This window comes from Nocardia veterana NBRC 100344 (genome assembly GCF_000308855.1).
GTDB lineage: Bacteria > Actinomycetota > Actinomycetes > Mycobacteriales > Mycobacteriaceae > Nocardia > Nocardia veterana.
Window position 1 is genome coordinate 1 of record NZ_BAGM01000073.1, and the last position, 115,343, is coordinate 115,343.

Genomic DNA, 115,343 nt, shown 5'->3' on the forward strand with positions numbered 1-115,343 from the left:
GTCGACGCCGCCGCGGTGCCGCCGAATCGCCGGGCGCGGCGCGCCCGCACCGCACCCCCGCCGCGCCCGAATCGCGGGAACAAGGCCGCCCGGATCGGCGGCCGTGTCCTCGCCGCCGTGACCGCCGTCGTCGTGGTCAGCGGCACCGGACTGGCCTATTACACCGAACGCAGCGTCGACCAGGGCTTCACCCGGTCCAATGCGATCAGTGAAGCCGATGCCGCCGCCCTCGACGGCGATCTCAACATCCTGCTGATCGGGCTGGACACCCGAAAAGACCAGAACGGCAACGACCTGCCCAAGAACATCCTCGACCAGTTGCACGCCGGGGACGGCAGCGAGGGCGGCTACAACGCCAATTCCCTCATCCTGCTGCACATTCCGAAGGATCTGAAGAAGGTCACCGCCTTCTCCATCCCGCGTGACGACTACGTCGCCGTATCCGGGATTCCCGGCTACGACCACGCCAAGATCAAGGAGGCCTACGGCCTGAAGAAGGCGGCGGTGGAGCAGAAACTGGAGAATCAGGGCGTCAAGGACAAGGTCGAACTGGAACGGCAGGGCCGCGAAGCGGGCCGCGAATCGATCGTCCAGACGGTCAAGCAGCTGACCGGTGTCCCGATCAACCGGTTCGCCGAGGTCTCGCTGGTCGGCTTCTATCATCTGGCCAACATCCTGGGCGGCATCGATGTCTGCCTCAACCACGCCGTCGACGACGAATACTATTCCGGGGCCGTCTTTCCCGCCGGTCGCCAGCATCTCGACGCCGCCAACGCCCTGTCGTTCGTGCGGCAACGTCACGGCCTGGACAACGGCGACCTCGACCGTACCCACCGGCAGCAGGCGTTTCTGACCTCGGCGGCCAAGCAGCTCAAGGATTCCGGGACGCTGACCGATATCGGGAAGCTGCAGGCACTCATCTCCGCCGCCCAGAACGACATCGTGCTGTCGCAGGGCTGGAATCTGCTCGACTTCGCCCAGACCCTCGGCCGCGCCGGATCGATTCCCATCGAATTCCAGACCCTGCCGGTGAAGGCCTACGACACCATCGACGGCCAGGATGTCAACATCGTGGATCCGGCCGCGATCAAAAAGACCGTCCGCACCGCGTTCGGGGTGGCCGAACCGCAGTCCAGCGCGCCCACCACGACACCGACCAGCACCGTCGACGTCGTCAACGCCGGTGGCGCGAGCGGAATGGCCGCCAAGGTGTCCACGGCACTGGCGGACAAGGGCTTCCACAAGGGCACCGTCGGCAACGCCACCTACAGTGACGGGTCCAGCTCCGTGGTGTACTTCGGCACCGGCGCCGATGTCGACGCCACCCAGGCCGCCGACATGCTGGGCGGGCTGCCCACCGCCGCCTCCAAAACCCTAGACCCCGGCCATGTGAAGATCGTGATCGGCAGCGATTTCAGCATGCCCGACAGTCTGAGTTCGGCGTCGGCGGCCACCACGGTCGATCCGACCACCGGATCGACCACCACCGCCACGACCGGCGCGACCTCGGCCACCGCCACCACCGACGATCGGCCCGACTCCGGTAAACCCGTCACCACCAGCATCGGCTCCGACATACCCTGTGTGAACTGAGGTTCCGGCCGGGCGGCGTCTACGATTCTCCGGTGACCGGATACGACGACGCCTTCGATCATCTCGACACTTCCCGCCTGCCGGAGCGGCAACGCCGCATCCTCACGGTGATCCGGGATGCCGTGCAGCGCGACGGGTATGCGCCGTCGACCCGGGAGATCGCGGTTGCGGTGGGGTTGCGCTCGACCTCGTCGGTCTCCAAACATCTCCGCGACCTCGAGGACAAGGGCTTCCTGCGGCGCAGCGACACCGTGTCCCGTCCGATCGATGTGCGCCTGTTCCTGGCCGCCGGCGAAACCCGTGCCGCCGAAGCGGATTCGGTGACCGTGCCGGTCGTCGGCGACATCGCCGCCGGCGCCCCCATCCTCGCCGAGGAACACACCGACGACCATCTCACCCTGTCCCGGCAACTGGTGGGCCGCGGCACCGTGTTCGGCCTGCGGGTGCGTGGTGATTCGATGATCGACGCCGCCATCTGCGACGGCGACATCGTGGTCGTGCGACAGCAGCACGAGGCGCACTCCGGCGACATCGTCGCCGCCATGATCGACGACGAGGCCACCGTGAAGGTGTACCGCCGCCGCAACGGTCACGTGTATCTGGAACCGCGCAATCCCGCCTACGAGGTGATCGACGGCGACCGTGCGGTGGTGCTGGGCAAGGTCGTGTCGGTGATGCGCCGGATGTGATCGCCAAACGGTAGCCACTGAATTACTCTGCCCACGGGGGACCGCGCAAGACCGAACGAGATTCGGAGGTGCACGTGGCGAGCAGGGATCGGGCGGGCAGATCGGCAGGCAGGCATCGGGCGCGCGGGCGCATTCGGAGCGCGACGCTCGCCGCCGCCGCGGTGCTGACCGCCGTATCGGGTGTGGTCGCGGCCGGGCCGGCGGCGGCCGACGATCCGGTGGTCGGGTCCGGTGCGCCGCTGGCGCATCCGGTCTCCGCCGACGGGTCGAAGATCGTCGACTTCGCGGTCGTGGACGGCCGCAACATCACCATGAAGGTGTACTCGGCGGCGATGGACAAACCGGTCACGGTCAACGTCCAGCGACCCGCCGACGCCTCCGTGCCCCGGCCGGTGCTGTACCTGCTCAACGGGGCCGGTGGCGGCGAGGACACCGCCACCTGGGACGACCGCGCCCCGGATGCGCTGCGATTCCTCGCCGACAAGGACGTCAACGTCGTGCAGCCCATCGGCGGGGCCTGGAGTTACTACACCGACTGGCGCGCACCGGATCCGGTGCTGGGCGTCAACAAGTGGAAGACCTTCTTCACCGAGGAGCTGCCCCCGATCGTCGACGGCGCCCTGGGCACCAACGGCCTCAACGCGATCGCCGGGCTGTCGACCTCCGGCACCTCGGTGCTGCAGCTGCCGATCGCCAAACCTGGACTCTACAAATCGGTGGCCGCCTACAGCGGATGCGCCCAGATCAGCGACCCGACCGGGTACACCTTCGTCAACCTCGCGGTGAACGTGTGGGGCGGCGGCAACACGGTGAACATGTACGGGCCGCAGAACGATCCGATGTGGGCCGCCAACGACCCGTATGTGCACGCCGATCAACTGCGCGGCCTGAACCTGTTCATCTCCAGCGGATCCGGGCTGCCCGGGCAGTGGGACACCCTCGACGGCCCCTACGCGTTGCCCGGCGTCTACGGACTGGGCAATCAGTTGGTCATCGGCGGCATCATCGAGGCCGCGGTCAACTACTGCAGCCACAATCTGCAGAACAAGTTGAACGCCCTCGGCATCCCGGCCACCTACGATTTCACCCCCACCGGAACCCATTCCTGGGGTTACTGGCACGACGCGCTGATTCAGTCCTGGCCGGTGTTGGCCACCGGCCTGCAGCTGCCCGCCTGAGCACCGCCCGCCGGTTCCGGCGCGATCCGGAACCGGCGGCGCGGGCCGCGATTACGGTGTGGTCTGTGGTGGGCTGTCGGCGCCGGGCACCGACACCGGTTCGTGGCAGCTGGCCGGCGGATCGACCTGGGAGCACGCCATCGGCGCCCGGGTCGGGCGGTAGTCCGCGGGCACGCCACCGGCACGCGCCAGCGTCGCGAACACCTCGACCGCGTCGGTGGGCCGCCGGGTCAGCTCCGCATCGGTGGTGACGTCGACGGTGTAGAGGCCGAAACGCGGTGTGTAACTGCCCCATTCGTAGTTGTCGGTGAGGCTCCAGTAGTTGTAGCCGCGCACATCGGTGCCGTCGGCCTTGGCGCGCTGGATCCAGTACACGGTGTCGCGCAGGTGATCGGCTCTGCTGTACCCGTCCGGGCGTGGCTTCCCGTTCTCGGTGGGCATCCCGTTCTCCACCACGTAGAGCGGCTTTCCGGGGAACTGGCGAGCATAACGGCGCAGCGCGTAGTAGATGCCCTCGGTTTGCAGCGGCAGCTCCCACATGGCGGGCGCGCCCGCGGAGGTGGGTGACGAGCCGTCCTCGGTGGCCGGTGTGGGGCCGAAATAGTAGTCGACACCGATGAAGTCGAGTTTGTCGCGAACCTTGTCGACGTAGGGCTGATTCACCTCGGTCTCCGCGCCGGGTACGTAGCCGATATTGCTGGTGACCATGGCGTGCGGGGCCGCGGCATGGATCTCGTCGTAGATCCGGTTGTGGGCCTGTGCGAGCCGGTCCAGCGCGGCCGGCCACTCCTCGTGCGACAGCGCGCCGATGCGGATCTCGGTGCCCAGATAGGCCGCCGGTTCGTTGATCGTCACCCACATCGGATCACGAGCGACATAGCGTTGCACCACTTTTCGCGCATTCGCCACCCAGTCGTCGACCATGCCCTGAGTGCGCCAGCCGCCGCGGTCGGCGGCCCAGCCGGGATACACCCAGTGATCGAGCGTCACCATCGGAGTCATCCCGGCGGCGTAGACGGCGTCGACGATCCGGTCGTAGGCGGCGAAGGCCTGCTCATCCCATTCGTCCGGATGCGGCTGCACCCGTGCCCATTCGATACTCATCCGGAAGCTCGTGGCACCCAGCCGCGCGGCCCGGTCGATATCGTCGGCGTAGTGGTCGAGGAAGCGCACCGCATCGCGATAAGGCTCCGCGGCGCCGGTGGCGAGGTAGCGGGTCCAATTGCTGTCGGGCGCATGGCCTTCGGTCTGGAACCCGGACGTGGCCACCCCCCACACGAAATCCGGTCCGAGTGGAGCGAGAGCGGCGCCCGCCCGGCGCTCGGGTTCGGCGCCCGCCCGGGCCGGCAGCAGCAGGGCGGCCGCTGCGGCCAGTCCGGTGCCCAGCACCTGGCGGCGGTTCGGCTGTCGCATTCCAGCAATCGTAGCTGCGAGGTTGCTGAAAACCGGTGTGGGCTAGGGCGTGTCGGGCCCGCGATCGCCCTCGGCACCGGAATCAGTGCGGTGCCGCGGTCAGGTCGAACACCTCCACTCCGCCGAGATGTCGCGGAGTGTAGTGCGCGCGAACCCAGTTGTAGATGTCGACGTCACCGACGGGATGCCAGGTGCCGGCGTTCGCTGCGGGGGCCGGGGCGCGGTCGCCGGTGGGGGAGCGGCGGTCGTGGACCCGCCAGGAGTCCGGCAGGGTTATTTCGGGCGCCAGATAGTAGGTGATGCGGTGCTCGCGGACGAGCTCCTGGAAGCCGGTCACCGTGGGCACCGGGTCCTCGGAGGTGAACCCGCCGATGGCCATGACCGGCGTGCGGCTGGCCAACTCGAGCCCGGCCGCGGGACCGGAGCGGTCGATGGCCGCCGACCAGGTGGTGTGGGTCGCGCGCAGCATCGCCACCAGCGCCGGATCGGGGTCGGTGCCGGCGGTCACCATGCCGAGCCGCTGCCGGACCGGATCGAGCGCCGGTGGAAGTTCCGGCCGAGCCGGACCCACCACCGGACTGCCGCCGGTATGTGCCCGCGGCAGGGTCGCCACCGCGTAGGCGCTCGTTCCAGCCGTCGCCGCCACGATCCCCGCTCCGAGTGCCACCGTCACCGCCCGCCCGGACACCCTGCGCGACCGGCTCGGCAACGCCGCCGACACCAGGGCGGCGACGGCGAGCACGGTGCCGGCCAGAATCGTCCACCGCAACCACGGCAGCCAGCCGGCGTTACGGCCGAGCAGCACGAAACCCCATACCCCGGCGGCGGCGACGAGCCCCGCCGCCGCGGCCCGGCCCCACGCCCGATCCCGGCAGCGCCACACCTCGGCCAGGCCGAGAACGAAGCTGCCGACCACCGCGGGTGCGATGGCCAGCGTGTAGTAGGCGTGCATTCCGCCCCGCATCCCCGAGAAGGCCGCGGCGTCGATCAGCAGCCACAGTCCGAAAACCAGGGCCGCGCCGCGCACCGTGTCCGTGCGCGGAGACTTCCACCGCGCCACGACTACGACGACGAATCCCAGCAGCGCGGCCGGCAGCAGCCAGGAGATCTCGAACCCGATTTCGCCGGCGAACAACCGATCCGGGCCCGAGCCGAAACCGTCGCCGAACCCGTGGCCCGCGAATTTCGGTAGCTCGTAGCCCGGGGGCAGATCGAAGGGTTTACGGCCGGTGTGGTTGTGCCCGAGATAGCGGGCGAAACCGTTGTAGCCCAACACCAGATCCATGAACGTGTTGTCCTTGGAGCCGGCCAGATACGGCCGCGAACCGGCGGGCCACAGGATCGTCAGCAGCACATACCAGCCCGCCGACACCACCAGCGCGGCCGCCGCGGCCAGCAGATGCCGGATTCTTCGGCCGAGGCTCTCCGGCGCCGCCACCAGGTAGGCCGCGCCCAGGGCGGGCAACACCATCAGACCTTCGAGCATTTTCGCCAGAAACGCGAAACCCAGAGCGACACCGGCGAGGACGAGCCACCGAGCGCCCGAACCGCTCAGCGCGCGCACGGTGCAGTAGGCGGCGGCGGTCATCAGCAACACCATCACCGCGTCCGGATTGTTGAATCGAAACATCAACGCCACCACGGGGGTGAGTGCCAGAAGCAGTCCGGCGAGCAGACCCGCGCCACGGTATCCGGTGGCGCGGGTGATCGCGGCGTATACGAGCGCGACCGCCGCGACGGCCATCAAGGCCTGCGGCGCCAGCATCGAGGCGCTGGAGAATCCGAACAGCTGCCCGGACAGTCCCATCACCCACTGCGAGACCGGGGGTTTGTCGACGGTGATGAAGTCGGCCGGATCCAGCGACCCGAACAGCAGTGCCTTCCAGTCCCGTGACCCGGACCAGGCCGCCGCCGCGTAGAACCCGTTGCCCATCCCGTTGACGGTTACGTTCCACAGGTAGGCGGTGCCGGTGGCGATCAGCAATCCGGCCACCGCCAGCCGGTCCCGCGGCCGGGCCGGGGGGAGCCGCGGATCCGGCGGCGGTGGCGTCGATTCGGGCGATACGGGCACCGGGGCGTCGGCAGTGGTCACTGTCACCGCGGGAGCGTCTCAGCCGAGCCGGTGACCAGGCTGGCCGATCCCTGGGAGCTTGCTGTGAATGCCCGCCGGTCCGGACAGATCGGGCAACTCACCGCGTGGGTGCGGTCAGTACCTGCCGAACAGCACCGCCGCGTTGTGCCCGCCGAAACCAAAGGAGTTGTTCATCGCGAATTCGACGTCGGTGTGGCGTGGCTTGTCGTGCACGATGTCCAGCTCGATCTCGGGATCCTGGTTGTCCAGGTTGAGCGTCGGCGGGATGACTTGATCGCGCAGGGTCAGCACCGAGATCGCCGCCTCCAGCGCGCCGACCGCGCCCACCGAATGGCCGAGCGCCGATTTCGGCGCGTACACCGACGGATGGGCGCCGATGGCGGCGGTGATGCCCTTGGCTTCGGCCAGATCGCCGATGGAGGTGCCGGTGGCGTGCGCGTTGACGTGGTCGACGTCGGCGGCGGTGATTCCGGCGGTTTCGATCGCGCGCCGCATCGCCCGCGCGCAACCCAGGCCCTCCGGATCGGGCGCGACCAGGTGGTAGCCGTCGGCCGTGAGGCCGGCGCCGAGCAACCGGGCCAGTGGTGTGGCCCCGCGCGCCCGGGCATGGTCCTCCGATTCCAGTAGCAGCAGTGCGGCGGCCTCACCGAAGACGAAACCGTCGCGGTCGCGGTCGAACGGCCGCGAGGCGCGTTCGGGCTCGTCGACGCGCGAACTCAGGGCACGCGCCATGGTGAACCCCGCGATCGCCATCGGGTTGATGTAGCCCTCCACGCCACCGGCGACGACCATGTCGGCCTCGCCCAGCACGATCGATCGCCACGCGTGCACCAGCGCCTCGTTCCCGGACGCGCATGCCGAGACCGGGGTGACCAGGCTCGCGCGGGCGCCGATTTCGAGGCCGACCACACCGGAGACGCCGTTGGGCATGCTCATCGGCACCGCGAACGGTGACACCTTCCGGTAGCCGTGTTCGCGCATCGCGTCGTTGGCCTCGACGATGGTGTCGGCGCCGCCGAGGCCGGTGCCGATGCAGACGCCGAGGCGGTCCTTGTCCACCTCGGGTGCGCAGGCGGTGTCCCAGAGTCGCCGGCCCATGGCATAGGCCATCTGCTGGACGTAGCACATGCGGCGCTTGCGCACCCGGTCCAGATCGCTGGTGGGATCGTGAATCAACTTGCCGCCGATGGCATTCGGCAGGTCGTGGCGCGTAATGTCCTCGTCGGTGAGGGCTTTGATGCCGCTCGCGCCGGAAAGTAGCGCCTGCCATGTGCTTTCGGTATCGGTGCCGATGGAGGTGGTGATCTCCAGAGCGGTGACGACTACCTCGCGGAAGCCGCCGTTGCGGGTGGTGAAACTGCTGTCGAGCGTGCGCACGTCGGTCGATTCCTCACTGTCGGTCCCTCGATTTCCCCAGACACGAACTCGGCAGCACCGGCGCTCGCCGTCGACCTCGCCGCCGTCGGCTGTCGCCCCGCCGTTACCCCGGCGGACGGTGTGCCTCGGTCAGCCTAGTCCTCCGCGCTGTTCCGCGGGCCGATCGACGAGAATGCCGGAAATTTGCCAGCGAGGTACCGTTGACATCGACGGAAGGAGTGCGCCGGCATCGGGCGCTCATCCGGACGGGCTAGGGAAGGGCGTGCCCGAGATGGACATCATGACTGCTCACAACATTTTGAGCGCCCAGTGGGAGGATGTGGGGCCGCAGGCGCCCCCGGGCGCGGGGGTGACGACGGTGGTGCTGCGCAATCTCATCTGGCTGCATTTGCTGGCGACGGCGGTCGCGGTGGGTTGCTGGATTCATCTGGCCGGTCGGCGCGGCGTGGCGCGAGCGAAGGTTTCCCGGGTGGCCCTCGGTGTGGTGGCTCTGGGCCTGGCGACCGCCGGGGCGGGGGAAATTCTCGGCGCGGCGATGCACTGACATCCGCGCCGCACCCCGCGCGACTAGACGTAACCAGAAATAACACGTAACCTTCGGGGTATCCGGACGGCGAGGTCCGGGCTGACATTCGGACGAAACGGATTACCTCAATGGCGCGGCATGTCGACGTGTTGATCATCGGTGCGGGACTGTCCGGAATCGGGATGGCCTGCCATCTCACCCGGGAGAACACCGGACGCAGCTACGCGATCCTCGAGCGGCGGAACGCGATCGGCGGCACCTGGGACCTGTTCCGGTACCCGGGCATCCGGTCGGATTCCGACATGCTCACCTTCGGCTACGGCTTCCGTCCCTGGATCGGCACCAAGGTCCTGGCCGACGGCCCGCACATCCGCCAGTACATCGCCGACACCGCCGAGGAGTACGGCGTCACCCCCCACATCCGCTTCGGGCGCAAAGTGGTCAAGTCCAGCTGGTCCAGCGAGGAGCAGCTGTGGACCACCGAGGCCGTCGACGAACAGACCGGTGAGACCGAGACCTACACCAGCAATTTCGTCGTGGGTTGCACCGGCTACTACGACTACGACAACGGCTATCGCCCGACGTTCCCGGGTGAGGAGAACTTCGGCGGCCAGATCATCCACCCGCAGCATTGGCCCGAGGATCTGGACTACCGCGGCAAACGGGTCGTGGTGATCGGCAGCGGCGCCACGGCGATCACGCTGGTCCCCGCCATGAGCACCGACGCCGCGCACGTCACCATGCTGCAGCGCTCGCCCACCTACATCGCGCCGCTGCCCGCCGACGATCCGGTCGCGGTCGGCATGAAGAAGGCCAAGCTGCCGGCCGCGCTGGCCTACAAGACCGGCCGCGCCCGCAATATCGCACTGCAGCGGGCGAGCTTCGCGCTGTCCCGCAGCAACCCGGCGCTGTCCCGGAAATTGCTGTTGCAGGCCGTGCGGGTGGCCGTCGGCCCGAACGTCGACATGCGTCACTTCAGCCCCAGCTACAACCCGTGGGATCAGCGGCTGTGCATCGTACCCAACGGCGACCTGTTCAAGGTGCTGCGCGACGGCCGCGCATCGATCGTCACCGATCGCATCGCGACCTTCACCGAGACCGGCATCCGCCTGGAGTCGGGTGACGAGCTGCCCGCCGACATCGTCATCAGCGCCACCGGGCTCAACATCCAGATGCTCGGCGGCGCCGCGATCGAGGTCGACGGCACGCCGGTGGCGACCCGCGATCTGGTGGCCTACAAGGGCGCGCTGATGAGCGGGCTGCCCAACGCCATGATGATCATCGGCTACACCAACGCGTCGTGGACGCTGAAGGCCGACCTGGCCGCCGAATACTTCTGCCGGGTGCTCAACCATATGAAGGCCAAGGGGTATTCGACCTTCGTCGCGGTCGCCGAGGAGGCCGACAAGGCGCCGGAGTCGATGATGGGTGGCGCCCTGACCTCCGGTTACATCGCACGCGGCGACGCGGTGATGCCGCGGCAGGGGCGGCGCGGCCCGTGGAAGGTGATCAACAACTACTACCGTGACCGGGCGCTGCTGCGGAAGGCCGATATCGAAGACGGCATCCTGCGCTTCGGCAGGCGTTCGGCGGCCGCTCGCCCGGTCGCCGAATCCCGTTCCGCCTGAGTAATTTCCACGCGGAACACCGTCCGGTCGCGGCAGCGCACGCCGCGACCGGACGTCTGCTTTCTCAGCCCAGCAGATACGCCGGCGTCGCCAGCGGCTTGACGCCGGTGACGAATTCGTGGCGCAGCCGCGGATACGACTCGCCCGCGGCGAAGAAATTGCGATGCATGTGGGCCAGCTCCTCGGCGCGATAGTCGGCCAGCGGGCGCACCGCCTCGTCGGCCGCCCGGCGCTGTTTCTTCGCCAGCAGCATATTCTGCAATTCCGGTGCGGCCGCGAGGCTTTCGGCTTCCCGGCGCACCCGGTCCCGGAACTGGGCGGTCGATCCCGCGATCACCTTGTCCACCAGGCCCAACCCCGCGGCCGCGCGGGCTCCGACCGGCAGCGTGCGGGTGGTCAGTTCCTCGGCGACCTCCGCGCCCACCCGCTGCGGCAGGGTGTAGGTCCAATACTCCGAACCGTGCAGGCCCATCAGGCGGTAGTGCGGATTGAGCACCACCGATTCCCGGCACCACACGTGATCGGCGGCCAGTGCCAACATCGCCCCGCCCGCCGCGGCATTGCCGGCCAGCGCGGCGATCACGAGCTTGTCGGTGGTGGTCAGAATCGCCTCCACCAGATCGTTCATCGCGTTGATGTTGCGCCACGACTCCGCACCCGGATCCTCGGCGGCCTCGATGACGTTGAGGTGGATGCCGTTGGAGAAGAAGTCGCGCTCCGGGCCGAGCACCAGGACGTCCACCGGCCGGTCGCAGGCCTCCCGGTAGGCGGTGAGCAGGCGGCGGCACTGCCGGGTGTCCATCGCCCCACCGGGATAAGCGAATTCGAGGTAACCGACGCCGGCGTCCTCGCGATACCGCAGCTCCGACCAGGTATCGCGCACCGCGGCCTCGGCGGGGGAGACCGGGACCTCCGCGATGCCGGCGGGCAGATCGGCGCCGAGCGCATCGGTGGCCGGCTGTTTGAACGTCGCCGGGCCGCCGGGGCGGCGCCGGGGACGCAACTGCGGCAACCACACCGCGCCGTCGACGGTGGCCCGGCAGATCGCGCCGTCGCGGGTGGCGATCACCGCGCCCGGTTCGCCGCGCAACCGATCCTCGTTGTGCCCGCCGTGGATGAAGTATTCGCGCCCGAACAGCTCGTCCAGCACGCCGGGCTGGGAGTCGGCGGCACGCAGGGTGCGCAGGACGGTGGCGGTATCGGCGGTGGCCCAGTCGATCCGGCGCACCTGCTGGGTGAGGAACGGGCGCAGCCGGCCGGTGACGTCGGGACGGCTGTAATCGAGCGGCTGGGGCACGTAGGCGCCGGACTCGAAGCGCTGCACCGCCGTCAGCACGGCAGAGACCGCGGCATCGGAGACCTCGTTGCGGTACAGCTCGCTCTTGCCGCATGCGGGCACGTCGAATTCCACACTCGCCCAGATCGGCCCGGCGTCCATCTCGGCGACGGCCTGCAACACGGTCACCCCCCATCGCGACGCGCCTTCGGTGATCGCCCAGTCCAGTGACGAGGGGCCGCGATCACCCATCGGGCCGGGATGCACGATGAACACCGGGTAACCGGTCCACACATCCTCGGGAATCGCGGTGGTGAGCATCGGCGCGAGGATAAGATCCGGACGGAATCGTGCGACCCGGGCGCGCAGCAGATCGTCGCCGAGCGCGAGTTCGACGCCGATCTCGTGGCGTTCCCGTAATTCGGCGTGCACTCGCTGGGTGAGACTGTTGAATGCGCTGGCGACCAACAGGATGCGCACGGCTGTCCTCCATCAGGGTGTTTCGTCGATCCGTCACGAGTAGATCGTCACGAGTAGATCGTTGCCCTTCGAAACTAGCCGCAGCACCGAAGCGCCGCACAACGGGTGGTCCCGGCGGCGGGTCAGTGCGGGACGGTCACCGGATCCCCGCAACTGGCCGGCAGGTCGACCAGTGAACAGGACACGGGCCCGCGCGTGGGGCGGTAGTCGGCGGCCACGCCACCCCGCCGAGTGATCGCGCGGTACGCCTCGACCGCATCGGTGGGCTGGCGGGTCAGCGTCGGGTCGGTGCGCACGTCGACGGTGTAGAGGCCGAAACGCGGTGTGTAGCTGCCCCATTCGTAGTTGTCGGTGATGGACCAGTAGTTGTAGCCGATGACGTTGATGCCGTCGTGACGAGCGCGCTGAATCCAGTACACGGTGTCGCGCAGATCGTCGGCGCGGGTGTAGCCGTCGGGCCGCGGTGCGCCGTTCTCGGTCGGCATGCCGTTCTCCACCACATACAGCGGTTTTCCCGGGAAACGGCGCGAATAGTATTCCAGCGCATAGTAGATGCCCTCGGGCTGCAGCGGCATCTTCCACAGCTGCTTCGCGTCGCCCGGCGACAGGTGAGCCAGATCCTGTGGCGTGTGGCCGTAGTAGTAGTCGATGCCGACATAGTCGAGTTTCGCGGCGATCGCGTCGATCATGGGGCCGTTCACGACCGGCTCGGCGCTACCGACGACATAGGCGAGATTGCTGGTCACGAGCGCACCGGGCTGCATCCGGTGGATGTCGTCGTAGATGCTGTTGTGGGCCTGGGCCAGGCGCTGCTGCATGGCCGGAACGTTCGCCGGTGACAGCCCGCCGTTGGTGGTCTCGTTGACGATGTAGAACGCGGGTTCGTTGAAGGTGACCCACAGCGGATTGCGCGCCGCGTAGCGCTGCACCACTGTCCGCGCGTTCGCCAGCCAATCGTCGAGCATCGCCGGATGCGCCCAGCCGCCGCGGTCGGCGGCCCAGCCCGGATACACCCAGTGATCGAGGGTCAGCATCGGCCGGATGCCGTGCGCCGCCATGGTGTCGAGAACACTGTCGTAGAAGGCGAATCCGTCCTCGTCCCAGGTTCCGGGCCGGGGCTGTACTCGCGCCCATTCGATGCTGATGCGGTAGACACCGACCCCGAGTCCGGCCGCCAACGCGATATCTGAGCGGTAGTCGGTGAAGAAATCGACCGCGTCGCCGTAGCGGTCGTAGTCGGGGTGGGTGGCGATGTATCGCGTCCAATTGCTGTCGGGCGCATGGCCTTCGCACTGGAATCCGGCGCTGGCCACACCCCAGAGGAAGTCGCTGCCCAGCGGGGCGACCGTCGCCGGTGGCGCCGGACGCGCCTGTGCGAGGGCTGCGGAACCGGTGAGCGCGGCGGCGCCGGCGGCGGCGAACAGACCGAAAACCTGACGACGGCTGACGTTGCGCATCGAACTCCTCGGTGTCGAACTCCTCGGCCCGGACGGAACGGGCGTCCTCGGCAACGCCGACCCGGAGCGTCGTGGGCGCGGCGACGGACGCGGCGGAGTCATTCTGACGCGGAAATGGGCACGTGTCCAGGATTGGGGATATCGCGTCGAATGTGTCGGCAGGTCCGGCTAGCGTGGCAACCATGGCCACGCATATGACGCATTGGGGAGCGTTCGACGCCGTCAGCGACGGGGAGCGGCTCGTGGAGGTACGCCCCTGGGCCGGAGATCCCGAACCGACACCGCTGATCGGGAATGTGGCCTCCGCGCAGCATCATCCGACGCGGATCGACCGGCCCCATATTCGCCGCTCCTGGCTCGACCACGGCCCCGGCGCCCCCGGTCGCGGCCGGGATCCGTTCGTCCCGGTCGACTGGGACCGCGCGCTCGACCTGCTCGGTGGCGAATTGCGCCGCGTCTACGGCGATTACGGACCCGAAGCGGTCTACGGCGGGTCTTACGGCTGGGCCAGCGCGGGGCGGTTTCATCACGCACAGAGCCAGCTGCACCGCTTCCTCAACTGCCTCGGCGGCTACGTCCGCCATGTCAACAGCTACAGCCTCGGCACCTCGACGGTGTTGCTGCCCTACGTACTCGGCGATCTGTTCCCGCTGCTCACGCGATTCACCGCCAAATCGGTGATCGCCGAACACACCGAGCTGGTGGTGGCCTTCGGCGGCATCTCACCGAAGAACGCGGCGGTGAGCCCCGGCGGCGTCTCACGCCACCACAACCGCGACTGGATCGTGCGCGCCCGCGAACGCGGCTGCCGCTTCGTGACGGTCGGCCCGTTGCGGGACGACACCGCTGAGATCGCCGACGCGGAATGGATCGCGCCCCGCCCCGGTACCGATGCCGCGCTGATGCTGGCGCTGGCGCACGTCCTCGACGCCGAAGGGTTGGCCGACACCGCCTTCCTGCACTCGCACACCGTCGGTTACGAACGTTTCGCCCGATATCTGCGTGGTGAGGCCGACGGCGTGGCCAAAGACCCGGCCTGGGCGGCCACCATCACGGGTGTTCCGGCGCACCGGATTCGCGAGCTGGCCCGCGACATGGCCGGCGCTCGGACCTTGGTCACGGTCAGCTGGTCGTTGCAGCGGGCCCGATTCGGGGAACAACCGACCTGGCTGGGTGTGGTCCTGGCTGCGATGCTGGGCCAGATCGGCCTGCCCGGCGGCGGATTCGGTCACGGGTACGGGTCCGCGGCGATGGTCGGTGAACCCACCCGCGCCGTACCGCTGCCGCGGCTGCCGCAGGGCAGCAACCCGATCGACCGTTTCATCCCGGTGGCCCGCATCGCCGACATGCTGCTGCGGCCGGGTGAGGTGTTCGACTACGACGGGCGCCGGCTGCGGTACCCCGATATCCGTCTGATCTACTGGGCCGGCGGCAATCCGTTCCATCACCATCAAGATCTGGCCCGGTTGCGGCGCGCGTTCGACCGGCCGGAGACGATCGTCGTGCACGACTCGTTCTGGACCGCGACCGCGCGGCACGCCGACATCGTGCTGCCCGCCACGATGACCGTCGAACGCGACGACTTCGGTACCGGCGAGAACGACGCGATGCTGTTCCCGATGCCGGCCCTGATCCGCCCGCACGGCGAGGCGCGCGACGACTACGCGATCCTCGCCGAACTGTCCGAACGGCTCGGTACCGGTAAGGAATTCACCGAGGGGCGCACCGCGCGGGAATGGCTGGTCCACCTGTACGAACAGTGGCGGTCCGATCTGGGGGAGCGGGCCCGCGGATTCCCGGATTTCGATCGGTTCTGGGCCGGCGCCGGTCTCGAGCTGCCGGTCGCCGACCCGCCGCAGGTGGCGTTCGCCGATTTCCGTGCCGACCCCGACGGTCACCCGCTGCCCACCCCCTCCGGCCGGATCGAGATCTTCTCCGAAACCATCGCCGGCTACGGCTACCCCGACTGTCCCGGACACCCGGTCTGGCTCGAACCCGAGGAATGGCTGGGAGGCGCTGCCGCGCAACGGTTTCCGCTGCAGCTGGTAGCCAATCAGCCCCGGACCAAACTGCACAGCCAGCTCGACGTCGGCGACCACAGTCGCTCGGTGAAGATCCACGACCGCGAACCGGTGCGCCTGCATCCCTCGGAGGCTGCCGCGCGCGGACTGACCGACGGTCGGATCGTGCGCGTATTCAACGACCGCGGATCGTGTCTGGCCGGCCTGGTCGTCGACGACGCGGTCGCACCGGGAATCGCGCAACTGTCCACCGGCGCCTGGTACGACCCGGACCCGGAGGACCCGTCGTTCTGCCGGCACGGCAATCCGAACGTGCTCACCGCCGACCGGCCCTCGTCGACCCTGAGCCAGGGCAGCACCGGCCAGCTCGCCCTCGTCCAGATCGAGGCCTACCACGAGGCGGTACCGGACCTGGCGGTGCTCACCCCGCCGGCCGTCGTCACGAACCCCGACGACTGACAGGCGGTCGTGCGCCCGCCGCCGACCACGAACTGCGAAGCGAGGAGCTGGAGGCCCGCTATCCCGGCGTGCTGAGCAGTATCATCGCCGCCGCCCGCAGCGGCGAGTAGCGGTCCGACCGGCGGACCGCCCCGCATCAGTGGCCGATCCGATGCGCGAGCTCCGGTGCTCGGAAGCCGCCGATCTTCTGCTCGAGCAGCTCGGCCAGCCGCAACGGCGTGCGGTCCTCGAACATCGGGCCGATGAGCTGAACTCCCACCGGCAGGCCGTCGGGGGACCGGCCTGCCGGGACCGCGGTGGCGGGCAGGCCGGGCATGGTGGCGGTACCGGCCCAGACGAGCTGATCGAAATACGGGTACGAGACGCCGTCGATGTCGATGTGCCGGTCCTCCAGACCACCGTCGTGGTTGTGCGGGAACGCGGGCGTCGGCGTAACGGGGCACACCACCACATCGAACTCGGTGAAGAGCTGCCGCCAGCGGAGGCGGTGACATTCGCGCCGATGGTTCGCCTCGACCCACTCGCGATGGCTGAGCACCATGCCGCGCAGCCGCGCCGCGTCGAGACTCCGGTTGTCCGCACCCAGGGCGGCGGCCTGATCCCGCAGCCGGTCGTACACCTCGACCGGAAGACTCGCCGCGGCGTTCGACAGCATCAGCAGCATGTAGAGCGTCGCCGCTTCGGTCGGATCGGGCAGTAGCGGACTGTGCCGTTCGACGCGGGCGCCCTCCTCGGCGAGCGCGTCGGCGACCCGATGCACGGCCGCCCGCACCGCCGAGCCGGTCGGAATGATCGGATGGTCCTCGACGATCAGGACCCGGAAGTCGGCCGGCCGCTCGTGGCGCGCCGGGGGTAGCGCGAGGTCGTAGGCGACGGCGTGGGTCAGCGGGTCGGGTCCGGCCATGACGTCGAGCAGAACGGTGAGGTCGCGGGCGGTGCGCGCCATCGGACCGACGACGGCGAGGTCGAGCTCGACCGGCAAGGCCGGGCCGGGCGGCGCGACCATCCCGCGGGCCGCGGCCAGCCCGAGGGTCGGCTTGTGCGCGTAGATGCCGCAGAAATGCGCCGGGGTGCGCAGCGAACCGGCCAGGTCGGAGCCGATGGACAGCGCGCCGAATCCGGACGCCAGGGCCGCGGCCGAACCGCCGGACGAACCGCCGGACGTGCGGCCGTGATCCCACGGATTGTTCGTGGTGCCGTAGATGTCGTTGAAGCTCTGGATATCTCGCAGCATCTCCGGCACGTTGGTCTTGCCGAGGATCACCGCGCCGGCTGCCTTCAGCCGCGACACCTGGACCGCATCCTCGGTCGGCACGTGATCGGCATGCTGCGGTATGCCCCACGTCGTGGGCAGCCCGGCGACGTCGTAGGACTCCTTGACCGTCACCGGAACGCCTAGCAGCGGCCGGTCCTCGCCGCGGGCGCGCGCCCGGTCGGCGCGGCGCGCGGCGGCCCGGGCATTGTCGAAGTCCGCCACACAGATCGCGTTGATCGCCGTGTCCTCCCGCTCGATCCGCGCGATCGCCGCGTCGGTCAGTTCCACCGAGGTGACGGCACCGGCACGCAAAGCGGTCGCGAGTTCTTCGGCCGACAGAAAATCGAATTCCATGAATTCGACGGTATCGAGACACCGAAAAAGCCATAAAATATCGATTCGCGCAATCCGGTGAACCCGAATACGGTCCCTTTCCGTTCACCTCGGCGCACTCGTCCGGGAATTCGCCAAGTCACCGTGCGCCGGCACCGAGTCGGCTCGCCCGGGGGCATGACATGCTGTTTCGCACAACGGGACAGATGTCACAGCGGATATGGTCTCCCGACCGGTGATTCCACCGAAATCCGTACTACAGCCCCAGTTTTGTCACCGCGTTGTCCTCCAATGGATTCGCGGTGCGGATGTAGCCGTGCACGGTGCGCGGATTGGACCAGCGGCCCTGACGCATGATCTCGCGATCGCTGGCCCCGCCGAGGGCTGCCTGGGTGGCGAATCCGGCGCGCAACGAATGCCCGGAGAACAGAGCCGGATCCAGGCCGGCCCGCGCGGCATAGCGTTTGACCAGTTCGGCGACCGCCCGCCCGGAGATCGGCCGGGCGCCGATACCGCCGTGCCGGGAAACCGGCGGGAACAGCGGAGCATCGGGATCCACCCGCTCGGCGCCGGTGAAACCGTGGCAGCGATGGACCTCGGTGCGATCGGTCGCGGTCGCGGCGACCCATTCCCGCACCCTCTCCGGGGTGCCGGAAACGATGTCGCGCAACGCGATCCAGTCCGCGAAAGCGCATACCGGGCAGGTCGCCGGGCGTGCGCCGCGCGGCAGCGCCACCGATTGCGCGCCCACGCCGGTCGGGTCGGTTTTCGTCGCGGGCAGCCGCACCAGCAGGATCGGCTCGCCGGTGGCGTGATCGAGATGTACCGCCACATCACCGATTCGGAGCCCGGCCAGTTCACTGCGGCGCAGGGCGCCGGCGAAGCCGGCCAGCAACAGCAGCCGATCGCGGCGCCGCGCCGGTTCGTGCGGCCAGCCGGGCTCCGGCAGCCCGGCCAGGAGTTGCTCCAGCGTGTGCAGCAGCACCGGTCGCTTCCGCCGGGGAACACTGCGGCGGGTCCGGCGGATACCACGCAGGGTCAGCCGCACCACATCCGAGCGGGTGGGGGAGGCCAGCCCGTTGGCGGCGTGCACTGCGGCGATGGCAGCGCTCTTGCGTTCCAGCGTGGCGGGCCCGAATGCCCAGTCCCCGGACGGCTTTCGGGCATCCGCGGCCGCGGCGAGATAGACCGCGACGTCGAGGGCGTCGGCGGGCAGGGCACGACGTGCCTCCGCCGCACACCACGCCGACCACGCGATCCAGTCGGATCGGTAGGCGCGCACGGTATTCGGCGACTGCGACGCTTCCAGATAGCGGCTCAATGCCGCCGCCTGGTCGGAGTCGAACCGCTCGCGCACCATACGCAGCGCGGCCGCGTCCACGAGCACACTGCGCACTCCGCGTCGCAGTTCGGTGCGGACCACATCCGGGACGGCGATATCGACGACAGCGGGATCCGGTGCGGCACTCATCGCGACACAGGCTACCGGTCCCATGCTTCGCGGTGGCCGTGCGCGCTGGGAAGAACGGCCGATTGCGCTCTCGTTGGTCCTGGTCGTCGATGATCGCCGGGGTGCAGACGTGTGGGCATCGGCAGCCCGGTACCTGGCCTGCGCTCGCGAACGGATACCGCCGGAGGCCGTATTCGCGCTGGGCGGGCCGGAATTCGAGAACCTGGCGATTACTCCGATCGGCGCGCGGCGGGCGGCCGACTCGTGGGCGGTGGGGGCGGTGCGGCAGCTCGAGCCCGGCCACGGCGAGCCGAAGTCGATGCACACGGCGGGTCCGCGGGCGACGAAGCGGGTGGCGGTGAGGGCGAACGCGATCGACTACTGCTCTCTCCGGGCGGGCAGGGCATCGGCACCGCGACCGTGCACCACCTTCCGGTGCTCGCGCGCGAGCGGGGATATCGGCGAATCAGCCTGGAACCGTTGCGGCGGAAGCCTTTCGGCCCGCCCGCCGACTGTACGAACCGTGCGGATTCGTGCGATTCGACGACCGCCCGGACTCCGACGGCAGCGTAATCATGACCCGGACACGTGACGATCGAGACCACCCCCAGAGCGTGGCCGTTGGCCGCCCTGCGCGACCGGACCCGCGCGAAGTCGCCCTCGAGTGCGTTCGGCTACGTCCTTCCCCTTTCAATATATCGTGCACCCCGGGGCTTGCGGCAAGGCCCCGGTGGTGCTGCACAATCGTCCGGCCATCGCCTGGACCTGCGGAAACTCGGGCAATCGGCGCAACCCACCACCTGTCGAACGGGGTTTCATGATTGACGCGATCATTGTCGGCGCCGGGCCCACCGGATTGATGCTGGCGTGCGAGCTGCGGTTGCACGGCCTGCATCCGGTCGTACTGGAGAAGGCGACCGAGCCGACGAAGGTTGTCCGCTCGATGGGGCTGCACGTGCGCAGTATCGAAGTGATGGATCAGCGGGGCCTGCTGGATCGGTTCCTCGCCGCCGGGCGCACCTATCCGCTCGGCGGTTTCTTCGGCGGCATCACGGCGCCGGAGCCACATCTGGACTCCGCGCACGCCTACGTGCTCGGCATCCCGCAGACCGTCAGCGACCGATTGCTCGCCGAACGGGCCGACGAGCTGGGTGTGGAGGTCCGGCGCGGCTGTGAACTGGTCGGACTGGAGCAGGACGAGGACGGCGTCGACGTCCGGGTCGCCGACGGGGCCCGGCTGCGGGCCCAGTTCGTGGTGGGATGCGACGGTGGGCGCAGTACGGTGCGCAAACTGGCCGGGATCGGCTTTCCGGGCGAGCCGACCCGCGTCGAGACACTGCTGGGCGAGGTGGAGCTCACCGCGGCGCCCGAGACGGTCGCCGCCGTGGTGACCGAGGTGCGCAAGACCCAGCGGCGATTCGGGGTGGGCCCACTGGGCGACGGGTTCTACCGGATCGTCGTCCCGGCCGCGGAACTCGCCGAGGACCGCAGCGCCCCGCCGAGCCTGGCGGAGGTGAAACAGCAGCTGCGGGCGACCGCCGGCACCGATTTCGGGGTGCATTCGGCCCGGTGGCTGTCACGATTCGGCGATGCCACCCGACTGGCCGACCGCTACCGGTCCGGTCGGGTCCTGCTGGCCGGTGACGCCGCGCATATTCATCCGCCGGTCGGCGGGCAGGGCCTCAACCTCGGCATCCAGGACGCGTTCAATCTCGGCTGGAAACTGGCCGCGCAGCTCGCGGGCTGGGCACCGGCGGGACTGCTGGACAGCTATGAGAGCGAACGACGCCCGGTGGCGGCCGCCGTGCTGGACAACACCCGGGCCCAGATGGAGCTGATCTCACTCGAGCCCGGCGCGCAGGCGGTGCATCGGCTGTTGTCCGAGCTCACCCGGTTCGAGGAGGTGAATCGGTTCCTCACCGAAAAGATCACCGGCACCGCGATCCGCTACGACTTCGGGCCCGGGCACGAGTTGCTCGGACGCCGGCTGCGTGATCTGCGGTTGCGCCGCGGCCGGCTCTATGCGCTGATGCACGAGGGCCGCGGCCTCCTCGTGGACCGCACCGGCGAGCTGTCGGTGGCCGGCTGGGCGGACCGGGTCGATCACGTCGTCGACGGCAGCGACGAACTGGATGTTCCCGCGGTACTGCTGCGGCCGGACGGACACGTGGCGTGGGTGGGGGACGACCAGCGTGACCTCACCGACCATCTGCCGACTTGGTTCGGCGCCGCCCGCTAGCCGGAACCGCCGAACCGGGTGCGTCGATCGGTCTCCGGCGCAACGAGATTCGCGCCCGCTTCAGTGCGAGGTGATTCGCGCCTTCATCGCCGCGAGTCGCGCGGCGAACTCCTCGGAGTTCAGCGACGCCAGCTGCGGCCCGATCTCGGTGTCGACGGCCTCGGCATGCGAATCGAGGGTTCGGGTGATCCGCATCGTGCGCTTGGTGGTGATCAGCAGGTCGCGCGGTGCCGCCGCAGCCCCCGCGGCCGTCTGCACCGCGGCGGCCACCAGATCGTCGTGATCGCCGAGCACGACCCGATGGACCAGCCCGGCACTGTGCGCCGCCTCGGCATCGAGGACCTCGCCCAGCAGCGTCATCGCCGCCGCCTGCTGGGCGCCGACCGCGCGCTGCAGCATCCACGTCATCCCGCCGCCGGGGTGGATTCCCAACCCGAGGAACCGCGCATCGAATCGGGCGCGGGGTCCGGCCAAGCGCACATCGGCGGCCAGCGCCACGTTGAGCCCGGCACCGACCGCGGCGCCGCCGACCGCGGCAACAGTGGGCAGCGCGCACTCGGCGATCGCGAGGAATCCGGCGTAGATGGCACGCAGGCCGGCCTCCCCGGCCTCGCCGAGTGCGGCGAGATCCGCACCGGCGCAGAATGCCGGTGGGGCGCCGGTGATCACGATCGCGGACACGCCGGAATCGCCCTCCGCCTCCGCGATCGCGGCGGCCAGTTGCTCGGAAAGTCCGAGCGTCAACGCATTTCGGCGTTGCGGGTCCGACACCGTCACCACCGCGACCGTGTCGTGCCGCTCCATCGTGATCTCCGCCATGTCGGTCATCGTAATGAGGTGTGGCCACTACGATCCGCAGCAAGCCCGTTCCGACGACGACAAGGAGCACCGTGAAGGCCGTCATCGTGTGTGTCTCGGTATCCCACGGCAATACCCGCCGCATCGCCGAGGCCATCGGCGAGGTGCTCGACGCGCAGGTGGTCGATCCCGCCGACATCGATCCCGCCGATCTGGCCTCCTACGATCTGGTGGGATTCGGGTCGGGCATCTTCACCATGAATTTTCATCCCCGGCTGCGGGAGTGGATTCGGGCGCTGCCGCCGCAGGATCGCCGGCGGGCGTTCGTCTTCGCCACCAGCGGAATGGTCGAACCGCCCTTTCCGCGGTACACCCGTTCGCTCACAGCGCTGCTGGAGCAGCGCGGCTACGACGTCGTCGACCTGTTCACCTGCCGCGGATTCGACACCTGGTGGCCGCTGCGGATCATCGGCGGCCTGAGCAAGGGGCACCCGGACACGCGCGATATCCAGGCCGCCCGGAGCTTCGCCGAGGGTCTCCGGGCGCGCCTGACCGCCTCGTCCTGACCCGGAAAGCGCTGCTTCCCGGCCGCCGAGCGCGGCGGCGGTAGCCATGCTCGTCGCTGCCCGCGCCCGGCAGCTGCCGGGCCGGCTGGACAACGATCCGGCAGCTGTGGAGCGCCTGCTCACGGCCAGGCGAATCCTGCTGCGGCACATTACTTTCGGGAGACCGGTCAGGGTTCGAGATCGACAACGCCGCGCCCGCTGCCGATATCGAACGGCACCGAGACCTGATCGTGCGCGATCAGCCAGGCGCCGTCGATCTTGCGCATGCCGTAGGTGACCCGGACCCACATACCGTCCGTTGTCGCGCCACTGTTCAGGGTGCCGTGCAGGCGGGCGAAGGCGTGCCCGAAGGCGACGTCCTCGCCCACGGTGAAGGTCAGGTCGCGAATCTCGTAGTTCACCGTGTCGAAGACCGCGAAGACCTTCGCCCAATTCGCGAGCTTCGCCGCGATCCCGACGTGCTGGAGTGGCGGCTCGACATCGAAGGACACGACGTCGGGGGTGTAGAGCTGTTCGAGGGCGTCGAGATCCCTGGCCCGCAATGCCTCGACGACCTTGTCGATATGCCGGTGCAACTCGTGGTCGGCGTTGGTCATGATCGGATTCCTTTGCTCGCAGTGGTCAGTTCAGGAGTTGACGAGCGGCGATGCCGCGGCGGCCCGTAACGGCGCGAGCGCCGTGCTCCAGGCGATGACTTGATCCAGCGTCTTGTGCAGGGCGTCGGTGTGGTGGTCGCGCGGTACGAAGGTGGTGTGGTTCTCGAAATCGGTGAGCACCGAGACGGCGACCTGATAACCGACATCCGCCATGCCGAGGGTGCTGCAGACCGTGCGGAGCTGCACGGCCGCGCGGGCGCCGCCGTGCACGCCGTAGGACACGAAGCCGACCGCCTTGTTCGTCCACTCCGCGAACAGATGGTCGAACGCGTTTTTGAGCACTCCCGGCATCCCGCCGTTGTATTCCGGGGTCACCACCACGAATCCGTCGCACGGGGCGATCCGCTCGGCCCACGCGCGGGTGTGGGGATTGGCCGACGGGCCGAACATCGGCGGAGCCGGCTCGTCCAGATGCGGAAGCGGGTGCTCGCGCAGATCGATCAGCTCGAATTCGGCGTCGCCGCGCTGGATGGCCGTATCCAGCACCCACTGCGCGATCTGCGGGCCTCTGCGGTTGGGCCGGGTACTGCCGAGGATGATGCCGACTCTGGTCATATCCGAACACTCCTGTTTCGCTGAACGGGTTACGACACCACGACGACGCAGCCGTCGGGAATGTCAGGCCGCCTCACATTTCCGGCCCCCGATTCGTCGACAACGGTGAGGGGCCACGGACCGAAGGAGACGACCATGACCGACCCGCACCTGACCGCGGTGATCAGCGAACGGCGTCAGCTGATCAATCTCGCCTACCGGCTGCTGGGTTCGCTGGCCGAAGCCGAGGACGTGGTGCAGGAGACCTACGCGCGCTGGTATGCGCTGTCCGAACGGCAGCGCCAGGAGGTGGCGAGGCCCGGGGCATGGCTGACGACGGTCGCCGGCCGGATCTGTCTGGATCTGCTCGGCTCGGCGCGGGCGCGGCGGGAACGTTATGTGGGCGAATGGCTCCCGGAGCCGGTCCCCGGTCCGGACGAACGCGTCGGCGGCTCCACCCCGGTCGATCCCGCCGACCGCGTCACCCTCGACGAGTCGATCAGTATGGCCTTTCTCGTCGTCCTGGATTCCATGACGCCGGCCGAACGCGTGTCGTTCGTACTGCACGATGTGTTCCGGTATTCGTTCGCCGAGATCGCCGCGGTCGTCGGCCGCAGCCCGGCGGCCTGCCGGCAGCTCGCCTCCAGCGCCCGCCGCCGCATCGACACCTCCCGGGGCCCGTCGGCCGGGGACCGCGCCGAGGTGGTTCGTGACTTCAAACGAGCCTGGGAGACAGGCGATATCGCCGCGTTGATCGACCTGCTCGACCCGGAGGCGACCGCGACGGCCGACAGCGGCGGCTTGGTTCCCGCCTTCCGTGAGCCGATCACCGGCGGTGAGCAGATCGCCCACGCCTGGATGCGGATCGCTTCGCGCAGCACCGGATTCACCCTCCAGGAACGCACGGTGAACGGGCAGCCCGGGCTCGTGGCACGCATCGACGACACCATTGTGTCGGTATACGCGTTCGACATCGCCGACGACCGGATCACCCGGATCTGGGTGATCCGGAACCCGGAGAAGTTGCGGCACTGGACGGCCGAGTGAGCGAACGGTCAGCGACGCAAGGCGGTCTCGCGATGTAGCCGCGCCAGCTTCTGCGGATTGCGCACCGAGTAGAGACCGGTGACCAGACCGTCGTCGATGCGCAGCGCGAGCACGGTGTCGATCTCGCCGCCGAACCGCAGAATCAGCGCGGGGTAGCCGTTGACCTGGGCCGCCTGGGCGGACCGGGTGGCCAGATTGTGCAGCGCCGCGGCCAGCAATCCGGCCACCGCCTCGGCGCCGACCACGGGTGCGGGAGCGGCCTGGGCGACACCGCCGCCATCGCCCAGGAACACCACGTCGGGCGCGAGGATATCCAGTAGGTGCTGCAGTTCACCGGTGTCGACGGCCCGTTGGAAGGCCGCCAGCGCCGTGCGCGTGTCGGCTGCGGAGACGTGCCCGCGCGGGCGCCGCGCGGCGACATGGGCCCGCGCCCGGTAGGCGAGCTGGCGGACCGCGGCCGGAGTCCGGTCGACGGCCGCGGCGATCTCGTCGTAGCCGAGATCGAACACCTCGTGCAGCACGAAGACCGCACGCTCGACCGGCGCGAGCGTTTCCAGGACGAGCAGCATCGCCATCGAGACGTGTTCGGCCAGCTCGACGTCCTCGGCCACGTCGGGCGCGGTCAGCAAGGGTTCGGGCAGCCACGGGCCGACATAGGATTCCTTGCGCCGGCCGAGGGCGCGGAGGCGGTCCAACGATTGCCGGGTGACGATCCGGACGAGATAGGCCCGCTGATCCTGCACCGCGCCGAGTTCGACTCCCGTCCAGCGCAGCCAGGTTTCCTGCAGCACGTCCTCGGCATCGGTGGCGGAGCCCAGCATCTCGTAGGCGACGGTGAACAGCAGATTGCGATGAGTCACGAACGCCTCGGTGGCCGGATCCGGGTCGCGAGTACTGCCGCTCCCGTGACCGCCGGGGGTGGTCGCTGCTGTGCCGGCCATGGCTGTCTCCTGTTCCCTCGCTGCGTGTCGGTCATGGGACGCCGACCGCGCACCGCCCGTAACACCGAGTCCGCTGTGTCGTCCATCACATGGATGCCGTGTTATGCCGACCCGTTCGCCGCCGTCTTGTGGTCGTTCGATTCGATACCTGCGAGTGAGGACCACATCATGGAACCCCGTTTCGACCTGAACGCCAACGAACTCGGCGCCAAGATCGGCAAGCGATTCGCCAACACCAGCCTGGCCATCATGCAGTCGTCGCTGCCCCCATCGCTGCGGGAACTGGTGGAATTGCGTGCCAGCCAGATCAACGGCTGCGGATACTGCGTCGACGCCCACGCCAAGGAACTGGCGGCCGCCGGAGAACCGGCGGTGCGGATCAATCTGGTCGCCGCCTGGCGCGAGTCGACCGTCTTCACCGAGGCCGAGCAGGCCGCGCTCGCCCTCGCCGAGGAGGGCACCCGCCTCGGCGACGCGCGGCACGGAGTCTCCGACGACACCTGGGCGCTGGTGCGCAAGCACTACGACGACGATCAGATCGCCGCGCTGGTGTACCTGGTCGCCATGATCAACGCGGCCAATCGGCTGCTGGTGATCACCAGGACCAAGGGCGGGTCCTATCAGCCGGGCACCTTCGACTCCGCCGCGAACTGATCGGTATGCGAATCCCCGTTCGGCTCAGGCTCGCTCGGTTCCGGAGCCGAACGGGGCGGGATTCTCGACAGCGGTACGGGCGTACCACCGAGCCCAGTTTTCCAGGCGTTGCGTTGAGGTTTCGTTTCGTCACGTCCAACTAAACGTAAATGTAATTCCGCGAAGGGGATCGGCCGGAAGGAGTGCTGCTGACCTCCGATAAGGTTCACTTATCGGAGGTCAGAGCGATAGCGGTTCCCTTGCGGCGCGATCAATTTCGTTTCGTGTTGTTACGTCGTAAATGACGAAACCAACGCTACGATTCTCCGGTGTCGAGCATCTGTAACTACCCCGGCTGCACTCGGACCATTACGCGCGGCGGAACACCGGGCCGCCCTTCGGAATACTGCGACCACCCCGAGCACACCCGGTGGCGCGCCTGGCGAGAGCGGCAGCGCCGGCAGCAGGAGGAGAGCGCGGGAACCGACGCCAACGTCACTGTGACGCAACAGGGCCCGGTGACGGCCGCGCGGTTGCGGGCGGACGAGATGCTCACTCAGTTCCGGACCCTGGCCGATCAGCTGAGCACCACGCTGTCGGTGGCGGTGGCCGAGCTGTCCACCCTGGCCGACCCGTCCGTGGCCGAGGCGCAGGTGCAAGCCGTGCAGGCCGACGCGGCGCGCCGCATCGCCGAGGCGGAGGTCGCGGCGGCCGCTGCCGAACAGGCCCGCCGCGATGCCGAGACCGCCCGCGCCGCAGCGGAAGCCGCGGCCGAGGATGCGGCGGCCGCCGCGGAGGCGGCCGAGGCGCGCATCGCGGAGGCGGTGGCCGCGCGCGACGATGCACTGCGCGAGGTGGAGCGGGCCAGCAAACAGGCGGCCGAGGACGTATTCGCCGCCCGCAGCGAGGCCGAGGCCGACATTCGGCAGATTCGCGCCGAGTGCGCGCAAACCGTCGAGGACGCCCGACGGCGCGCCGAGGAGGATATCCGTCTGGCCCGCGGCACATTCACCACCGAACTCGAACAGGCCCGTCGCGACGCCGCCCAGCGCGTCACCGCCGCCGGCGCCGAACGCGACCTCGCCGTACAACGGGCGAGCGATGCCGAACGTGCCGTCGAGCGCGCCGAATCCACCATCGCCGAACGCACCCAGACCCTGACGGAAACCAAGGCGGAGTTGACTCGGGCGCGAGCCGAGATCGACCGGATCCGCGAGGAAGCACGGGCTGCGCAGCAGCGCGCCGCCGACGATATCGCCGCCGTCCGCGCGGAAGCGGCCGCGGCGGCCGATGCCCTCGCCCAGCAGACCGCCGCCCGACTCGCGGCACTCGACGATGCCCGGCGCCAGACTCTGCTGCGGGCCGAACGCGCCGAGGCGCAACTCGACGCCCTGCTGTCGCGGCGCGGCGAGCAGCCGACCGCGGAGGTGGCCGCATCGGGCGCGGCCACCGGCGAGGGCCGGCGGTCCCGGTGACCACGTTTGTTCTTCCGAGTGGGAACATGTCACCGGGTGCGGCAGGGGTAGCTTGGCCCGGGATGACCCCCTCTTCGAACGACACCGGCCGGCGGCGTCCCGGCCGATGAGACCACCGATTTCCACCGGCCTGCGGGCCGCCACCCGGAGCATCGAAACGGCCCTCGCGCGGGCGACGTCGAAAGTCTCGTTCGGATACCGGTCCACCGGTACGGGGCTGCGCACGGCCGCGAACCGGCTGCGGCACACCGACTCTCGGACGGCGCTGAAAATCGGCGGGGTGGCGGTGACCGGAGGCGCCCTGCTCGCCCTGCACGGCGACGAGAAGACCGAGTACGCCCAGCCGCCCCGCAGCGGAACAGCCGCGGACGCGATCGCGGTCGCCGAGTGGTGGAATTCGCTCGCGCCCGAGGAACAGCAGCGGCTGCTGAACGAAGAGCCCGAACGCATCGGCAATCTCAACGGGATACCGGTCGAGGTGCGGGACGCCGCGAACCGCAAGGTCATGAACGCCGACATCCATCGCGTCGAGGACGTCGCGAAGTCGAAGGGCGTCTCGGTCGACCAGATCGCGAAGAACCCGAAGAAATTCGGTCTGACGGCAGACGACCTGACGCGCTACCACAATGCCGTCAACGTCCGAGCCGGCCTGAACCAATACAGCGGCCCGAACCGGGCCGACCCCGGACAGTATCCGCCGGCACCGTATCCGACCTACCTGTACGCGTACCAGCCACTGGCGTTCGGCGGAAAAGGCAGGGCCGCAGTCAGTATCGGCAATCCCGACACCGCGCCCAATACGGCGATCGTGGTGCCGGGAGCCAGTCAGAGCGTGCGCGCCAGCGACGCATCCGACAAGGGCTGGTTCGCCGTCCAGAGCGAACAGGCGCAGAACCTGTACACCGAATCGAACAGGGCCGATCCGTTGCATCCGACCGCGGTCGTCGCCTGGATGGGCTACGACTCACCGGCCGACGGAATCGCCGCCGTGCTGAGCGGAGACCCCACCGCCGAACGCAAGGGCGGGAACCTGCTGGCCGACGATGTCGACGGTTTGCGGGCCACCCATCGAGGTCCGTCGCATGTGACCGTGGTGGGTTACTCCGCGGGAGCCATCGTCGCCGCCGATGCGGCCGCCGCGAGCCATCTGCGCGCCGACGATATGGTCCTGCTCGGCCCCGTCAGCACCGACCAGGCCCGCAACCAGGCCGACTTCCATCTCGACGGGGGCGGAAAAGTGTACGTCGGTAAGGCATCCAACGATCTGAACGCACATGCGGGCCACGCCTGGATCGGTGGTCCCGATCCCATCGGGCCCGACTACGGCGCGACCCGGATCAAAGCCGAAACACCGGAGAGCTACGCGTCGCGACTCGGCTACAGCGGGCAGGCTCATCTGCACTACTTCACCGCCGGTAGCGAATCGCTGTACGCCACGGCACTTGTCACCTCCGGCCACGCCGACCGCTTGGGCGCGGAGAACATGCTCGCCGGGCACCCGGATCCGATCCCGCTCTGGCCGGACGACGACCCCGAAGCCGACCGCACCGGCATTCGGGACGACCACTATCACCGACCTCCGCAGTAGTCATCCGATCGTCACGGCTGCCGTTCGTCGGTGGCGGGCCGGCCGGGATCCGCACCGCCACAAGGTAACCGGCGGCTCGCCGGTCGGCTCGTGTGCGTCGGGTAGCGGCATTCCGACATGCCGAAGTCGTCGCTCGGGCCCGGGTATCCGGCCACAACCGGCGGCGATCCGGAAATCCGTTCCGATACCGGGTCGATCGTCGGCTTCGCTGTGCGGTCACCGCTATGCTCGACAACTAAATCGACCACCCCCGCGACGGATCTCGCGGGAATCGAGAGGTGACAAGTGAACGACGACGCCATGCGAGCGCGGCAAGCAAGGCCGAGCGTGGCACGGGTATACGACTACATTCTCGGCGGCCGGGACAATTACGGGGTCGACCAGAATCTGGCCGACTACTTCATCGACTTCCTGCCCGGCTCCGAACAGGTGGCCATCACCGCGCGAGCGGCGACCCTGCGTGCGGTACGCAGCATGTGCGCCAACGGTATCCGTCAATACATCGACCTCGGCTGCGGCCTTCCCACCACCGAGAACGTGCACGAGGTGGTACGCCGGCAACACGCCGACGCGCCGATCGTCTACGTCGACAACGATCCGTTCGTCGTCGCCCACGGCCGCGCCTTGATGTCGATCGACGATCGGATCGCCGTGCTCGACGGCGACGTGCGCGATGCCGGTGCCATCGCCGACCACCCGGATGTGCAGCGTCTGATCAACTTCGACGAGCCGGTCGGGCTGCTGTTCGGTGTCGTGCTGGCGTTCGTCGAGGACAATGAGGACCCCGCGGGTGTCGTCCGATCGTGGGTGGACCGGGTATCGCCGGGAAGCCAGGTCTACATCTCGCACTTCCGCTCGGGGCACAACCGTGAGACGAGCACCACCGAACGCAAGGTGCTCGACGCGTTCGGCCGGGGCCGGTGGCGCAACGACGACGAGGTGCAGGCGCTCTTCGGCGAGCTCGAGCTGATCGAACCAGGTTTGCTCCCGTGCGCGCAGTGGTGGCCGCAGTCGGCCGCCGACGACGCCGGCAACGGTCGCGAACTCAGTGTCTGGGAGCAGCTCATCGTCGCCGGGCTGGCCCGCAAAACCACCTGAGCCCCCTGCGGGATCCCTCCGCACTCAGCGTCGAGTTGCGGACCTCCCGGCATGTTCCCCGAGGACGGCGATCCGGCGCCGTGTCGCTGACGCGCGAGAGATCGGCGGGGGAGTGTGCCCGCTTCAGCCGTGGACGCGCGCGGCGCCGATTCTGTCGATGCGGTCGCGACCCCACGCCCCGAGCGGCTCCAGCGCGGCATTGAGCGCCGAACCCTGCTCGGTGAGTTCGTATTCCACCCGCGGCGGAATCTCCGGGAAGACCTTGCGGGTGATGATGCCGTCCTCCTCGAGTTCGCGCAGATGCTGAATGAGCATCTTCTCCGACACCCCGGGCAGGCCGCGGCGGAGCTCGCCGAAGCGGCGGACGCCGCGCGCCTCGAGCTCCCAGAGGATGAGTGGTTTCCATTTGCCGCCGAGCACGTCCATGGCGGCGTCGATGCCGCAGAAATATGGTCCGGATCTCTTCGTGCCCATCCCTCAGCCTCACTACCTGTTCACACACCTGCTGGTAAGTACCCGACCGAATAGTAGGTACTTGTCGAACGAACGGCCGTGCCGCAGGGTTGATTCCAGCGCGCTGACCACAAGCTTTCCCAGCTTCCAAGGAGTTGACCCGCAATGGCGGAACAGACGACAGTGACGGTTCTCGGCCTCGGCGCGATGGGTCGGGCACTGGCCGCGGGATTGCTGCGCGGCGGCCACCCGACCACGGTCTGGAACCGGACCGAAGGCAAGGATGCCGACCTGGTCGCGGCCGGTGCCACCTCGGCACCCTCGATCGGCGATGCCGTGCGCGCCGGCGATGTGATCGTGAGCGTGCTGCTCGACCACGCGTCGGTGCACGCCGCCCTGGACCCCGTCGCCGAGCAGCTACGGGGACGGCAGTTGATCAACCTCACCAGCACCGCGCCCGAAGACGCCCGTGAGCTCGCCCGGTGGGCGGCCGCGCACGGCATCGGGTACCTCGACGGCGGTATCATGGCGGTCCCGCACATGATCGGCCGGCCGGGTTCCTCGATTCTCTACAGCGGATCCCGCACCGTCTTCGACGCGAATCGCGACACGCTCGAATTGTTCGGCACCGCGGAATATTTCGGCGACGACGCCGGGCTGGCCTCGGTATACGACTTCGCCCTGCTGGCCGGGATGTACACGATGTTCACCGGATTCCTGCACGGGGCGGCCATGGTCGCCGCGGCGGGGCAGTCCGTTGCGGCGTTCTCCCATCGGGCCGCGGGCTGGTTGGGCGCCATGACGCAGTCGCTGCCCGAGTTCGGGCGGGTCATCGAATCCGGGGACTACACCACCGATACCCAGCACCTGGCCTTCCAAAAGGCAGCGCTGGACGCGATCGTGCGGGCCAGCCGCGATGCCGGCGTCGCCCTCGACGTGGTCGCGCCGATCAAGAATCTGATCGACCGTCAGATCGCGGACGGGCACGCGGCGCTGGCCTTCGAGCGAACCTTCGAAGAACTGCGCTGACGGGGGCGAGGCGGGCCCTGAAAGCGGTGAACCGTGGCGGATCGGCATCCTGCTCAGTACAAGGTGCCGATCCAGCGGCGGGTATCGGCCGGATCGATGACATCGTCGAGTTCGAGCACCGTCGCCGCGGTGAGCGCCTTACCGCTCTCGTAGGCGGCCCGGACGAGGTTGTCGAACGCGGCGGCGCGCTGCTCGGGATCCTCGATGGCCGCCAGCTCCTTCGCGAAGCCCAGCCGCACCGCGCCTTCCAGGCCCATGCCGCCGATCTCGCCGGTGGGCCAGGCGATGACGAAGCGTGGCGCTCGGAAGGATCCGGCGGCCATCGCCTGCGCCCCGAGCCCGTAACCCTTGCGCAGGATGACCGTTCCCCACGGCACCGACATCGCCGCCGCTTCGATGAACAAGCGACTGAACTTCGTCACCGTGCCGTGCGTCTCCGCCTCCGGGCCGACCATGAAACCCGGTGTGTCACAGAGCGATACGATCGGAAGCCGATGGGCGTCGCACAGTCGCAGGAAGGCGGCGAGCTTATCGGCCGCGGGTGCGTCGATGGCGCCGCCGAGATGCCGGCAGTCGTTGGCGACGAGCCCGAACGGCCGGCCCTGTACCCGCACGAGCGCCGTGACCACCCCGACACCCCAGTCGCGGCGCAGCTCCAGGACCGAGCCGACGTCGGCGATCGTGGCGATCGCCTCCCGGATGTCGTAGGCGCGCAACCGATCGGCGGGCACCACATGCCGGGCGAGCCGAGGATCGGGTGCTTCCCACTCCTTGTGCGCCCCTTGAAAGTAGCCGAGGTAGTCGCGGGCGATCGCCACCGCTTCGGCCTCGTCCGCGGCCACGACGTGCACGACGCCGTTGCGGCGTTGGACTCGCACGGGACCGATGTCCTCCGGTGCGTACACCCCGAGCCCGCCGCCCTCGATCATGGCGGGCCCGCCCATTCCGATATTCGCCTCCGGGGTGGCGATCACGACATCGCACATCCCCAGCAACGCCGCATTGCCGGCGAAACAGCGACCGGACACGATGCCGATCAAGGGGACCTGCCCGGACAGCGCGGCCATGGCCCGGAAGGTCGTCACATCGAGACCCGAAATACCGGAATGGTCGGTGTCGCCGGGGCGGCCGCCGCCACCCTCGGTGAAGAACACGACCGGAACGCTCTGCTCGCGGGCGAGTTCCAGCATGCGGTCGGTCTTCGCGTGATTGCGCATGCCCTGGGTTCCGGCGAGCACGGTGTAGTCGTAGGACAGCACGACGGCTCGGGTGTTCTGCGTGCCGAACCGGTTCGCGTTGATCGTCGCCGTTCCGGCGATCAGCCCGTCGGCAGGCGTATTGGCGATCAGGTCCGCCATGCTGCGCCGGGAGCGCTGCGCCGCCACCGCCAAGGCGCCGTATTCGACGAAGCTGCCGTCGTCGACGAGATCCGCGATGTTCTCTCGCGCGGTGCGCCGGCCGAGCCGGTGCCGCTTGGCCACCGCGTCGGGCCGGGCCTCGTCCAGTCCGGCGCGGTGGCGCTCCCGCACGTCGGCGAGGTCGGCCCGTTCGGCGTCGAGGTCGATCGCGGTGAGATCGGCTGTGGCGCCGTCGTGTTCGGCATCGTCCCAGGCGACGACCGCGGTATGCGGATCGAGGACGGTGCCGGGTTCGGCCAGCACTCGCACGACCCGCAGCGGCTGCTCGGCCCGCAGCACATGGTGCATCTTCATGGCCTCGATCACGGCCACCTCGCCGCCGGCGGCGATCACCGCGCCGGGTTCGGCGACGGCCACGACGGTGCCGCCGAGCGGGGACCGCAGAACCCGTTCGGCGTCGGCTGTTTCGATCTCCGGGCTCGGGCCGGGGGTCGGCTCCGGTGGGGCAGGTGTGCCGAATCGGCCGGCGCGCGCGAGGAGTTCGCCGCTGTGGCGTTCGAACCATTGGGTGTCGATATCGGGTTCGGCCGGCATCGCCTCGAGGATGGCCCGCTGCAATGCCACCGTCGTGTCGACGCCGTCGATCGTGGTTTCCGCCAGCGCGTCACTCGCGCGGCGCAGCGCCGCGGCATACGAGGGTCCGCGAGCGATGATCTTCGCGAGCAGGGAATCGAACCGCGCACTCTGCCGCATCCCCGCACAGGCGGCGGTATCGACTCGCACCCCGGATCCGGTCGGCGGCGTGAAGCGGCCGAGCACGCCGGTGCTGGGCAGTAGTTCGCCGGTGGCGCCGAGGATTTCGGCATTGATGCGCACCTGGACGGCGTAACCGCGCGCCCGGCCGGCGGGCAGGTCGAGTTCGTCGAGCCGGTGGCCGAGGGCGAGATCGAACTGCACGGCCACCAGATCCAGGCCGGTGACCTCCTCGGTGACGGTGTGTTCGACCTGAAGCCGAGGATTGACCTCGAGAAACCACGCGGCATCGCCACGGACCAGGAACTCGACCGTCACGACGCCCCGGCAGCCGAGCGACTCCACCAACCGGATCGCCTGCGCGTGCACCGCGCTGCGCAGGTCGCCGGTCAGATCGGGCGCGGGCGCGATTTCGACCAGCTTCTGTCGCCGCCGCTGCATACTGCAGTCCCGGTCGCCCACGGCGATCGCGCGTTCGCCGTCGGCGACGATCTGCACCTCGATGTGGCGGGCCCGGTCGACCAGGGCTTCGGCATAGACCGTGTCGTCACCGAAGCCGGCCCGCGCCTCCGCGCGGCAGTGCGCGTAGGCCTCGGCGAGGTCCTCGGGCCGGCGCACCACCCGAATACCGCGCCCACCACCGCCGGCGACCGCCTTGACCATCACCCCCTCGGGATGGCCGGCGAGCAACGCGGCGATCTGCTCGGGGCCCGCGGGCCCGTCGGTGGCCGGCAGTACCGGCACACCGGCGCGCCGGGCGGCGGTGCGCGCCGCGACCTTGTCGCCGAACGCACGCAGCACCTCCGGTTGCGGGCCCACGAACACCAATCCGGCTTCCGCGCAGGCCTGTGCGAAATCGGCGCTCTCACTGAGGAATCCGTACCCGGGGTGAACCAGCGCACCGGTCCCGGCGGACCGGGCGGCCGCGACGACGGCCGGGATGTCGAGATAGGCGGGCGCGCCGGCGCCGGGAAGCTGTACCGCGTGATCGGCCAGGCGGACCGGCACGGAGTCCGGTTCGTCGGCACTCGACAGCGCCAGCGTGGCGTAGCCCCGCTCCCGTGCCGTGCGCAGGACACGCACCGCCACCTCACCCCGGTTCGCCACCACGACCTGCATGCCGACAGTCTGATTGACATTGACGTCAACGTCAATATGCTGGAGCCGTGACATCGGCGTGGAGTGTGCGAGCGGCGCGGGAGCGTTCCGATACCGATCGGCACCGCGCACTGCTCGACGCCGCCGCCGAGGTCTTCATCGAACGCGGTTACGCCGCCACCACGGTCGCCGCGATCACCGCACGCGCGGGTGTGTCGCGAGCGACGCTCTACGTCTACTTCGCCTCGAAGGACGAGATCTTCCATGCTCTCGCCGTGCGGGTGCGTGACGAGTTCCTGGCCGCGCAGGAGCCGGCCCGCACCGATCTCGGCCCACGAGAGATGTTGCGCGCCACCATCGAATCGTTCGCCGAGGCCGTGCTGCATGCCGGTCCGCTGCTTCGCCTGATCGACGAGCGCGGCGCGGTCGATCCCGCCATCGCCGCGCTGGCCGCGGAGACCGCCGAACGCCCGATCCGCCGTTTCGCCCGCTATCTGCGCCGGGAGCAACGAGCCGGCACCATCACCCCGGCGGCACCTGTGCGGACCGTGGCCGAAACCATCGGATACGCGCTGACCCGGGGCGTCCTGGACCGCCGAGACGAACCACCGGCCGTGCGCGCCCGCTATCTCGCCGAGATCCGCCAGATCGCCGAAACGTTGCTCGGCCTGCGCCCACCCGCCGATTTTTCTGCTTGACCTTCACGTTACGGAAACTTCTACCGTCGAAGACGAGGCCGGAAGGACCGGCCGTCGGGAATGATGGGAACCACCATGAGCTGGTCGATCGCGGAAGTGGCGAAGATGTCGGGCGTGACCGCTCGCACCTTGCGGCACTACGACGATATCGGACTGCTCGCGCCGGCGTATGTGGGCAGCAACGGTTACCGCTACTACGGCGAGGAGCAACTGCTGCGGTTGCAGCAGATCCTCGTGCTGCGGGAGCTGGGGCTGAGCCTCACCGAGATCGCCGCGGCGGTCGACTCCGAGCCGGACACGCTGGCCGCGTTGAAGCGCCAGTACGTCCGACTGCTCGACGAGCGCGACCGCCTCGGCCGGATGGCCGACACGGTGGCGCGCACCATCGCCGAACTCGAGAGGAATACGGAGATGACCGTGCAGATCAACCGCCCGGAGAACCTGTTCGCGGGCTTCGACCACACACAGTACGACGACGAGGCCCGGCAGCGCTGGCCCGAGGAGTTCGAGCAGTCGCGGCAAGCCACGGCGCAGATGACGCCCCAGGACATCGAGCGGATGCAGCGCGAGCTGACCGCGACGATGATCCGGATGGCCGAATTCATGGCCGCCGGAACCCCCGTCGACGATGCCGCGGTACAGGCCGAGATCCACGAGCAGTACCAGGGCATCTGCCGGTTCTGGACGCCGACCGCGGAGGCCTACCGCTGCCTCGGGCAGATGTATGTCGACGACGAACGATTCAAGGCGAACTACGACAAGATCGCCGCCGGTCTGGCCGAGTATCAGCGCGACGCGATGGCCGTCTACGCCGATCAGCGTCTGGCCGACTGATCGTCGTCTCCACTGAATGAGCCGGCCCGGCGTTCCCGCCGCCACCGCGGCATCGGGGACGCCGGGCCGTCGTCCACCGCGAGGTTCGCACGGTGCGCGGGTGTGGGAGCATCTGCTGGCCAAGCGATCGGTCGCACCGCCTCGACAGCGTTGCGGACCGGCTCATCGAGTACCGACCCGACGTGGCGGATCTTCTCGTAGCGCCTCGAGCGACAGAGTCACACGTTCGCGCACCATGTCGACGTCGAGTATCTGAGCAGTGATCTCCTGGCCGAGGGTGAGGATCTCGGAGGGGTGGTCGACGGGTCGCCGGGACAGCTCTGGGATGTTGATCATCGCGGTGAAGCCGCCGAGGTCGACGAACACCCCGGAGTCGGCGATCTTGCTGACGGAGCCGTTGCAGATCTGGCCCGGGTGCAAGGTCTTCAAGAATGCCCAGTCGTGGTCGCTCGGGGTCGGTTCGGTCCTCCACCGGGCCCGCAAAACACCGTCGCTGTCGGGTAGAACGGCGGTGAACAGGGGGTGGCGTTCGTCGACGTACAGGGAAAGCACGGTTGCGGCACGTGCACCGGTGACCTGCGCGGCCAGATCGGTGAACTGGGTCTCGTCGGCCACGGTGCTGGTGATCTGTCCGTGTTCGTCCTCCCAGACGAGCTCGATCAGGCCTTCGTCGGGGAGAGCGGCAAGGACCTCCTCGACGTCGGTGGACAAGTCCGGCCAGACGGTGAGTAGAGCACGAGGGGCGAGTTCGGCGCGTACCGCATCCACAGTGTCGCTGGTCAGGCGGTGCCAGCGAGACGCGTTGACGATGTAGCCCTCTTCCAAGAGGACAGCTCGGTGTGTGGCAATGCACCAGCGCAGGCGGGCCCAGAAGATGTCGTCGGCGGGTCGCTGTTCACCGGGCACGTCGTCGAAGGCCGCATCGTAGGGGGATACCTCGAGCCGTTCGGGGAACAGACCCAGTTCGCGGGTACAGGACAACGCCCTCTCACAGGGGTCGCTCGTGCCGACGTAGACGTATTGGTCCCACCCGACGTGCACGGCGAACACGTCCTCTACCTCCAGGCGGCACCAGACGCCGTTGTCGCGAAGCATTGCTCGAACCAACTCCAGGCCGACGGCCACCGGAACCTGCGCGCCGTCGTGGAAACCGGTGAGGTCGGGCGGGAAGAGCCCGGCCAGACCGTGGCCTTCGACAGGCGGCTCCAGGCCGAAGTGGACGTGGCCGGTGATCTGCGGTTCTCGTATGGTCAGCTGGTGGACGCCGGTGTCTTCGGCGAAGGCGGCCACCGCCTGCAGATAGGCGGCTTCGACCGGCCCGTGGTCGCTGACAGATTCCTCGGCGCCGGTATAGGTGCCGTGCTCGTCGCGGTCGACGGGGTCGTACTTGGTGACCTGGTACGTGTAGGGCAGCACGTCACTGCCCTGCCCGGCTCGATGAGGACACCGTGGTCTTCTGGCGTTCCAGGACCCGGTAGACCGTCGCCCGGCTGACGGAGAACGGTTCGGCGAGGTCGGCGATGGTGTGCTCGCCGGACCGGTGCTGCTGGAGCACGTGGGACGGCCGACGGGCAGATACCTTGGGCTGCTTGCCTTTCAGCTTGTCCTCGGCTTGTGCGACGGCCATCCCCTCGCGCAGCTTCACACCGCGTCCGACCAGGGAGCCACCGATCTCGCGCGCGTCGGGCACCGAACGGGCGAGCCGGTCGAGTTTGGGAACGACCAGGGTGTCGCCGGCGCGGACGGCCGCGAGAGCCTGGTCGAGACCTGGCCGGGTACGGCGAGTACCGGTCAGGGCGTGGTCGAGGTAGATCCGGTCTTCGGCGACTCCGAGACCACACAGGATCTGTCGCCGGCCGGCAAGGTCCCGCTCGTCGGTAGAGCAGCGAGCGTGGCCGATGAGCGTTGCGGTCACACGGGAAGCGTACGGTAGCCCTCCCCTCAGCGGACAGGGCAGCGGACACCCTCGATGAGGCAGCATCTCGGCTGCTCGGCACATCCAGACGAAGGTCTCCCCGCCTGTCCGTCGAAGGTTCGGCTATCGGACGCTGAGGTCACGGTCTGCCGGGACATCGCCGCTTCGTCCGGGGACCCCGATGCCCACCGGTGATTCGCGGTGCGTGAGGGTCGGTGCTGTGCCTGCGGATCTGCCAGGCCGCCCTGGTGTACGTGAACGTGCTGAGGGTCCAGGACATCCGCGACGACCCCGACCGCCCTGTCGAACTCACCACCGAGGACGAGCGAGGCCCGACACCGTTGTTCTGGTCGCACGTACTCCCGTACGGCGAGGTCAAGTTCCACATGAATACCCCTCTCGCCCTCGGGGATTGCGCTATCGGACTGCAACGCCTGGCCCGTCGCAGGTGGCGGTGCCGCGACCAAAGCGATGGCCTTGCGCGAAGAACAGCCTGGGTGCCTCCGCGGATAAACTCCTGCGGGCCAACGACTTTCGATGGGACCGTCGCGATGGCCGAGGCGAGCGTACGCGGTTGCAACGCGCGCCCGCGCGCCGACTGACGATGCCGGACCGGGCAGATGAGCGGTCCGGTGAACACGATCACCGCACGGCGAGGGCGATGATTCGGGTGAGCTGGTCCGGCGCGAAATTGTCGTCGCTGACCAGCACCAGGGTGCGCTCGCCGGTCGGCAGACGCGGACCCCAGGTCATGCCTTCGACATTGTCGACCGTGGGCAGTCCCACGGTCGACAGGTCGACCAGGAGTTGCTTGGCAACGGGCCGCGCAGCGGCGAGGGGAGCGTCGAGCACATCGGTGGCTGCGGTGGTGTCGATGCGGTATATCCGCACCGAGGTTCCCACGCCTTCGACGAAAGCCCGTTCGAGCACAAGATATTTCGTCGGATCGAGCGGGTCGTCGGCGAGCAGCGACGCGACGCCGTTGCTGCCCGGGCCGGAGGCGAAGACCGGGTCCAGCGGATAGGCGTACTGGGCCAGCAGCTGTCCGGTCCGGGCCTGAACCGTGATCCGGGTCAGCGCACCGGAGCTCGCACTCGCCTCCGGGCCGTCCTCGAGCAGCGGCGCCTCGACCGACGTGGCGACGAGTGCGCCGCCGGCGGCATAGGTCGCACCCTCGAGCGAACCGTTACCGCGTGGCCCCGAATGCGGTTGCATGCGTTCGTTGCTCGGAATCGGAAGGTCGGTGAGGTAACCGCCGTCGGGCCGGGCGATCCGCACCGACGGATCACCGACCGCCTGCTCGGACCGGTCGCCTTCCTGGGTCCACAGGTAGTCCCCGGTCCAGGGATCGATCCGGATCTCCTCGGGATCGATGGCATTCGGCGGGTAGGTGCCGCCGTCCGATGCTCGCAACGGCCGGGTTCCGGTGAAGCCGATCGGGCCGACCCCGCGTTCGTCCACCCGTATGCGCGCGGTGTAGTAGCGGGCCGGATTCCGTATCGAGCGGTCGTCACTGATCAGTACGTATTCACCGGTGCGGGGCGAATAGTCGATTCCCGACAGCCCACCGATCGTGGTGCCGTCGAACGACAGCGCGTGCGGGACGATCTGCTCGCCGAGCAGCCGCACCGGTGCCGGCTCCGCTCGGGCCGGAATCGCCGGGACGGGCGCCGCGGCCAGGACGGCGAAACAGACCACACCCGCGGCCCGGCGAATCGACGCCACGGTCAGCTCCGGCGTGGGGTGGTGGCGACGACGAGTTCGGCAACCGCATCCGACACCGGTGTCGGGCCCCCGGTCAGTTCCACGATGACGCGGTTCAGCCGCGGTTCGCGCAGCGCGGCGGCGAGAAAGGCGGCCACATCGTCACGCGACACCGAACCGTATCCGATTGCCAGTCCGGCGCTCACCGTGCCGGCACCGGGATCGTCGAGCAACGTCCCCGGTCGCACGATCAGCCAATCCAGGTCGGTGTGGCTGAGATATACGTCCGCGGATTTCTTCACCCGCATATAGTGCTCGAATCCGGCCGAGGTCTCCCGGTCGCGCCCGGCATCGGGAAAGACCGACACCAGCAGGAAACGCGGCACTCCCGCCCGGGTCGCCGCCGCGGCGGCCTTCTCCAGGCCGGCACCGTCGATCGCGGTGGTCAGGTCGGTGCCGGTGCCATGCGCCCCGGCGGAGAACACGACCGCATCGTGTCCGGCGATCCGCTGTGCCAGGTCCTCGGCGCTGTCGTGGATAAGATCGCCGATCAGCGGGGTCGCTCCAGTGGCCGAGACGATCGCGGCCTGGTCGGGATTGCGGTGCATACCGGTGACCTGGTCGCCACGGGCGGTGAGTTGTTGTGCGAGACGGCGGCCCACGCCGCCCGCCGCTCCGATCTGGAACACCTTCACGAGTGATCACCTCTGTAGTCGGGGACTGCGGTCCACCCGATTGTGGCCGCCGCATCACAGATCACCGCGCCCGGGTGCGGACGGACGGGATGTCGCCTCGACTCCGACATCAACCGCGCCCCGAAATCCACCGGTCGCCCGGCGGCAGCGGCTACGGGCGAATGTCCGGTGCCGGCTCACCGCGCATGATTCGCACCGAGTTCCGAACCGCGGCCGGGCGGCTGTTGCCGGTGCGGCCGCGGTGTTCCGATAGGGCACCGGCGAATTCGTCGTCGCTGACGCGGAGGAGCGACCGCACTGCCGGTGGCGCTCTGCGCGTCGCGAGGCCGGGAACGGGTGCCGTCGCCGCGGTCGACGGACAATTCAGTGCGCCGCCGGGACGGACCGCAGCAGCACCGGCGCTCCGTGCGCGGGAATATGCGTGATGTTGCGGATGCGGCCGGTTTCGTGAGACCGGGCCGGCGCCAACGAGAATCGGGTGAGCACCTCGGCCAGTACCGCCGTTCCCTCCATGACGGAGAAGCCGGCGCCGATGCAGCGCCGCACCCCGCCACCGAACGGCAGCCAGGTATGAGCGGCGACGCTGCCGTCGAGAAAGCGTTCCGGGCGGAACGTCTCGGGTTCGGGGTGGTTGCCGGGGTCGGCGTGGGCCAACACGATCGAGGTCTGCACGACCGTGCCGCGGGGCAGCCGGTAGCCGCCGATGGTCAACTCCCGCGTCAGACGACGCACCGTGCCGCCGATGACCGTGTGGCGGCGCATCGCCTCCTTGAGCACCGCCTCCAGATACTTCTCGTCTCCCTCCGCGGCGGCGCGCCGGGCCCGGGCCTGCACCGCCGGGTCGGCGGCCAGCTCGTACAACGCCCACGACAACGCCGACGCGGTCGTCTCATGACCGGCCAGCAGCAACGTCACCAGCTGATCCCGCAGTTCGGCATCGGAGAGTGGGGTGTCACCGGCGTCCGCGCCGACCGCCAGCAGCCGGGACAGCACGTCGGCCCGTTCGCCCGGATCGGAAAGGGCGCGGCGGCGGGCGATCTCGTCGTAGAGCAGGGCATCGATCGCGTTCTTGTTGTCGGCGAAGCGCTTCCACGGCCCGATACGTTGCAGCCACTGCCATTTCCAGCCGAGGAAGATCAGCGGTCCGATGTCGATGAGGTATCGCAGGCGTGGTGCCAGCTCCTCGCGGCCCCGTTGTTCGCTGACCCCGAACACGACCTGCATGATCACATCCAGTGTCAGCTCGTTCATCCGTTCCAGGGTCGCGAGGGTGGTCCCCGGGCGCCACCGGTCCACGTGCTGCTTGGCGATCGAGGCCACCAGGGCGCGATAACCGCGCAATGCCGAGCCGGTGAACGCGGGCATCAGCAAGCGGCGGGCGCGGGCGTGCTCGTCCTCGTCGGTCAACAGCAGCGAATGCTGTCCCATGATCGGGCCGAGTACTCGATTGCCCTCACCGGCGTGCAGATCCGCCGGATCACCGGCGAAGATCTCCCGAATATGTTCCGGCCGCGAGAACACGACCAGATGTTCGGCATACGGTGCGATCATGCGCATGGTGTAGACATCGCCGTACCGGCGCGCCGCGACCCGGGCGAACCATCCGCGCCACTTCGCATGCAACAGTGTCTGCACCACCCGCGGCAGCCGCGGACCGGGCGGATACACAGTGGTCATGGGCTACCTTCCGACGGGCCGCGGCACGGGCGAAATCCGGTCTGCCACCACGGTAACCGGGCCTCGGCGGCCGGGCCAGGGCCGCGTGCGCGGTGCGTGGCCGCTGAGCGTTAGCGTGGGCGGCCCGGCCGATGCGGCGAAATTGCGCGGTGCCCGTGGCCGCGGGTCATATCATCGGGCTATGCCCACCCTTCGTGTGGCCGGACGCACCGATGTCTTCACTGGTGACGCCTGGCAGATGGCCTGTGCGATCGGGTGCGCGTCGATCGGAACGGGTGTGCTCATGCTGGTGTGGCCCGATAAGTCCGTTCGCGTAGCGGAGCTGTTGCTCGGGGTCACCCTGTTGTGGACCGCCGCCTGGCAGTTCACCGTCGCTTTTCGGGCGCGCATCCGCGGGGGTTTGAAGGCCGTGGAATTCGTGAGCGGGCTGTTGTCGATTCTGCTCGCTCTGTGGTGCATGCGCAGTGGCGACTGGGTTGCGCTACTGGCGATGTGGGTCGGGATGGGGTGGATGATCCGCGGCATCGTGCAGGCGATCGTCGCCGCATGGTCGCCGGATCTGCCGAAATCCGGGCGCCGCGAGGGCTACGGAGTGGCCACCCTGCTGGCCGGGCTGATCGTCGTCGTGTGGCCGATCGATACGATCGCGGCGCTGTCGGTGCTCGTGGGAGTGTGCCTGATCCTGCTGGGCGCCATGGAGATCCGTCTCGCCGTGCGCGTCCGCCGTCCCGTCTCCGCTGGTGGTCAGGTCGGTGTACGCGGTCTGCTCGGCCCGCGCGCCGAGACCCGCGCCCGGGCCGCGGATTAAGGTCACAGCATGGCCGTCGTCCACCACACCACCCTCGAACCCGGCAAACTCGACCTGCTGACGGCGTGGCTGCCGACGCGGGACTGGTTCACCGGCACCGCTCCGACATTGCACCGCGCCGGCGGTTTCCGCCTCGATGATCCGGACGGCGAAGTCGGCATCGAATGCATGATCGTCATCGATGTCGCCGATCCGCGGCGCCCCGCCTATCACGTGCCCCTCACCTATCGGGGTGCACCGCTGCCGGGCGGTGAGCAGGCGCTGATCGGCACCTCCGAACACGGCGTGCTCGGCACGCGGTGGATCTACGACGGCGCCCTGGACCCGGTTGCCGTCGCCCAGATGTCGGCGCTGCTCAGCGGTGCGGCCACCGCGCAGGATCAGGACCGCAGCGACACTCCCGCGGACTCGGTGGACGTCGCGGTCGTCACCGGCAGCGCGATATCGCTGCGGGTCAACCGGATTCCCCGGATGAGCGCGGAAGCCGAATCCGGTTGGGCTCGGGTGAGATGGACCGACGACAACGGCGCGACCGCGCACGGGGTGGTCCTGGAGGCGAGCGGGAACTGACGCGGCGGCGGTCCCGCGCCGCCGGGGGAGCGGATGCGGACATTCACGGCGCTTCGATGCGTCGCGACGCGCTCTTCGCGGCGCCTCTGCGCGAGCGCGGCCTGCTCGAACCGGACCACGGCGCCTGAGCACTGGGGAGCCATCTCCCGGCGCACGCTACGATATGACGACCGTTATAGGCAGGAGACGGCGTGGCAGAAGCACAGGACTCGCGCACCAAACTCGTGGCCGGTGCGGCCGATATGATCCGGCGCCGCGGCCTCAACGCCACCAGCGTGCGCGAGCTGGCCAAACATGCCCACGCCCCGCTGGGATCGACCTATCACTACTTCCCCGGCGGCAAGACCCAACTGGCCGCCGAGGCCGTCACCTTCGCCGGCGACCGCACCACCGCGCGCCTGACCCGCGAGCTCGAACGCGGACCGGTCGAGGGGTTGCGCGCATTCCTGTCCCTGTGGCGAAAGACCGTGGTGGACACCGGGTTTCGGGCCGGGTGCCCGGTGCTGGCGGTTGCCGTCGAAGACCTCCCCGAAACCGAACAAGCCCCGCACGAGGCCGCCGCGGCCGTCTTCTCGGAGTGGACGGACCTGCTCACCGCGTCGCTACGGGAACACGGCGCCGGTCAGGCCGACGCCGAGCAGGTCGCCACCCTGATCGTCGCCGCGGTGGAGGGCAGCGTGGCCATGTGCCGCGTCGAACACAGCACCCGAGCACTCGACCGGATCACCTCGAAACTCGAAGCCATCGTCACCGATACGATCAACCGGACCGACAGCAGACCGTGACGGTCAGATGGCGAAGCGGCCGGCGAAGCCGCGGAGGGGAAGATCGGCGCTGGTGATGATGCCGGGCCGGGCGGCGACGACGGATTTGATGGCGTTGAGGGCGGGCAGGCCGGTGACGGTCATGCCGATGGAGGCGAAGTTCTCCGGGTTCGACAGGTCGAAGCCTTTGCGTGGGAAGATCATGTGCTTGCTGTAGATGTTGGGGTCGCCGGTGACCTGGGTGATGTAGCAGCCCTTGATGTTCCACGCGGGGTCGGTGTGCGGGGTCATCTGCCATTCGAGGTGGGTCTCCACCCGCGCGACGCCGTCGACCATGCCTTGGTACTTGATGTAGTTGGCGCCCAGTGACCCTTTGGGCATGAAGTACCAGCCGAGGTCGACGTCCTTGGTGCAGGCGCCGAGTTCGTAGCTGAATGTCACCTCGTCGAGTTCCAGGCCGAAGGCGTCGGCCATGAGGTAGACCGAATCCGCGAAGACGGCGGTGTATTTGTAAAGCGAATCGGGGATGGTCGGATCGTCGATCGGGCGGCCGTAGCCGACGGCCTTCCAGGTGTCCACGGAGTGATGGCAGGACACATCGACGGATTCGGTGACGGTGACGTTCTCGATATCGGCGACGTCGGCGGTGTGCACGATGCCCAGGATCTGGCACAGTCCCGGATTCATGCCGGTGCCGTAGAACGTGGAATTGCCGCGCTCGCAGGCCGCTCGGATGACCTCGCTGACCTTGCGGCCCGAGGGATGCGAGTGGTTGCGGTCGCGGTGGAAGCCGGTGATCCAGTCCGCGGTGGTGACCACGTCGATGCCGGCCTCGAGCACTTTTTCGTAGAGGTCCTCGTCGGGGAACACGCCGTGGAAGGTGAGCACGTCGGGGCGGGCGGCGATGATCTCCTCGACCGTGCCGGTGGCGATCACGCCGATCGGGCCCAGACCGACGATCTCGCCCGCGTCGCGTCCGATCTTGTCCGGCGAATAGCAGTGCAGCCCGACCAGTTCGAGGTCGGGGTGGTTGCGGATGCGGCCGATCATCTCGGTGCCGAGGTTGCCGGTGGCGACCTGGAATACCCGGATCTTGTCGGAGGTACTCATGCGCAATGCCTTTCTGGCTGTGACGTTTTCGCGTCCGTGCTGGGTGCGGTGAGGTTCAGGCGGTGGTGGGCGCCGGGCGTACGGTGTCGCTGTCGGGTCGGTGTGGGTCGGTGCCCGCGGGGCCGCCGTCGGGGTAGAACTGCACGGCCCATTCGCGCAGCGCCTTGAAGCCCTTGAATTCCTTCTGCGACAGGGCGGGCGGATCGGAGTAGCGCTGATGCGCCCAGATGCGGAGGTCGGCTTCGAACTGCTCGATCACGAAACCGGCCATGGTCGTGCCGTAGCGGCCGATCTCGGGGCGTTCGTCGCCGGGCTTGCGGCCGATCCACACGGTGAAGCGCACATCGGAGGTATATTCGTCGACCGGTGTCACCGCGGGCATGGTGCGGTGGTCGACCATGCCCCAGCTCTTGGTGATCGAACAGCCCAAGCCGGCGTTGATCGATTCCACACCACTGTTGACCTGGTCCTCGGCGATGTCCTCGTCGAAGGCGATGGTGAAATCGACGTAGGACACCGGCCCGGAGAAATCGTGCCGGGTGAACTCCGGCACGAACGGCGTCTTGTGCACCACCTTGAAGTGCGCGAAGTCGACGCCGTTCTCCATCACGTATTGCGGATGCAGTTCCAGGCCCGGCCGGAACAATGTCGCGGCAGGCACCGGCGGGTAGTAGTCCGCGGCGGTCTTGCCGTCACCGAACGCTTCGAATATGTCCGGCACCTCGAAATACGGTGGCCGGCCCGAGGTGTCGTACCAGATCCACACCGCCTCGTTGCGTTCGACGACGGGGTAGCTGCGGATCCGCCGGCCCTTGTTCGGGTGGGACTCGTAGGGGATGCACACGTTGCGGCCCTCGCGGTTCCACTCCCAGCCGTGGAACGGGCACACCAGGTTCTCGCCCTGAACCTGCCCGCCGTAGCCCAGGTGCGCACCGAGGTGCTCGCAGTAGGCGTCGAAGACCGCGAGGGCGCCGGCGGCCGATCGCCACGCCACCATCTCGCGCCCGAAGTACTTCATCCTGTGCACCGCACCGACCTCGATCTCGGTGCACCACGCGACTTGGAACCATCCCGTCGGCTCCATCGACAGCGGTGGTTTGGCCATCTCGATCCTCCACGTCTTCGCGGGCTGTCCGTGTCGGCGCGGGCCCGTCGGTTCCACGCCCGGCGAAAACGACGATAGAACCCTCTTCGAAAGAATGCAAGAGGGCTCGTTGAAACTTGCTTTGCCCAGGTCAGCGCGGGGAGTACGCGGCGGCTACCGGTCTGTGCCGCCCCGCGTCTTCGGCCATCGACACATGCGCGCGACGCCGATCCCAGCCGCCGTGCGCGGCATCACCGCCGAGCGAGTTTCTCGGCATACGGGCGGCCTCGACGACGCGATCGACAGGGCTCGTCGGCGGCTGGTGTCGCCTACCTCGACAACTGAGCGAGATCTCCACGCACCGGGCGAGTTCGGCGTCGATGTCGACACTCGGTCGCGCCGCAGAAGGTGATGTTCGGTCCGCCGTCCCCGGTGTGCGGCGGTGCGTCGCCCGGTACCGAACTAGGGGCGGAGGTTCGGGGTGGGGGCGGCGAAGATCAGCTCTGCCGCGCGGGCGATGGTACGGCGGATGTCGGTGATGTCTGCGGGGTTGGTGGTCAGGTCGAGCAGGCAGGTGGTCAGGACGTGGCCGAGGACCAGGGCTCGGTCGTGCTCGTCGGTCCAGGTCGGGTCGGCGAGGGCGGCGCGGACGAGTTCGGTGAACAGCGGCCGCCAGACCCGGATGCCGGAACCGTCGCCGGAGTGCACGGAGTTCATGCCGGCTTGCAGCAGGTTGCGGTCCTCGGCGGCCCACTCGATCAACTGGGCGAACGCGGCTGCGATCCGGTCGGCGGGCTCGGCGGCGGGGTCGACCGGCAGCCGGGCGAGACGGTCGAGGGTGTCCAGCGCCCAGTCCGCCATGAGGTGCTGGATCAGGCCGTCCTTGGAGCCGAAGTAGCGGTACACCGTGACCGGAGTGGTGCCCGCCTGGGCGGCGACCTCGCGGATCGTGACGCCCTTGTAGCCGTGCTGGGAGGCCATCGCGCGTGCGACCGCGGCGATCTCGGCGCGGCGCGCGCGTTCGGCGGGACCGAATTCGCGGACCACGCGCAGGGAATCGCGGGACGCGCGCAGGAGGGCAGCAGTGTCGTCGACCACCGTTCGAGGGTACCGCAGAGTGAGAACACGTTGTATAACGTGTTATACAACGTGTGAAAGGCTGGTTGCGATGACTGTTCCCGATCTGTTCTGCGCCGAGGCACTGCAGGATCCGTATCCGCTGCTCGAGCAGCTGCGTGGCGCCGGGGACGTGCATTATCTGCCTGCTCAGCAGGTATATGTGGTGCTCGGGTTCGACGCGATCCGCACCGTGCTGGCCGATCCGCGGACCTATTCGAGCAATCTGGTCGCGGTGCTGTCGGCGGCGTCGGGGTCGGCGACGGTGTCGGTGGCCGAGGCCGGGGCCGGAGTGGACGTGCTGGCGACCGCGGATCCGCCCACGCATACCGCGCAACGGGCTCTGGTGATGTCGCGGTTCAGCCCACGTGCGGTGGCCGAGACGACCGAGCTGATCGACGCCGCGGTCAGCCCGGCGGTAGCCCGGCTGGTCGCCGCCGGCGGTGGTGACTGGATGGCCACGGTCGCCCACCGGGTCCCGGTACAGGTGATCGGCGAACTGATCGGACTGCCGCGCGAAGACCATCAGCGCCTCGCCGACTGGTCGGACGCGGCGATCGATCTGGTCTCCGGGGTCGCAAGTCCCGAACGCGCCGGACAGGCCGCGCTCGCGGTGCTCGAATTCGCCCGGTATCTGGGCGAGCGTCTCGACCAGGCCCGGCCGGGACAGGACACGGGGGTGCTGGGCAGCGTCGCCGCGGCGGTCGCGTCGGGAAGCCTGACCCGTGATCAGGGCGCGATGCTACTGGTGCAGCTGGTGACCGCGGGCGCGGAATCGACCGCGAGCCTGCTCGGCACCGCGGTACGGCTGCTGGCCGACGATCCGCAACTACAAGCCGCCCTGCGCGCCGAACCCGACCGCATCGGTGCGCTGGTGGAGGAAGCGGTGCGCATCGAGAGCCCGTTTCGCGGTCATTTCCGCGTCACCACCGCACCCACCCGGCTGGCCGGTGTCCGCCTCGAACCGGGCGCGCGACTGATGCTGATGTGGGGCGCCTCCAACCGCGACCCCCGAGTCTTCGACCACCCCGACCGCGTCGACCTCGACCGTGCCCAGCCGAAAATGCATCACAGCTTCGGCCGCGGCATCCACTTCTGCCTCGGCGCCCACCTCGCCCGCAAGGAAACCACCCAGGCCGTGCGGGCACTACTCGCCGCCACCGCCGGCGTCTCGCTGAGCCGCCCCGAACCCACCTACGTCCCCAGCCTGATCGTGCGTCGCCTGGCGCACCTGAACCTGTCACTCACCCCGGCATGACCGGTACAGCGAACCCACCGGCCATCCGCTCGAACCCGGTCGTCCGGTTCCGCCAGTATCGGCGCTACCACCGCGACCTGCGGCCCTACGCGGTGGCACTACCCCACGAAACCGTCGGCCCCCACACGTTGCCGCTGATGCGCCGCCTCGCCGCGCGCACTCGCCCGCATCCCGCCGCCGTAGTCGTCGATCTCGGCGACGGTGCGCGGGTCCGCGTTTTCGGCGACACCGGCTCCCGGGTGCCGGGCCCGGCGCTGCTGTGGATCCACGGCGGCGGCTTCGTCTTCGGCACCGCCGCGCAAGACGACCGCTGGTGCCACCGGATCGCCACCCGTACCGGAGTACTCGTCGCGTCCGTGGACTACCGCCTCGCCCCCGAACATCCCTATCCCGCGGCCCTGCACGACTGCCACCGCGCCCTGCACTGGCTCGCCGACCGGCCCGGTGTCGATTCCGGACGCATCATCCTCGCCGGGGCCAGCGCCGGCGGCGGCCTCGCCGCCGCACTCGCCGCGTACACCCGCGACCACGGACCCGTGGCCCCGATACTGCAACTGCTCCTCTATCCCATGCTCGACCACACTCCGCTGCCGGGCACCGGCACCTGGCATCGCCTCTGGGGACCGCGCAGCAACGCCTTCGCCTGGGACAGCTATCTCGCCGGCGCCGACCCCGTCCACGCGGTGCCCGCCCACCGCGACAACCTCGCCGGGCTGGCCCCGGCGTGGATCACCGTGGGCGATCTGGACCTGCTTCACGCCCAGAACACCCGCTACCACCAGGCCCTGACCGCCGCAGAGGTCGACAGCCGGCTCACCGTCGTACCCGGCGCCTTCCACGGCTTCGACACCGTCGCACCCGCCACCACGATCAGCCGTGAGCTGCGGGGCAACGCCCTGAACACGATCCGGACCGCCGTGACGACACCACCCCGGTGAGCCGGGGGACGGGTGGTGCCCCCGCCGCAGACAGTTCTCATCGGCAACCGGGCCGAGCGCCAACCATCCGCCCGGGCAACCCGAACACGAATACCCTGCTCTGCCGGCACATTACGTCATATCCGCCCCACATTCGGTGGACACCAGGGGACCCGAAATCGGTCCGTCGATCCCATGGGAGACGCGTTCCGCCACGAGCTGAGGCAGGGCTCAGGTCAACGCCAGGACGCGGCACGGGCCACCGGTGCCGCCGATAGGCCGGGTGCCGCCGACCACGACGGTGGCCCCGGTCGGCGGCACGGCGTGCAGATTCGCGACCATCTCCACGCCGTAGCGGCCGGCCCCCAACACCGCGGTGTGTGCGCCGAAATCGTGCCCGGCCGCGCCGTCGAGACTGAGGGTGTCGACTCCGACCCCGACGATATCTCGTTGTGTGACAAGATATTCCGCCGCCTCCACGGAGAATCCGGGTGCATGCGGCGTGCCCTGGTGATCGAGATTGACGAAGGCCGCCGGATCGATCAGGCGACGCTCCCATCCGGAGTACATGGCGACGAACGCGCGTTGCGGGATACGGCCGTAGATCCGCTCGAACGCGTCGACATCGTCGACGGTCACCGTGGCATCGACATCGAAGGCGGCCTTCGCGCTGATATCCAGAACGACCAGCGGCGCCACCAGATCGGTCATCGACAGTTGGTCGACCGACGCACCGCCCGGCGTGCGGTGCAGGGGTGCGTCGAGATGGGTGCCGGTGTGTTCCCACAGCGTGATCGAGTTCTGATCGAATCCGCCCAGCGCGTGCCAGGCCACCGGGATCATCGCGAACTGCGGATTACCCGGCCAGACCGGCGTATTCGGACCGAGGGAGTGGGTGAGGTCGACCACCGAACCGCTGCGCGTCCCCGTCGCCGGCGCGGCGGCGGCCACCGCGAGCGCGGCCAGACCCGCGGCGCCCGACAGCGCGCGCCGCGACGGCCGCAGCGCGGAATCGCCGCTGTCGTGGGCGAATTGGACTATGCGAGGAGCACACACGTCGCGGCCGTCAGCTCTTGCGGGCGGGGGCGCCGACCCGTTGGTCGGACCGGCGGCCGATAGCCGGTTCGGATCGATCCACCTGTACGGCGCTGTCGGTCATGGCACCCGTCCTGTGCGCGGAAGTCGTTGCCCGCTCGATCCTAGGTGCCGCGCCGGGACTTCGCCGCACCGTTCGCCGGAACCGGTGCGGTCGTGCGGAGCGCCGCCGTCATCCGGCGACGAATCCGACCGCCCGATTCGCCAGATCCAGCAACGGTTGGGGTGCGACACCCAGCGCCAGCGTCACCGCACCGGAGATCGCGATAACCACCGTTGTCAGCGGAGCCGTCACCACCGTCGGCGGCTCGTCGGGCGGATCGGTGAAGAACATCTGCACGATGACGCGGATGTAGAAGAACACCGCGATCGCACTGGAGATCACGCCGACGATCACCAGATAGGCGGCGTGCCCGGCGGCGGCCGCGGAGAACACCGCGAACTTCCCGACGAATCCGCTGGTCAGCGGAATACCCGCGAAGGACAGCAGAAACAGTGCGAAAACCGTTGCCAGCCACGGTGATCGGCGCCCGAGACCCGCCCAGGCCGACAGGGCGGTCGCCTCGTCACCCACCCGATCCCGCACCAGAGTCACGACGGCGAAACCGCCGACCGTGCTCACCCCGTAGGCGGCCAGATAGAACAGCACCGACGACACACCGTCGGAATTCGCGGCCACCAACGCGGTCAGGATGAATCCGGCGTGAGCGATGGAGGAGTAGGCGAGCATCCGCTTCACATCGGTCTGGGTAACGGCGAGAACGGCGCCGAGCACCATCGTCGCCACCGCGACCGCACCGAGGATCGGCCGCCACTCAGCGCTGAGGCCCGGCACCGCGACCTGCAGAATCCGCAGCAGCGCGCCGACCGCGGCGATCTTGGTGGCTGCGGCCATGAAGGCGGTGACCGCTGTGGGAGCGCCCTGGTACACATCCGGCACCCAGGATTGGAACGGAACGGCGCCGATTTTGAACAGCATCCCGACCACGAGCATCGCGACACCGAGTACGGCAAGGGTTTTCGATCCGGAGTCGCGGGCGACCGCGTCCGCGATGCCGGAGAGCCGGACGGTGCCCGCATAGCCGTAGAGCAGGGCCATGCCGTAGAGGAAGAACGCCGAGGCGAAGGCGCCCAGCAGAAAGTACTTCAGTGCCGCTTCCTGTGACAGCAGGCGCCGGCGCCGCGCCAATCCGCACAGCAGATACAGCGGCAACGACAGCACCTCGAGGGCGACGAACATCGCCAGCAGATCGTTGGCGGCCGGAAACAACATCATCCCGCCGACGGCGAACAGCGCGAGCGGGAAAACCTCTGTCGTCGCGATACCGGCACGCGCGGCGGCGATTTCGTCGGAACTGCCGGGCACGGCCGCCGCCTGCGGGGTGAAGCCGTCGATGACGACCGCGCCGGAGGCCGCCGCGGCGGCGCGGCTCCAGGTTCCGGGACCCTCGCGACCGGTCCGGCTCAGGCGCGGTTCGATTCCGCGTTCGGCCATCAGGCCGATCGCCAGGATCGTGACCACGAGGATGGTGCCTTGCAGCATCAATGTCACGTTGTCGACGGCAACCGCGCCGACGGCGACGGTGGCGTGCGTGCCGGCCAGGGCGATCACCGCCGCCAGCGCCGCCACGGATCCGCCCAGTGCGAGGATCAGGTGCAGCGGATATCGCCACGATCGCGGTGCGAACGCCTCCACGAGCACACCGACGACAGCGACGCCGAAGACGATGAGCATCGGTGCGAGCGCGTGATATTCGATCGACGGAGCCGGAACCGTCGCCGCCAGAAGCTGATTCACCGGTGGTTACCTCCGCTCGGGTTCGTGGCGGCCGGTAGCGTCGCCGCATCCGGGGGCACGGTGGGGGCCGGGTCGTGTTTGCCGATCGTGGTCAAGGTGCCGGCCACCGCCGGATTGATCCGGTCCAGCACCGGTTTCGGATAGGCGCCCAGGAACAGCAGCGCCGCCAGCAACGGCACCACCACCAGCAGTTCTCGCGGCAACAGATCCGGCAGCCGCTCGTTACCCGGGCGTACCGGGCCGGTCATCATTCGCTGATAGAGCCACAGGACGTAGAGCGCGGCCAGGACCAGGGCGCCGGTGGCGAAGACCGCCGCGACCGGATACCGGGTGAATGTGCCCACCAGGACCAGGAATTCACTGACGAACGGGGCGAGCCCGGGCAGGGAGAGGGTGGCCAGACCCGCGATCAGGAACGTGCCCGCCAGCACCGGCGCCACCTTCTGCACCCCACCGAACTCGGCGATGACCCGGGTGCCGCGGCGCGAGACCAGGAATCCGGCGATGAGGAACAGCGCGGCCGTCGAGATGCCGTGGTTGACCATGTAGAGCGTGGCGCCGGCGCCGCCCTGATTCGTCATCGCGAAGATACCGAGAATGATGAAGCCGAAATGCGAGATCGAGGTGTAGGCGATCAGGCGCATCACATCGGTCTGGCCGATGGCCAGCAGCGCGCCGTAGAGGATGCCGATCACCGCCAGCACACTGATCAGCGGCGCATAGGTGGTGGATGCGGCCGGGAACAGCAGCAGGCAGTAGCGCAGCATTCCGAATGTCCCGACCTTGTCGACCACGGCCATCATCAGCACCGCGCTGGCCGGTGTCGCCGACACCGCGGCTCCGGGCAGCCAGGTGTGCAGCGGCCACAACGGCGCCTTCACCGCGAAGGCGAACATGAAGCCGAGGAACAGGGCATTGAGGACGGCCGGCCCGGCGCCCAGTTGCCCGAAGTTGGCGGCCGCGCTGACCGCCCGGAAGTCGAAGGTGCCGCCGGTGCCGCCGAGATGTTCGCGCGCGGTGAGCACGTACAGCCCGATCACCGCGGCGAGCATGATCAGTCCGCCGAACAGGTTGTACAGCAGGAATTTCACCGCCGCCCGCGAACGCTGCTGCCGCAGCGCCAGTTCCGCCGCCGCCGACTCGCCGCCGGTCGTGCGCGGACCGAATCCGCCGATCAGGAAGTACATCGGGATCAGCATGACCTCGAAGAACACGTAGAACAGCAGAATGTCGAGCGAGACGAACGAGATCAGCACCATAGATTCGACGATCAACGTCAGCGCCACGTAGATATGGGCGACCCGCCGTCCCGTTCCCGCCGCACGGTCGTCCTGCCAGCCGGCCAGGATGAGCAGCGGCACCAGCGCGGCGGTCAACAGCAGCAGAACCAGCGCGATGCCGTCGACACCGAGGGTGTAGCCGGCGCCGAAAGCCGGTATCCACCGGTGCGATTCGACGAGTTGATACTGCGGCCCGCCCGGATCGAAGCGCACGGCCACCACGATCGCGATCGCGAGGGTGGCCAGCGCCGCGATCAGGCCGGTCGCGCGGGCGGCAGTGCGCCGGCCGGGCGGAACCAGCAGCACGACCACGGCCCCGGCGAGGGGCAGCACCCACAGGGTGGTCAGCCAGGGATAGTCCGTCACAGCAACCTCACCGCCAGCAGGGCCGCGACCACCAGGGCCGCGCCGGTGAACATGGACAGGGCATACGAACGCACGAAACCGGTCTGCACCCGGCGGATCCGGGCCGAGAGCCCGCCGATCACGGCCGCGGTGGTATTGACGAGGCCGTCGATACCGCGGTTGTCGAGGAACACCAGCGATCTGGTCAGATAGGTGCCGGGCCGCATGAACACGGCCTCGTTGAACGCGTCGCCGTAGAGATCGCGGCGTGCTGCCGCGGTCAGCGGGGTCACCTCGGCGGGGGCGGTGCGCGGCACCGGCCGGACCGCGTACCGGCGGTAGGCGACGACGATGCCGACCGCCACCACCCCGAGTGCGGCCAAGGTGACCACCCAGGCGGGAACCGAGCCTTCACCGTGTTCGGTGCCGACGACCGGTGCGAGCCAGTTCTGCAGCGAGGAACCGAAGACGAAGACCCCGCCGGAGAACACCGATCCGAGCGCGAGCACGATCATCGGCGCGGTCATCGACATCGGCGCCTCGTGCGGATGCGGTTCGGGATCGTTTGCGGTCCAGCGTTTTTCACCGAAGAAGGTCAGCAGCATCACGCGGGTCATGTAGAACGCGGTGATCCCGGCGCCCAACAGCGCGGCCGCGCCCAGCGTGATCCCGGTTGCGCCGCCGTACCCGAAGGCGGCCTCGATGATCCGGTCCTTGGAGAAGAATCCGGCGAACGGCGGCACCCCGATGATCGCCAGATATCCCAGGCCGAAGGTGACGAACGTGATCGGCAGGTACCGGCGCAGCCCGCCGTAGCGGCGCATATCGGTCTCGTCGTTCATCGCGTGCATGACCGATCCGGCGCCGAGGAACAGCCCGGCCTTGAAGAAGCCGTGGGTGAGCAGGTGCATGATCGCCACCGCATAACCGGCCGGACCCAATCCGGCGGCCAGCACCATGTAGCCGATCTGGCTCATGGTCGAGGCCGCCAGCGCCTTCTTGATGTCGTCCTTCGCGCAACCGATCACGGCACCGAACAACAGCGTCACCGCGCCGACCACCAGCACACCCGCACGGGCGCCGGAGGCGGCGTCGAAAATCGCGCCGGAGCGCGCGATCAGATAGACGCCCGCGGTCACCATCGTGGCGGCGTGGATGAGGGCCGACACCGGAGTGGGGCCCTCCATCGCGTCCCCGAGCCACGACTGCAGCGGTACCTGCGCGGATTTGCCGCAGGCGCCGAGCAGCAACAGCAGCCCGAGCACGGTGAGCGTGCCCTCCCCGGTGTGCGGGACACCGGCGAAGACCCGGCCGAAATCGACCGAGCCGAACGTGGCGAACATGATGAACAGTGCGATCGCCAAACCCATATCGCCGACCCGGTTGACCACGAACGCCTTCTTGGCCGCGGCGGCCGCGGACGGTTTCCGGTACCAGAAACCGATCAGCAGGTACGACGCCAGGCCGACGCCTTCCCAGCCGAGATAGAGCACCAAATAGTTGTCGGCCATGACCAGCACCAGCATCGCGGCCAGGAACAGGTTGAGGTAGGCGAAGAAGCGCCGCCTGCCCCGATCGGTGTAGTCATCGTCCGTCCCGTCCCGGGGCGCCATGTAGCCGACCGAATAGAGGTGGATCAGCGCGCCCACGCCGGTGATGAGCAGGACGAAGCACATCGTCAATTGATCGAGCTGCAGGGCGAATTCGGCCTGCAGGCCGGCGACCGGCACCCAGCTGAAGAAATTGTGCGCGATCGGCCGGTCGGCCGTCGAACGCCCGAGCATCGCCACGAACGCCCAGCCCGCGACGCCGAACGAGGCGAAGGCGGTGGCACAGCCCAGCCAGTGCCCCCAGCGGTCGGTCGTTCGACCGGCCAGCAGCAGGATCAGCGCTCCGGCGGCGGGGAGGGCCGGCAGCAGCCAGAGCAGATTCCCGGTATCCACGTCAGTACTTCAGCAGGTTGGCGTCGTCGACCGAGGTCGAACGGCGGGTGCGGAAAATGGTCATGATGATCGCCAGCCCGACCACCACTTCGGCGGCGGCGACGACCATCGTGAAGAACGCGAACACCTGGCCGTCGAGATTGTGATGTTCGCGGGCGAAGGTGACGAAGGCGAGGTTCACGGCATTGAGCATCAGCTCGATGCACATGAACACCACGATCGCGTTGCGCCGCACCAGCACCCCGGCCGCGCCGATGGTGAACAGCAGGGCGGACAGATACAGGTAGTTGTCCGGATTCACCGCGGAGCCTTCCTCTCAACCGTGCGTGGAGTCGTTGTCGGCGCCGGCAGTCGCGCCGTCGGGCCGGGAATCGTTGTCGCCCTCACCGTTTCGCATCCCGATCACCGCCGCCTCGGTGTGGGCGCGGCGGCGACGGTGTCGCAGGACGGTGCTGACCGACAGCTCGGCGAACGAGCCGTCGGGAAGCCGAGCCGGCACGTCGACGGCGTTGTGGCGGGCGTACACCCCGGGGGTCGGAAGCGGGGTGACCCGATGGCCCTCGCGGACCCGGCGTTCGGATCGCTCCCGCTGTCCCGCGTGCGGGCCGAACCGCTCCCGGTGCGCGAGCACCATCGCACCGATGGTCGCGGTGATGAGCAGTGCACCGGTGAGTTCGAATGCCCAGACGTAGCGGACGAAGATCAGTTCAGCGAGTGCGGCGATCGGGTCCGCGCCGAATCCGGGCCCGGTGGCCGCCACCGAGTCATCGCGCATGCCGCGGGCGATCGCCGCGATCAGCAGCAGGCCGAAGCCGATTCCGACCACGGTCACGGCGATGCGGTGGCCGCGCAGCGTTTCGCGCAGCGATTCGGCCGAATCGACGCCGACCAGCATCAGGACGAACAGGAACAGCATCATGACCGCGCCGGTGTAGACCACGATCTGCACCACGCCGAGGAACAGCGCGTCCTGGGCGATGTAGAACACCGACAGGGTGATCATCGTCGCCGCCAGGCACAGGGCCGAGTGTACGGCCTTGCGGGCACACACCATGCCGAGCGCACCGGCCACGGCGATGACGGCGAGGATCCAGAACAGCACCGCCTCCCCGGTCGAGGTGCGTGTGGCCGCCGCGGCCTCGAGGATGGTCGCCGAGCTCATCGCGCACCTCCCGTCGCGGCCGCCGGTTCGCGGCCGGTGTCCTCCCGGCCGGCGGTGTCGGATCCGGCGGCGGTATCCGGCGTGCCGGGGCGATGGAGGCCGGTGTCGCGCTCGGTGCCCGGCGCCGCGGGGACAGCGCCCAGGTAATAGTCGGCCTCGGTGGCGCCCGGGTAGGCCGGATGCGGCGGGGCGAGCATGCCATCGGTGAGCGGAGCGAGCAGCCTGTCCTTCTCGTAGATGAGGTCGGCGCGGTTGTCGTCGGCGAGCTCGTACTCGTTCGTCATCGTCAGCGCGCGGGTCGGGCACGCTTCGATACACAGCCCGCAGCCGATGCAGCGCAAATAATTGATCTGGTAGACGCGGCCGTAGCGTTCGCCGGGGGAGTAGCGCTCACTGTCGGTGTTGTCGGCGCCCTCGACGTAGATCGCGTCGGCAGGGCAGGCCCAGGCGCACAGCTCACAGCCGATGCACTTCTCCAACCCGTCGGGATGCCGGTTGAGCTGATGGCGGCCGTGGTAGCGCGGGGCGGTGGGCACCTTCTGTTCCGGATAGAACTCGGTGTTCTTCTTCTTGAACATGGTGACGAACGTGACCCAGAATCCGGCGATCGGTTCCAGCAGACCGGGTTTCGACCCGGCCGGTGGCGCGGTGTCCGGCATCGGTGGGACCGGGAAACCCGAGAACTGTTGTGCCGCAGTCGGTTCCGGTGCAGACCGGTCGTCGCCGGCATGTCCGGCCCGCAGCATGACCGCCACCAGTCCGACCGAGATCACCACGCCGGCGACGACCAGCCCGGCGGTCTGCACATCGTGGCCGTCGTCCTGGATCACCTTCAGCGTCGCGACCACCATCACCCACAGCAGCGAGACCGGGATCAGCAGTTTCCAGCCGAGGTTCATGAACTGGTCGTAACGCAGCCGCGGCAGGGTGCCGCGCAACCAGATGAAGACGAACAGGAACGTCCAGATCTTGAGCGTGAACCACAGCAGCGGCCACCAGCCCGAATTGGCGCCGTCCCACAGATTGATCGGGAAGGGCGCATGCCAGCCGCCGAAGAACAGGGTGGTCGCCAGCGCCGAAACCGTACCCATGTTGATGTATTCGGCCATCATGAACATCGCGAATTTCAGCGACGAATACTCGGTGTGGAAGCCACCGACCAGTTCCCCCTCGGCCTCGGGGAGATCGAACGGGGCACGGTTGGTTTCACCGACCATCGCGACCGCGTAGATGAGGAACGAGGGCAGCAACAGCCACACATTCCAGGTGCCCCACTGCCGTTCGACGATGCCGGAGGTCGACATGGTGCCCGCCAGCAGGAAGACCGCCGCGAAACAGGCCGCCATCGCGATTTCGTAGGAGATCACCTGTGCGGTGGAGCGGAGGCCGCCCAGCAGCGGGTAGGTCGATCCCGACGACCATCCCGCGAGCACGATGCCGTACACGCCGATCGAGGCCATCGCGAGGATGTAGAGGACGCCGACCGGCATATCGGTCAGTTGCAGCGGGGTGCGGGTGCCGAAGATCGACACCTCGGGCCCGAGCGGGATCACCGCGAACGCCATCACCGCGGGGATGAGCGAAATCACCGGCGCCAGAATGTAGATCGGCTTGTCGACCATCGCCGGGACGATGTCCTCCTTGAGGAGCATCTTCACGCCGTCGGCGATGGACTGCAGCGATCCGCGCGGCCCGACCCGGTTGGGGCCGACCCGCATCTGCATCCAGGCCACCACCTTGCGTTCGATGATCACCGCCAGCAGCGGGATGAGCAGCAGGAAGACGAAGACCCCGATGGATTTCACGATCACCAGCCACCACGGGTCGTGCCCGAAGGCGGACAGATCGGCCGCGGCGTACGGCGACAGCTCACTCATGGTGGTCCTCCCGTTGGATGCGCACGCGGTGGCCGAGGGCGGTGCTGAGTTGTTCGTTGACCGCCGCACCCGGCGAATTCCAGGGCAGCCACGCGACGCGCTCGGGCATATCGGTGATCTCGAGGGGCAGCACGACCCGTCCGTGCCCGGTGCTGATGCGCACGAGATCGCCGGTGGCGGCGCCGATCTCGGCCGCGGTGGCGGCGGCGAGGCGCACCACCGGCGGCCGGGCCGTACCGGCCAGGTTCGGCTCGCCGTCCTGCATCCGGCCGTTGTCGAGCAACATCCGCCAACCGGCGAGGATCGCGGTTCCGGTCTCGGTGTCCGGCAGGACCGGCGCCGGGGCGGTGGGCGGCTGCGGGCGCGGCCCGTCCCAGGTGCCGAGCGTCCGCAGTTCCGCGCGGGCCGATTCGACGGTGGGCAGGTTCAGCCGAACACCCATCTCGTCGGCCAGTGAATGCAGGACCCGGTGGTCGGCCAGCGGCGCGGCCTGTCGCCGCACGGTGGCGTCGGCGAGCGCCGCGTCGAAGGGCCGGGCCCGTCCCTCCCAGGTGCGGTACGTGCCCGCCTTCTCCATGGCGGAGGCGACCGGGAAGACCACATCGGCGCGTTCGGTGATCGCGCTGTGCCGCAGTTCCAGGCTCACCACGAATCCGGCGGCCTCCACCGCGGCCACCGCACCCCGGGGATCGGGCAGATCGGCGATCTCGACGCCACCGATCAGCAGCGCGCCGAGGTGCCGGCGCGCGTCGAGAATGGCACCGGTGTCGCGGCCGGGCGTGGCGGGCAGTTCCCCGGCCTGCCAGAGCTGTTCCACTTGTTTTCGCGCCCGGGCGTTGGTGACCGGTCGGCCGCCGGGAAGCAGATTCGGCATGGCTCCGGCCTCGATCGCCCCTCGTTCGCCGGCGCGGCGCGGCACCCAGGCGGTGGCGGCGCCGGTGTTGTCGGCCAGCGCGCACACCGCCGACAGCGCGCCCGGCAGGGCGGCGAGCCGTTCCCCGGCGAGCACCACCGCACCCGGGCGGCGCAGGGCGCGGGCGAGTTCGTCGAGCCCGGGTGGCTCGGGCGGACATTCGTATCCCGCGCCGGATACCGCCAGCGCGCGGAGCAATCGCGCCTCGTCGCCGGGCACGGTGGGGATGAGCCGTCCCGACATCCGGCGCAGTCCCCGCGACGCATAGGCGGCCAGGGAGTAGATCACGGTCCCGGATTTCCGGGCGGCTTTGCGCAGTCGCAACGACAGGATCGGGCATTCGTCCTCGGGATCGAGGCCGGCGAGCAGCACCACGGGCGCGGATTCGACCGCGGCGTAGTCCACTCCGATGCCGCGGCCGGCGACGGCGGCCGCCAGGAAGTCCGCCTCCTCGACCGAGTGGGCGCGCGCACGGAAGTCGATATCGTTGGTGGCCAACGCGATTCGTGCGAATTTGGCGTACGCGTAGGCGTCCTCTTCGGTGGCTCGCCCACCGACCAGGACACCGGCGTTGCCCCGTGCCGCGGTCAGACCGGCCGCTGCGCGAGCCAGCGCCTCGGGCCACGATGCCGGGACCAGCTCCCCGTTCTCGCGCACCAGCGGGGTGGTCAGGCGGTCCGGCTCGGTGGCGTAGGTGAACGCCCAGCGTCCCTTGTCGCAGTTCCATTCCTCGTTCACCTGCGGATCGTCACCGGCCAAACGGCGCAGTACTTTTCCGCGGCGATGGTCCGTGCGCTGGGCGCAACCGGCGGCGCAGTGTTCGCACACGGCCGGACTCGACACCAGATCGAAGGGCCGGGCCCGGAAGCGGTAGCTGGTTCCGGTGAGCGCGCCCACCGGGCAGATCTGCACCGTGTTGCCGGAGAAGTAGGAATCCAGCGGCTCACCCTCGGCGATACCGACCTGCTGCAGCGCGCCGCGGTCCATCAACTCGATGAACGGATCACCGGCGATCTGCTGGGAGAATCGGGTGCAGCGGGCGCACAGCACGCACCGTTCCCGATCCAGCAGCACCGCCGAGGACAGCGGAATCGGTTTGGGGTAGGTGCGTTTCACGCCCTCGAACCGAGACTCGGGGCGGCCACTGGACATCGCCTGGTTCTGCAGCGGGCATTCACCGCCTTTGTCACAGACCGGGCAATCCAGCGGATGGTTGATCAGCAGCAGCTCCATCACCCCGGCCTGGGCCCGCTGCGCCGCCGGCGAACTGATCTGAGTGTGGGCGACCATGCCGTCGGTGACCGCCATCGTGCAGGATGCGACGGGTTTGCGCTGTCCTTCCACTTCGACCAGGCACTGCCGGCAGGCCCCGACCGGGTCGAGCAGCGGATGGTCGCAGAATCGGGGGATCTGGATGCCGGCCAGCTCCGCGGCCCGGATCAGTAGCGTCCCGGGCGGCACCGCGACGGTGGCGCCGTCGATGGTCACGGTCACCAGGTCCTGGGGAACGACGCCACTGCTGTCGTGGCTGACTGTCGCGGTCATCGCACTCCTTCGGCAGGCGTCGCGTCCGCGGCCGCCGGCGCGGCCCAGGCGGTGGAGCGAGCGGGATCGAACGGGCATCGGCCCAGCCGGATGTGGTCTTCGTATTCGTCGCGGAAGTGCCGGAGCGAGGAGACGATCGGGCTCGCCGCGCCGTCGCCGAGGGCGCAGAACGATTTCCCGTTGATGTTGTCGGCGATATCGAGCAGCGTGCCGAGGTCGGCTTCGGTACCGCCCCCGGATTCGAGTCGCTGCAGCAACTGCACCAGCCAGTAGGTGCCCTCCCGGCAGGGCGTGCATTTCCCGCACGATTCGTGGGCGTAGAACTCGGTCCAGCGCAGGACCGCGCGCACGACGCACGTGGTGTCGTCGAAGATCTGTAAGGCCTTGGTGCCCAACATGGATCCGGCGGCGGCGACGTTCTCGTAGTCCAGCGGCACATCGAGGTGCTCGGCGGTGAACAGGGGCGTGGAGGAGCCGCCGGGCGTCCAGAATTTGAGCGTGTGGCCGGCTCGTACGCCGCCGGCGTGACCGAGCAGTTCGCGCAGTGTCACACCGAGCGGCGCCTCGTACTGTCCGGGCCGGGTGACATGTCCCGACAGCGAGTACAGGGTGAAGCCCGGCGACTTCTCCGAACCCATCGACCGGAACCATTCGACGCCGTTGTGCAGGATGGCCGGAACGGAGGCGATCGACTCCACGTTGTTGACCACGGTCGGGCATGCGTACAGACCGGCCACGGCGGGGAAGGGCGGGCGGAGCCGGGGTTGGCCGCGTCGGCCTTCGAGCGAATCCAGCAGCGCGGTTTCCTCGCCGCAGATGTAGGCGCCCGCCCCCGCGTGCACGATCAGTTCGAGATCGAATCCGGAACTCAGGATGTCGCGGCCCAGATAGCCTGCGGCATAGGCTTCTTCGACCGCTGTCTGCAACCGCCGCAGCACCGGCACCACCTCGCCGCGCAGATAGATGAAGGCGTGCGCCGCGCGGATGGCGTAGGCGGCGATGATCGCGCCCTCGATCAGCGCGTGCGGTGTCGCCATCATCAGCGGGATGTCCTTGCAGGTGCCGGGTTCGGATTCGTCGGCGTTGACCACCAGGTAGTGCGGTTTGCCGGCGGCCGGTGATCCGGCCGGATCCTGCGGGATGAAGCCCCACTTCATGCCGGTGGGGAATCCGGCTCCGCCGCGACCGCGCAGCCCCGCATCCTTGACCGTCGCGATGACCTCGTCCGGATGCATCCCCAATGCGTGTGACAGGGCCCGGTAACCGTCGTGCGCCCGGTAGCTGTCGAGCGTCCACGATCGGGGCTGATCCCAGTAGCGGGTGAGTACGGGCGTCAGCGTCATCACCGATCCCCCTGCTCGCTGCTCGAATCCTGCTGAGCGGTAACACTTTCGGCCTGCTCACCGGTCGCCCGCAGGCCCGCCAGGGTGGGTTCGCCGGGACGGCCGTCGTTCGCCTCCGGCCGCCGGTCCGGGAATCCGGCGAGGATGCGGGCGGTTTCGCGGAAGGTACACAGCGGCGCCCCGCTGCGGGTCCCGGTGACCTCGAGGCCGGCACGCAGTGCGTCGGCGAGCCGGCGGGCCGATTCGGGCGTCTGGTTGTCGAAGAACTCCCAGTTCACCATGACGACCGGCGCGTAATCGCAGGCCGCGTTGCACTCGAGGTGGTCCAGGGTGATCGTCCCGTCCGGTGTGGTTTCGCCGGCGGCGATTTCCAGGTGACGGGCGAGGGCGGCGAGGATTTCGTCCCCGCCCATCACGGCGCAGAGCGTGTTCGTGCAGACCCCGACGTGATAGTCGCCGGTCGGGGTGCGCCGGTACATCGAGTAGAAGGTGGCGACCGCGGTCACCTCGGCGTCGGTGAGCCCGAGTTGTTCTGCGCAGAACGCGATTCCGGTACCGGTGACGTACCCTTCGACGCTTTGCACCAGATGCAGCAGCGGCAGCAGTGCCGACCGCGGCTGCGGATAGCGATCGATGATCAGGCGGGCTTCTTCGCGCAGGCTCTGCTGCACCTGCGGCGGGTAGGGAACCGGTCGTTTCGACAGTTGCAGCAGGATCGGATCCCGCTCGGCCGCGGCCGGTATCGGTTCGGCTGTCATCGGTCCACACCACCCATCACCGGGTCGATGCTGGCCACCGACGCGATGACGTCGGCGACCATGCCGCCCTCGCACATCGCGGCCACGGCCTGCAGATTCGTGAACGAGGGATCGCGGAAGTGCACCCGGTGGGGCCGGGTTCCGCCGGCGGACACCAGATGGACGCCCAGTTCGCCCCGCGGCGACTCCACCGACACGTACACCTGCCCGGGAGGCACCCGCATCCCTTCGGTGACGAGTTTGAAGTGATGGATCAGCGCTTCCATCGAGGTGCCCATGATGTGGCCGATGTGCTCGGCCGAATTGCCGAGGCCGTCGGGCCCGAGTTTCAGATCCGCGGGCCAGGCGATCTTCTTGTCCGCCACCATGATCGGGCCCGGCCGCAATCGGTCCAGGCACTGTTCGACGATCTTCAGCGACTCCTTCATCTCCTTGATCCGGATCAGGTAGCGGCCGTAGCAGTCGCAGCCGGTGTCGGTCATCACGTCGAATTCGTAGGTCTCGTAACCGCAGTAGGGTTGCGATTTGCGCAGGTCGTGCGGCAGGCCGGTGGAACGCAGCACCGGGCCGGTCACACCCAGCGCCATACACCCGGCCAGATCGAGATAACCGATGCCCCGGGTGCGGGCCTTGAAGATGGGATTCTCGTTCAGCAGCAGTTCCATATCGCGCAGGCGTTTCGGCATGAGCGCCAGCAGATCCCGGATCTTGCCGACCGCGTCGTCCGGCAGGTCCTGCGCCAGCCCGCCCGGGCGGATGTAGGCGTGGTTCATCCGCAGACCGGTGATGTTTTCGAAGATGTCGAGGATCAATTCACGTTCGCGGAAACCGAACAGCATCGGGGTCAGCGCCCCCAGCTCCATACCGCCCGTGGCCAGCGCCACCAGATGGGAGGAGATGCGGTTCAGCTCCATCAGCATGACCCGGATGATGTTGACCCGCTCGGGGATCTCGTCCGTGATTCCCAGCAGCTTCTCCACCGCCAGGCAATAGGCGGTTTCGTTGAACAGCGGCGACAGGTAGTCCATCCGGGTGACGAACGTGACGCCCTGCACCCAGGTGCGGAATTCGAGGTTCTTCTCGATTCCGGTGTGCAGGTAGCCGATTCCGCAGCGCGCCTCGGTGACGGTTTCGCCCTCGATCTCGAGGATCAGCCGGAGCACGCCGTGGGTCGACGGGTGCTGCGGGCCCATGTTGACGACGATGCGTTCCTCGGCGGCGCCGTCGAGCGCGTCGCGCACATCGTCCCAATCCTGGCCGACGACGGTCACCGCGGGGGTTTCGGCGCCGGGGTCGGAGGCGGCGTGGGTGGTGTCGGTGTGGTTCATCAGCTGTAGGCCCTCCGCTGGTCCGGCGGCGGTATGCGCGCGCCCTTGTACTCCACCGGGATCCCGCCGAGCGGGTAGTCCTTGCGTTGCGGATGTCCGCGCCAGTCGTCGGGCATCATGATCCGGGTCAACGACGGGTGCCCGTCGAAGACGATGCCGAAGAAGTCGTAGGTCTCGCGTTCGTGCCAATCGGTGGTCGGATACACCGAGAACAGTGAGGGCAGATGCGGGTCCGCGTCGGGCACCGACACCTCGACTCGCACGCGCCGATTGTGGGTGATCGACAGCAGGTGGTAGCAGGCGTGCAGTTCCCGGCCGGTGTCGTCGGGATAGTGCACGCCGTCGACGCCCAGACAGAGTTCGAAGCGCAGGGCCGGATCGTCGCGCAGCGCCCGGGCCGTCTCCAGCACCCGCTCGCGGCGCACGTGCAGGGTCAATTCCCCGGCGAAGACCACGATCTTCTCGATCGCGGCACCGAAGACCTTCTCGCCCAGTGCCTTTCGCAGCGCGAGGACCAGGTCGTCGAAATAGGATCCGTACGGCGGCGGCGTACTCCCGGGCAGGCTGACCGTGCGGACCAGACGTCCGTATCCGGAGGTGTCGCCGGTGCCGGTCACGCCGAACATGCCGCGGCGTACGCCGATGATCTCGTCGTCCGCGGCGGTCGGGGACGGCGCGCGCGCCTCGGGCTCGACCGCCGGGTCGGCCGAGGGGGCGCCACCGGTCGAACGGGATTCGGCGTCGGCGCCGTTACCGGGGGGATCGCCGGCGCTGCGTGGTGAGTCCAGAGTCATCGCAGCAGCCCCTTCAGCTGGATGGTGGGGGTGGACGCGAGCGCTGCCTCCTCGGCCGCCCGGATCGCTTCGGCCCGGTCGACGCCGAGCGGCATCTGCTGAATCTTCTCGTGCAGCTTCAAAATCGCGTGCAGCAGCATCTCCGGCCGCGGCGGACAGCCGGGAAGGTAGATGTCCACGGGCACAACGTGATCCACGCCCTGCACGATCGCGTAGTTGTTGAACATACCGCCGGAAGATGCGCAGACTCCCATCGCGAGCACCCATTTCGGCTCGGTCATCTGGTCGTAGACCTGACGCAGCACCGGCGCCATCTTCTGGCTCACCCGGCCGGCCACGATCATCAGGTCCGCCTGGCGCGGGGAGGCGCGGAAGACCTCCATCCCGAAGCGGGCACTGTCGAAGCGCCCGGCTCCGGTGGCCATCATCTCGATCGCGCAGCAGGCCAGCCCGAACGTCGCGGGCCACAGCGAGCCCTTACGCAGATAGCCGGCGAACTGTTCGACCGTGCTCAGCAGGAATCCACTGGGCAATTTCTCCTCGAGCCCCATCTCGGATCAACTCTCACTTCCGGGTGCGAATGCTCGGTCCCGGCAGGTGCCGGGACGACGGGTTTGATTTGCGGTGGGCGACCGGCGAGCGGATCTGCTCGCGCGCCTTCAGTCCCAGCTCAGTCCGCCGCGCCTCCACTCGTAGGCGTAGGCCACCGAGACGTTGAAGATGAACAGCGCCATGGCCGCGAGCCCGAAGACGCCGAGGGCATCGAAATGCACCGCCCACGGATACAGGAACACGATCTCGATATCGAAGATGATGAACAGCATCGCGGTGAGGTAGTACTTCACCGGAAAGCGCTGTCCGGCTGCGTTTCCGGGGCCGCCGGCGATGGCGTGCGGCGTGGGCTCGATACCACATTCGTAGGCTTCGAGTTTGGCGCGGTTGTAGCGTTTGGGCCCGATCACGGCCGCCAGCAACAACGACACCAGTGCGAACGCGGCCGCGACCGCACCGAGTACAAGAGTCGGCACCTGGGTATTCACAACGGCACAACCCCTCTCCCTCGCCGGCACCTGCCGAGGCGGGGCTGACATCGTCGTCTGCCGGGCCAGTCTCACCCCGAGCGCAGCTCTACTCCGAGCGCGGGGAGACAGGCCGACAGGCAGGGCGACCGGTGATATCAGCACCTACGCTCGTGTGAGCTACAGCACAGCCTACAACCGCTCTTTCTGAATACTCGGCGTTCGGTACCGGTGTTTGATCGAATTCAGAACTGTCATTTATGACCGAAACGACGAAATCGGTGCCCCGCGCCCGGGCGTGCCACCAGGCCGGATGCGCACGACGACAGAGCCGGCCGACGAGGGTCGACCGGCCTCGGGGGCCGGGGTCAGGCGGCGGAACGCGTGCCCAGAGCTGCGGTGACGGCGGCGGTGAGCTCGAACGGGTCGATCGGATGTGCGACTGCGGCTTCGGCGCGTGACCACGCGGCCAGCCACCCGTCGTCGGCGCGTCCGGTCAGTACGACGATGGGCGGGCAGTCGGCGATTTCGTCCTTGAGCTGTTTGGCCAGGCCCATCCCGCCGGTGGGCGTCGCCTCACCGTCGAGGATGGCCAGGTCGACGCCACCGGCGTCGAGCTGCTCGATCACGACCGGCGCGGTCGCCGTCTCCCGGTAGTCGAATGCGGGTAGATCGGGGCCGGGATGTTTGCCCAGGGCCAGCATCACCTGGTGACGGGTATCGGCATCGCTGCTGTAGACGAGTACCCGCAGCGTCGCGGGGCGGTTCGCATCGGCCACATACGGATGCTACGTCCGATCTCTGCGCCGTGGTGGCAGCTCGGTTCGGTTCGTTCCCCGCGCCTGGCGTGGCGCGCCACCGGCCGGCTGCACCGCGAGGTTGACCGTACCGATCGGAATCGTTGCTGGTCATCGGCGCGAAAACGCGAGATCCTGGTAGTCGTGACAGTCCGGTGGCGGACTGTGGCGGCAGGGCGAAACGACGACAGGCTCGACAGGGCGGTGCAACGATGCGAATTTCGGAGGTTTTGCGCAACAAGGGTGCCGAGGTGGTCACGATCGCGCCGGAGGCGACCGTCGAACGGCTGCTGGCGGTGCTGGCCGAACACAATGTCGGCGCGGTGGTGGTGTGCGGGCCGGGCGGCACACTGGACGGAATCGTCTCCGAGCGGGATGTGGTGCGATCGCTGCACCGGCGCGGAGCGGCACTGCTCACCCGGCCGGTCTCGGAGATCATGACCGCCGTCGTGCACACCTGCTCGCCCGGGGACCGGGTCGAGAGTCTGCGGGCCACGATGACCGAGCACCGGATCCGGCACCTGCCCGTGGTGGAGAACGGGCGCATGATCGGCATCGTCAGTATCGGCGATGTGGTCAAGAGCGCGATCTCGGAGTTGCAGACCGAGCGCGAACAATTGGTGCAGTACCTGCGTAGTTGAGCCTGCACGCGGGCCGAGGTCCGCGCGAGCGAGGGCGGGCGCCGTATCGATCGACGGCCGGGCGGACACGCCGCCGCGCGGTGCGATCAGGCCGCACACCCGTGCCTGCGCCCCGGCTCGCTTCGGGTGGGGTAGTCGTTGCGAGCCGGACCTTTTCACGAGCTCGGCAGCAGTGCGAACGCGGCTGACGCGGCGACGCCGGGGGAATTCAGGATTCGAATCCGCAGGGCCACACACCGCCGGGTGACATTCGGCGACGTGATCGAACCGCAGCGGCTCGAGCTATATCAGATGCCAGGCCTGGAGCAAGCCGGTGATATTCGCCGCGATCGAAAGCAGGGTGTCGGCCAGGTCCAGCGCCGAGGAGCCGAGGCTGAGCAGGTCCATGGCGGTTACTCCCATTGATCAAGGTGGTGCTACACAACGGTAAAGATCTCGGTAATTGTCGGGCTATCTTCTCGACGATGGCCGTGGCCTGGCACAATCGCCGACACGTTGGCATACAAGCCTTTTCGGCTACTCGACACGATACGCCGCAGCAAACCGGTGCGACACCCCGGGTGCCGAAGAATCGAGCGCGGTAGCGAATTTCCGGGGGTGGATATCACGGTCCGGCTTCGGTATCGCAGGCACCGCCGCGGCCACCGAAACCGGCAATGCCGCAGGGATATTGGAATTTCATCGGTTCGTGACCGTGAAAAGTGTTACCGGGAAGGGTATTTCGGGGCAGAATTCGGTGCGGGCGGTTCGTTCGGAACCACGAGGTCGCTGGAGCCGGCATCGGGTGTACGGGTGGGGTCCGAGATGCGCGCAGGTCCCTCGGAGCTCACTGCCCGGCCTCATCGCTGTGGAGGCGTTCCGAACGGCCGCCGACCATGTGGATCGGCGGCGCCCGCCGATTCGATCGGCAACCGATCCCGTATTAGGGTGCGTTGCGCGCATGCCGTTCCGCTGGTCGGCGGCGCCGAATACGCCGCTCGATCCGAAGGATGTCCATGCGCCGCACCGCATTCGCCGCAGTCCTGCTCGCCGCCTCGTTCGCTGTCGGAGCATGCGGGTCGGCCGACGACTCCGCGAGCGGGCCGAGCAGCAGCTCGGCGCCCGTCACCACGGCCGCATCGAGCGCGAGCCATGACTGCGGGACCCAGCCCTGGCCGCGGGAACTGCCGGATTTCCGCGGTAAACCGTTGGGGGAGACCGTCGTCGGGGCGGCACTGTGCTTCGACGTCACCGCGATCACCACCGCCGACGGCCGCGACGTGATGCACGATCCGGCCGCGGCCACCACGCCGTGGACGGTCACCGCGCAGCAGCCGGACCCGGGCGCCTCGGTCGCGGCGGACACTCCGGTCACGCTGACGGTCGAGGCGCCCCGCTGAACCGTCTGCCCACTACTTGCCGGCGGCGCGGGCCAGATGTTCGGGGTACCGTTCCCCGGCGAAGGCGTCGGGCGGTGCGGCGGCCTCGATCCGCGCGAGATCCGCGGCGCTGAGCTCGAGGTCGACGGCCGCGACGTTCTGCTCCAGGTAGCTGCGGCGCTTGGTGCCCGGGATCGGTACCACATCGGCCCCGCGCGCCTGCACCCACGCCAGCGCCAATTGCCCTGCGGTCACACCCTTTTCCTCGGCCATCGCGCGCAGCTCCGCGACGATCGCCAGGTTGCGATCGATATTGCCCTCGGCGAAGCGGGGCAGCCCGCGGCGCATGTCGTCGGCGGGAAGGTCGGCGGTCGAGGTGATCGACCCGGTCAGGAAGCCGCGCCCCAGCGGGGAGAACGGCACGATGCCGATGCCGAGCTCGCGGCAGGTGGGCACGATCTCGTCCTCGATACCGCGGGTCCACAGCGACCACTCGCTCTGCAGCGCGGTCACCGGATGCACGGCGTGCGCCCGCCGGATGGTCTGCGCGGACGCTTCCGAAATGCCGAGATAGCGCACCTTACCCGCGGTGACCAGTTCCGACAGCGCGCCCCAGGTCTCCTCGATCGGCACCTCGGGGTCGACGCGGTGCTGATAGTAGAGATCGATGTGGTCGACGCCGAGACGTTTCAACGACTCGTCACACGAGCGGGCGACATAGTCGGCGTCGCCGCGGGCTCCCATCGAGCCGTCCGAACCCCAGACGATGCCGAACTTGGTCGCGAGCACCACGCGGTCCCGGCGGTCGGCGATCGCGCGGCCGACCAGTTCCTCGTTCGCGCCCGCCCCGTAGACGTTCGCGGTATCGAGCAGGGTGACCCCCAGATCCAGAGCGCGATGGATGGTGGCGATCGACTCCTCGTCGTTGTCGCGCACACCGTAGGCCTGACTCATGCCCATACAGCCCAGTCCCTGTGCGCCGACGGTCAATTCGCCGAGTTTCCTGGTCGCGATCATGCGAGCCGTCCTCCTGAGTGGCATCGGGTTGGAAGGTGAGCCTGGTACGAGCTCACGGCGCCGACGCTACGACCTGGAGTGTGCTCCAAGTCAAGTACGGCCGACGATCAGTCGTCGAGCCGCCGCACCAGAACGGCGAGCGCATCGCGCAGGGTTCGCCGCTGGTCGGCATCGATATCGTCCAGTGCGGCGGCGAAACGCTGAATGCGGGCCGAGGTGAGACCGTTGACGAGAGATCTGGCCTGTTCGGTGACGCTCAGTAGCTGGGCGCGTCCGTCGGCCGGATCGGCGGTGCGTTCCAGATAACCGTACTTCTCCAGGCCGGAGACGATCCGTGACATGGTCGGGGCGGTGACATGTTCGGCGGCGGCGAGGTCGCCGAGCCGCATCGGGCCGCTGCGGACCAGGGTGCCCAGTGCGGCGGCCGATCCCGGGCTGAGTGAGCCGAGGTCGCCGGAACGTCGCAACAGCCGAATGATCCGGCCGAGGGCGAAGTACAGGTCCGCCGCCTCGGCGAGCTCCTCGGCGCTGCGTGCGCGCTCCTGCGGGATCATCCGATTGCCGCTCCTACCCGAGTAGTAGCACCGTCGGCACCGTCGCCGGCGGCGATATCCGATTCAGCCAGTATGCCCCGTGGTACGCGAGCGGCCGACGTCGACCCACGCCGGACCCTCGGCCGTCCTCGGTCCGGCGGTGCCGAGCCGGATCCTTCATCCCGTCGGCGAGCCGGCGGCGTACTCGGCGGTGGGATGGAAGGCGTGATCGCCGACCCGGTCCGGGTCGACCATATGGGCGACGAACAGCCGCGCGGCCGGTGTCGGGGTCCCGGTGGTGATCGCATGCCAGGGCCGGTCCAGGGGGGTGCCGTCGACCGGTACCACCACGAGATTGCCCTGCGCCACATCGGATTCCACGGCGTCGCTGTGAATCAACGTGAGCCCCAGCCCCTCCCGGGCCGCGGCGAGTACGGCGCCGTGGGTGCCGAGGGTGAGCACCGGCGGGCGGATCTGCAGGCGTTCCAGCAGCGCCAGCGTCGTGTCGCGGGTACCGGAACCGGGACCGCGCAGCAGCCACGTGGTGGTGCGGGGATCGTGCGAGCGGCCGGGTGCGCCGACGACGACCAGACGGCTGGGGCGCCGGGCCCGCACCACCAGGTTCGCGTCGCGGGGCGGGCGCCCGGCGATCACCAGATCCGTTTCGTGGTGCTGCAATTCGATGAAGAGCAGGTCGCGCGGGTGGATCGACAACCCCACCTCGATCTCGGGGTAGCGGTCACGGAACGACGCCAGCAGACGCAGCAGAACGTATTCGCCGGCCGTCGCGACCACCCCGATGCGGAGCCGCCCGGTTTCGGCGCGACGCACGGCGGCCTGTGCCTCTTTCATCAAACCGAGGATGCTGCGGCAGTATTCGGCGTACACCCGGCCCGCCTCGGTGAGCGCGATCCCGCGTCCGGATTTCGCGATCAGTTTCGCATCCAGCTGTTTTTCGATATGGGCGACGGCGGCGGAGGCGGCGGCTTCGGTGATGTGCAGCTGGGCGGCCGCACGCCGAATGCTGTTGTGTCGGGCCACCGCCAGGAACGTTTCCATTCGAACCGCACTCACCGTTCCCATCCACAGACGGTAGCAAACTCAACGATTCGGTTGAGCGAGACCGGAAACAATCGAATTGTCCCGCCGGTGGCCTAGCCCCATCCTGAATCTGTGCAGGACCCCCGCACTAGCTCAGGAGGACCGATGACCGACGAATCCACTCGTGACCGCTGGGATCCGGGCGTGCACTCGTATGCGTCGATGGGCTATTACGACGCCGATTATCAGCCGGGCGATACCGATGTGCTGGCGGTGTTCCGGGTGACCCCCCAGCCGGGGGTGGATCCGATCGAAGCCGCCGCCGCGGTGGCGGGCGAATCCTCCACTGCCACATGGACTGTCGTATGGACCGATCGACTGACCGCCCACGATCGATACCGAGCGAAATGCTATCGGGTGGAAGAGGTTCCCGGTCGTCCGGGCGAGTATTTCGCCTATATCGCCTACGATCTGGATCTGTTCGAGGAGGGGTCGATCACGAACCTCACCTCCTCGGTGATCGGGAACGTGTTCGGCTTCAAACCGCTCAAAGCGCTGCGCCTCGAGGACATGCGTATACCGGTGGCCTATGTCAAGACCTTTCAGGGTCCGCCACACGGAATCGTTATGGAACGGGAGTATCTGAACAAGTACGGCCGGCCGTTGCTGGGCGCCACGATCAAGCCGAAACTCGGATTGTCGGCGCGAAACTACGGCCGAGTGGTATACGAGGCCTGTAAGGGTGGACTCGATTTCACCAAGGACGACGAGAACATCAACTCCCAACCCTTCATGCGGTGGCGCGATCGCTATCTGTTCGCCATGGAAGGCGTGAATCGAGCCATTGCCGAAACGGGAGAATTGAAGGGCCATTATCTCAATATCACCGCGGCCACGATGGAGGATATGTACGAACGCGCGGAGTTCGCCAAATCTCTCGGCAGCGTGATCGTGATGATGGACCTCACGGTCGGATACACCGCGATGCAATCGATGTCGAAGTGGGCGCGGCGCAACGGCATGCTGTTGCATCTGCACCGCGCCGGACATTCGACCTTCACGCGGCAGAAGACCCACGGCGTCAGCTTCCGGGTGCTGGCCAAATGGTGCCGGCTGATCGGTGTCGACCATCTGCACGCCGGCACCGTGATCGGCAAACTCGAGGGCGACCCGCACACTGTCAAGGGCTTCTACGACACCTTGCGCGACAACCACATTCCGGCCGATCCGCGTAACGGGATCTTCTTCGATCAGGATTGGGCGAGCCTGCCCGGTGTCATGCCGGTGGCGTCGGGCGGCATTCACGCCGGACAGATGCACCAACTGCTGGACCTCTTCGGCGACGACGCGATTCTGCAGTTCGGCGGCGGCACCATCGGCCACCCCATGGGTATCGCCGCGGGGGCGGAAGCCAATCGGGTCGCGCTGGAGGCGATGGTCAAGGCCCGCAACGAGGGCCGGGACCTGCTGAAGGAGGGACCGGACGCCCTGCGCGCCGCCGCCCGGCTCTGCCCGCCGCTGGACGTAGCGCTCGCGACCTGGGGCGATGTCACCTTCGACTACACCTCCACCGACGCCCCCGACGCGGTGCCCACCGCCACGGCCTGACCGCTCCGCCCACGACCGAAACCGAGGAGGCGCAATGTATCTGCGTCAAGGCACGTTCTCCCATCTACCCGAGCTGACCGATGCCGAGATCGGCGCGCAGATCCGTTACGCGCTGCTGAACAATTGGCCGGTCTCGATCGAGTACACCGACGACCCGCACCCGCGCAACGTGTATTGGGAGATGTGGGGGTTGCCGCTGTTCGATCTCGACGAACCCGACGGCGTACTCGCCGAGGTCGACGCCTGCCGGTCCACATTTCCGCACTGCTACGTGCGGGTCAACGCCTACGACGCGAGCTACGGCCGCCAGACCACAGCGCTGAGCTTCCTGGTGCAGCGCCCGGCCGACGAGCCCGGATTCCTGCTGCTGCGCACGGACACCGAGGACCGCCGCCAGCATTACGGGCTGCGCTCCTACGCCACCGACGTGCGCGCCGGCGCCCGGTACCAGGACTAGGCGATGACGGACGGGAGGGCCACGATGGCGCCGGGCGGCACGGGATCAGGATTTCGGCTGTACCGGCCGGGTTCCGAGCCGGCCGGTACGCACGGCAACGCGACACCGTCGGACGACGAGTCGGCGCCGCCGCTGCCCGACGACGCCACGGTGGATCTGTCCACCGACCTGGCGGGCAAACACGTCGAGGAGACGTTGGCCCGGCTGGATGCGGAATTGATCGGGCTCGCCACGGTCAAACGCCGGGTGCGCGAGATCGCGGCGCTGCTCATGATCGACCGGGCGCGGCAGCGGTTCGGGCTGCAGGCCGCCCGGCCCACCATGCATATGAGTTTCACGGGTGGCCCCGGAACCGGCAAGACGACCGTCGCGCTGCGCATGGCGGAGATGCTGCACGCCCTGGGCTACATCCGAAAACCGAAGGTGCACACGGTGACTCGCGACGACCTGGTGGGGCAGTTCATCGGACACACCGCGCCCAAGACGAAGGAGGCGCTGGCCAAGGCCGCGGGCGGGGTGTTGTTCATCGACGAGGCCTACTACCTGTTCCGGCCGGAGAACGAACGCGACTACGGCCAGGAGGTCATCGAAATCCTGTTGCAGGAGATGGAGACCGAACGCACCAGCCTGGTCGTGATCTTTGCCGGATACCCGGATCGGATGGATACCTTCTTCTCCGCCAATCCGGGGTTGTCGTCGCGGGTGGCCCACCACATCGAATTCCCGGACTACACCCGCGCCGAGTTGCTCGCCATCGCGGAAGTGATGGTGGCCCAACAGAATTTCCGGTTCGACGACGCCGCGGTCGGGGCCTTCGACCGGTATCTGACGTTGCGAATGGCGCGCCCTCGCTTCGCCAACGCCCGCAGCGTTCGCAACGCGCTGGACCGGTGCCGCTTGCGTCAGGCCAACCGGCTGGTACAGCAACAGCGGCCGCTGGGCAAATCCGATCTGATGACGCTGCGCGCCGAGGACGTCTACGGCAGCAGCGTATTCGGCGACGAGGAGGCGCCGGAATGCCCGACGGAATGAAGACGCTCACCCGCTACACCATCGAGCAGGAACACCGCCATCCAGGCTCGTCGGGGGAGTTCTCGGCCCTGCTGAACGTGGTGTCGACCGCGGCGAAGATCATCGCCAACCAGGTCACCCGCGGCCGGATCGTGGGTTCGCCGAGCGCGGCCGAGGACTCTTCCCTGAGCCTGCATCGGCGCATGGACGCCATCGCCAACGCCATCATGGTGGAGCAGTCGGAATCCAGTGGGCCGCTGTCGGCGCTGCTGTCGGAACAGATGAACGGATTCCACCCGATTCCCGGACAGCTGCGGCGTGGAAAATACATGCTCGCCTTCGATCCGCTCGACGGCTCCTCGAATATCGATGTCAACCTGCCGGTCGGCACGATCTTCAGCGTGCTGCGCGCCCCGGAGGACGGACGGATGCCGGCGGCGGCCGACTTCCTGCAGCCGGGCGTGCGGCAGGTCTGCGCCGGCTTCACTCTCTACGGCCCGGCGACGATGCTGGTCCTGACGACCGGAAGTGGCGTCGACGGATTCACCCTCGATCGGGAGATCGGCGCCTTCGTCCTCACCCACCCCCGCATGCGCATCCCGGAGGACACCTCGGGCTTCGCGATCAACGCGGCCAACGAGCGCTTCTGGCAGCGGCCGGTGCGCCGCTATGTGCACGAATGCCTGGACGGAGTGGACGGGCCGCGCTCGCGCGACTTCAACATGCGCTGGGTGGCCTCGCTGGTCGCCGACGCCTTTCACATCCTGACCCGCGGCGGGGTGTACCTGTATCCGTACGACACCCGCGATCCCGCCCGGCCGGGCCGGGTTTCGCTGCTCTACGGCGCCAACCCGATCGCCTTCGTCGTCGAACAGGCGGGTGGGGCCGCCACCACCGGTCACGAACGAGTCCTCGATGTCGTCCCCGAGCACCTGCATCAGCAGATCCCGCTGGTGTTCGGCTCGCGCAACGAGGTCCGGCGGATCGAGCGTTATCACCGCGAACCCGATGCCGGGCCGCCGTTCGACGCCTCGCTGTTCGGCACCCGCACCCTGTTTCGCCCGGCGCGGCACTGAACGCCGCCCTCGTATCGAATCGAGTTGCCATGTCGCGCAAGCACCCCGTGGTCGCCATCACCGGCTCGTCGGGCGCCGGGACGACCAGCGTCACCCGCACCTTCCAGGAGATCTTCCGCCGCGAGGGCATCAATGCCGCCATCGTGGAGGGGGATTCGTTCCACCGCTACGACCGTGGCCAGATGCAGGAAGCGATGGCCGCGGCCGAAGCCGATCGGAATCTGCACTTTTCCCATTTCGGGCCCGAGGCGAATCTGCTGGCCGAATTGGAAAGTCTGTTCCGCGATTACGGCCAATCCGGGGTCGGACTGGTGCGCCGCTATCTGCACGACGAGGCCGAGGCCAAACCCTACGGTCAGCCGCCGGGCACCTTCACCCCGTGGGAGGAGCTCGCGCCCGGCAGCGATCTGCTGTTCTACGAGGGCCTGCACGGTGCGGCCGTCACCGACACCGTCGATGTCGCGCGGTACGCCGACCTGCTGGTGGGCGTGGTGCCGATCGTGAATCTGGAGTGGATTCAGAAGGTCATTCGAGACAAGACCGAGCGCGGCTATTCCAGTGAGGCCGTGATCGATACGATCCTGCGGCGCATGCCGGACTACGTGAAGTACATCTGTCCGCAGTTCTCCCGCACCTATGTGAACTTTCAGCGCGTCCCGACGGTCGACACGTCGAATCCGTTCACCGCGCGGAGTATTCCGACCGCCGACGAGAGTTTCGTGGTCATCCGTTTCGCCGATCCGAAGGTGATCGACTTTCCGTATCTGCTGTCGATGTTGCACGATTCGTTCATGTCGCGGCCCAACTGCATCGTGGTACCGGGCGGCAAGATGGATCTGGCGATGCAGCTGATCTTCACACCGCTGATCCTCCGGCTGATGGACAAGCGGCCCGGGCCGCGCGGGTAGGACCACTACTTCGTCTTCACCGCGATCGTCGCCTGGTCGACCTGCACATTGCTTTCGCTGGGGTTCCCGGTCGCCCGCACGGTGATCCGCGCCTTGTCGATGCCCTCGTTCTCGAGCGTGGTGGCGACGGTGTCGCCGCGCGCCTTCGCGAGCGCATCGGCGGTCGCGGAGTTCGGGTCGGCGGCATAGGTCTCGATGGTGACCGCGGTGTCGTTACCTCGCAGCGGCAGGGCGACCGCCTTGATCGTCGCCACATCGCCGGGGCTCAGATCCGAACTTCCGGGGTCGAAGGTGATCGGCGCGGCGGCGAGCAGACTGTTGATCGCGTTCTGCACCGCCTGCTCGGCGGCATTGAGCGCGGAGCCGACCACCGACGACGCCGTCGTCGCGAGGCTGCTGCGCATATCGGTGTGCGCGGCGCCGGGTGTTGTGGTGGTGGTGACCACCACCGGGCCGTTGTCGTCCGATGAACACGCCGCGAGCGGGATCAGCGCCGCCGCACCGACTGCGAGGACCGCTCCCAGGTTCACACGCTTCATGCTGTGTCTCCCAACTTGTCGACCCGGCCATGGTTCGTCGGCGACCACGGCGGCACTCCTCCGGCGTTCACTGTTCGCTAACCACTATTCGCTGCTGCCGGCTCAGCGGATATATCGATCGAGGAGGCGCATACTGCAGAGGGATTGCCGGAACGTCGCGCAGGGGAGGCTCATGGACCGCAGTAGCCAGGCATTGCTCCACGGACCGCTGTTCTCCCGCCGGATCCCGTTGGAACGCGGTGACGCCGCTCGCCGCATCAGCGCCTACGTCTACGGCAATATCCTCATCTTGGCGGCCCTCATCCCGGTCACCACGACCGACGAACACGTCGGGATTCTCGTGGTGGTGGGCACTGCCCTGTCGACGTTCGTCGCCCACGTGTTCGCCGAAGGTGTCGGTGAGGCGGTCCGGGAGGGAAAGACCCTCACCTCGGGGCAGCGCTGGTCGGATCTGCGGGATTCGGTGCCGATTCTGAGTTCGGCGGTTCTTCCGGCGGTGATTCTGGCCGGCGCGGCCCTCGACTGGCTCGAACCACGCACCGCGCAGATCATCGCCGAGGTGGCGATGTTGGTGCGGATCGGCGGCATCGTCTTCGTCATCGAGCGGCTCAAAGGAGAGCGGCCCAGTCGGTGGACGTTGCTCGCGGCGCTGCTGCTGACCGCGGTCGCCGCCGCGGTGGTCGTCGCCAAGGTCCTGTTGACGCACTGAACAGAACCTCGGCGTCGATCGGCACTGCCTCGGTCACACCCGGCGTGGATCCCAGGTGGCGATCGCCCAGATCACGACGATGTCCAGTGCGATGACCAGGATCGACCACCACGGGTAGTACGGCAGCCACAGGAAGTTGGCCAGGATGGACAACCCGAGCAGGATGATCGCCAGCACCCGCCCCCAGGTCGCCCCGGTGAACAATCCGATGGCCGCCGCCACCAGCAGGACGCCGAGGACCAGGTGGATCCAGCCCCACCCAGTGACGTCGAACTTGTAGATGTACTGCGGTCCGGAGACGTAGATGTCGTCTTTGGCGATAGCCGAAATACCTTGCAGCGCGGACACGATCCCGGTGACGACCAACAACGCCGCCGCGGCCAGTGACGTACCCGCCGCCACCGCCTGCCGGGTACCGGATCGCCTGTCGAGAGTTCCGTGTTCTGTAGCCGTCACGACGGCTCACCCCTCTTCGCGTATGGTGCCGGCGCACAACCGCCGACGCGACCCGACCTCGGTCGGATGTGATGGGTTCTGAATGCGGCCTCGGGCTGCCTCCTGACAGCCGCCGCGAGTGCGGACAGTGGTCCCGGTTCGCTCACCGACCGGGGTCGGTGGTGCCGATACGGTCGGTGAGCCACCAGGCATCAACCGATTCGTCACCGGTCCGCCGCCGGATCACGCTCGCGGCGGCGGTGTCCCGATCGCCACCGAAGCGTGATCGAACGGGTATGGAAGCCGTTGCCGCGACGAGTGCCCTCGTGGAGTGGCCTAGCCCCCGCGGTCTCGCGCCGGCCGGGCCGATCGGGCGAGGGTGGGCGCGCGGCCGCCAGTGCCCGCCGATGCGCGGGGCCGAGCTCGGCGACCATCGGGGCCAGGTGGCGCTGACCGCGGCCTAGTCGCCCGACTCTGGTGCGGGTGCGGTCGGTGTCGGCCGGCCGCCGAGGGCTTTTCGCTCGGTGGCGATCTGCTCGTGCAGGGCGCGGGAGCGGCGCAGCACATCGGCGCGGTCGGCTTCCTCCGGAATTCGGGGTACCGCGTGCTCGATCATCGTCGCCTGTTCCAGCACCACCTGGAGCCGCCGGGCATCGGTGACGCGGTCGGCGATCTGTCCCAGCGCGTCGAGTTGGCGGATCATCACGGCCGGTTGCCCGGCGCCGGCCTGGCGGATCTTCTCGAAGGCGCGCTGGACCAGGCGCTCGTAACTGACCTGGGCGGCCAGCACGCGAATATGGCCGGTCCGGTCGCGGCGCACCGGATTCGGATCCCACGTCACCGCGATCCGGGCCAGGCAGTCGCCGAGCCAATCGATACACGTCAGGACCGTGAAGGTGTCGTTGGTCGCCGAGGCGAGTGCGCGCAGGGCGATCTCGACGATCTGGTCGACACCGAAGGAGACGTCCTGCACCAGGGTGCGCATCGATCCGGTGACATGGCCGCGGGAGAACTGCTTCTCGATGCGGCGCGCCGCCTGCGCCGGCCAGACGTAGGCGACCACCTGCCCTTCGGTGACGAAATGGCCAGGGCGATAAGGCAAATGGATGACCGCATCCGCTTCGGCGGCGAGCCGGACCAGCCGCTCGTAGCGGATGTACTGCAGATATCCGCTGCTGGAGGTGCGGACCTCACCGCCCGACCGGGCGAGCAGATCCCACAGCTCGCCCGCGGACGGCCCGCGCTCGGCCACCGCCGCGGTGGTATCGGCGTTGGCCGCGACGGCGATGCGCACCTCGCGCGCGATATCGGCGACCACATTGGGCAGCTGGATCTGGCCGCCGATGTGGTTGATGAAGTAGATGAGGACCGCCAGATCGATCACCAGCGAACCGATCGACGCCGTCGCGCTGATGTGGGGGACGAAATTCTCACCGACCGAAACCAGGGCGGCGATCGCGTAGACAAAGGTGGCGACGAAGGTGCCGAGCGTCAACTGGGTGCCCCGGTCGCGAATGAAGTTGCGCAGCATGCGCGGGCCGAACTGGGTGGAGGCCAGGGTCAACGCGAGGATCGTGATCGAGAAGACCACGCCGACCACCGTGATGATGGCGGCGGCGATCGCGGTCAGGACCTGCCGCGCCGCATCGGGGGTGCCGCCCAGCACCCAGGTCGGCAGCGATGTTCCATTGTGATAGGCCGCGCGATCGAGGGTGAAGGTCACGGCGAACAACGCCACCGCCGCGAGGACTTCCAGGGTCGGCACGAACCACAGATTCGTCCGCAGGCGTTCCCGCCACCGGTCCGCTTCGAGTGAGATCCCGTGCACGATGGACCTCCTTGCGCTCTCACCGACCTGTGATGAACCTACCTCGACCCCAGCCGACCGCATCGCGGTTGCGCTGCGGCGCCCGAGGTTGCCCTCGGCGACCCGGGCAGGCCGGTTCGGCTATTCGGTCGGCGTGTGCCGCTGCACCCAGCCGAGGTCGGCGCGCCAGGTGTAGGCGGCGACGATGGCCGAGGCGATGACGGCGGTGTAGAGCATGTCGCCCCCGTCCACCACCAGGCCGACCAGACCACCGACGAGGGCGCCCAGACTGAACGACAGCCACTGCACCGCATAACCGAGCCATTCCCGGTGCGTGCCACCGGCGAGATGCCGCTCGACGCCCTGGGCGAACTTGACCAGCGTGCCGGTGACGTAGGTGACGGGGATCGACACCTCGCCGTTCTTGACGAACGAGGTGTTCAGCGAACCCATTGCGAAGGCGACCAGCAGGATCGGGATCAGCCCGAGGTCCGATTCGCGGCGGTAGAGGATGGTGTCGAGAACGGCCGCCGCGGTGAGGGCGGCGGTGGCCAACATGGTGGCGCCGTGCGGATGATTGCGCCACCAGTGCCGGCGACAGATCGAGGCCACCAGAACGCCCGCGAGAAAGCAGACGATCAAACCGAAGGCACCGGCCGCGAGGGTGTAATCGCCGAGAAAACCACCGATTGCGGCGCGTTCGGTGTTGCCGGTCATGAACGTGACGAAGTAGCCCTCGGAATGGGTGTAGGCCGCGGCGCCGACGAATCCGGCCAGGATCAGCAGCACCGAGGCCAACCGCGTCTCCAGATTCCAGAACGGCTCACGGGCGTCATCGGAGTTCGCAGTCACGGCAAAAGGCTAGCAATCCGGCGGCTCGGCTCGGTCCCGCTGTATCGGGCGCTTCCACGGGTGAGGTGTCGGTGGCCGCACGTAGGGTGGGCGAATTCGGTCGGACGCGGGAGGTGCGGTGGAGGTCGGTTGGGACCAGGTGTTCGCTTGGCGGCTGCGGCGCGGTTTCGTCGAGCGGCGCGACGGCGACGGTGCCGTATCGGTGGCTCGCCGGTTGGCGGGCGTGCAGGCTCAGGTGACATCGGCCGCGGAGACCGCGGTGGCACTCCGGCAGCGCACCGAACCGCCGGGTGCGGTGGTGCGGGCTCTCGAGACCGGCGACCTGATGAAGACCTGGGCCATGCGCGGCACCCTGCACGCGCTGCCGCCGGATCTTGCCGCCGCCGCGCTGTCCCTGCTGGCCGCCGCGCGGACCTGGGAGAAGCCGAGTTGGCAACGCACCTTCGGCGCTGATGCGACCGAGGTGAAAGCCCTGTCCGACGCGGTGGGCGAGGCCCTCGACGGCGCCGTGCTCACGCGCGCCGAACTGGTGACGCACCTGTCCGCCGACGCCCGGTTCGAGCGGATGGGGGAGCAGTTGCGGTCGGGGTGGGGCGCGCTGCTGAAACCGCTCGCCTGGCAGGGCGTGCTCTGTCACGGTCCGGCCCGCGGCAACACCGTGACCTTCGCCGCCCCGGCGGACGTCGTGACGAACTGGCCGGGCCTACCGGACGCCGACGTTGGCGCGGGGCAGTTGATCCAGGCCTATCTCGGCGCCTACGGACCCGCCACGCCGGAGGCGTTCAACACCTGGCTGATCCGCGGCGCGTTCCGCAAAAGCACTGTCCGGCAATGGTTCTCCGATCTCGGCGCGGAGCTCACCGAGGTCGATGTGGAAGGGCGGCGCGCGTGGATCCGAACCGCGGACGCCGCCGACCTCGCCGCGACCGACCCGACCGACTCCGTACGCCTGCTCGGCCCGTTCGATCAATACGTGCTCGGTCCGGGAACCGGGGACACCGCGCTGCTTCCCGCGGCGCACCGGGCGCGGGTGAGCCGCACGGCCGGTTGGATCTCACCGCTGGTGCTGGTCGGCGGACGGATCGCCGGAAGCTGGGAGATCGTCGACGACACCCTCCGGATCGACATGTTCGACGAATGCCCCGTTCCCGATCGGGACCTCCTGGCGGCCGAGACCGCCGAACTCGCCCGGGCCACCGGCCGTACCGTACTCGAACTCGCCTGACCGCAGCAGGCGGATCACACCGCCGTATCTCGGCCCGACCGGTCCACCGGCGCGACGACCTCGCTCAAGGCGGTGCGGGTCGCGGCGCGGCCCAGATCGAGGGCGCGCAGCAGCACCGTCGCGTCGCGCGCGACGCGGCCGACGGCCGGGGCGTCGAGCGGTGGCCGGATCTGCAGGATCGACGGATCGGCCACCATCCGCTGCTCGTCGAGGACGAACTGCGCCGCCCGCGCCCCCCAGCTCTCGGCCAGCCGCGGACCGTATCCACCGAGCGCCCGGGCCACCACGCGGCGTTCGAATTCCGAAGGGGTGCTGGGCTTTTCGTCCGCGCGACGAGTGCGCAGCACGACGAGATGGGTCGCGCCCTGAGCGCGGGCGGTCCGGACGGGGACCGATTCCGACAGCCCCGCATCGACAAAACGTCGCCCACCGAGCGCAACGGGTCGTCCCGCCAGGACGGGCATACAGGTGCTGGCCCGCAGGGCACGCTGCAGCGACGCGACATCGGTGATATGCGGGTGCAGGTCGACCGGGCTTCCGTCGGCGATATCGGTGCCGATCGGGTGGAACGTCACCGGATTGGCCAGAATCGCCGGAAAGTCCATCGGTACGACCCGTTCGTAGACGGTATGCACCAGATAACGGGTGTCGACGACCGATCCGCCGCGCAGTGCCCGCGCCGGCGAGATCACCCGCCGCACCACATCCGAATGCCAGGCCCGCCTGGCCCGCACCGCGCGGCCGCACAGCAGCCAGGCTCCGTTCAGCGCGCCTGCCGAGGCCCCGTACACGGCGTCGAAACACCGTAGGACGCCGAGCTCCTCGAGGCCCATCACCATCCCGTGCGAGTACGCACCACGTGCCGAACCGCCCTCGATCACCAGCGCCAGCCGCGCCCCGTCGCCGTGCGCACCCGCCGCCCCGCCGTGACGCATGCGCCGAGCGATCAACTCCGCCGGGCGCCCGGGCGCCTCTGTACCGTCCGGCACCACACCACACCACACCTTCCGCCTCCGTGATCGATCCTGTCTAGCACGAGGCGGCCGGACGCCCGCTACGGCACCAGAACGAGCTTGCCCGCCGCGCGATCGGCCTCCATGAATCGGTGTGCGGCGGCGACGTCGTCCAACCGGAAGACACGGTCGACAACGGGTCGGTGCACACCCGCCTCGACCTCGTCCACGATCCGCTGCAGTGCCGGGGCACTCGTGCGGCCGGCGACGGTGTCGCTGTGGAAGGCGGTGAGGCGGGTTCCGGTGGGGATCATGGCGATCGGTTCGAAATCCGAAATCAGCCAACCACTCAGGGACCCCGCGATGCAGACCGTTCCGCCCCGGCGGACCAGCCGCAACGATTCGGCGGCGGTCCGCGCCCCGACGAGGTCCAGGATGTAATCGGGTCCGTCCGGCCAGATCGCCCGCAGCTGCGCGGGCACGGTTTCCCCGTCGTCGAGGAGAATGTGGTGCACACCGGCCGCGGTCAGGGCCGCGGCCTTGGCCTCTTGTCGGGTGGTGGCGGCGAGTTCGACGCCGTAGCCGGCCGCGATCGCCGCGGCCGCCACACCCACCGATGAGGTGCCGCCGCGAATCAGCAACCGCCCCTTGTGGTCCGGGCCGACCCCGGCCGCGTCCAGTGCTCCCTGCGCGGTCAGGTGGGTCTCCGGCAGGGCGGCCAGCACATCCCACGCGAGCGTGGTCGAGATCGGCATCAGCAACGCGTTCGGAAGCACGGCGTACTCGGCGTAGCCGCCGTCGAACTGCCGGCCCATCTCACCCATGACCGCCGCTACGGTGCTGCCTTCGGGTAATGCCGCATCCGTGGATATCTCGACCGTGCCCACGCACTCGATCCCGAGTACGCGCGGGAAACGCACCGTCGGCGAATATCCCTGCCTGGTCCGCAATTCGGATCGGTTCAGCCCGGCGCCCCGCACCCGGACCAGGCTCCAGCCGGCGCGCACCGGCGGCACCGGCACCTCGCGAATTTCCAGTACTTCCGGCCCGCCTGGCCGCACACAGACCGCCGCGCGCATCGTCGTCTTCCGCATACGACCACTGTCGTCCGGACCGGGGATGGCCGACCACCGATAGAATGCCACGCTATGCCCATCAGCCGCCAAGTTCGGCCGGAATCCCGAATGTGGCCCTCGGGCGGGGCGCATCTGTGGCCCTCCGGCGGAACGAGTTCGGCGCATTCGCATGCCCGCGGCCATCTGGTGTACGCGGCGCGGGGCGTACTGTCGGTCCATTCGGACCAGGGGATTTCGGTGGTGCCGGCCAACCGGGTGGCGTGGACGCCGGCCGGGTGTGTGCACTTCCACCGTGCGCACGGCGCGACCGATATGCGGATCGTCTTCCTCCCGGCCGCCGTGGCACGACTGGTTCCGCCGCACCCTGCGGTATTCGCTGTCTCTGCACTGGCGCGCGAAGTCCTGCTCACGCTGACCGATGCGCGCGACCACGACGGCCCGTCCCGCGATCGTTGGGCCCGGACGCGTCTGTACCGGGTTCTCGTCGACGAACTGCGGATTGCCCGTGAGCAGCCGCTGCATCTTCCGGAGCCGCGTGACGACCGCCTTCGTGCCCTGGCCCGCAGGCTCTACGACGAACCCGGCACTACCACGGCCCTGGCCGAGCTCGGCCGCAGCGTCGGCGCCAGTTCCCGCACCCTGAGCCGGCTGCTGCGCGCCGAATTCGGAATGACCTTCTACGAGTGGCGAACTCAGGTGCGCATTCACCACGCGCTGGTCCTGCTCGCCGACGACCACGACACCGGATATGTCGCACATGCCTGCGGCTGGGCGAATCCGAGTGGCTTCATCGCCGCGTTCACCGACATCGTCGGCACCTCGCCCGGTCGCTACCGCCGCGATCTGCGGACCGGCCGACCGTCCCGCGGTGGCGCGCGGGCGACCCGGTAGGCTGCGCCGATGCGGATAGGATCGTCGCGTCGCCTCATCGATACCGTCGCATGGGTGCTGATCGAGGACGGGCGGATCCTGTGCGCTCGGCCCAGCGGCAAGGACGAGTTCTATATTCCCGGCGGAAAACGCGAAGGGGCCGAAACCGATCGCCAGACCTTGATCCGCGAGATCGCCGAGGAGCTCACGGTCGCGCTGATTCCCGATTCCGTGGCGCACGTGGGGACCTACGAGGCCGAATTGCCCGGCGACGCGGCCACATCCGTGCGAATGAGCTGCTACACCGCCGACTACACCGGATCGCTCGTGCCGAGCAGCGAGATCGCCGAGATCGCCTGGTTCCGCTACACCGACCGGGACGCGGTGCCGCCGGTCGATCAGCTGTTGTTCGACGATCTGGTGGCGCGCGGCCTGCTGCCGGCCGGCTGAGCGTCCGGTGCGGGCGCGGATCAATCCGGCAGCAGCGGAACCGAGAGACCTTCACCGCGGCCCAGCAGCGCCGCGCGGGTGACGGTTCCGGCGCCGAAGCGATCGCGCAGGGCGTCGAGAGTCGCATCCAAACTCGTCTCCGCCCGCGTATCCAACGGCAACATCAATTGCCGAGGGTCGGTGTTCTGCAGATTGGTCAGGGCGAGGCCGATGAGGGTGAGACCGCGTTCGGCGATCAGCGGTCGCGCCGCCGCGAGCAGGGTGAGCGCCGCCCGCAGAATCGTCTCGCCGTCGTCGGTGGCCGTGGGCAGCGTGTGCGATCGGGTGGCCCGGCTGAAATCTCCGAATCGTAATCGCAGCACCACCGTTCGGCAGATACGGTGCGCCGCGCGCAGCCGATGCCCCAGCCGGTCGGCCAGACCGTGCAGATAGGCCTCGATCTCGGCGTTGGTGCGTGGGCGGTTTCCGAGCGCACGCTGCGCGCCGATCGAGCGGCGGCGACGCCCGGTGTCGACGCGGCGTGGATCGCGTGCCCACGCCAGCGCGTGCAGATGCCGACCCGCCGCGCGGCCGAGCAGCCCGCACAATTCGAGTGGATCGGTTTCGGCCAGCTGTCCGATCCGGGTGATGCCGTGGTCGCGCAAGGTGCGGGACGTGACGTCGCCGACGCCCCAGAGCCGTTCCACGGGAAGCGGATGGAGAAAGTCCAGCTCCGCCTCCGGCGGCACGAGCAGCAGGCCGTCGGGTTTGGACACCGCGCTCGCCACCTTCGCGAGAAATTTCGACCGCGCCACCCCCACCGAGATGGGCAGGCCGACCTCGGCCCGTACCCGCGCCCGCAGCCCGGCCGCGATCTCGAGCGGTGTGCCCGAAATGCGATGCAGCCCGGACACATCCAGGAACGCCTCGTCGATCGAGATCCCCTCGACTTCCGGTGTGGTGTCGCGGAAGATCTCGAAGACCGCCCGGCTGGCTCGGGCATAGGCCGACATGCGCGGCGGCACCACGATCGCATGCGGGCACAGCCGCAACGCCTGCCGCGCGTTCATCGGGGTGCGTATGCCGTAGGCCTTCGCCTCGTAACTTGCCGCCAGCACGACGCCACCGCCGACGATCACCGGTTTCCCACGCAGCTGCGGCGCATCGCGCTGTTCCACCGAGGCATAGAACGAATCCAGGTCCGCATGCAGAATCGCGGCGCGGCGCGCCCCGGGCTCCGCAACCGCGGTCAAATCACCACGATCGGAATCGAACACGCGTTCGATACTACTACTCCCGAAGGTCCTCGCGTTTCGCGGTCGGGTGGTGGTGTTCCAGTGCTTGCTCATGCCGATCACTCAGCGCTTTCGTGGAATATTCGCGACTGCGCGTCGATGCGGTTTCGCCCGCGATCGGTGACGCCCGGGGGTCCGACAGCGCCTACGAGAGGGCGGTGTCACCGGTCCGACGGTCACGCGGGCAAGGTACATGCAAGATCGATGCAAGCGGTGTGGGTACCGTCGACGGGGTGAAAGCAGATCGAAACAATATGGGGCCGCGGCCGTTTCGGTTCTCTGTCGGGCTCGGTGGCGCCGAGTCGCGTGCCGAGTGGCGGAAGAAGGCGCAACAGGCCGAAGACCTGGGCTACGACGTGATCACGGTGCCCGACCATCTGGGCATGATTTCGCCGTTCCCCGCGCTGGTCACGATGGCGGAGGCGACGAATCGTGTGCGCGTCGGCACCATGGTGCTGGACGGGGCCTTCTACCGGTCCGCTTGGCTGGCCCGCGAGGTCGCGAGCGTGACGCAATTGACGGATGGGCGGTTCGAATTCGGGCTCGGCGCCGGACCGGATTTCGCGAAACCCGAGTTCGAGGCCCTGGGGCTGCCGTTCCCGAGCGGGCGGCAGCGCATCGAGCACCTGCGTGATCTGATCGTCGACATCAAGGCGCTGTTCGCGGGCGATCACCAACCGCCGGTGCATCACCACATTCCGCTACTGGTGGCCGGTGGCGGCGACCGCCTCCTGCGGGTGGCCGCCGCACACGCCGACACGATATCGCTGGCCGGGATACCCGTCGGTGCCGACATCGACTCCGACGAGACCGGCGACGCCGCGCTCGGTCGCCGCTCCCGATTCGTCCGTGACGCTGCCGGAACACGTTTTGCCGATCTCGAACTGGGGCTGACGGTGCAGGCGGTAGAGGTCGAAGGGCACGGCGAGGTCGATCTGACACTGCCCCGCATGTTCCAGCCCGACCTCTCCGATGCGCAGCTGCGCCACCTGCCCGGGTTCCTCCACGGGTCGGCGCGCGGCATCGCCGACACCCTCCGTCGTTACCGTGACGAATACTCCGTCACCCATTTCTCGGTCGCCGAGGCGCAGATGACAGCACTGGCGAAGGTGATCGAAGAGCTTCGGTGAATGCTCGGGGCCGGAATACTGCTCGATCGTGTAAGAGCCGCCCGGGCGGGCATCTCGCGAGTATGACGGAGAACAGATCGGACACATCGAATTCGACCGCGAAGCCGGCCGAGGCCGTCGCTCCCGAGCCTGATCGGCAGACTCGGGAGCGGGCCGCGAAGGCAGCCGACGAGTTGGAGGAAATCTACGAGCCCGGTGCGCGACCGAGCGTCGTCGTTCCCGGTACCGACGGCATGGTCGCCGGTACCGCCTTCGCCGACGCCGTCGACGAGCAGATCACCGAGAACAAGCCGCCGGACGAGCTCCGCAAGGACACCGAGTCCTGACCCCCGAGCGCGCCGGAACCGGCCGGTCGGCCGTCAACGCCAGCCGGGCTCGCCGTCGAAGTGGACGTCGTAGGTGTCGTGCAGGCCGTCCATGCTGTCCCACCCGGCTTCGCCGCGGGCGATGCGGCCGAGCTGCCGGAAGTAGTCGAACCGGGGGAGGCCGGGGGTGAGGAGGGCGAAGAACTCGGCGGGTCCGTCCGAGGTCGCACCGAACGCGTGCACGGCACCCGGCGGGACGACGACGAGCCCACCCTTGCCGACCGCCCGGCGAGCACCGTCGACGAGAAATTCCATCGTGCCGCCGAGGATGTAGAAGATCTCCGTCGAGCGGGTGTGGTGATGCGGTCGGGTGCCGTCCACACCCGCCGGTAGCAGCAGCCGGTTCGCTCCGAACAGCCCGTCCGCGTGCACTGCGTCCTCCAGCAGCCAGAACGCACCTCCGCCGGGCAGCGGCACCGCTTCGACGTCGTGTTCGTGAACGATGAAAGGCGTTGTCATGGAAGTCCTTCGGTGACGAATCGACAGAGCGAAACCTGCAACCGGACCGTGGTCCGATTTATTTCGCCCGCACTGCCGGTCACTGTCCCGTCATGGCGGTGCGACTGATCGTGCGCGGAATGCGCAGGCCGGCCAGTCTGTCGGGATTGCGGATGCCGTAGCCGTTGACGATCCGGTCCTCGGCGATATCGAAGACGAGCACCGCTTCCAAGGCGTCGCCGAGATAGCAGGCGAGCGCCGGCTGGCCGTCGCAGTTCACCGAGTCGATCCGCACTGTGGGCGCGCATACGCGAAGACGGCCATCAGGATCGGGCCCACCCGCTCGGCGCCGACCATGACGAGGTCGCGCAGTGCCTCACCTTTCCGCCGCTGTCGGTGGTCCACGCGATGTCCGAGGCGAGCAGCGACACCAAGCCCGCCATATCCCCGGTGGACGCCGCGGCCAGGAACCGTTCGGTGGCCGCGGCTGTGTCGTCGTAGTCGAAACCGAACACCTCGCGGAGGACGAAGACCGCGCGCTCGGTCGGGCTCAGAGTTTCCAGCACGACGAGCATCCCCATCGACACCGAATCGGCCGGCACGAGAGACGTCAGCGCGACCTGTGTCGCCGTGGTGGGGTCGCGCCGAGATCGGGTGCGGTCGCGCCGCGGTTGGCTTCCGCTGTCACCGGAGGTCGGCGAAGCGCCGGGAAAAGTACCCGGAAGCCTTGTCCAGCAGGATGATTCGCGCACCGCATGCAGAACGCACCTCGTGGGTGTCGACGCCCCGGCGTGCCCGTGCATGAGCACGGCTTCACCGGGTATCACGCGACGGCGAGAAAGGAGCCGGTCGATGCGATTGCGGCGGAGCACACCCTACGGGTGCGGACTGCGCCGAATTCGGCGGGGCCGCGGCTTCTCCTACGTCGACGACGACGGCAGCCCGGTCACCGACGCCGAAGTCACCGAGCGCATCGAGAAGTTGGCGGTGCCGCCGGCGTGGCGCAAGGTGTGGATCTGCCCGCACGCCAACGGACATATTCAGGCGGTCGGCGTGGATGCGGCGGGCCGACGCCAATATCTCTATCACGAGCAGTGGCGCCGGGAACGCGACGAGGAGAAATTCGACCGGATGCTGGAATTCGCCGCGCGGCTGCCGGATCTGCGGACCCGGGTGGGCGCGGATCTGCAGCGCTCCGGTCTGGACCGGCGCCGGGTCGAGGCGGTGGCGTTCGCCCTGCTCGACCGCGGCGTCTTCCGGATCGGCGGCGAGGAGTACGCGGAGGAGAACGGAACCCGCGGAGTCGCGACGCTGCTGCGCGAACAGGTCCGAGTCTCCGGTGACGAGATGCTGTTCGACTACGTCGCCAAGGGTGGACTTCGCAGACGGGTGCGCATCGCCGACCCGGACCTCGCCCGCGCGGTGCGGGCACTGCGGCGCAACCGAGCGCCGAGTGGGCATCTGCTGGTCTATCGCGAGGGCCGACGGCTGTGCGACCTGCACTCCACTGAGATCAACGCACGCTTCAAGGAGCTCGTCGGAGAAGAGCACAGCGCCAAGGATTTCCGCACCTGGCAGGCGACCGTCCTGGCAGCGGCCGGTTTGGCCGCGACCGAGCGGCCGGCTTCCCAGCGCCGCCGCACCAGCGCGATCCGCCAGGTCATGACCGAGGTCGCCGACGCGCTCGGCAATACCCCGACGGTGGCGCGCAATTCCTACGTCGACCCACGGGTGATCCGGGCCTGGGAACGGGGGGACACCATCGAGCCGGCGCTGCGCCGTGCCAGGCGGGCCCGAACCGACGACGAGCAGCAGGCGATCGTGGAGCGTGCCGTCCTGCGGCTGCTCCGCGCCGCCGCGCGGGCCGGTTGACCGGACGCGAGCCATGTTTGCCGGGAAGGGCTGGGGTATCCCGAGCTCATGACCGACATCGACAACGCGACCCGCACCGCGGTGACCGGTGACGCCGATCTGGTCGCCGTCCTGCACAATGCCCGCGCCGCACAGCCGGACTGGGCGCGCACACCCGCGGCCGGCCGCGCGGCGGTTCTGCACGATGTGGCCGCCGCCCTACGCGAACATGCCGACGAACTGGCCGAAACATTGGAAGCCGAGACCGGGCGACCGGCGATCTCCGGACGCGAGGGGGTGCTGGCCGGCGCGGGCACCCTCGACCAATACGCCGAACTCGGCCCGGTTCATCGCGGCCGCACGCTACAAGGATCCTGGGAGGCAACGGATTTCATGATCCCGCAGCCGCGGGGCGTGGTTGTCGCACTGACCCCCTGGAACGATCCCGTGGCGATCGCCTGCGGATTGCTCGGCGCCGCGCTGGTGACCGGAAACACCGTGGTGCACAAGCCCAGTGAACGATCCCCGCGCACCGGCGCCCGGCTCGGCGAGTTGTTCGGCGATCGCTTTCCGGAGGCCGTGGTGCAGACCGTGGCGGGCGACGGCCGGGTAGGGGCCGCACTCGCCGAGGCTCCCGGCATCGACGTGATCGCGCATGTCGGCGCCACCGCCACCGGGCGTGCGATCGCGGCCGCGGCGGCACGCACCGGCGCGAAGGTCTTGCTGGAGAACGGCGGCAACGATCCGCTGCTGATCGACGCCGATGTGGACCCGGTCTGGGCCGCCGAACAGGCCGCGACCGGTGCCTTCGCCAACGCCGGACAGATCTGCGTGTCGGTGGAGCGGATCTACGTCCATCGCGATATCGCCGAACGATTCGTCCCCGCGCTGTGCGATCAGGCGCGGCGATGGAACCTCGACCCGCAACCGCTGGTGGATCCGCGCCTGCGCGACACCGTTCACGCCCAGGTGAGCGAAGCCGTCGAACGCGGCGCGAAGGCACTCGTGGGCGGCGTCGTGCCGGAGGGGCCGGGCTCGACCTATCCCGCCACGGTGCTCACCGACTGCCTGCCGGGAATGCGGGTGCTGCGCGAGGAGACGTTCGGCCCGGTCGCGCCGGTTCGCGTGGTCTCCGATTTCGCGACCGGACTGGCCGAGGCGTGCGATGACGAATACGGTTTGGCCGCGACCGTGCTGACCGGGTCGATGGAGCATGCCCAACAGGCTTGGCGGGCGCTGCCCGTAGGCACCGTCAAGGTGAATTCGGTCTTCGGCGGTGCACCCGGCGGCGCGGCACAGCCGCGCGGCAGATCGGGCACCGGCTACGGGTACGGCCCCGAACTCCTCGACGAGATGACCACCACGAAAGTGGTGCACCTGGAGGCGGCACCGCCGCGCCGGTGATCGCCGGTGGCGCTCACCGGTCCAGCTCGTCGAGCACTTGGGCCAGGCGCGCCAGCGTACCTCGCCATCCCCGCTCCATCGCGTTGCGGGCCATCCGCTGCCGGCGGTCGTCGATGTCGAAACCCGTTTGGGTCAACAACACTCGGGTTCCGCGTCCCTGACCCTCGAGCACCCAGTCGACCATCCAGCGCGCCGGGAACGTCGACCGCAGATCGACCCAGCTGTGGGTGAGCCGTCGCGGCGGCTGCGCCGCCAGCACCTCGCAGGCGATCTCCGCGGCCGGTTCGGTGGGCACCACGAACAGGAAATGCGTTCCGACCGCCGGGACCAGCCCGATCGACCGCATCAGCCACCGCTCGACCAGGTCCGGCTCCACCAACGCCCGCCACACCAGCGCCGGCGGCTGCGGGAGAAATTGCCGATCTCGACCGCGGCGGGATCCAATTCCGACTCGAAGTTCACCGGCGCCCTCCGTGACCGAACCCGTTCATGGTCCGAGCATTCCACGCCGCGCCGGTCCTGCGGCCGAACCCGCACGAGGCGGCAATTTTTCGCGCGCCGGAAACCTCAACCGGAGCGGCGGACGGTCACCGTCAGATTCTTCATGATCGGCTGATCGCTCTGGGTGCTGTAATCGCCGATCGCGCACAGGACATTCAGCTCCGGCATATATCCGGCCGCACATCCGCGCGGGATGTCGTAGGGCACGACCTTGTAGTTGTGCACCGAGCGGGTGCTGCCGTCGCGGGCGACGCTGGTGATGTCGACCTCGTCGAACTGCGACAGCCCCCGCTCGCGCATGTCGTCGGCGTTCATGAAGACGAGGGTGCGCAGATTGCGCACCCCACGGTAGCGGTCGTTGTCGGAGTAGATCGTGGTGTTCCACTGATCGTGCGATCGCATCGTCGCCAGGGTCAGCGTTCCCGGTTCGGTCGCGACGCTCGGAAGTGCGGCGGCGGAGAATTCCGCCCGCCCGGTGGGGGTGTGGAAGACCAATTCCCGTGCAGGCTGGCGGATTCGGAAACCCAGCGGCAAGCGGACCCGGCGGTTGAAATCCTCGAAACCGTCCAGTACTCGAGCCATCGTGTCACGAATCCGGTCGTAATCGTCGACGTAGTACTCCCAGGGGGTCGCGCTGTTCGGCAGGGCCGCCCGCGCGATTCCGGCGATGATCGCGGGCTCGGACAGCAGCTGCGGTGAGGCGGGCTTCTTCATGCCGCGCGACAGATGCACCATGCTCATCGAATCCTCGACCGAGGTCTCCTGCAGACCGCCGCGCTGTTCGTCGCGTTCGGTTCGGCCCAGGCAGGGCAGGATCAGGGCGCGCCGGCCGTGCACCAGATGGCTGCGGTTGAGTTTGGTGCTGACGTGGACGGTCAGCTCGCACCGGCGCAATGCTTCGAAGGTGTAGGCGGAATCGGGGGCGGCGAGCGCGAAATTGCCGCCCATGCCGACGAAGACCCGCACCCGCCCCTGATGCATGGCCTCGATCGTGCCGACGGTGTCCAGGCCGTGCGCCCGCGGCGGGTCTATTCCGCACACCGCGGCCAGGCGATCCAGGAAAGCGTCGGCCGGGCGATGGTCGATCCCGCAGGTTCGGTTGCCCTGGACGTTGCTGTGCCCACGCACCGGCGACGGGCCGGCGCCCTCACGACCCAGATTGCCGCGCAGCAGAAGCAGATTCACGATTTCGCGGACGGTGTCGACGCCGTGCTCGTGCTGAGTCACGCCCAGGCACCAGCTGATGATGCTGCGGTCGGCATCGCAGTAGATCCGGGCGGCCTTGCGGATCTCGGACTCCGGCACCCCGGATTGCCGCTCTATTTCCGCCCACGCGGTGCGTTCACAGACCGCGCGATAGTCCTCGAATCCGGATGTGTACCGGTCGATGAATTCCGCGTCCAACGCCTTGGGATTCGAGGCCGCTTCCGCCAGAACGGCTTTCGCGATACCGCGGACCAGGGCCATATCTCCGCCGATGTGCGGCTGCAGGTTCAGCGTGCTGGTCGGGGTGGCCCGGAAGGTCGCCATCTGCGCGAAGTCGTGCGGAATGATCGCGCGCCGCGCGGCAGCCTCGATGAGCGGGTTGACGTGCACGATCTGCGCGCCGCGCTTGGACGCTTCGACCAGCGCGGTGAGCATCCGGGGCGCGTTGGAGGCGGCGTTGACCCCGAAGATGAACAGCGCGTCCGTGTTCTCCCAGTCGACCAGGTCGACCGTGCCCTTACCGGTGCCCAGCGCCGCCTGCAGCGCGCGGCCGCTGGCCTCGTGGCACATGTTCGAGCAGTCGGGCAGATTGTTGGTCCCCAGCTCGCGCGCCATCAGCTGATACAGGAAGGTGGCTTCGTTACCGAGCCGGCCGGAGGTGTAGAAGGCGGCGGCATTCGGATCATCGAGGTCGCGCAGGGCGCCGCCGACGAGTTCGAAGGCGTCGGGCCAGCTGATCGGAACATATCGGTCGGTATCGGGATCGTAGGTCATCGGCTCGGTCAGCCGGCCCTGGTCCTCGAGGTCGAATTCGCTCCACTGCGCCAATTCGGTGACGGTATGCGCGGCGAAGAATTCGCGCCCCACCCGCTTGTGCGTCATCTCCCACGCGACGTGTTTGATGCCGTTCTCGCAGATGTCGAGGTGTAGGCCCTTGCGGTCGTCGGGCCATGCGCAGCCGGGACAGTCGAAACCGCCGTTCTCGTGATTCATCTTCATGATCGCGTGCGGTCCCGCGATCGGCTCGCCCGCACGCAACAGGAAACGGGTGACGCTCTCGGCCGCGCCCCACCCGGCGGCCGGGTGACGGTAGGGATGGAATTCGGGCTGCTTCGCTCGCTCCGGACGCACACGATCGACCATTGCTGATCCCTTCGACGGTTGGCGGAACCTGACGGTGGCGCGGGTCGAGAACGGCGAGACGCGTACTGCTGTGCTGTGACCGATTCTGGCTGGTGCAGCTGCGGACCACAACGGCCGCACTCGGCCTATCCACTGTGCGGGGGCCGGGCGCGGCGCGTCCAAGACCGACTTCCGACCGTTCCATAGGCGTGGTTTATCACCGCAGGTGAGCCGGGAAGCAGCCACCGGGCGGTGGATTCGCCCACGTTGACGGACGACCCGCAGGCCGGGCACGGTGGACTGCGCCCCTGGGCACCGTCGCGGAGAGGGCAGTAGTGGATCGAGTCCCCGACGCGAATCTCGGAGGTATCTGTGCGGATCAGTGACATCCGAGTGCGCTCACTCGTCCGGCGCGGCCTGGCCGGACTCGATCATCTGCCGGCCGCCCGGGTCTTCGTCGGACTCGCGATTCCGGGGCTGTCGCTGATCGCGCTCGGCCGGACCGATCTGCTGATCTACGCCGTATTCGGTTCGTTCACCGGGATGTACGGATTCGCGGAATCCGCGCGGCAACGACTGACCCACCAGCTCGAGGCGGCGGCCGTGCTGATCACCGGCACCGGCGCGGGAATTCTGCTGGCGTACCTGCAGGCGCCGGCGTGGCTGCTGGTCGTGGCGGTAGCGGCGTTCGCCGGGGTGGCCGCACCGATCACGGATCGGCTCGGGCTGCGTCCGGAGGGACCGTTCTTCGGCATCTTCGCCTTCGGCGCCATCGCCATGGTGGCCGACAGTGTCGCCGATCCGCTCGTCTCGCTGGCCGTGTGTGCCGCCACCGCAGGCGGGTGCGTGGTCGTCGGCTATTGCGACGCGATTCGGCACCCCGCCCCTGGCGTGCCGACGTCGGGGCGGCGCGGGCGGGGCGCGGCGGTGCAGGCGGTGCGCTACGTGGTGGCGATCGCGATCGCCGGGGGCTCGGGGCTGTTTCTCGGGATCGGACACGCGAATTGGGCGATGGCCGGTGCGGCGGTCCCGCTGGTGGCGGCCACGGCGCGGGGGCAGGTTCGCCGCGGCGTGCATCGGGTGGTGGGCACCTGCGCCGGTCTGGCGTTGACCGCGCCGCTGCTGCTGCCGGCGTTGGATCCGGCGGTGCCCGCACTGGCCATCATCGCGCTGCTGTATCCGACGGAACTCTTCATGGCCCGGCACTACGCGGTGGCTCTCGGCTTCTTCACTCCGCTGATCATGGCGATGACCGAACTGGCGGCGCCGACCGATCCGGTCGCCATGCTGCGCGATCGCGCGATCGACACCGTGCTCGGCGTCTCGGTCGGTGTCGCAGTCGCCTTGCTGATCCGCGACCCGGCGGCAGTCGATGCAGAATCGCAGTCGATGCCGGGACGCACCGCGTGCTCGGCGGACGCGACGGCCGATGTCCGCTCGCCCGCGCCCGGGCTCGTGGTCGAATAGCGCATGCTGTTCCGTCAGCTCGAATACTTCGTCGCCCTCGCGCGCGAACGGCATTTCGCGCGGGCCGCACAGGCGTGTTACGTCTCGCAACCGGCGCTGTCGGAGGCGATCCGCAAACTCGAACACGAACTCGGGGTGCCGCTCGTGCGGCGGGGGCGGGCGTTCGAGGGCCTGACACCGGAAGGGGAGCGGCTGGTGCGTTGGGCGCGCCGGATCCTCGCCGACCGCGACGCGCTCGAGCAGGAGGTCACCGCGCTGCAGACCGGTCTGTCCGGCGTCGTGCGGCTCGGCGTGATTCCAGCCGCGTCCGGAACCGTCGCCCTGCTCACCGATCCGTTCTGTACCGCCCATCCGCTGGTGCGCGTACAGCTCGAGACGAGCCTGCGGTCCCAGCAGATCGTGGACCGATTGCACCGGTTCGAGCTGGACGCCGGGATCGTCTACGCACAGGGGATCGATGTCGAGGGCCTCGACGTCGCGCCGCTTTACGACGAGCGCCATGTCCTCGTCGCGGGCGCCGATCTGCTCGCCGGCCGCAGCGACGGCATCGGCTGGGCGGAGGCGTTGGAGATGCCGCTGTGCTTGCTGCACAAGGGAATGCGTGGGCGCACGCTGATCGACGACGCGCTGGCCACTCGCGGCCTGGTCGCGAATCCCCGTCTGGAAACCGATTCCGTGGTCGCCCTGCTGGCGCACGCCGGGACCGGTCGCTGGGCGTGCGTCGTGCCGGAGCCGTGGTTGCGCACGCTGGGCACCCCGGCGGGCGTGCGCGTGCTCCCGCTGACGGATCCGCCGGTCACGGCCCGGATCGCACTGGTCACCGCGGCCGGCGAGCCGGGTTCGGTCCTGGCCCGGGCTCTGGTGCGCACGGTCGCCACGGCGGGACTCGACGACACGGTGCGCCGCGGCTTCGCCGCCGCGCCGTGAGCCGTGAGCGCGGCGCTACGGTAAGGGTCGTGAAGCTGCAGCCGGGCCTGTCGGCCGAATTCAGCACCGAGGTCACCGCCGCCGATACCGCGGTCGCGCTGGGCAGCGGCGATGTGGAGGTCCTCGCGACACCGCGCATCGTGGCGCTCGCCGAACACGCGACGGTGCTCGCGGTGCGTGATCGGCTGGCGTCGGCGCGGACGAGTGTGGGAATCGAGGTCTCGGTGCGGCACCGCCGGCCGAGCCTGCCCGGCGCCACACTCACCGTCGCCGCCCGGCTCGTCGACGTCGAGGGCGACCGACTCACCTTCCGGGTCGTCGTCCACGACGGGGACCTGCTGGTCGCCGACGGTACCGTTCGTCGCGCGGTGGTCGAGCGCACGGCCTTTCTCTCCCGGGCCGGGGCGGGGTGACCGACGTGTTGGCGGCGTTCGATGGAACGGTCCGGGCATGAGGACCGCATTCGTATTCGTCTCCGGGGCGGGCACCGATGCCTGGTACTGGCATCTGCTCGCCGATGACCTTCGTTCCCGCGGGCACCTGGTAGCCACCCCGGAACTGCCCTGTGACGACGATGCGGCCGGATTGTCCGCTTACGCCGACGTCGTGACCGCGGTCGTCGACGATCCCGCCCGTACCGTGGTGGTCGCCCACTCGTTCGGCGGGTTCACCGCCCCGCTGGTCTGCGGACGGGCCCCGATCCGCCGGCTGGTGCTGTTGTCGGCGATGGTTCCCCGGCCGGGCGAGAGTGCGGCCGAATGGTGGGCCGCCACGGGGTACGACCGGGCCCGCCGGCGGCAGGACGAAGCCGACGGCCGCCCACCCGACGACGAGGATGCGCTGTTCTTCCACGACGTCGCGCCCGAGCTGGCGGCGCAGGCCCGCGCACACGACCGCCGGCAATCGTCCACTCCGTACACCGAGCCCTGGCCGCTGCTGGCATGGCCGCGAACACCGACGAACTTCCTGCTCTGCCGCCACGACCGATTCCTGCCCGCCGCGTTCATGCGGGGAGTGGTCGACGAACGACTCGGCCTCGTGCCCGACGAGATCGACGGCGGCCACATGGTGGCATTGAGCCGCCCCGGGCAGGTGGCCGACCGGCTGGCCGCCTACGCCGCGATGCCCGCCTCCGATCACGCGTAGCGCTCCACATACCCGACGGTGTCGAAGCCGAGGCGTCGATAGATCCCTTCGCCGTCCGCGGAGGCGGTCAGAACGACACGCCGAGCGCCGGCCGCGAGTGCCAGCCGGAGAGCATGGCGGGTGAGGGCGGTGCCGATGCCCCGGCCGCGATGGTCGGCGCGGGTCACGATGTGTTCGAGGGATGCACCCGCGGAGCAGATCACCACCGCCGCGCAGCCGAGCGCCTCGCCGTCTTCACGCCAGAGCAGGTAGCGGGTGGATGCTCGGTCCATACCCTCGCGAAGTCCGGGCACGAGGGCGGCGAAATTCTGCGCGCCCGACCACACCGCCGCCCACTCGGCGAGGCCGGTGTCGTCGGCCACCTCCTCGATGCGGCCCGGGTGTCCGCGTTCTGCGTCCACGGCCCGGCCGGGTCCGCCGAACTCCATCAGCGGCTCGATTTCGAACGGTTCCAGGCCCTGGTGCCGAAGGAGCCGCGGGATCTCCGGGGGATCGATGTCTCGCCAGACGTGCCAGCATGCGGGCACGTCGCCGAAGAGCTGCCGGAGCCGCTCAGCCTCGGTGGCGTCCGCGCGGTTCAGCCGGAGCACACCGTTGAGTTCCTCGCTCGGCGCACCGGTCCGGAACCAGCTCGACGACGGGCCGGGGCCGTACCGGTGTGCTCGCGCCAAGTGCGTTGCGATGTAGGTGGTTACGGCCGCGTGGCACCGCCGGCGGTGGTTCGGCTGCCGCGTCACGATCGTGTCCTCGGGGTGCACACCGGCCATTCGATCAGATCCTGGGCCGGGCACCGCGGGGGCGGGTATCCGTGAGTGCCGCCGCTCGGGTGGGAGACGGGCGCTGTCCAGACCCCGCACCGGACGCTTAATTAGAACATGTTGCCTTCACCGCCTGGGCGCCGCGCGGCCCGAAGGCCTTCCCGTCGTTCCGCCATCTCACCCTATCCAGAGGTATTTTCGCGCCGAATCTCGATACCCGAGCAATCAGACACTAGTCTGGATATGAAACGTGTTCTAGTGTTGTGGCGACGTACGAGCGCCGGAAGACCAGAGGAGTCACCCCGCCATGCATACCGAGATCTGCGAACGACTGGGCATCGATGTCCCCATCTTCGCTTTCACCCATTGCCGCGACGTCGCCGCCGCGGTGAGCAACGCCGGCGGGCTCGGCGTGCTGGGCGCGGTCGGTTTCACCGCCGAAGAGCTGGAGGTCGAGCTGGCCTGGCTCGACGATCACGTGCACGGCGTCTACGGAGTCGACCTCGTCATCCCCTCGAAGTACGAGGGCAAGGGCATCGAGGGATTGAGCCCGGCGGAGCTGGAAGCCGAACTGGCCAAACTGGTTCCGCAGGGCCACCGCGATTTCGCCGAGAAGATCCTCGCCGACCACGGCGTTCCGAAGCTGCCGGAGGGTGAACACCACGAGCAGCTGCTGGGCTGGACGGCGACGACGGCGGCCCCGCAGGTCGAGGTGATCCTGCGGCACCCGAAGGCGAAGCTGGTCGCCAACGCGCTCGGCACTCCGCCCGACGACATCATCAAGCAGGTTCAGGATTCGGGCCGGCTGATCGGCGCGCTGTGCGGATCGGTCAAGCACGCGCTCAACCACAAGCGAGCCGGTCTGGACTTCGTGGTGTGTCAGGGCACCGAGGGCGGCGGCCATTGCGGCGAGATCTCGTCGCTGGTCCTGTGGCCGCAGGTGATCGACGCGGTCGGCGATCTGCCGGTGCTCGCGGCGGGCGGTATCGGCAACGGCCGCCAGATCGCGGCGGCGATGGCGATGGGCGCCGCCGGCGCGTGGACGGGGTCGATCTGGTTGACCGTCGAGGAGGCCAATGTGCCGCCCGCGCAGATGCAGAGCTATCTCGACGCCACCAGCCACGACACCGTGCGTTCGCGCGCGTGGACCGGCAAGCCGGCGCGCATGCTGCGCAACGACTGGACCGAGGCCTGGGAGCGGCCGGACACTCCGGACCCGCTGGGGATGCCGCTGCAGATGATGGTCGCCCTCGACGGTGTCAAGCGGGGTCACCGTTATCCGGAGGCCGCCAAGGACGTCAACTTCAACCCGGTCGGCCAGGTGGTCGGCATGATGAACAAGGTCGAACGCACCGCCGATGTCATGCAGCGACTGATGGAGGAGTACCTCGAGTCCTGCGAGCGGCTGAACAAACTGAACAGCTGAGAACCGCTGTCCGGCAGGGTGGTACCGCCCTGCCGGGCGAATTCCGCCGCGCCGGACCGAATCGGATCCGCTGGTGCACTTGCGGTTTGCCGGTGCCGGTTGACACCCTGTATCGGCGATGAGAAGTACATATGGTGAACGGCCCCGATGCGGCCGGCAAGCAGATCAGTTCCCCGCGGTCCGGATATTTGCTCGGATTGTGCCCGGTGATACCGAATTTCGGTCCCGACATGCTCGTGGGCCGGGCGGTGTGCCGGACGGCGTGATCGGAGCGCGGTGGTGAAAATTCCCTCCGCGGTTCGCTCGCCCGGAATGCGCCGGCTACTCGCCGTGCTGGCCCCGGTGGTACTCGCCGTGGTGCTGGCGGTGGTGTACAGCTTCCTCGACGACGCCGGCGACAAGAAGGAACCGAAACCCGATTCGGCCGCTGCGGCAACATTTTCCGGAAAAGAAGTCACCGCGCTGCTCGAGAAGCTGGTCGTCGCGCCGGAAGCGCCGATGACCGGATACAGCCGGGAGCAATTCCCGCATTGGGATCAGAACACTCCGGAACACGGTTTCGGCGACGCGTTCGCTCAGTACGCCAAATGCACCACGCGCGATGTGATGATGCTGCGCGACGCCACGGGTTCGGTGAAGCTCGACGCGGCGACCTGCAAGTTGACGGTCGGTAAGGACGGCGGCTGGCGCGATCGATACGGTGTGCTCGACGCCAAGACCGGGAAGCTCAAGCCTTACAAATGGATTACCGACCCCGCCGGTGTCGACGCCGAACATATCGTTCCGCTGGCGGAGGCGTGGCGATCGGGAGCTCAGGCCCGCGATACCGACACCCGCCGCAATATCGCCAACGACGCGATCAATCTGGTTGCCTCGGATCCGTCGGCGAACCGGTCCAAGGGTGATCAGGATGCTGCGAATTATCTACCGCCGGGCGTGTTCCGCTGCGAGTACGTCCAGCGCTACATTCGGATCAAGGTAAAGTACGGGTTGACGGTCGACCCGGCCGAACAGACCGCATTGCGAACCGCAGTCGACGACTGCCTCCACAAGGGAGAGTTCAAATAGGCGACATCATCGAAATCTCCGGTAAGGCCGCCGTCATGACCGATGAGGAAGGGACGGTGTCCGGAGACCTCGATGTCACCGTCGACGACCAGGGCATGGGACTGGTTCGCTATCGAGGTACCGAAACGTGGTACCACATCGGCAATCTCGATGCCGAACCACCCCGCACCTGGGCCGACGTCGCCGAGCTCGTCGCCGCGATCGACGCGGCCCGCGGCAGCCGGGACGCCGCGGGCAACGTCATCCCCTTCGAAGCCGAGCCCGCCGCGGCCGATTAGCCCCGCTCCGTCAGCTCAGTTGCTCCGCGCGCTGTTTCACCGCGGCCGTCATTCCCTCGAATCCCGCACGCAGGTGTTTGCCGAGCGCTGCCGTGACAACGGGCTGCAGCAAGCCGCCCAATTCGAAATGCGACCGGTATCGGGTGCGGCCGTCGTCGAGCGCGGTCACCGTGTGCGAACGGCGGCTGTGCAGAATTCCCAGCGGCACCGGCTTCATGCTGTAGCTGAATTCGGTCCCGGGGGTGTGGGTCCGGATGAATTCCCGCTGCGCGCGCGGTTTCGGCGAACCGAGCCGCACCCGCATCTCGATCGGGTCGCCCGGTTCCAGGGTGCTGCGGCATTCGACGACGAAGGGGTTCCACTCACCGTAGCTGTCCAGGTCGGTCAGCACCTTCCACACCACCTCGGCGGGTGCGTCGATCTCCACCGTGTCATCGATCACGAAAGCCATGCCGGTCACAATACTGAAACTCGTTCTAGCAAGGTGATGGTGGGCCCGCTCACCGGCCGCTGCCGGATTCGGGCAGCGTGAGCGATTGGGTGATCAGTAACCGGGCCGCGCGGGAAATGCGGGCGGTGTCGCCGGTGACGAACCGATCCTGCAACAAGCCGCGCACACCCGACACGAGGAGGGTGGCGGTCGACTCCGGATCGGGGACGGTGGGTTCGAAGCGGCTCAGCACATCGGTGAGGGCGGTGACGAGGGTGTGGACGGTGTCCTCGGCGTAGGCCCGGAACGGACTGTCCGGCACCGCTGCCACTCCGAGCACCTGTAGCAGTACTCGCGTGCTGGCCACCCAGTCGGTCGTGGTGTTCACGCTGAACGATTCGATGAGCCGGCGTCGTAAGGCAGCCAGGTCGGAGACGTCGGCGAACATGCCCGGGATATCGGGCCGCTGCGTCTCGAGTGCGGCCACCAGCATCTGCTCCTTGGTGCCGAAGTAGTGGATCAGCATCCGTGAGCTGGTGCCCAGATAGTCCGCGAGCGGGCGCAACGACAGTTCGGTCAAGCCGTATTCGCCGATGTAGGCGATCACCCCGGCGAGCAGTTGTGCGCGCCGGGCCTGGTCGAGGGGTCTGGCCACGTGTTGACTGTAGCGGTCGCTACGGGTATCCATAATCGCCATGAGTGTAACGACTGCTACACAAACTCCGCGGGATGTCGTCGTGACCGCAATGGCCGCCACCACCTGCCTGGGGCCGGATCTGGAGAGCACCTGGGCGGCACTGCTCGCGGGCAAGAGTGGGATCGGGCCGCTGACCGACGAGTTCGTCACCCGCTACGACCTGCCGGTGCGCATCGGCGGCCGGCTGACCGAACAGCCGAGCGTTCACCTGACCCGCATCGAGCAGCGTCGGCACTCCTATGTGCAGCAGTTGGCGCTGGTGCTGGGCCGGCAGGTGTGGCAGCGGGCGGGGACGCCCGAGGTGGACGCCGAACGTCTCGCCGTCGCGATCGGCACCGGCCTCGGTGGTGGTGACGCGTTCCTCACCGCGGTCGACGCGATGCGCGACGGCGGATATCGCAAGGTGCCGCCGCTCACGGTGCCGATGGTGATGCCGAACGGTCCGGCCGCGCGCGTGGGCCTCGAATTCGGCGCCAAGGCAGGCGTTTACGCGCCGACCTCCGCGTGCTCCTCGGGCGCGGAGGCGATCGCGCACGCGTGGCGGTTGATTCGCACCGGGGAGGCCGATGTGGTGATCGCGGGCGGCGTGGAGGGATATATCGAGGCGATCCCGATCGCGAGTTTCGCCATGATGCGCGCGATGAGTACCCGCAACGACGAACCCGGCCTGGCCTCACGACCTTTCGATCGCGACCGCGACGGTTTCGTCTTCGGTGAGGCAGGTGCGCTGCTGGTGCTGGAGTCGGAGGAGTTCGCGCGCGCCCGCGGGGCCACCGTGCACGGCCGGATCCTCGGCGCGGGAATCACTTCCGACGGCTATCACATCACCGGGACCGACCCCGACGGCGCGGGCGCGGCCCGGGCGATGCGCAAGGCCATCGCCACCGCGGATCTGACCGCCGCCGATATCGACCACATCGACGCGCATGCCACCTCGACGCCGATCGGCGACGCCTCGGAGGCCAATGCCATTGCTGCCGTGGCGAAGCACGCCTCGGTGTACGCGCCGAAATCCGCGCTCGGGCATTCGATCGGTGCGGTGGGTGCGCTGGAGGCCATCCTCACCCTGTGCACACTGCGCGACCAGACCGTGCCGCCCACACTGAATTTCGACAATCCGGACCCGTGTGTGGAGCTCGACATCGTGCACGGCAGTGCTCGTCCACAGCGAATTGCACAGGCGCTGAGCAATTCCTTCGGTTTCGGCGGACACAACGTCACCCTCGCATTCGGGCGGGCCTGAGGTCGTCCGCGCGGACACGTCCATCGGATCTGGAACGATCTCTGTTCACGTTTGTCCACCGACCGTTGTGGATGACACGCCCAGTTGTGGAAAACCTGCCCGGAACAGCGGAAACGACAGGACATTTCACCCATACGGGCACGAAAATCCTTGAGCGACACCTACCTTCGAAAAGCATCGATCGTGCCCGGCTCGGCCGGTACGCCCGGACCACAGCGGTACCGCCGGGTGCGCGGCGGAACCGTACAAGCCGTGCCGAGCGGTGCCGTTGCACCGGGCGCGGGTGTGCGCGCGCACTGCCGGCTTCGCGCTCGCCCGCGACCGCAGCCGCGGGATCGGATCTGGTCGAGAGGAAACCTGGTGCGGGCCGATGACCTCTGATTCGCTACCGTTTGAGGAGTAGCCGGGTCGAGTTGTGAGGGTTGTGCGCGGAATGGGTGAAAGTTCGATCACGTGGGTCGACGGCGCGGTGGAGACGATCGATCAGCGCGCGCTTCCGCACGAGGTGCGGCCGCTGCGACTCACCACGGTCGACCAGGTCATCGACGCGATCGCCACGCTGGCCATTCGTGGCGCGCCCGCGATCGGGGTGTCGGGCGCCTTCGGCGTCGCCCTCGCCGCCTTCGCCCACCCCGGCGACCCGGACCGGGTGGCCGCGGAGGCGGCTCGAATCGAGGCCGCCCGTCCCACGGCGGTGAACCTGTCCTGGGGTGTGCGGCGCGCGCTGGCGAAACTGACCGACGGCCCCGCCGGTGTGCTGGCCGAGGCGCAGGCCATGCTCGCCGAGGACGGCCGCGTCAATCGTGCCGCCGCCGATCATGCCGCCGACCTGATCCAGCGGCTGTGCCCGGACCGGCCGCTGCGGATGCTCACCCACTGCAACACCGGCCGGCTCGCCACCACCGCCTTCGGGACCGCGATCGGCGCGCTGCGGGTACTGCACGCCCGCGGCGCGATCGACAGCGTGCTCGTCGACGAGACGCGGCCCCTGCTGCAGGGCGCCCGCCTGACCACCTGGGAACTGGCCGAGGCCGGGATCCCGCACCGGCTCACGGTCGATTCGGCCGCCGCGTGGGCGATGGCGACCGGACAGGTGGACTGTGTGGTCGTGGGCGCGGACCGGATCACCGCCGACGGCTCGGTCGCCAACAAGATCGGCACGTACGGTCTGGCGCTGGCCGCCCGCCACCACGGCATTCCGTTCATCGTGGTGGCACCGGAATCCACCCGGGATCCGGCCACGGCGACCGGCGCCGACATCGTCGTCGAGGAGCGGGGTGCCGCGGAGATCACCCATATCGGTGACTACGCGGCGGCCCCGGCGGACACCGCGGTATTCAACCCGGCTTTCGACGTCACCCCGCCCGAACTGGTGACCGCCGTGGTGACCGAGAACGGGTTGATCGACGACCCGACCTCCGGCGCCCAGGCGACCGAGGGCGCCGTCACGCACCCACCCGCGCTCGCCGACTCCGCCGGCGCTGCCGCTGTCGCCGAACTGTCGGGACAGTTGTATGCCCGCGGCTGGATGCCGGGCACCGCCGGCAACATCTCCGTGCGGGAGAGCCCGTCGGCTCCGGTGGCGACCGCGGTGATCACCGGAAGTGGGCTGTCCAAGGGCGAATTGGCGCCGGCGGACATGGTGCGCGTGCGGATCGAGGACTCCCGGCCGGTCGCGGGACATCGGCGGCCGTCGGCCGAGACCACCATCCATACCGCGGTCTACCGCAGCACCGATGCCGGTGCGGTCGTGCACGTCCATTCCCCGCACGCCACCGCGGCTTCGGTCGGGGCCACGAAGACACTGCGGTTCAGCGGCTTCGAACTCATCAAGGGGCTGCGGGCCACCGATGCCATCGATATTCCGGTGTTTCCCAACCACGCCGACGTGGCGATGATCGGCGCCGAGATCGAGCACCACCTGCGGACCCACCCCGACGCGCCGCCGGTGCTGTTCATCGCCGGCCACGGCATCACCGCCTGGGGTGCCGATCTCGCCCAGGCGCGCGATCGCGCCGAATGCCTGGAAGCCCTGTGCGAATTGGCATCGCTGACCGGACGTCGCGATATCGCCACCGATCGACTTCTCGAGGAGCAACCGCAATGACTCTGCTGCACATCGCGGCCGACACCGACCCGGCCGAGGTCCGGCTGCACACCACCGATCCGGACACCATCGCGGCCGAACTGCGCTCGCGCGGAATCGTTTTCGATCGCTGGCCGGCCCAGCCGGTCACCGCCGAGATCGCCGCCGACGACATCCTCGCCCGCTACCGTGACCGCATCGACGACCTCAATGCGGACGGCCGCTACCGCCACATCGACCTCGCTCGCCTGCATCCCGACGACACCGACCCGCAATGGCCGGATCTCGCCCGCGCCGCCCGGGAGAAGTTCCTGTCCGAACACCGGCACGCCGAGGACGAGGTGCGGTTCTTCGTCTCCGGCCGGGGGTGCTTCTATCTGCATCTCGAACCCGAGGTCGTCGCCGTGGTCTGCGAGGGCGGCGATCTGGTATCGGTTCCCGCCGGCACCCGGCACTGGTTCGATATGGGCTCGCGCCCCGACTTCGTCGCGATCCGATTCTTCGAGGAGGCCGACGGCTGGATCGGCGATTTCACCGGAGACCCCATCGCTCGAGGCTTTCCGACGCTGGACGAGCTCGTCGCCGCATGAACGACGACGAGCGGTACCCCGCGGTGCATCCGGCAGGAACCGTGCCGGTCGCGCCGATCCGCGCGGTCGTCGTGGACATCGAGGGCACGACCAGTCCCACCAGCGCGGTCCGCGAGGACCTCTACGGCTACACCCGCCGTCGGCTTCCGCACTGGCTGGCCGACGAGCGCGACGGCGCCGCGGCGGCCGTAATCGCGCAGACGCGTGATCTGGCCGAACGCCCGGACGCCGATCTCGACGAGATCGCCGACATCCTGCGTGGCTGGCTGGATTCCGATGTCAAGGCGGCGCCGCTGAAGGTGGCGCAGGGCGCGATCTGTGCCGAGGGGTTCCGCGCCGGCGCCCTGTTCGGTGAGTTCTTCCCGGACGCGCCCGCCGCCCTGCGCACCTGGCATGCCGCCGGGATCCCGCTGTACGTGTACTCCTCCGGTTCGGTTCGCAACCAACAGGATTGGTTCGCCTTCGCCCGCGACGGCGAGCTGGCCTCGCTGATCGGCGGCTGGTTCGATCTCGCCAATGCCGGGCCCAAGCGGGAGGAGCGGTCGTACCACCGCATCGCCTCGGAGATCGGGGTTCCGGCGGGGGAGATTCTGTTCCTGTCCGATCATCCCGAGGAATTGGACGCCGCGGTGGCCGCCGGATGGCAAGCGGTCGGGGTGACCCGTGCCGGCGAACCGAACTCGCCGCGACCGCCGCATCGGTGGATCGGCAGTTTCGCCGAACTGAACCTGGTGCCGGCCGGGCAGTGAGGGGCCGCGGCGGCCGACCGGCGCGGCCGCCGCGGGATCGGCTCAGGCCACCGAGCTGGTCGCGCGCGCGATGAGGTGTTCGACGAGCGTCATCAACACCGTCTTGCAGGAGCTGCGGTCGCGAGCATCGCAGAGCACCACCGGAATGTGGGCGTCCAGATCGAGAGCCTCGCGCACCTCCTCGGTGGTGTACACCGGAGCGTTGTCGAAGCAGTTCACCGCGACCGCGAACGAGAGCCCGCGCCGCTCGAAGAAATCGATGGCCGCGAAGGAGTTCTCCAGCCGCCGGGTATCCGCGATGACCACCGCGCCGAGCGCACCACGCGCCAATTCGTCCCACAGGAACCAGAATCGGTCCTGACCGGGCGTGCCGAACAGGTACAGCACCAGGTTCTGGTCGATGGTGATGCGACCGAAGTCCAGCGCCACGGTGGTGGTGGTCTTGCCCTCCACACCGGACAGATCATCGATGCCGGTGGACAGTTCGGTGATCAGTTCCTCGGTACGCAGCGGCGTGATCTCGCTGATCGAGGACACCATGGTGGTCTTCCCGACGCCGAAACCGCCGGCTACGAGGATTTTGACCGAGGCAGCCAGGTCGGCCGAGGACGCAATATCAGGCACGGTGTTCTACAGCTTTCGGATTCCATCGAGTACTGCTCGCAAAATGTTCAGTTCGCCGGTCCCGCCGGTTTCGGGGTCGGTGCGGGCCGGAGCCCGGAAGTTCAGCAAACCCTCGCCGATCAGATCACCGACGAGGATCTTCGTCACCGCCAACGGCAGCTTCAGTCTCGCGGAGACCTCGGCCACCGATTGCGGAGTCCGGCAGAGCCGAACGATTTCCGCGTATTCGGGTTCGACGCGCCGCAGCGGCGGACCCGGTGACACGGTCACCAGCAGGGTGAGCATGTCCAGATCGTGTCCCACCCCCATGGTGCGGCCCCGCGTCACGGCGTACGGACGGACCAGAGGGCCGGCCGCATCGTCGAACCACGGTTGACCGAAGCGCGTCATGACAATCTGTGCTCCACGTGCTCGGCCAGACCGTTGCGCGCATCGGTGGACAGGTATCCGCCGACTCGTTGCACGGTCAGATTCATTTCGTAGGCCACCATACCCAGATTCGCGTTCTCGTTGGCCTGCAATGCGATACATGCGTTGTCGCCGGCCGCGGTGACGAACAATACCGCACGGTCGAGTTCGATGACGGCCTGCCGCACGCCGCCACCGTCGAACCGGTTGCCCGCACTACGGGCCAGGCCGTAGAGGGTGGCGGACATGGCGCCGAAGTGTTCGGCGTCCTCCCGGCTCATCGAGGTGGAGCGGCCCAGCAGCAGCCCGTCGGTGGAATGCACCACCGCGTAGCGCACCCCGGCCAGGCGATCGACGAGATCGTCGAGCAGCCAGTTCAGATCACCTGCGTTGGAAGAAGTCACCTTCGCCTTCCTGTTCGTCCGGAGTGGGGCCGGGCTGCGCGCGCCGCCCCTGCCTGGTTCCGTTCTCGATGGCGGACATCAGGTCTCGTGCCTGTTCCGCCGAGCGCGGCCGCTGCGGGGACGCAGCCTCGGGTTGGGGGTCGTGCGCCAATTCCGGTGCCAGACTGGCCTGTCGGCGGCGGCGGGGCAACGGTGGGCGAGCATCGCTGCCAGTGTAAGACGGGCGCTGCGGGCTTCGGCGTCCCGGTTGCTCCGTCGGCGCGGGGGCTTCGGGCCCGGGCGTGCTGTCGTGCGGGGCCGGGCTCTGGCTCCACGCCGGCGCATCGACGCGCGGTCCGGTGTCGGTGCGCGGAAAATCCGACCAGGCCTGGGGCTGCGGCGGCGGCAAGGTGGCCAGCGAGGTTGCGGCCGAGGCCGGTTCGGTCGCCGAGATCGCCGGGAATTCCCCGGTCATCGCGGGTTCGGGCCGGCGGCCGGCGAATCGCTCCGGCAGATGATCGGCCAGCGGCGCGTCGGCCGCGACCACCGCCGTCGGGACCAGCACGATGGCGCGGACACCGCCGTAGTCCGATTCCGACAGCCGCACCGAGATGCCGTGCCGGGCGCCCAGCTGAGCGACCACGAACAGCCCCAGACGCGAATTGGCCGACAGCGTCGCGACACCGAAATCCGGTGGGTTGCGCAGCATCTCGTTGGCGCGTTCGAGTTCGTCGGCGGACATACCCATGCCCTGATCGCTGATCTCGATCGCCACGCCCTTGCCGACCACGTTGCTGCTGACCTCGACCCGCGACTGCGGCGGCGAGAACGAGGTGGCGTTGTCGACCAATTCGGCGAGCAGGTGGATGAGGTCGGCGACGACATTGCCGACGATGAACACCTGCGGCATACGGTGGGCTCGCACCCGGGCGTAGTCCAGGGTTTCGCCGATCGCGCTGCGCACCAGTTCGACCAGCGGAACCGGGCGCCGCCACTGCCGGCCGGGCTCGCCGCCACCGAGGATGATCAGATTCTCGGCATTACGGCGTTCCCGGGTGGCCAGGTGGTCGAGCCGGAAGAAGGTCTCGAGCAGCGCCGGATCCTCCTGGCGCTGTTCGGCCTCGTCCAGAATCTCGAGCTGGCGATGCACCACGATCTGGCTGCGGTGGGCGATATTGAGGAACACCGCGCGCACACCCTCGCGGGTCCGGGCCTCGGTGACCGCGGCGGCGACGGCGGCGGTGTGGGCGCGGTTGAAGGCGTTGGCCACCGAACCGATTTCGTCGTGGCCGAAATCGAGGCGGGCCGCTTCGGTTTCGGGATCGACGTCCTCACCCTCGCTGAGCCGGCGCATGGTCTCGGGCAGCCGGACCTCGGCCAGTGCGAGGGTTTCGGTCCGCAGCCGTTTGAGTCGCCCGATCAACCGGTTGGCCAGCCACAGCGACAGCAGGAAGGCGATGATCGCGATCGCCAGCACACCGGCGCCGGCCCACAGCGAATTGGTCGCGGTGCGTTCACCGTCGTCGACGGCGGTCTGGTTGGCGTGGTCGTTCTGGTATTGCCAGGCGGCCAGGAGTTGGTCGCCGAGTTGTTCGGCGGAGGTCCGCCAGTCGGCGAAACTCATGGGCGGCGGCGGCAATTCGCCGGATTTGTTCGGCGCCGGCGGATTGATCAGGTAGTCCTCCATCGCGGCGAGCTGCTGCCAGGCGGGGGAGGCGATGACCGCCTTGATCTTGTCGGCCGGCGGGCCGGTGAGATCGGCGGCCAGCTGGGGGAGTTCGGTTCGGTAGTACCCGACCAGGTTGCGATAGTCGTCGCGCATCTGCCCGGCCAGGATCCGGCCGTTGAGTTCCGCGGCGGTCAGGGCCGCGCTGCGCGACATCCCCTCCATGGCGTGCAGGGTGCGCAGACCACCCGCGAGCTCCTGTGCGACGGCGGCATCGGGGGCGGTGGGAATGGTGAGATTGGTGCCGAGGACGACGGCGTCGAGGATCCGGTTGTAGATGGCGTAGGTGTCCGGAATCGGCAGGGCGCCGGCATCGATACCGCCGCGAATGGCCGGGAGCTGCTTCTTGAGGGTTTCGAATCCGCCGGCATCGTCACCCATCGGGTTCTGCCCACTGGCCATCAACCGGCTTTCCGTGGCTGCCAGGGCCTGCAGCGACTTGTCGACGCGGGTTCGGGCCGCGCCGAGGGCCGCCGGATCACTGTGTTCACCCGCCAGATGCCACAGCGAGAGCATTCGTTCCTGTTCGACCGCGGCGATCATTTCGCGAGTGTGCACATTGGCGCTGCCCAGAATCGACGCCCAATCCTTGGCGTGTTGCCCCTCCCGTACCAGATATCCCGCTGTCCCCACGCCGATTCCGAGCAACGCCAGACTCGGAACCACGGCGATGGCCAGGATGCGGGTTCGGATACCGAGCCTCGCTCTCAACATCGGCACAACATAACGGGGGCTGTTTCAAACTTCAGGTCGGATACCACTGAGCGGGACTGATATTGACTTTCGCCGCGCGCTGTGAGTCCGCAGGTAGACGGCGAATATGTGCAGGTGTGCGGCGTCGGGACGGCCGACACGTTGTGGTAAGTCACACGTTTGAACCCCGTGCCGTATAGCCGACCGGAATCCGAAGCGCGCCAGTCGGTTCGGCTATCGCTCGCCTCGGCCGATCAGCACGGCCAGGACCGCCGCCGCCGCGCCCTCGATCGCGACGACGGTGACGATCAGTGCGGAATGCGATGTGTCGGAAAGGAATCCGGTGACGGCGCCACCGATCGCCGTGGCCGTACCCAGCACGGCGGCGTAGATGCCGTAGGCGGTGGCGCGCCGTCCCACCGGGACCAGGTCGGCGACCACCGCCCGCAACGTCGCCTCCTGAATGCCGAGGGTCACGCCCCACAGCAGGGCACCGCCGACTACCGCGGCCGGCTGCTCCGCGAACCCGAAGGCCGGAACCGCGGCGAGCGAAATCGGCAGGAACAGAAGTGTTTTCGCGCCCACTCGGTCGTACAACCAGCCCGACCCCAGGGCAGCGACCGCATCGGCGGCCATCGCGGCGGCATAGACCAGCGGTACGGTCGCCGGTGTCAGCACGCCGCCGGCCACCATGTGCAACGAGAGCACTCCGTAGGTGGTGGCCCCGAACAGGCAGACGGCCGTGAACAGGCAACAGCCAGAACTCCGGCGGCAGTTCGATTGTCGCCGAGCGCGCCGGCGGCGGTGCGACGGCTTCGTAGCGCGCCGGGTCCGGAACCCGGAGGCGAATACGCAGCAGCAGTACCAGTGCCGCAGCGCCCGGTATCGACAGCACCGCCAGCGCCGGGGCGTAGTCGCCACCGGTGGCCGCCAGGACGGCCGCGACGGTCAGCGGACCGGCCACCGCTCCGATCTGATCGAGGGCCTCGTGGACGGCGAAACCGCGGCCGCGACCGGTGACGGCGGTGGCGTGGGAGAGCAGCGTGTCCTTGGCCGGGCTGCGCACTGCCTTGCCGACCCGCTCGGTGATCACCAGGGCGGCGGCCACCCACAGCACGCCGGCGATCCCGAGCAGCGGAACACTGACCAGGGTCAGCAGATAGCCGGCGATGGTCCACGCCCAGAACCGCCCGCTCCGGTCGGTCAGCGGGCCGGACACCAGCCGCAGTCCGAGCGCGGCGGCCTCACCCGACCCGGTCACCACACCGACCAGGAATCCGGACGCGCCCAGCGATCCGAGCAGCGGCCCGGTGATCGAGCGCGCCCCCTCGTACACGAAATCCGCCAGCAGAGCGACGATTCCGAACCGGGTGACGAAACCCCAGGCGCCCAACGGCGCCACCGGGGTGCGGACCGGCCACGAGGCCCTCGTTCGCCGAGCCGCCATGCGCCGCCTCCGGTCGTCACCGCTGGGTGTACCCCGATCGCCTCCCATGATCGCACCGCCCGGGAAGGGAAGGCGCACGCTCCGGCACGCCGGCTCCGCGGGCGGACAATATCCGACCCAGGGTGGAGATTCGGCCCGGGACCGCGCGGTAGATTGTGTGTATCCGAGGGTTACTCACAAGTAGGAGGCGACGATGCCCGTGCCGGAAGCTGCGGTATTCGAGCGTCTGCGGGCGTTCGCGTCCGTCGACGGTTCGCGTTCGACCAAGACCATCGCCGAGACGTTCACCGGGCGACCGCTGGGCGAGGTGCCGGTCGGAACCGTCGACGATGTGGACGCCGCGTTCACCCGGGCCCGCGCGGTCCAGACCCAGTGGGCGCAGCGCAGCCCGAAGGAGCGGGCCGCGGTGCTCGAGCGGTTCCGGGAGCTGGTGATCAGCGAACGCGACTACCTGATGGACGTGATCCAGGCCGAAACCGGTAAGGCCCGGTGGGCGGCCCAGGAAGAGATCATGGGCATGATGTTCGCCGCCCGTTACTTTTCCCGGGTGGCGCCGAAGCTGCTGGCCCCGCGTTCGGTGCCCGGCGCCTTCCCGGTGCTCAACCGCGCCCGGGTCCGAACCCAGCCCAAAGGCGTCGTCGGCGTGATCGCGCCGTGGAACTACCCGATGGTGCTCGCCATCGGTGACGCGATCCCAGCA

106 protein-coding genes and 2 pseudogenes (1 of these 108 running past the window's edge) are annotated in these 115,343 nt (G+C 68.6%); 48 read left to right on the forward strand and 60 right to left on the reverse strand.

Annotated elements, in window-relative coordinates:
• The first annotated feature begins 15 nt into the window (after positions 1 to 15).
• The 3 genes from ON37_RS12325 to ON37_RS12335 all read left to right on the forward strand — a co-directional run bounded on the left by ON37_RS12325 (position 16) and on the right by ON37_RS12335 (position 3,460).
• Entirely contained in the window at positions 16 to 1,593 is a 1,578-nt protein-coding gene (locus tag ON37_RS12325) for an LCP family protein (protein ID WP_051031536.1), read from the forward strand.
• A 32-nt stretch (positions 1,594 to 1,625) separates the two neighbouring features.
• Positions 1,626 to 2,282, forward strand: a complete 657-nt coding sequence (gene lexA / locus ON37_RS12330; RefSeq protein WP_040719224.1) for a transcriptional repressor LexA — start codon at positions 1,626 to 1,628, stop codon at positions 2,280 to 2,282.
• 161 nt (positions 2,283 to 2,443) lie between these two features.
• Positions 2,444 to 3,460, forward strand: a complete 1,017-nt coding sequence (locus tag ON37_RS12335) for an alpha/beta hydrolase (protein WP_040719225.1) — start codon at positions 2,444 to 2,446, stop codon at positions 3,458 to 3,460.
• A 51-nt stretch (positions 3,461 to 3,511) separates the two neighbouring features.
• Here the strand turns inward: ON37_RS12335 and ON37_RS12340 are convergent, their stop codons facing one another.
• The 3 genes from ON37_RS12340 to ON37_RS12350 all read right to left on the reverse strand — a co-directional run bounded on the left by ON37_RS12340 (position 3,512) and on the right by ON37_RS12350 (position 8,342).
• Positions 3,512 to 4,873 carry a family 1 glycosylhydrolase gene (locus ON37_RS12340; RefSeq protein WP_040719226.1) on the reverse strand — a complete coding sequence of 454 codons (1,362 nt, stop codon included), beginning with the start codon at positions 4,871 to 4,873 and terminating at the stop codon, positions 3,512 to 3,514.
• A gap of 82 nt (positions 4,874 to 4,955) precedes the next feature.
• On the reverse strand, positions 4,956 to 6,971 hold the full coding sequence (locus ON37_RS12345) for a glycosyltransferase family 39 protein (protein ID WP_040719227.1): 2,016 nt from the start codon (positions 6,969 to 6,971) through the stop codon (positions 4,956 to 4,958).
• 108 nt (positions 6,972 to 7,079) lie between these two features.
• Positions 7,080 to 8,342, reverse strand: coding sequence for a KasA/KasB family beta-ketoacyl-ACP synthase (locus ON37_RS12350; RefSeq protein ID WP_040719228.1), 1,263 nt, complete (start codon positions 8,340 to 8,342; stop codon positions 7,080 to 7,082).
• Between the two features lie 280 nt (positions 8,343 to 8,622).
• On the opposite strand from ON37_RS12350, the gene ON37_RS12355 reads away from it, so the two are divergent.
• Positions 8,623 to 8,886: a hypothetical protein gene (locus tag ON37_RS12355; RefSeq protein WP_157171443.1), complete on the forward strand. Its 264-nt coding sequence runs from the start codon at positions 8,623 to 8,625 to the stop codon at positions 8,884 to 8,886.
• 110 nt (positions 8,887 to 8,996) lie between these two features.
• Positions 8,997 to 10,496 (forward strand): flavin-containing monooxygenase, encoded by a 1,500-nt coding sequence (locus ON37_RS12360; RefSeq protein ID WP_040719230.1) that lies wholly within the window; start codon positions 8,997 to 8,999, stop codon positions 10,494 to 10,496.
• 64 nt (positions 10,497 to 10,560) lie between these two features.
• Here ON37_RS12360 and ON37_RS12365 read toward each other — a convergent pair whose 3' ends face one another.
• Positions 10,561 to 12,252 (reverse strand): hydrogenase maturation protein, encoded by a 1,692-nt coding sequence (locus ON37_RS12365; RefSeq protein ID WP_040719231.1) that lies wholly within the window; start codon positions 12,250 to 12,252, stop codon positions 10,561 to 10,563.
• A 122-nt stretch (positions 12,253 to 12,374) separates the two neighbouring features.
• Positions 12,375 to 13,709 (reverse strand): family 1 glycosylhydrolase, encoded by a 1,335-nt coding sequence (locus ON37_RS12370; RefSeq protein ID WP_040719232.1) that lies wholly within the window; start codon positions 13,707 to 13,709, stop codon positions 12,375 to 12,377.
• Between the two features lie 182 nt (positions 13,710 to 13,891).
• Here ON37_RS12370 and ON37_RS12380 point away from each other — a divergent pair, with 182 nt between their 5' ends.
• Positions 13,892 to 16,189 (forward strand): molybdopterin-dependent oxidoreductase, encoded by a 2,298-nt coding sequence (locus tag ON37_RS12380; protein WP_040719234.1) that lies wholly within the window; start codon positions 13,892 to 13,894, stop codon positions 16,187 to 16,189.
• 136 nt (positions 16,190 to 16,325) lie between these two features.
• On the opposite strand, the gene ON37_RS12385 is transcribed toward ON37_RS12380, so the two are convergent.
• Together ON37_RS12385 and ON37_RS12390 are read right to left on the reverse strand one after the other, a co-directional pair.
• Positions 16,326 to 17,798 (reverse strand): amidase, encoded by a 1,473-nt coding sequence (locus ON37_RS12385; protein ID WP_040719235.1) that lies wholly within the window; start codon positions 17,796 to 17,798, stop codon positions 16,326 to 16,328.
• Positions 17,799 to 18,033: 235 nt separating this feature from the next.
• Positions 18,034 to 19,248: a site-specific integrase gene (locus ON37_RS12390; RefSeq protein WP_040719374.1), complete on the reverse strand. Its 1,215-nt coding sequence runs from the start codon at positions 19,246 to 19,248 to the stop codon at positions 18,034 to 18,036.
• A 796-nt stretch (positions 19,249 to 20,044) separates the two neighbouring features.
• Between ON37_RS12390 and rox the strand changes: the two genes are divergently transcribed.
• Positions 20,045 to 21,466, forward strand: coding sequence for a rifampin monooxygenase (gene rox / locus ON37_RS12400; RefSeq protein WP_040719376.1), 1,422 nt, complete (start codon positions 20,045 to 20,047; stop codon positions 21,464 to 21,466).
• Between the two features lie 60 nt (positions 21,467 to 21,526).
• On the opposite strand, the gene ON37_RS12405 is transcribed toward rox, so the two are convergent.
• Positions 21,527 to 22,285 (reverse strand): enoyl-CoA hydratase, encoded by a 759-nt coding sequence (locus ON37_RS12405; protein ID WP_085997284.1) that lies wholly within the window; start codon positions 22,283 to 22,285, stop codon positions 21,527 to 21,529.
• A 71-nt stretch (positions 22,286 to 22,356) separates the two neighbouring features.
• Between ON37_RS12405 and ON37_RS12410 the strand changes: the two genes are divergently transcribed.
• Complete coding sequence (locus ON37_RS12410; RefSeq protein WP_040719238.1) at positions 22,357 to 22,830, forward strand: flavodoxin family protein; 474 nt, start codon at positions 22,357 to 22,359, stop codon at positions 22,828 to 22,830.
• Between the two features lie 167 nt (positions 22,831 to 22,997).
• On the opposite strand, the gene ON37_RS12415 is transcribed toward ON37_RS12410, so the two are convergent.
• Positions 22,998 to 23,426, reverse strand: coding sequence for a YybH family protein (locus ON37_RS12415; protein WP_040719239.1), 429 nt, complete (start codon positions 23,424 to 23,426; stop codon positions 22,998 to 23,000).
• 30 nt (positions 23,427 to 23,456) lie between these two features.
• Positions 23,457 to 24,041, reverse strand: a complete 585-nt coding sequence (locus tag ON37_RS12420; protein WP_040719240.1) for an NADPH-dependent FMN reductase — start codon at positions 24,039 to 24,041, stop codon at positions 23,457 to 23,459.
• A gap of 135 nt (positions 24,042 to 24,176) precedes the next feature.
• On the opposite strand from ON37_RS12420, the gene sigJ reads away from it, so the two are divergent.
• The gene (gene sigJ, locus ON37_RS12425; protein ID WP_040719241.1) at positions 24,177 to 25,067 is read left to right on the forward strand and encodes an RNA polymerase sigma factor SigJ; all 891 of its coding nucleotides are present in this window, start codon (positions 24,177 to 24,179) and stop codon (positions 25,065 to 25,067) included.
• An 8-nt stretch (positions 25,068 to 25,075) separates the two neighbouring features.
• Here the strand turns inward: sigJ and ON37_RS12430 are convergent, their stop codons facing one another.
• Positions 25,076 to 26,008 carry an RNA polymerase sigma-70 factor gene (locus ON37_RS12430; RefSeq protein WP_040719242.1) on the reverse strand — a complete coding sequence of 311 codons (933 nt, stop codon included), beginning with the start codon at positions 26,006 to 26,008 and terminating at the stop codon, positions 25,076 to 25,078.
• Between the two features lie 168 nt (positions 26,009 to 26,176).
• On the opposite strand from ON37_RS12430, the gene ON37_RS12435 reads away from it, so the two are divergent.
• From ON37_RS12435 to ON37_RS12450, 4 genes are all read left to right on the forward strand, one after another.
• Positions 26,177 to 26,662, forward strand: a complete 486-nt coding sequence (locus tag ON37_RS12435; RefSeq protein ID WP_040719378.1) for a carboxymuconolactone decarboxylase family protein — start codon at positions 26,177 to 26,179, stop codon at positions 26,660 to 26,662.
• A 308-nt stretch (positions 26,663 to 26,970) separates the two neighbouring features.
• Positions 26,971 to 28,116 (forward strand): coiled-coil domain-containing protein, encoded by a 1,146-nt coding sequence (locus ON37_RS12440; RefSeq protein ID WP_245553172.1) that lies wholly within the window; start codon positions 26,971 to 26,973, stop codon positions 28,114 to 28,116.
• A gap of 280 nt (positions 28,117 to 28,396) precedes the next feature.
• A complete protein-coding gene (locus tag ON37_RS12445) occupies positions 28,397 to 29,704 on the forward strand; it encodes an alpha/beta hydrolase (RefSeq protein ID WP_157171444.1) in 1,308 nt (435 codons plus the stop codon).
• Positions 29,705 to 29,989: 285 nt separating this feature from the next.
• A complete protein-coding gene (locus ON37_RS12450) occupies positions 29,990 to 30,802 on the forward strand; it encodes an SAM-dependent methyltransferase (RefSeq protein WP_217999932.1) in 813 nt (270 codons plus the stop codon).
• 123 nt (positions 30,803 to 30,925) lie between these two features.
• On the opposite strand, the gene ON37_RS12455 is transcribed toward ON37_RS12450, so the two are convergent.
• Complete coding sequence (locus ON37_RS12455; RefSeq protein WP_040719243.1) at positions 30,926 to 31,276, reverse strand: winged helix-turn-helix transcriptional regulator; 351 nt, start codon at positions 31,274 to 31,276, stop codon at positions 30,926 to 30,928.
• 144 nt (positions 31,277 to 31,420) lie between these two features.
• Between ON37_RS12455 and ON37_RS12460 the strand changes: the two genes are divergently transcribed.
• On the forward strand, positions 31,421 to 32,284 hold the full coding sequence (locus ON37_RS12460; RefSeq protein WP_040719245.1) for an NAD(P)-dependent oxidoreductase: 864 nt from the start codon (positions 31,421 to 31,423) through the stop codon (positions 32,282 to 32,284).
• A 53-nt stretch (positions 32,285 to 32,337) separates the two neighbouring features.
• Here the strand turns inward: ON37_RS12460 and ON37_RS12465 are convergent, their stop codons facing one another.
• The gene (locus ON37_RS12465; protein WP_040719389.1) at positions 32,338 to 35,514 is read right to left on the reverse strand and encodes an acetyl-CoA carboxylase family protein; all 3,177 of its coding nucleotides are present in this window, start codon (positions 35,512 to 35,514) and stop codon (positions 32,338 to 32,340) included.
• 47 nt (positions 35,515 to 35,561) lie between these two features.
• Between ON37_RS12465 and ON37_RS12470 the strand changes: the two genes are divergently transcribed.
• Entirely contained in the window at positions 35,562 to 36,191 is a 630-nt protein-coding gene (locus tag ON37_RS12470; RefSeq protein WP_040719246.1) for a TetR/AcrR family transcriptional regulator, read from the forward strand.
• Positions 36,192 to 36,251: 60 nt separating this feature from the next.
• Complete coding sequence (locus tag ON37_RS12475; protein ID WP_245553173.1) at positions 36,252 to 37,025, forward strand: MerR family transcriptional regulator; 774 nt, start codon at positions 36,252 to 36,254, stop codon at positions 37,023 to 37,025.
• Between the two features lie 162 nt (positions 37,026 to 37,187).
• Here the strand turns inward: ON37_RS12475 and ON37_RS12480 are convergent, their stop codons facing one another.
• From ON37_RS12480 to ON37_RS12505, 5 genes are all read right to left on the reverse strand, one after another.
• Positions 37,188 to 38,441 carry a S1 RNA-binding domain-containing protein gene (locus ON37_RS12480; protein ID WP_040719247.1) on the reverse strand — a complete coding sequence of 418 codons (1,254 nt, stop codon included), beginning with the start codon at positions 38,439 to 38,441 and terminating at the stop codon, positions 37,188 to 37,190.
• A 1-nt stretch (position 38,442) separates the two neighbouring features.
• Positions 38,443 to 38,940 carry a recombinase family protein gene (locus ON37_RS12485; protein ID WP_040719248.1) on the reverse strand — a complete coding sequence of 166 codons (498 nt, stop codon included), beginning with the start codon at positions 38,938 to 38,940 and terminating at the stop codon, positions 38,443 to 38,445.
• 642 nt (positions 38,941 to 39,582) lie between these two features.
• Complete coding sequence (locus ON37_RS12495) at positions 39,583 to 40,665, reverse strand: esterase-like activity of phytase family protein (RefSeq protein WP_245553174.1); 1,083 nt, start codon at positions 40,663 to 40,665, stop codon at positions 39,583 to 39,585.
• A 2-nt stretch (positions 40,666 to 40,667) separates the two neighbouring features.
• Positions 40,668 to 41,339, reverse strand: a complete 672-nt coding sequence (locus tag ON37_RS12500; protein ID WP_040719250.1) for an SDR family oxidoreductase — start codon at positions 41,337 to 41,339, stop codon at positions 40,668 to 40,670.
• A 363-nt stretch (positions 41,340 to 41,702) separates the two neighbouring features.
• Positions 41,703 to 43,016 (reverse strand): cytochrome P450, encoded by a 1,314-nt coding sequence (locus tag ON37_RS12505; protein WP_040719251.1) that lies wholly within the window; start codon positions 43,014 to 43,016, stop codon positions 41,703 to 41,705.
• Between the two features lie 181 nt (positions 43,017 to 43,197).
• On the opposite strand from ON37_RS12505, the gene ON37_RS12510 reads away from it, so the two are divergent.
• The 3 genes from ON37_RS12510 to ON37_RS12520 all read left to right on the forward strand — a co-directional run bounded on the left by ON37_RS12510 (position 43,198) and on the right by ON37_RS12520 (position 45,179).
• A complete protein-coding gene (locus tag ON37_RS12510; protein ID WP_040719252.1) occupies positions 43,198 to 43,824 on the forward strand; it encodes an HdeD family acid-resistance protein in 627 nt (208 codons plus the stop codon).
• A 9-nt stretch (positions 43,825 to 43,833) separates the two neighbouring features.
• The gene (locus ON37_RS12515) at positions 43,834 to 44,394 is read left to right on the forward strand and encodes a maltokinase N-terminal cap-like domain-containing protein (protein WP_040719253.1); all 561 of its coding nucleotides are present in this window, start codon (positions 43,834 to 43,836) and stop codon (positions 44,392 to 44,394) included.
• Positions 44,395 to 44,585: 191 nt separating this feature from the next.
• A complete protein-coding gene (locus ON37_RS12520) occupies positions 44,586 to 45,179 on the forward strand; it encodes a TetR/AcrR family transcriptional regulator (protein ID WP_040719254.1) in 594 nt (197 codons plus the stop codon).
• 3 nt (positions 45,180 to 45,182) lie between these two features.
• Here the strand turns inward: ON37_RS12520 and ON37_RS12525 are convergent, their stop codons facing one another.
• The 3 genes from ON37_RS12525 to ON37_RS30950 all read right to left on the reverse strand — a co-directional run bounded on the left by ON37_RS12525 (position 45,183) and on the right by ON37_RS30950 (position 48,450).
• Complete coding sequence (locus ON37_RS12525) at positions 45,183 to 46,268, reverse strand: NAD(P)H-dependent amine dehydrogenase family protein (RefSeq protein ID WP_040719256.1); 1,086 nt, start codon at positions 46,266 to 46,268, stop codon at positions 45,183 to 45,185.
• A gap of 55 nt (positions 46,269 to 46,323) precedes the next feature.
• A complete protein-coding gene (locus ON37_RS12530; RefSeq protein WP_040719257.1) occupies positions 46,324 to 47,373 on the reverse strand; it encodes a Rieske 2Fe-2S domain-containing protein in 1,050 nt (349 codons plus the stop codon).
• Between the two features lie 441 nt (positions 47,374 to 47,814).
• Complete coding sequence (locus ON37_RS30950; protein WP_051031518.1) at positions 47,815 to 48,450, reverse strand: TetR/AcrR family transcriptional regulator; 636 nt, start codon at positions 48,448 to 48,450, stop codon at positions 47,815 to 47,817.
• Between the two features lie 70 nt (positions 48,451 to 48,520).
• Between ON37_RS30950 and ON37_RS12540 the strand changes: the two genes are divergently transcribed.
• Both ON37_RS12540 and ON37_RS12545 read left to right on the forward strand, forming a co-directional pair.
• Positions 48,521 to 49,726, forward strand: coding sequence for a cytochrome P450 (locus ON37_RS12540; protein ID WP_040719259.1), 1,206 nt, complete (start codon positions 48,521 to 48,523; stop codon positions 49,724 to 49,726).
• Complete coding sequence (locus ON37_RS12545) at positions 49,723 to 50,664, forward strand: alpha/beta hydrolase (RefSeq protein ID WP_083892941.1); 942 nt, start codon at positions 49,723 to 49,725, stop codon at positions 50,662 to 50,664. Before ON37_RS12540 ends, ON37_RS12545 begins: the two co-directional genes overlap by 4 nt.
• Positions 50,665 to 50,874: 210 nt before the next feature.
• Here the strand turns inward: ON37_RS12545 and ON37_RS12550 are convergent, their stop codons facing one another.
• From ON37_RS12550 to ON37_RS12620, 16 genes and pseudogenes are all read right to left on the reverse strand, one after another.
• Positions 50,875 to 51,699 (reverse strand): cyclase family protein, encoded by an 825-nt coding sequence (locus tag ON37_RS12550; protein ID WP_040719260.1) that lies wholly within the window; start codon positions 51,697 to 51,699, stop codon positions 50,875 to 50,877.
• 211 nt (positions 51,700 to 51,910) lie between these two features.
• Positions 51,911 to 53,536, reverse strand: coding sequence for an NADH-quinone oxidoreductase subunit NuoN (gene nuoN, locus ON37_RS12555; protein ID WP_040719261.1), 1,626 nt, complete (start codon positions 53,534 to 53,536; stop codon positions 51,911 to 51,913).
• Complete coding sequence (locus tag ON37_RS12560; protein WP_040719262.1) at positions 53,533 to 55,182, reverse strand: NADH-quinone oxidoreductase subunit M; 1,650 nt, start codon at positions 55,180 to 55,182, stop codon at positions 53,533 to 53,535. The genes nuoN and ON37_RS12560 overlap by 4 nt, the downstream gene beginning before the upstream one ends.
• Positions 55,179 to 57,104, reverse strand: coding sequence for an NADH-quinone oxidoreductase subunit L (gene nuoL, locus ON37_RS12565; RefSeq protein WP_040719263.1), 1,926 nt, complete (start codon positions 57,102 to 57,104; stop codon positions 55,179 to 55,181). Before nuoL ends, ON37_RS12560 begins: the two co-directional genes overlap by 4 nt.
• Before the next feature lies 1 nt (position 57,105).
• On the reverse strand, positions 57,106 to 57,405 hold the full coding sequence (gene nuoK / locus ON37_RS12570) for an NADH-quinone oxidoreductase subunit NuoK (protein WP_040719265.1): 300 nt from the start codon (positions 57,403 to 57,405) through the stop codon (positions 57,106 to 57,108).
• Positions 57,406 to 57,420: 15 nt separating this feature from the next.
• The gene (locus tag ON37_RS12575; RefSeq protein WP_040719266.1) at positions 57,421 to 58,266 is read right to left on the reverse strand and encodes an NADH-quinone oxidoreductase subunit J; all 846 of its coding nucleotides are present in this window, start codon (positions 58,264 to 58,266) and stop codon (positions 57,421 to 57,423) included.
• On the reverse strand, positions 58,263 to 58,925 hold the full coding sequence (nuoI, locus tag ON37_RS34130) for an NADH-quinone oxidoreductase subunit NuoI (protein WP_245553184.1): 663 nt from the start codon (positions 58,923 to 58,925) through the stop codon (positions 58,263 to 58,265). The genes ON37_RS12575 and nuoI overlap by 4 nt, the downstream gene beginning before the upstream one ends.
• A pseudogene (gene nuoH / locus ON37_RS31745) lies at positions 58,908 to 60,143 on the reverse strand (NADH-quinone oxidoreductase subunit NuoH); the annotation flags it as partial. The pseudogene nuoH and the gene nuoI, both read right to left, overlap by 18 nt.
• Entirely contained in the window at positions 60,136 to 62,601 is a 2,466-nt protein-coding gene (locus ON37_RS12585) for an NADH-quinone oxidoreductase subunit G (RefSeq protein WP_083892951.1), read from the reverse strand. The gene ON37_RS12585 and the pseudogene nuoH, both read right to left, overlap by 8 nt.
• Positions 62,598 to 63,944, reverse strand: a complete 1,347-nt coding sequence (nuoF, locus tag ON37_RS12590; RefSeq protein ID WP_040719268.1) for an NADH-quinone oxidoreductase subunit NuoF — start codon at positions 63,942 to 63,944, stop codon at positions 62,598 to 62,600. Before nuoF ends, ON37_RS12585 begins: the two co-directional genes overlap by 4 nt.
• Positions 63,944 to 64,702 (reverse strand): NADH-quinone oxidoreductase subunit NuoE, encoded by a 759-nt coding sequence (gene nuoE / locus ON37_RS12595; protein ID WP_040719269.1) that lies wholly within the window; start codon positions 64,700 to 64,702, stop codon positions 63,944 to 63,946. Before nuoE ends, nuoF begins: the two co-directional genes overlap by 1 nt.
• Positions 64,699 to 66,030, reverse strand: coding sequence for an NADH dehydrogenase (quinone) subunit D (gene nuoD / locus ON37_RS12600; RefSeq protein WP_051031519.1), 1,332 nt, complete (start codon positions 66,028 to 66,030; stop codon positions 64,699 to 64,701). The genes nuoE and nuoD overlap by 4 nt, the downstream gene beginning before the upstream one ends.
• The gene (locus ON37_RS12605; RefSeq protein WP_245553185.1) at positions 66,030 to 66,656 is read right to left on the reverse strand and encodes an NADH-quinone oxidoreductase subunit C; all 627 of its coding nucleotides are present in this window, start codon (positions 66,654 to 66,656) and stop codon (positions 66,030 to 66,032) included. Before ON37_RS12605 ends, nuoD begins: the two co-directional genes overlap by 1 nt.
• A gap of 164 nt (positions 66,657 to 66,820) precedes the next feature.
• Positions 66,821 to 67,375 carry a NuoB/complex I 20 kDa subunit family protein gene (locus ON37_RS12610; RefSeq protein ID WP_040719272.1) on the reverse strand — a complete coding sequence of 185 codons (555 nt, stop codon included), beginning with the start codon at positions 67,373 to 67,375 and terminating at the stop codon, positions 66,821 to 66,823.
• A gap of 108 nt (positions 67,376 to 67,483) precedes the next feature.
• Entirely contained in the window at positions 67,484 to 67,864 is a 381-nt protein-coding gene (locus ON37_RS12615; protein ID WP_040719274.1) for an NADH-quinone oxidoreductase subunit A, read from the reverse strand.
• A gap of 347 nt (positions 67,865 to 68,211) precedes the next feature.
• Positions 68,212 to 68,622: an Rv3143 family two-component system response regulator gene (locus ON37_RS12620; protein WP_040719276.1), complete on the reverse strand. Its 411-nt coding sequence runs from the start codon at positions 68,620 to 68,622 to the stop codon at positions 68,212 to 68,214.
• A 230-nt stretch (positions 68,623 to 68,852) separates the two neighbouring features.
• Here ON37_RS12620 and ON37_RS12625 point away from each other — a divergent pair, with 230 nt between their 5' ends.
• A complete protein-coding gene (locus ON37_RS12625) occupies positions 68,853 to 69,281 on the forward strand; it encodes a CBS domain-containing protein (protein ID WP_040719278.1) in 429 nt (142 codons plus the stop codon).
• 995 nt (positions 69,282 to 70,276) lie between these two features.
• A complete protein-coding gene (locus tag ON37_RS12630; RefSeq protein WP_157171445.1) occupies positions 70,277 to 70,660 on the forward strand; it encodes a PASTA domain-containing protein in 384 nt (127 codons plus the stop codon).
• 12 nt (positions 70,661 to 70,672) lie between these two features.
• Here ON37_RS12630 and ON37_RS12635 read toward each other — a convergent pair whose 3' ends face one another.
• From ON37_RS12635 to ON37_RS12645, 3 genes are all read right to left on the reverse strand, one after another.
• Positions 70,673 to 71,656: an aldo/keto reductase gene (locus ON37_RS12635; protein ID WP_040719282.1), complete on the reverse strand. Its 984-nt coding sequence runs from the start codon at positions 71,654 to 71,656 to the stop codon at positions 70,673 to 70,675.
• 107 nt (positions 71,657 to 71,763) lie between these two features.
• Entirely contained in the window at positions 71,764 to 72,210 is a 447-nt protein-coding gene (locus tag ON37_RS12640) for a MarR family winged helix-turn-helix transcriptional regulator (protein WP_040719284.1), read from the reverse strand.
• Between the two features lie 156 nt (positions 72,211 to 72,366).
• Entirely contained in the window at positions 72,367 to 73,272 is a 906-nt protein-coding gene (locus ON37_RS12645) for a LysR family transcriptional regulator (protein WP_245553175.1), read from the reverse strand.
• Between the two features lie 123 nt (positions 73,273 to 73,395).
• Here ON37_RS12645 and ON37_RS12650 point away from each other — a divergent pair, with 123 nt between their 5' ends.
• The 5 genes from ON37_RS12650 to ON37_RS12670 are packed head-to-tail and all read left to right on the forward strand — an operon-like array spanning position 73,396 to position 78,290.
• Entirely contained in the window at positions 73,396 to 74,838 is a 1,443-nt protein-coding gene (locus ON37_RS12650) for a form I ribulose bisphosphate carboxylase large subunit (protein WP_040719286.1), read from the forward strand.
• Positions 74,839 to 74,872: 34 nt separating this feature from the next.
• On the forward strand, positions 74,873 to 75,295 hold the full coding sequence (locus ON37_RS12655; protein WP_040719288.1) for a ribulose bisphosphate carboxylase small subunit: 423 nt from the start codon (positions 74,873 to 74,875) through the stop codon (positions 75,293 to 75,295).
• 3 nt (positions 75,296 to 75,298) lie between these two features.
• Positions 75,299 to 76,327, forward strand: a complete 1,029-nt coding sequence (locus tag ON37_RS12660; protein WP_040719289.1) for an AAA family ATPase — start codon at positions 75,299 to 75,301, stop codon at positions 76,325 to 76,327.
• Positions 76,312 to 77,382, forward strand: a complete 1,071-nt coding sequence (locus ON37_RS12665; RefSeq protein ID WP_040719290.1) for a class 1 fructose-bisphosphatase — start codon at positions 76,312 to 76,314, stop codon at positions 77,380 to 77,382. The genes ON37_RS12660 and ON37_RS12665 overlap by 16 nt, the downstream gene beginning before the upstream one ends.
• A gap of 29 nt (positions 77,383 to 77,411) precedes the next feature.
• Entirely contained in the window at positions 77,412 to 78,290 is an 879-nt protein-coding gene (locus ON37_RS12670; RefSeq protein ID WP_040719291.1) for a phosphoribulokinase, read from the forward strand.
• A 5-nt stretch (positions 78,291 to 78,295) separates the two neighbouring features.
• On the opposite strand, the gene ON37_RS12675 is transcribed toward ON37_RS12670, so the two are convergent.
• Positions 78,296 to 78,829, reverse strand: coding sequence for an OmpA family protein (locus tag ON37_RS12675; protein WP_040719292.1), 534 nt, complete (start codon positions 78,827 to 78,829; stop codon positions 78,296 to 78,298).
• 172 nt (positions 78,830 to 79,001) lie between these two features.
• Here ON37_RS12675 and ON37_RS12680 point away from each other — a divergent pair, with 172 nt between their 5' ends.
• A complete protein-coding gene (locus tag ON37_RS12680) occupies positions 79,002 to 79,538 on the forward strand; it encodes a hypothetical protein (RefSeq protein ID WP_040719293.1) in 537 nt (178 codons plus the stop codon).
• A gap of 33 nt (positions 79,539 to 79,571) precedes the next feature.
• Here the strand turns inward: ON37_RS12680 and ON37_RS12685 are convergent, their stop codons facing one another.
• From ON37_RS12685 to ON37_RS12695, 3 genes are all read right to left on the reverse strand, one after another.
• Positions 79,572 to 79,994, reverse strand: a complete 423-nt coding sequence (locus ON37_RS12685; RefSeq protein ID WP_051031520.1) for a DUF7144 family membrane protein — start codon at positions 79,992 to 79,994, stop codon at positions 79,572 to 79,574.
• Positions 79,995 to 80,433: 439 nt separating this feature from the next.
• A complete protein-coding gene (locus ON37_RS12690) occupies positions 80,434 to 81,801 on the reverse strand; it encodes a DUF2254 domain-containing protein (RefSeq protein ID WP_083892943.1) in 1,368 nt (455 codons plus the stop codon).
• Between the two features lie 120 nt (positions 81,802 to 81,921).
• Positions 81,922 to 82,632 carry a YoaK family protein gene (locus tag ON37_RS12695; protein WP_051031521.1) on the reverse strand — a complete coding sequence of 237 codons (711 nt, stop codon included), beginning with the start codon at positions 82,630 to 82,632 and terminating at the stop codon, positions 81,922 to 81,924.
• A gap of 118 nt (positions 82,633 to 82,750) precedes the next feature.
• Here ON37_RS12695 and ON37_RS12700 point away from each other — a divergent pair, with 118 nt between their 5' ends.
• Positions 82,751 to 83,857 carry a DNA glycosylase AlkZ-like family protein gene (locus ON37_RS12700; protein ID WP_040719295.1) on the forward strand — a complete coding sequence of 369 codons (1,107 nt, stop codon included), beginning with the start codon at positions 82,751 to 82,753 and terminating at the stop codon, positions 83,855 to 83,857.
• Between the two features lie 14 nt (positions 83,858 to 83,871).
• On the opposite strand, the gene ON37_RS12705 is transcribed toward ON37_RS12700, so the two are convergent.
• Both ON37_RS12705 and ON37_RS12710 read right to left on the reverse strand, forming a co-directional pair.
• Positions 83,872 to 84,846 carry a patatin-like phospholipase family protein gene (locus ON37_RS12705; protein ID WP_245553176.1) on the reverse strand — a complete coding sequence of 325 codons (975 nt, stop codon included), beginning with the start codon at positions 84,844 to 84,846 and terminating at the stop codon, positions 83,872 to 83,874.
• A 65-nt stretch (positions 84,847 to 84,911) separates the two neighbouring features.
• The gene (locus tag ON37_RS12710; RefSeq protein ID WP_040719413.1) at positions 84,912 to 85,904 is read right to left on the reverse strand and encodes a zinc-binding dehydrogenase; all 993 of its coding nucleotides are present in this window, start codon (positions 85,902 to 85,904) and stop codon (positions 84,912 to 84,914) included.
• Between the two features lie 54 nt (positions 85,905 to 85,958).
• Here ON37_RS12710 and ON37_RS12715 point away from each other — a divergent pair, with 54 nt between their 5' ends.
• Both ON37_RS12715 and ON37_RS12720 read left to right on the forward strand, forming a co-directional pair.
• A complete protein-coding gene (locus tag ON37_RS12715; RefSeq protein WP_051031522.1) occupies positions 85,959 to 86,777 on the forward strand; it encodes an AraC family transcriptional regulator in 819 nt (272 codons plus the stop codon).
• A 9-nt stretch (positions 86,778 to 86,786) separates the two neighbouring features.
• On the forward strand, positions 86,787 to 87,206 hold the full coding sequence (locus tag ON37_RS12720; RefSeq protein ID WP_040719296.1) for an NUDIX hydrolase: 420 nt from the start codon (positions 86,787 to 86,789) through the stop codon (positions 87,204 to 87,206).
• 20 nt (positions 87,207 to 87,226) lie between these two features.
• Here the strand turns inward: ON37_RS12720 and dinB are convergent, their stop codons facing one another.
• Positions 87,227 to 88,462 (reverse strand): DNA polymerase IV, encoded by a 1,236-nt coding sequence (dinB, locus tag ON37_RS12725; protein ID WP_245553177.1) that lies wholly within the window; start codon positions 88,460 to 88,462, stop codon positions 87,227 to 87,229.
• Between the two features lie 251 nt (positions 88,463 to 88,713).
• Here dinB and ON37_RS12730 point away from each other — a divergent pair, with 251 nt between their 5' ends.
• Both ON37_RS12730 and ON37_RS12735 read left to right on the forward strand, forming a co-directional pair.
• Positions 88,714 to 89,610, forward strand: coding sequence for a TIGR03621 family F420-dependent LLM class oxidoreductase (locus ON37_RS12730; RefSeq protein WP_245553178.1), 897 nt, complete (start codon positions 88,714 to 88,716; stop codon positions 89,608 to 89,610).
• Positions 89,611 to 89,672: 62 nt separating this feature from the next.
• Positions 89,673 to 89,936, forward strand: coding sequence for a hypothetical protein (locus tag ON37_RS12735; RefSeq protein WP_040719297.1), 264 nt, complete (start codon positions 89,673 to 89,675; stop codon positions 89,934 to 89,936).
• A 33-nt stretch (positions 89,937 to 89,969) separates the two neighbouring features.
• Here the strand turns inward: ON37_RS12735 and ON37_RS12740 are convergent, their stop codons facing one another.
• The 3 genes from ON37_RS12740 to ON37_RS33810 all read right to left on the reverse strand — a co-directional run bounded on the left by ON37_RS12740 (position 89,970) and on the right by ON37_RS33810 (position 90,994).
• Entirely contained in the window at positions 89,970 to 90,434 is a 465-nt protein-coding gene (locus ON37_RS12740; RefSeq protein WP_040719299.1) for a cupin domain-containing protein, read from the reverse strand.
• Between the two features lie 79 nt (positions 90,435 to 90,513).
• On the reverse strand, positions 90,514 to 90,708 hold the full coding sequence (locus ON37_RS30955; protein WP_051031524.1) for a hypothetical protein: 195 nt from the start codon (positions 90,706 to 90,708) through the stop codon (positions 90,514 to 90,516).
• Between the two features lie 28 nt (positions 90,709 to 90,736).
• Positions 90,737 to 90,994 carry a sigma factor-like helix-turn-helix DNA-binding protein gene (locus ON37_RS33810; RefSeq protein WP_157171446.1) on the reverse strand — a complete coding sequence of 86 codons (258 nt, stop codon included), beginning with the start codon at positions 90,992 to 90,994 and terminating at the stop codon, positions 90,737 to 90,739.
• Positions 90,995 to 91,265: 271 nt separating this feature from the next.
• Here ON37_RS33810 and ON37_RS12750 point away from each other — a divergent pair, with 271 nt between their 5' ends.
• A complete protein-coding gene (locus ON37_RS12750) occupies positions 91,266 to 92,285 on the forward strand; it encodes a DNA topoisomerase IB (protein WP_040719300.1) in 1,020 nt (339 codons plus the stop codon).
• 48 nt (positions 92,286 to 92,333) lie between these two features.
• Positions 92,334 to 93,668, forward strand: coding sequence for an aldehyde dehydrogenase family protein (locus tag ON37_RS12755; protein WP_040719301.1), 1,335 nt, complete (start codon positions 92,334 to 92,336; stop codon positions 93,666 to 93,668).
• Between the two features lie 13 nt (positions 93,669 to 93,681).
• On the opposite strand, the gene ON37_RS12760 is transcribed toward ON37_RS12755, so the two are convergent.
• Positions 93,682 to 94,014, reverse strand: a complete 333-nt coding sequence (locus ON37_RS12760) for an SRPBCC family protein (RefSeq protein WP_245553179.1) — start codon at positions 94,012 to 94,014, stop codon at positions 93,682 to 93,684.
• A gap of 221 nt (positions 94,015 to 94,235) precedes the next feature.
• Entirely contained in the window at positions 94,236 to 96,518 is a 2,283-nt protein-coding gene (locus ON37_RS12765) for an FdhF/YdeP family oxidoreductase (protein ID WP_040719304.1), read from the reverse strand.
• Positions 96,519 to 96,869: 351 nt separating this feature from the next.
• On the opposite strand from ON37_RS12765, the gene ON37_RS12770 reads away from it, so the two are divergent.
• Genes ON37_RS12770 through ON37_RS12785 form a run of 4 tightly spaced genes read left to right on the forward strand, consistent with a single transcriptional unit; the run spans position 96,870 to position 100,037 of the window.
• A complete protein-coding gene (locus ON37_RS12770) occupies positions 96,870 to 97,964 on the forward strand; it encodes an FUSC family protein (protein ID WP_245553180.1) in 1,095 nt (364 codons plus the stop codon).
• Positions 97,965 to 97,967: 3 nt separating this feature from the next.
• Positions 97,968 to 98,891 carry a LysR family transcriptional regulator gene (locus ON37_RS12775; protein WP_040719305.1) on the forward strand — a complete coding sequence of 308 codons (924 nt, stop codon included), beginning with the start codon at positions 97,968 to 97,970 and terminating at the stop codon, positions 98,889 to 98,891.
• Between the two features lie 29 nt (positions 98,892 to 98,920).
• Positions 98,921 to 99,304 (forward strand): thioesterase family protein, encoded by a 384-nt coding sequence (locus ON37_RS12780; protein WP_040719306.1) that lies wholly within the window; start codon positions 98,921 to 98,923, stop codon positions 99,302 to 99,304.
• A gap of 37 nt (positions 99,305 to 99,341) precedes the next feature.
• Positions 99,342 to 100,037: an alpha/beta fold hydrolase gene (locus tag ON37_RS12785; RefSeq protein WP_040719307.1), complete on the forward strand. Its 696-nt coding sequence runs from the start codon at positions 99,342 to 99,344 to the stop codon at positions 100,035 to 100,037.
• Here ON37_RS12785 and ON37_RS30965 read toward each other — a convergent pair.
• Positions 100,028 to 100,804 carry a GNAT family N-acetyltransferase gene (locus tag ON37_RS30965; RefSeq protein WP_051031526.1) on the reverse strand — a complete coding sequence of 259 codons (777 nt, stop codon included), beginning with the start codon at positions 100,802 to 100,804 and terminating at the stop codon, positions 100,028 to 100,030. The genes ON37_RS12785 and ON37_RS30965 overlap by 10 nt on opposite strands.
• Before the next feature lie 298 nt (positions 100,805 to 101,102).
• Here ON37_RS30965 and ON37_RS12795 point away from each other — a divergent pair, with 298 nt between their 5' ends.
• The 3 genes from ON37_RS12795 to ON37_RS12805 all read left to right on the forward strand — a co-directional run bounded on the left by ON37_RS12795 (position 101,103) and on the right by ON37_RS12805 (position 103,567).
• Positions 101,103 to 102,221: an NAD(P)H-dependent flavin oxidoreductase gene (locus ON37_RS12795; protein WP_040719308.1), complete on the forward strand. Its 1,119-nt coding sequence runs from the start codon at positions 101,103 to 101,105 to the stop codon at positions 102,219 to 102,221.
• Positions 102,222 to 102,500: 279 nt separating this feature from the next.
• On the forward strand, positions 102,501 to 103,289 hold the full coding sequence (locus tag ON37_RS12800; RefSeq protein ID WP_245553181.1) for an HNH endonuclease family protein: 789 nt from the start codon (positions 102,501 to 102,503) through the stop codon (positions 103,287 to 103,289).
• A gap of 35 nt (positions 103,290 to 103,324) precedes the next feature.
• Entirely contained in the window at positions 103,325 to 103,567 is a 243-nt protein-coding gene (locus tag ON37_RS12805; protein WP_083892944.1) for a hypothetical protein, read from the forward strand.
• Between the two features lie 10 nt (positions 103,568 to 103,577).
• On the opposite strand, the gene ON37_RS12810 is transcribed toward ON37_RS12805, so the two are convergent.
• Together ON37_RS12810 and ON37_RS12815 are read right to left on the reverse strand one after the other, a co-directional pair.
• Positions 103,578 to 104,018 carry an SRPBCC domain-containing protein gene (locus tag ON37_RS12810; protein WP_040719311.1) on the reverse strand — a complete coding sequence of 147 codons (441 nt, stop codon included), beginning with the start codon at positions 104,016 to 104,018 and terminating at the stop codon, positions 103,578 to 103,580.
• A gap of 49 nt (positions 104,019 to 104,067) precedes the next feature.
• Complete coding sequence (locus ON37_RS12815; protein ID WP_040719425.1) at positions 104,068 to 104,652, reverse strand: TetR family transcriptional regulator; 585 nt, start codon at positions 104,650 to 104,652, stop codon at positions 104,068 to 104,070.
• A gap of 40 nt (positions 104,653 to 104,692) precedes the next feature.
• Here ON37_RS12815 and ON37_RS12820 point away from each other — a divergent pair, with 40 nt between their 5' ends.
• From ON37_RS12820 to mtnC, 4 genes are all read left to right on the forward strand, one after another.
• A complete protein-coding gene (locus tag ON37_RS12820) occupies positions 104,693 to 105,937 on the forward strand; it encodes a KasA/KasB family beta-ketoacyl-ACP synthase (protein ID WP_040719312.1) in 1,245 nt (414 codons plus the stop codon).
• Between the two features lie 433 nt (positions 105,938 to 106,370).
• Positions 106,371 to 108,044, forward strand: a complete 1,674-nt coding sequence (locus tag ON37_RS12825) for a bifunctional S-methyl-5-thioribose-1-phosphate isomerase/methylthioribulose 1-phosphate dehydratase (RefSeq protein ID WP_040719314.1) — start codon at positions 106,371 to 106,373, stop codon at positions 108,042 to 108,044.
• Positions 108,041 to 108,613 (forward strand): 1,2-dihydroxy-3-keto-5-methylthiopentene dioxygenase, encoded by a 573-nt coding sequence (locus ON37_RS12830; protein ID WP_040719315.1) that lies wholly within the window; start codon positions 108,041 to 108,043, stop codon positions 108,611 to 108,613. The genes ON37_RS12825 and ON37_RS12830 overlap by 4 nt, the downstream gene beginning before the upstream one ends.
• A complete protein-coding gene (gene mtnC, locus ON37_RS12835) occupies positions 108,610 to 109,362 on the forward strand; it encodes an acireductone synthase (protein WP_083892945.1) in 753 nt (250 codons plus the stop codon). Before ON37_RS12830 ends, mtnC begins: the two co-directional genes overlap by 4 nt.
• A 42-nt stretch (positions 109,363 to 109,404) precedes the next feature.
• On the opposite strand, the gene ON37_RS12840 is transcribed toward mtnC, so the two are convergent.
• From ON37_RS12840 to ON37_RS12860, 5 genes and pseudogenes are all read right to left on the reverse strand, one after another.
• Positions 109,405 to 109,986, reverse strand: a complete 582-nt coding sequence (locus ON37_RS12840; protein ID WP_040719317.1) for a GTP-binding protein — start codon at positions 109,984 to 109,986, stop codon at positions 109,405 to 109,407.
• A 6-nt stretch (positions 109,987 to 109,992) separates the two neighbouring features.
• Positions 109,993 to 110,376, reverse strand: coding sequence for a DUF742 domain-containing protein (locus ON37_RS12845; protein ID WP_040719319.1), 384 nt, complete (start codon positions 110,374 to 110,376; stop codon positions 109,993 to 109,995).
• Positions 110,373 to 110,798, reverse strand: coding sequence for a roadblock/LC7 domain-containing protein (locus ON37_RS12850; RefSeq protein WP_040719320.1), 426 nt, complete (start codon positions 110,796 to 110,798; stop codon positions 110,373 to 110,375). The genes ON37_RS12845 and ON37_RS12850 overlap by 4 nt, the downstream gene beginning before the upstream one ends.
• Positions 110,776 to 113,217: a nitrate- and nitrite sensing domain-containing protein gene (locus ON37_RS12855; protein ID WP_040719430.1), complete on the reverse strand. Its 2,442-nt coding sequence runs from the start codon at positions 113,215 to 113,217 to the stop codon at positions 110,776 to 110,778. Before ON37_RS12855 ends, ON37_RS12850 begins: the two co-directional genes overlap by 23 nt.
• A gap of 213 nt (positions 113,218 to 113,430) precedes the next feature.
• Positions 113,431 to 114,643 (reverse strand): annotated as a pseudogene (locus ON37_RS12860) (MFS transporter).
• 193 nt (positions 114,644 to 114,836) lie between these two features.
• Here ON37_RS12860 and ON37_RS12865 point away from each other — a divergent pair.
• Positions 114,837 to 115,343: the beginning of a succinic semialdehyde dehydrogenase gene (locus tag ON37_RS12865; RefSeq protein WP_040719322.1), read on the forward strand. 1,041 nt of this gene lie beyond the right edge of the window; only the first 507 of its 1,548 coding nucleotides appear in the window; it begins with the start codon at positions 114,837 to 114,839; its stop codon lies beyond the right edge, outside the window.

Bases quoted from the DNA above. Each gene is read 5' to 3' on its own strand.
- ON37_RS12675 (WP_040719292.1), bottom strand. From the start codon at position 78,829: ATGAAGCGTGTGAACCTGGGAGCGGTCCTCGCAGTCGGTGCGGCGGCG.
- ON37_RS12385 (WP_040719235.1), bottom strand. From the start codon at position 17,798: ATGGAATTCGATTTTCTGTCGGCCGAAGAACTCGCGACCGCTTTGCGT.
- ON37_RS12760 (WP_245553179.1), bottom strand. From the start codon at position 94,014: ATGCGGTCGATCGGGCTGGTCCCGGCGGTCGGAACGCATTTCCTGTTC.
- ON37_RS12475 (WP_245553173.1), top strand. From the start codon at position 36,252: ATGATGGGAACCACCATGAGCTGGTCGATCGCGGAAGTGGCGAAGATG.
- ON37_RS12650 (WP_040719286.1), top strand. From the start codon at position 73,396: ATGACCGACGAATCCACTCGTGACCGCTGGGATCCGGGCGTGCACTCG.
- ON37_RS12355 (WP_157171443.1), top strand. From the start codon at position 8,623: ATGACTGCTCACAACATTTTGAGCGCCCAGTGGGAGGATGTGGGGCCG.
- ON37_RS12610 (WP_040719272.1), bottom strand. From the start codon at position 67,375: ATGGGGCTCGAGGAGAAATTGCCCAGTGGATTCCTGCTGAGCACGGTC.
- ON37_RS12545 (WP_083892941.1), top strand. From the start codon at position 49,723: ATGACCGGTACAGCGAACCCACCGGCCATCCGCTCGAACCCGGTCGTC.
- ON37_RS12640 (WP_040719284.1), bottom strand. From the start codon at position 72,210: ATGATCCCGCAGGAGCGCGCACGCAGCGCCGAGGAGCTCGCCGAGGCG.
- ON37_RS12740 (WP_040719299.1), bottom strand. From the start codon at position 90,434: ATGACAACGCCTTTCATCGTTCACGAACACGACGTCGAAGCGGTGCCG.
- ON37_RS12465 (WP_040719389.1), bottom strand. From the start codon at position 35,514: ATGCAGGTCGTGGTGGCGAACCGGGGTGAGGTGGCGGTGCGTGTCCTG.
- ON37_RS12645 (WP_245553175.1), bottom strand. From the start codon at position 73,272: ATGGGAACGGTGAGTGCGGTTCGAATGGAAACGTTCCTGGCGGTGGCC.
- ON37_RS12525 (WP_040719256.1), bottom strand. From the start codon at position 46,268: ATGAGTACCTCCGACAAGATCCGGGTATTCCAGGTCGCCACCGGCAAC.
- ON37_RS12670 (WP_040719291.1), top strand. From the start codon at position 77,412: ATGTCGCGCAAGCACCCCGTGGTCGCCATCACCGGCTCGTCGGGCGCC.
- ON37_RS12635 (WP_040719282.1), bottom strand. From the start codon at position 71,656: ATGATCGCGACCAGGAAACTCGGCGAATTGACCGTCGGCGCACAGGGA.
- ON37_RS12405 (WP_085997284.1), bottom strand. From the start codon at position 22,285: ATGGCGGAGATCACGATGGAGCGGCACGACACGGTCGCGGTGGTGACG.
- ON37_RS12795 (WP_040719308.1), top strand. From the start codon at position 101,103: ATGCATACCGAGATCTGCGAACGACTGGGCATCGATGTCCCCATCTTC.
- ON37_RS12605 (WP_245553185.1), bottom strand. From the start codon at position 66,656: ATGTTCGGCGTGACCGGCACCGGCGACACCTCCGGATACGGACGTCTG.
- nuoI (WP_245553184.1), bottom strand. From the start codon at position 58,925: ATGCCGGACACCGCGCCACCGGCCGGGTCGAAACCCGGTCTGCTGGAA.
- ON37_RS12585 (WP_083892951.1), bottom strand. From the start codon at position 62,601: ATGACCGCGACAGTCAGCCACGACAGCAGTGGCGTCGTTCCCCAGGAC.
- ON37_RS12665 (WP_040719290.1), top strand. From the start codon at position 76,312: ATGCCCGACGGAATGAAGACGCTCACCCGCTACACCATCGAGCAGGAA.
- nuoD (WP_051031519.1), bottom strand. From the start codon at position 66,030: ATGAACCACACCGACACCACCCACGCCGCCTCCGACCCCGGCGCCGAA.
- ON37_RS12360 (WP_040719230.1), top strand. From the start codon at position 8,997: ATGGCGCGGCATGTCGACGTGTTGATCATCGGTGCGGGACTGTCCGGA.
- ON37_RS12655 (WP_040719288.1), top strand. From the start codon at position 74,873: ATGTATCTGCGTCAAGGCACGTTCTCCCATCTACCCGAGCTGACCGAT.
- nuoE (WP_040719269.1), bottom strand. From the start codon at position 64,702: ATGACAGCCGAACCGATACCGGCCGCGGCCGAGCGGGATCCGATCCTG.
- ON37_RS30965 (WP_051031526.1), bottom strand. From the start codon at position 100,804: ATGGCCGGTGTGCACCCCGAGGACACGATCGTGACGCGGCAGCCGAAC.
- ON37_RS12370 (WP_040719232.1), bottom strand. From the start codon at position 13,709: ATGCGCAACGTCAGCCGTCGTCAGGTTTTCGGTCTGTTCGCCGCCGCC.
- sigJ (WP_040719241.1), top strand. From the start codon at position 24,177: ATGACCGACCCGCACCTGACCGCGGTGATCAGCGAACGGCGTCAGCTG.
- ON37_RS12515 (WP_040719253.1), top strand. From the start codon at position 43,834: ATGGCCGTCGTCCACCACACCACCCTCGAACCCGGCAAACTCGACCTG.
- mtnC (WP_083892945.1), top strand. From the start codon at position 108,610: ATGAACGACGACGAGCGGTACCCCGCGGTGCATCCGGCAGGAACCGTG.
- ON37_RS33810 (WP_157171446.1), bottom strand. From the start codon at position 90,994: ATGGGGATGCTCGTCGTGCTGGAAACTCTGAGCCCGACCGAGCGCGCG.
- ON37_RS12755 (WP_040719301.1), top strand. From the start codon at position 92,334: ATGACCGACATCGACAACGCGACCCGCACCGCGGTGACCGGTGACGCC.
- ON37_RS12430 (WP_040719242.1), bottom strand. From the start codon at position 26,008: ATGGCCGGCACAGCAGCGACCACCCCCGGCGGTCACGGGAGCGGCAGT.
- ON37_RS12805 (WP_083892944.1), top strand. From the start codon at position 103,325: ATGACCGATGAGGAAGGGACGGTGTCCGGAGACCTCGATGTCACCGTC.
- ON37_RS12415 (WP_040719239.1), bottom strand. From the start codon at position 23,426: ATGACCAACGCCGACCACGAGTTGCACCGGCATATCGACAAGGTCGTC.
- ON37_RS12720 (WP_040719296.1), top strand. From the start codon at position 86,787: ATGCGGATAGGATCGTCGCGTCGCCTCATCGATACCGTCGCATGGGTG.
- ON37_RS12775 (WP_040719305.1), top strand. From the start codon at position 97,968: ATGCTGTTCCGTCAGCTCGAATACTTCGTCGCCCTCGCGCGCGAACGG.
- ON37_RS12380 (WP_040719234.1), top strand. From the start codon at position 13,892: ATGGCCACGCATATGACGCATTGGGGAGCGTTCGACGCCGTCAGCGAC.
- ON37_RS12855 (WP_040719430.1), bottom strand. From the start codon at position 113,217: ATGTTGAGAGCGAGGCTCGGTATCCGAACCCGCATCCTGGCCATCGCC.
- nuoF (WP_040719268.1), bottom strand. From the start codon at position 63,944: ATGACGCTGACGCCCGTACTCACCCGCTACTGGGATCAGCCCCGATCG.
- ON37_RS12735 (WP_040719297.1), top strand. From the start codon at position 89,673: ATGACGGAGAACAGATCGGACACATCGAATTCGACCGCGAAGCCGGCC.
- ON37_RS12435 (WP_040719378.1), top strand. From the start codon at position 26,177: ATGGAACCCCGTTTCGACCTGAACGCCAACGAACTCGGCGCCAAGATC.
- ON37_RS12715 (WP_051031522.1), top strand. From the start codon at position 85,959: ATGCCCATCAGCCGCCAAGTTCGGCCGGAATCCCGAATGTGGCCCTCG.
- ON37_RS12810 (WP_040719311.1), bottom strand. From the start codon at position 104,018: ATGGCTTTCGTGATCGATGACACGGTGGAGATCGACGCACCCGCCGAG.
- ON37_RS12820 (WP_040719312.1), top strand. From the start codon at position 104,693: ATGAGTGTAACGACTGCTACACAAACTCCGCGGGATGTCGTCGTGACC.
- ON37_RS12530 (WP_040719257.1), bottom strand. From the start codon at position 47,373: ATGGCCAAACCACCGCTGTCGATGGAGCCGACGGGATGGTTCCAAGTC.
- ON37_RS12340 (WP_040719226.1), bottom strand. From the start codon at position 4,873: ATGCGACAGCCGAACCGCCGCCAGGTGCTGGGCACCGGACTGGCCGCA.
- ON37_RS12505 (WP_040719251.1), bottom strand. From the start codon at position 43,016: ATGACCACTGTGTATCCGCCCGGTCCGCGGCTGCCGCGGGTGGTGCAG.
- ON37_RS12420 (WP_040719240.1), bottom strand. From the start codon at position 24,041: ATGACCAGAGTCGGCATCATCCTCGGCAGTACCCGGCCCAACCGCAGA.
- ON37_RS12625 (WP_040719278.1), top strand. From the start codon at position 68,853: ATGCGAATTTCGGAGGTTTTGCGCAACAAGGGTGCCGAGGTGGTCACG.
- ON37_RS12830 (WP_040719315.1), top strand. From the start codon at position 108,041: ATGACTCTGCTGCACATCGCGGCCGACACCGACCCGGCCGAGGTCCGG.
- ON37_RS12540 (WP_040719259.1), top strand. From the start codon at position 48,521: ATGACTGTTCCCGATCTGTTCTGCGCCGAGGCACTGCAGGATCCGTAT.
- ON37_RS12460 (WP_040719245.1), top strand. From the start codon at position 31,421: ATGGCGGAACAGACGACAGTGACGGTTCTCGGCCTCGGCGCGATGGGT.
- ON37_RS12455 (WP_040719243.1), bottom strand. From the start codon at position 31,276: ATGGGCACGAAGAGATCCGGACCATATTTCTGCGGCATCGACGCCGCC.
- ON37_RS12845 (WP_040719319.1), bottom strand. From the start codon at position 110,376: ATGACGCGCTTCGGTCAACCGTGGTTCGACGATGCGGCCGGCCCTCTG.
- ON37_RS12765 (WP_040719304.1), bottom strand. From the start codon at position 96,518: ATGGTCGATCGTGTGCGTCCGGAGCGAGCGAAGCAGCCCGAATTCCAT.
- ON37_RS12680 (WP_040719293.1), top strand. From the start codon at position 79,002: ATGGACCGCAGTAGCCAGGCATTGCTCCACGGACCGCTGTTCTCCCGC.
- ON37_RS12785 (WP_040719307.1), top strand. From the start codon at position 99,342: ATGAGGACCGCATTCGTATTCGTCTCCGGGGCGGGCACCGATGCCTGG.
- ON37_RS12510 (WP_040719252.1), top strand. From the start codon at position 43,198: ATGCCCACCCTTCGTGTGGCCGGACGCACCGATGTCTTCACTGGTGAC.
- rox (WP_040719376.1), top strand. From the start codon at position 20,045: ATGATTGACGCGATCATTGTCGGCGCCGGGCCCACCGGATTGATGCTG.
- ON37_RS12660 (WP_040719289.1), top strand. From the start codon at position 75,299: ATGACGGACGGGAGGGCCACGATGGCGCCGGGCGGCACGGGATCAGGA.
- ON37_RS12750 (WP_040719300.1), top strand. From the start codon at position 91,266: ATGCGATTGCGGCGGAGCACACCCTACGGGTGCGGACTGCGCCGAATT.
- ON37_RS12575 (WP_040719266.1), bottom strand. From the start codon at position 58,266: ATGAGCTCGGCGACCATCCTCGAGGCCGCGGCGGCCACACGCACCTCG.
- ON37_RS12710 (WP_040719413.1), bottom strand. From the start codon at position 85,904: ATGCGGAAGACGACGATGCGCGCGGCGGTCTGTGTGCGGCCAGGCGGG.
- ON37_RS12825 (WP_040719314.1), top strand. From the start codon at position 106,371: ATGGGTGAAAGTTCGATCACGTGGGTCGACGGCGCGGTGGAGACGATC.
- ON37_RS12390 (WP_040719374.1), bottom strand. From the start codon at position 19,248: ATGAGTGCCGCACCGGATCCCGCTGTCGTCGATATCGCCGTCCCGGAT.
- ON37_RS12630 (WP_157171445.1), top strand. From the start codon at position 70,277: ATGCGCCGCACCGCATTCGCCGCAGTCCTGCTCGCCGCCTCGTTCGCT.